Genomic DNA, 115,343 nt, shown 5'->3' on the forward strand with positions numbered 1-115,343 from the left:
AGACCAGAAGACGCTTGCCGAACGCGCCGGCGTTTCGCTTCCGACTATTCAGCGTATGGAAGCAAGCGACGGTGTGGTGCGGGGCGTGGTCGACACGCTGGTCAAGGTCATTCAGGCGCTCGAGAAATCGGGCGTCGAACTGATCGGGGAAAACCAGCCGAGCGAGGGCAGCGGCAGGGGCGTGCGCCTCAGGCAGCCGGCGCCCGACCGGAACGGCTCCAACGGCTGATCCGCAAAGAGTCGCGACGGCGACCGCCGACATGATGCGAGGGTGACCGGCCTGCCGGCACCGCTGATCCAGCCGACGATCCCGCCGCCTTCATATGCGGAAGGCAGTTCATGGATACGCTTCGTCAATCACGGCATCAGGCATCACGGCAGGCAGAGCCCAGCTTCGCGGAATTGTTCACGCCCAAGCTGATCACGGTTCTTCGCGAAGGCTATCATCTCCCGCAATTCAAGGCAGATGTGATTGCCGGATTGACCGTCGCGATCGTCGCATTGCCGCTGTCGATGGCGATCGCGATTGCCTCGGGTGTCGGGCCGGAACGCGGACTGTTCACGGCAATCGTCGGTGGCTTCATCGTTTCGCTGCTCGGCGGCAGCCGGTTCCAGATCGGCGGACCGGCGGGTGCCTTCATCGTGCTGGTGGCCGCGACCGCCGACCGTCACGGCATAGACGGGCTGATCCTTGCCACGCTGATGTCGGGCGTGTTCCTCATCGCCACGGGCTATCTGCGGCTCGGCACCTACATAAAATTCATTCCGTATCCGGTGACCGTCGGATTCACCGCCGGCATCGCCGTCATCATCTTTTCCAGCCAGTTGCACGATCTGTTCGGCCTGAAGCTTGCCGGCAAGGAGCCCGGCGAACTGGTGCCCCGGCTGATCGCGCTTGGCGAGGCCGCGAACACGACGAATGTCTCAGCACTTGTCGTCGCCGTACTGACGATCGCCATCATTATTGCCCTCAAGCGCTGGCGGCCGTCCTGGCCGGGCTTCCTGGTCGCCATCGCGGTCGCGTCGCTGGCGGCCGTCGCGCTCAGCCTGCCGGTCGAGACGATCGGCACGCGCTTCGGCGGCATTCCGCGCATGCTGCCGGAGCCGGCGCTGCCCATGTTCAGCCTCGACAAGGCCTACGCCGTGCTGCCGGATGCGATCGCCTTCGCGCTGCTCGGCGCGATCGAATCGCTGCTTTCGGCCGTTGTCGCCGACGGCATGACCGGGCGCCGGCATCGCTCCAACTGCGAACTGGTGGCGCAGGGTTTCGCCAATATCGGCTCGGCGCTTTTCGGCGGCATCTGCGTGACCGGAACGATCGCGCGCACGGCAACCAATGTCCGGTCCGGCGCGCATGGGCCGGTGTCGGGGCTGCTGCACGCGGTGTTCCTGCTGCTGTTCATGCTCGTGGCGGCACCGCTGGCCGCCTATATCCCGCTTGCCGCCCTTGCCGGGCTGCTGGCTGTCGTCGCCTGGAACATGGTGGAGAAGCCCGCTTTCGCTGCGCTTTTGCGCTCCTCACCCGGCGATGCGCTGGTGCTTCTGGCGACATTCGGCCTGGTGATCTTCCGCGATCTCACCACCGGCATCGTCGTCGGCTTCGCGCTCGGCTCGGTATTGTTCATCAACCGCATGTCCAAGGCGATCGCGGTGGAAGCGCACGCGCCGCTGGCCGTCGACGATGTCGCCGATGCGACCAATGGCGGCCGCAATGCCTATGATGCGGCTTCTGCCAGCGACCCGGACACGGTGGTCTACCGCATCTCTGGCGCATTCTTCTTTGGCGCGGCCGCGACCGTCGGGACCGTGCTCGACCGCATCGCCGACCAACGCAAGAGTTTCGTGCTCGACTGCGCGGCGGTGCCGTTCCTCGATTCGACGGCGGCCAATGTCATCGAGGGTGCGGTGCGCAAGGCAAACCGCGCCGGCGTGCGCTTCTTCATCACCGGCGCCAACCAGCAGACCCGTCGCACCCTGATGGCGCATGGCGTGAAGCCGCCGCAGGTCCGCTACAAGGCGACGATCGCCAGGGCGCTGGCGCAGATCAGGGCGGAACGCAGGATGCCCGAGGATGTCGCGCTGCATTGAGCGGAATCACCCGTGCCGAATTCTGTCCTGGCCAGGCTCGACTTCGAGTTGCCAAAGCCCGCCGAAAGCGACAATCTGGCTACGGCGAGGCGGCTGACGGATGGATACCGGCCGGGATGTAGCTTCAGATGGGATCGACCGCGCGGATTTGCCGGGGCTGCTGGGATCAGATGCATATGCCGATCCCTATCCGGGGTCCGCTGGCGCTTCCGTTCCGCGTCTGCGGCATCACGCAGAGCAAGATGAACCCGAACATCTGCACGATCTGCGAGCGCTCGTTCCGCTATGTCAAGAAACAGCGCCAAATCTCGGTCTCCGCCACCATCCTGTTCGCAGATATAAGGGGCTACACCGACCTGTCCGAGCGGATGGACCCTGTCGTGCTCGGTGAAATCGTCAGCGTCTTCCAGGATCAATGCGCCCAAGCCATCTGGGCGCATGACGGCATCGTCAACAAACAGATGGGCGATGGCCTGATGGCGATCTTCAACTTTCCGATCAAGACCGAGCGCCACGCCGAGGCTGCGGTGACGGCGGCCATAGAAATCCAGCGACGCTGTACGTCCGCACTTGCCGCGCTGGCATCGCATCGCGGCGAGGCCGACACGGTTGGCGTCGGTGTCGGCGTTCACACCGGTCAGGTCGAGATCGGGGAATTCTCGACGCTGCGCAGCGATTTCACCGCCATCGGCGGTGTCGTCAACCTGACGGCAAGGCTCGAAGCACAGGCAGCGGCGGGCGAGATTCTTGTCTCCCCCGAGGCCGCGGTGCAGGCCTCCAATCTGCTCGCCGGCACGGCAACGCGGGCGCTGACGCTGAAAGGCATTGCGCTGCCTGTGCTCGCCCATGTTCTGAATGCAGGCGGCTGACAGGCGCGCTGCAAGGGAAGGCTTTCATGGAAAGAACAGCGACCTGCTCCTGCGAAAACCTCCGCATTGTCTGCACGGGCGAGCCGGCGAAGGTCTCGCTATGCCATTGCCTGGCGTGCCAGAAGCGGACCGGCAGCACCTATGGCATCGCTGCTTTCTTTCGCCGTGAAGACGTGCGGATCGAGGGACCGCACAAATCCTATAAGCGTCCATCCGACAGCGGCTTTCCGGTGACGTTTCATTTCTGCCCCGACTGCGGTTCGACCGTCTTCTGGGAACCGCAGCGCCGGCCCGAGTTTGTTGCGGTCGGTGTCGGAGCCTTCGCCGATCCGTCTTTTCCCGCACCGACACAGGCGGTGCATTCCGAATCCCGACATGACTGGGTCAAGGACATCGACTGACATCCATAGGCGGCGGCGCGGCTTTCCCGGCGGGTTGACAAGGGCAGGTCTGGGGGTCATACTTAACTTACAGGTTAAATACAGCGCGGGCGGCAATCGACAAATCGAAACGGCATTTCCTGGCAATGAGGAGCAAGACCATGGAATCGCATAAAGTCGTATCGCAGCAGGAATGGATGAAAGCGCAGACGGCGCATCTGGTGAAGGAAAAGGAATACACCAGAATGCGCGACAGGCTGCGCGCCGAGCGGCTCGAACTGCCCTGGGTCAAGGTCGAGAAGAACTATGTTTTCGATACGCCCGACGGCAAGAAGACGCTTTCCGAATTGTTCGACGGCCGCAGCCAGCTGGCGCTCTACCACTTCATGCTCGGGCCGGACTGGGAGGAAGGCTGCACCGGCTGCTCCTTCGGCTGCGACCATTTCGACGGCGCAAACCTGCATCTGCAGCATCATGACGTGACGCTGGTGGCCGTTGCGCGCGCGCCGCTGGCCAAGATCGAAGCCTACAAGAAGCGCATGGGCTGGCAGTTCCCATGGGTGTCATCCAATGGCAGCGACTTCAATTTCGATTTCGACGTGTCGTTCAACAAGGAAGACATCAAGGCCGGCAAGGCGGTCTATAATTTCCGCCCGCTCGACTTCGAAATGGACGAGCTGCCCGGCATGACCGCCTTCTACAAGGACGAGAAAGGCGACATCTACCGCACCTTCTCGCAATATGCGCGCGGCGGCGAGGAAGGCATCGGCGCCTACATGATCCTCGACATCATGCCCAAGGGCCGCAACGAAAAGGGCACCATGGACTGGGTGAAGCGCCACGACGAATATGAGGACGACCCGCAGCTGAAAGCGATGATGGCTGGTTCCTGCTGCGGGTGAGGTAGGGAAGAACCCCCTCTCCGTCGCGCTTCGCGCGCCACCTTGCCGGGGCGAGCCACGGGTTTCGCCCGTCCTTCGGACCCCCCGCTTTGCGGGGGCGAGGAACCCAAGTCCTGAGATGCTGCGACCTCGCAGAACCCAGGTTCCTCGCCCCATGAAATGGGGAGAGGTGGCTCGGCGAAGCCGAGACGGAGAGGGGCTTCTAGCCGCTTGAATACAAGCCGCTCAGATCACCCCCACACCATCAGCGCAGCCAGTCCAACCGCGCCGACGATCAGCCGCCACCAGGCAAACAGCGCAAAGCCGTGGCGCGAGACGTAGTCGAGCAGGTAGCGCACGACGATGACCGCCATGATGAAGGCTGCAACAAAACCGACACCGATGATCGGCAGGTCCGCCGAGGACAGCACATCGCGGTTCTTGTAGAGATCGTAGGCGAAGGCGCCGGCCATGGTGGGCATGGCGAGGAAGAAGGAAAATTCCGCCGCCGAGCGCTTGTCGGTGCCCATCAGCAGCGCGCCGACGATCGTGGCACCCGAGCGCGAGGTGCCGGGGATCATCGCCAGGCACTGGAAGAAGCCGATCTTCAGGCAGAGCGATAGCGGGAAATCCATGACGTCGTGATATTTCGGCTTCAGCGCCATCCGGTCGACGGCCAGAAGCACGAAACCGCCGATGATGAGCATGATGCAGATAAGCCGCGGCGATTCGAACAGCACCGTCTTGATGAAATCATGCGCCAGCGCGCCGATGACGGCTGCCGGCAGGAAGGCCAGCAGAATGCCGAGCACGAAACGCTGCGTCCTGGCGTCGCGCGGCAGGTCGGTGAGGATCTTCCACAGCCGGCCGAAATAGACCGACAGGATCGCCAGGATCGCGCCGAGCTGGATCAGCACCTCGAAGGCCTTGCCGGTCGACTTGAAGCCGAGGAAATGCCCCGCCAAAAGGATATGTCCGGTGGAGGAGACCGGGATGAATTCGGTCAGCCCTTCGAGCAGGCCGAGCAAAAGGGCTTCGACGATCGTCTGGTGTTCCATGGGTCTCTCGGTGACTTTTTATTAGAATGGACGGTTGAGGAGGAGCGTTGGAATGATGGGCGCTTGCTTGTCACAGCGCGGAACTATGCCTATAGGTCGGGGCGCTTGACCGCCCGGTGAATCGGGCAGAGATAGAACTACCGGCGCGGCCAAATAAAGACCAGCGCACTTTTTCATCGCAGGACCATGCTGACGCTTTTCCATCACTCCATGTTCGCCTCCTGTCGCTTCGTTCGCCTGGCATTCGGCGAGTATGGCGAGGAGCTGGCGCTGATCGAGGAAAAGCCGTGGACAAGGCGCAAGGAGTTTTTGGCGCTGAACGCCGCCGGGACCTTGCCGGTGCTTCTGGCCGAAGGCGACGTGCCGATCGTCGGCGCCGGCGTGATCGCCGAATATCTCGACGAGACGCGCGGCGTGCTGAAGCGTGACAAGCGGCTGTTTGCCGAAAACCCGATGGAGCGGGCCGAAATCCGCCGGCTGGTCGACTGGTATCTGGCCAAGATGGACAGCGAAGTGACGCGCCATCTGGTGCGCGAACGCGTGCTGAAGCCTTTGATGCCGAGCGAGATGGGCGGCGGCTCGCCCGATTCGGGTGCGATCCGCGCTGCCCGCGCCAATATCCGCCAGCATATGAAATACACCAACTGGCTCGCCGGCACCCGCCATTGGCTGGCCGGCCCGCGCATCACCTATGCCGATCTGGCGGCAGCCGCCGCCATCTCCGTGCTCGACTATCTCGGCGAGGTCGACTGGCGCGACCATAACGCGGCGCGCGACTGGTATACGCGCGTCAAATCGCGGCCGTCCTTCCGCCCGCTTCTGGGCGACCGGGTGCGCGGCCTTTCGCCGGTGTCGCATTATGCGGACCTCGATTTCTGACAAAGCCCAAAGGGGCAAGCCCGATGAGGCCGGCCGCCTGCGGCAGCTGATCGATCGCGAAGCCGCGCGTGCCGGCTTCGCTGCGGTTGCCGTGACCACGCCCGACGCGATCCCGCAGGCGCCGATGCGGCTGGCCGAATTCGTCGCCGACGGTTTTCATGGCTCGATGGCCTGGATTTCGGAAACGCTGCAACGCCGCGCCGACCCGAGCACGCTGTGGCCGGAGGTGCGCTCGATCATCGTGCTGGCGATGAATTATGGACCGGAAAGCGACCCGCGCAGCTTGCAGACGCAGCGCGATCGCGGCGCGATCTCGGTCTATGCCCAGAACCGCGACTATCACGACGTGATGAAGGGCCGGCTGAAGGAGATCGCCGGAAAGATCGTCGCCAGGGCTGGCGGCGACGTAAAGGTTTTCGTCGACACCGCGCCGGTGATGGAAAAGCCGCTGGCGGAGAGCGCCGGCATTGGCTGGCAAGGCAAGCACACCAATCTGGTCAGCCGCGAATTCGGCTCGTGGCTGTTTCTCGGCACGATTTTCTGCACCGCGGAACTGACGCCCGACAAGGCAGACGAGGATCATTGCGGCTCCTGCCGCGCCTGTCTCGACGCCTGCCCGACCGACGCATTCCCCGCACCCTACCGGCTCGATGCGCGGCGCTGCATTTCCTACCTCACAATCGAGAACAAGGGGCCTATCCCGCAGGAATTCCGCGCGGCGATCGGCAACCGCATCTATGGCTGCGACGATTGCCTGGCCGCCTGTCCTTGGAACAAATTCGCCAGCGCAGCCTCGGAAGCCAAGCTTGCCGCCCGCGATGACCTGCGCGCGCCGGCGCTGGCCGATTTCCTTGCCATGGACGACGCCGGTTTCCGCGCCTTCTTCACCGGTTCACCGGTCAAGCGCATCGGCCGCGACCGTTTCTTGCGCAACGTGCTGATTGCGGCGGGGAATTCGGGGGATGTTTCGCTTGTCGCTGCTTGCGAGAGTTTGTCGGCAGACCCCTCGCCGCTTGTGCGCGGAGCAGCCGTCTGGGCGCTGTCGCGGCTGATGGAGCCTGCGGTATTTTCCGCGCTGGCAACCAGCGCCCGACAGGACGACGATGCAGATGTGCGCCGGGAGTGGCTTATGGCCACCGGCAACCACCCAGAAATCAGGACACATGCATGACCGTGACAAAACTATTCATCTTCGGCGCCGGCTATTCCGGCAAGGCGGTCGGTCGAGCCAAGCCTGAGGGCGCAAGCGTCGCGGGCACGACGCGCTCGGCGGAAAAATTCCACGCATTGCGGCAGGCCGGGATCGAGCCTTTTGCGTTCGATGGCGCGTTGACCGAAGAGGTCGCGAAAGAGCTTGCCGAAACCACACATCTGCTGATCTCCATCGCGCCGGATGAAGCGGGCGATCCCGTGCTGAATGCGGCGCGGGAGGTAATTACCAAAGCCATGCCCAACCTCCGCTGGATCGGCTACCTCTCCACCGTCGGCGTCTATGGCGACCATGGCGGCGCGTGGGTGGATGAGACGGGCGAATGCAAGCCTGTCTCGCGCCGCTCGGGGATGCGGCTGAAGGCCGAGCAGGAATGGCTGGAGCTTGGCCGCGAGACCGGCCTGCCGGTGGCGATCCTGCGCCTTTCCGGCATTTACGGGCCGGGACGTAACGCCTTGGTCAATCTGGAGAACGGCACGGCAAAGCGCCTGATCAAGCCGGACCAGGTGTTCAACCGCATCCATGGCGAGGATATCGCGGGTGCCGTCTGGCATCTGGCGGGCCGAAATCTCGGCGGCGTCTTCAACGTCACCGACGACATGCCCGCCCCGCCGCAGGATGTAGTGACCTATGCGGCCGGATTAATGGGCATCGAGCCGCCGGCCGAAATTCCCTTCGAGACCGCCCAACTTTCGCCCATGGCGCGGTCTTTCTATGGCGAGAACAAGCGCGTTGCCAACGCGGCGATCAAGGCTGCGGGCTACCGCTTCCGCTATCCGGACTATCGCGCCGCATTCGATGCGATGTGGGCGGCGCGGAACTGGAAGGACGGCGAGGGACGCAGCCCGATGAAGGCCAAATGATCGAAGACCGACGCGAAGCGTGGTATGACTCGAAATCGAGCCACTCGTTTACGCTTCGGTAACCAGGGCGTCTCACCCTTGTCGTAGAGGGGCATGACCGGGAAATGCGCATGAAATCCATCTTTCAGGCAGCCGCAAGGCTGACCGGCATCGCCATTGCGGCACTGGCTTTTTCCGGACTAGCGCCGAGCGGCGCGAGCGCGGACGAACTGGCGAAGAACCTGTTCGGAGCTGAGAAACTGCCGGCGGCGGCAGCCCCGCAATCGATCGGGTTCTATTCCAAGGGCTGTTTTGCCGGCGGCGTCGCCATCGCCACCGACGGGCCGACATGGCAAGCGATGCGGCTTTCGCGCAACCGCCGCTGGGGCCATCCGGCGATGATCAACCTGATCGAGAAGTTTTCGCGCGATGCGACAGCCGATGGCTGGCCGGGCCTGCTCATCGGCGACATCTCGCAGCCGCGCGGCGGGCCGATGCTGACGGGACATGCCTCGCACCAGATCGGGCTCGACGCCGACATCTGGTTCACGCCGATGCCCGACCGCCGGCTTTCGCCGACCGAGCGCGAGAATATGAGCGCGGTGTCGATGGTCAACGAGAAGACCCATCTGGTGAAGGACAGGCTTTGGACGGCGGCGCATACGCGGCTGCTGAAACGCGCCGCGAGCTACCCCGAGGTCGAGCGCATTCTGGTCAATCCGGGCATCAAGAAGAAGCTGTGCGACACGGTGACGGGCGACCGCACCTGGCTGCGCAAGATCCGGCCCTTCTGGGGCCATGACTATCATTTCCATGTCCGCATCGGCTGCCAGCCGGGTTCGCCGGGCTGCAAGCGGCAGGAAGCGACGGCCGCCGGCGACGGCTGCGACAAGTCGCTCGCATGGTGGTTCACGGAGGAGCCGTGGCGCCCCAACAAGAACCCGGACGCACCCAAGGCGCGCGACAAGATGACGATGGCGAGCCTGCCGGCGGCATGCAGGGCCGTGCTGAGTGCTCCCAATCCGGTTTCGGAAGCCGCCGTGACGGTCGGCGGGATGGGCTCGACGGTTGCCACCGCCCCTGCACCGGCAGCACCCGAGACGGATACGGTCGATGTCGGCGCGCCTCCAATGCCGGCCAGCGCCTTTGCGCCGACGCCGATCAAGCGTCCGCCTTTGCCCCTGGCCAGGCCCTCGGATCAGAGCCGATAGGAACGGGCGGGGCGGGTCTTGCCGCCCCTTCCCCCACAGAAGTTCCTCGGTTATAGGTTTCAACCGATTTAGCACTTTTCAACGGCTCCCTTGTGGCATCCCCCTACCGCCTGGCATTGATCGCGCATGACGAGAAGAAAGACGACATGGTCGCCTTCGCGCGCGCTCATGCCGATTTCCTCGCAGGCTGCGACATCGTCGCCACCGGCACGACCGGCCAGCGCGTTCTGGACGCCTGCCCTGAATTGAAGATTACCCGCCTGAAAAGCGGCCCGCTCGGCGGCGACCAGCAGATCGGCGCACTGATTGCCGAGGGCAGGATCGACGGCGTGATTTTCTTCGTTGATCCGCTGACGCCGATGCCGCATGACGTGGATGTGAAAGCGCTGATGCGGCTGGCGATCGTCTATGACATTCCGCTGGCGCTGAACCACGCCACTGCCGAGATAATGCTGAACGAGAACGGCGGGCAGCCGTCGCAGACCAGGGACGCCAGATAGATGTCTGTTTCCAGCGCCGACGACGAAGCCGTCCTGCAGTTTCCGATCCTGATCGGCGATATCGGCGGCACCAATGCCCGCTTTGCCATCGTCGTCGATGCCAATTCCGAGCCCGGCGAAACGCGGATCGTGCAGACCGCAAGCTTTGCCTCCATCGACGAGGCGATCCAGCAGGCCGTTCTCGACCACACATCGCTCCGGCCACGTTCGGCCGTGCTGGCGGTCGCCGGCCCGGTCGACGGCGACGAGATCAGGCTTACCAACTGCCCCTGGGTGGTGCGGCCGAAGGCGATGTTCGACACGCTCGGCCTGCATGACGTGGTCGTGCTCAACGATTTCGAGGCGCAGGCGCTGGCCGTCGTTGCGCTCGGCGAAGAGCATATGGAAAAGATCGGCCCCGGCGAGCCGGAGGAAAATGCCGGCCGTGTCGTACTCGGCCCCGGAACCGGGCTTGGCGTTGCCGGGCTGATCCATGCCAGCCACAAATGGATACCGGTGCCGGGCGAAGGCGGCCACATGGATATCGGTCCGCGCACGGCGCGCGACCGCGAAATCTTCCCGCATCTCGAAGCGATCGAGGGCCGCATCTCGGGCGAGCAGATCCTGTGCGGGCGCGGACTGGTGAACGCCTATCGCGCCGTCGCCAAGGCCGACGGCAAGGAACCGCGCTTCACGACGCCGGCCGAAATCACGGCTGCCGCACTCGAAAAATCCGACGCGGTCGCCGTCGAGGCGGTGGAATTCTTCGTCACTTGCCTTGGTCGCACAGCCGGCGACCTGGCGCTGGTGTTCATGAGCCGCGGCGGCGTTTATCTCACCGGCGGCATCGCCCAGAAGATCGTGCCGGCGCTGAAGGCGGGGAATTTCCGCGCCGCCTTCGAGGATAAGGCGCCGCACAGCGCCCTGCTGCGCGACATGCCGGTCTATGTCATCACCCACCCGCTGGCAGCGCTGAACGGGCTTGCGGCCTTTGCCCGCACGCCGTCGCGCTTCGGCGTCGAAACGGCGGGCCGACGCTGGCAGGCGTAGGGGCATTTCGCGGCATTGCCGCCACAGCGGCAATGTTTCGCACTCCGGCCATAGGCAAGCCGGCATGATGGCGCTATTAGGGGCGCGGAAATGCGGCAGCACGTGCCGCACTATTGCTGAAACGGACGGGCAGACCGGACTTTGAGCCTTCAGACCCAAAAGAAGAAGAAAGCCGACAGCGGCGAGATCATCGCCGTCATCCGGCGCGTTCTGGCCGAGAACGGCCGCGAATATGTCTGGTCCTATACGATCGCGGCGCTCTGCATGATCGCGGTGGCGCTGACCACGGCCTATCCGGCGTGGATCATCAGCAGCGTCATCGACGATATCTTCTATCACCAGCGCAGCGACCTGATCCTGTGGCTCTGCGCCTCTATCTTCGGCGCCTTTGTTATACGCGGGGTTGCCGGCTATGCGCAGGCGGTGATCCTGGCCAAGGTCGGCAACAACCTCGTGGCGCGCTATCAGCGCCGCCTGTTCGACCACCTGATGAAGCTCGGCGTCAGCTTCTTCACCGAAACGCGCTCGGGCCACCTTGCCGCCCAGATCAACCAGAATGTCGGCGGCATACGCGACCTTCTGTCGATGACCCTGACGGCTGTGGCGCGCGACGTCGTATCGCTGGTGGCGCTGGTGACGGTTATGTTCGTGCAGGACTGGTTCCTGTCGGCGATAGCCTTCGTCATCGGCCCGCCGCTGGTCTATGCCGTCAACTACCTGATGCGCCGTTTGCGCCGCGTGACGCGCCAGTCCGTCGAGATCAATTCGCGGCTGATCGGCTCCATGCAGGAGGCGACGCAAGGGGTGGCCGTGGTGAAGGCCTTCACCATGGAATACCAGCTTTCCCGCCGCATGGGCGAGATGATCGAGCGCGCCGAGGAACGCTCCAACAAGATCGCAAGGGTTTCGGAGCGGCTGACGCCGATCACGGAAATGCTGGCCGGCATCGCGGTTGCCGGCGTCATTGCCTATGCCGGCTATCGCTCCACCCATGGCGGCGAACTGCCGGGCGCGATCATGTCCTTCATCACCGCGCTGATGCTTGCCTACGACCCGGTGCGGCGCCTGGCGCGGCTGCAGGTCGGGCTGGAGCGCTCGCTGGTCAATGCGCGCATGATCTACGAGATCCTCGATCTCGAGCCGCAGCAGGACGATGCGCCAAACGCCACCCCGCTTAAGGTGGCCAAGGGTGAAGTGCGCTTTGAAAACGTCGCCTTCTCCTATGCCGAAAACATGCCGGTGCTGCATGGCGTGAGCTTCGTGGCGGAAGCCGGAAAGACGACGGCGATCGTCGGTGCTTCGGGTGCCGGCAAGACGACGCTGACGGCGCTGCTGGAGCGCTTCTACGATCTCGATTCCGGCGCCATCCTCATCGATGGCCAGGACATCGCCAAGGTGACCAAGCATTCGTTGCGCAATTCGATCGCCTTCGTTTCGCAGCAGCCCTACCTGTTCGAAGGCACGATTGCCGACAACATCCGCTATGGCCGTGAGAACGCGACCGACGAAGAAATCCGGCGCGCAGCCGACCAGGCCGCCGCCGACAGCTTCATCCGCCAGCAGCCGAACGGCTACGACACGCCCGTCGGCGAAAACGGCGTGACGCTTTCGGGCGGCCAGCGCCAGCGCGTCTCCATCGCGCGCGCCATCGTGCGCAATGCGCCGATCCTGCTTCTCGACGAGGCGACCTCGGCGCTCGACAACGAGTCCGAAGCGCGCGTGCAGGAAGCGCTTGCAACCGTGATGCAGGGCAAGACCACCATCGTCATCGCCCATCGCCTATCGACCGTGGTCAATGCCGACCGCATCATCGTGCTGGAGGATGGACGTCTGGTCGAGGAAGGCAATCACGAGTCGCTGCTGGCCAATCCGCACGGCGTCTATGCCCGCTTCCACCGGCTCCAGAGCCAGAAGGGGCTGGGACTGGTCGACGACACAAAAACGGTGGGAATAACGGTAAAGCCAGCCAAGCCGGCGAAGGTCGCAAGGAAGAAAAGCGCATGAGCGATATGGGTCTCGTCGTCGTCGGGGCAGCCGGCCGCATGGGCCAGACGCTGATCCGAACCATCCATTCCGTGCCGGGCGCGAAAGTGTCGGCAGCCATCGAACGCGCCGGCTCGCCACATATCGGCCGTGACGCCGGCGAGCTTGCCGGCATCGGCATCATCAACGTACCGATCACCGACGACCCGTTGACGGCCTTCGCCAAGGCCGACGGCGTGCTCGACTTCAGCACGCCGGCAGCCAGCGTCGAATTCGCCGGCTATGCCGCGCAGGCGCGCATCGTCCATGTCATCGGCACGACGGGCTGTTCGCCCGAGGACGACGCGGCAATCGCCGCGGCGGCCCGCCACGCGACGATCGTCAAATCCGGCAATATGAGCCTCGGCGTCAATCTGCTTGCGGTGCTGGTCGAGCAGGCGGCGAAGGCGCTCGGCTCCGACGATTTCGACATCGAGGTGCTGGAAATGCACCACCGGCACAAGGTCGACGCGCCGTCCGGCACGGCGCTTCTGCTTGGCAACGCGGCAGCGGCGGGACGCGGCATCGACCTTGCCGAACACAGCGTGCGGGTGCGCGACGGCCAAACCGGCGCGCGCGAGGCCGGCTCGATCGGCTTTGCCACGCTGCGCGGCGGCTCGGTGGTGGGCGACCATTCGGTCATCCTGGCCGGCACCGGCGAGCGCATCACGCTTTCCCACAATGCCGAGGACCGCTCCATTTTCGCGCGCGGCGCGGTGAAGGCTGCACTTTGGGCGCGTGGGAAGAAGCCCGGACTGTATTCGATGCGCGATGTGCTGGGACTGAGCTAAAGAGGCGTCCACGAATCCCGCATCAGTCATGAGGATTGAAATGACCGGAACTCTCGTGCTTGTGCGCCACGGCCAGAGCGAATGGAACCTCAAGAACCTCTTCACCGGCTGGCGCGACGTCGACCTTACCGAGCAGGGTGTGAGCGAGGCCAAGGCAGCCGGTCAGAAGCTTGCTGCGCGCGGAATGAAATTCGACATCGCCTACACCTCAGTGCTGAAGCGCGCGCAGCGGACCTGCCAGTTCATCCTCGACGCCACCGGCCAGAGCGACCTGAAGACGGTGCGCGATGCGGCGCTGAACGAGCGCGACTATGGCGACCTCAACGGCCTCAACAAGGACGACGCCCGCGCCAAATGGGGCGAGGAGCAGGTGCATATCTGGCGCCGGTCCTATGACACCCCGCCGCCCGGCGGCGAGAGCCTGAAGGACACCGGGGCGCGTGTATGGCCCTATTACATGCATGAGATGCAGCCGCATGTGCTGCGCGGCGAAACGGTGCTGGTGGCAGCCCACGGCAACTCGCTGCGGGCGCTGATCATGGCGCTGGAGGGGATTTCCGGCCCCGACATCGTCAAGCTGGAACTCGGCACGGGTGTGCCGGTCGTCTACAAGCTCAACGCCGATTCGACCGTGGCTTCGAAGGAAGTTCTTTCAGCCTAGGCCTGTCCGGCCGAGAACCCACCCAATGTGATTCGTGATGAGCCGGCGCAATGCATTTGCGTCGGCTTTTGCCTCTTTGCCGCAGGCTTTGCAGGCAGATTCAATGCCGGCCGGCCGCGCTTTCGTGGCAAGAATGCCGACCTGAACTATCTTTTTGTTTGAACGTGATTTTTTGCCGAAAGCGCGTTGACACCGCGACGCTGCCCGCTTACATCAGCGGCGCACCTTGCCCAGGTGGCGGAATTGGTAGACGCGCACGGTTCAGGTCCGTGTGCCGCGAGGCGTGGAGGTTCGAGTCCTCTCCTGGGCACCATCGGCTTCGATGGCACCAGTCGTTTTCGACAGGTTTTCTCGCAACATCTGAAATCATTGATCTTTAGAAACGCCCTTGCGGGCGGATTGCGCTCAGCTGAGTTCCTGGGCGAGCCCGATAAGCAGCCCTTCGGGCCCCCGGATGTAGCAGAGCCGATACACGTCTTTGTACTGGACGACTTCGCCTACGAGCTGCGCGCCGTGCGTGCGGAGCCTTTCAAGCGTGTCGTCGATGTCGTCCACGGTGAACATGGCGCGCAGGTAGCCCAGGGCGTTGACCGGGGCGTTCCGGTGATCCGCGACGACAGCTGGCCTGAGGAAGCGGGAGAGCTCGAGCCGGTTGTGGCCGTCCGGCGTGCGCATCATGGCAATCTCGACATGCTGATCGCCCAGTCCAGTGACGCGTCCGGCCCATTCTCCTTCGATCGTGGCCTGCCCTTCGAGCTCGAGGCCGAGTTCGCGGAAGAAATCAATCGTCCCTGCGAGGTCTTCGACGACGATACCTATGTTGTCCATCCGCTTGAGCGCCATGTTTCCAACCTCCAAGGTGTCACCACAATCTAGAAGGTGTCGCCTGGTCCAACAACGGACGCTTGACGCACCGCCTCCAACCGCCACCTCGTTTTCAAACGGTCTCTAAGCGCCGATGGGCGTTCCGCTCGGAAATTCGGTAACGAAACGGGTAACAAATGCAGCGGCTATATGTTGCGTTTGTTGTACTTTTTTCTGATGACAGCCTATCAGGAGGCCTCTGCTGGGCACCGTTGGCTTCGATGGCACCAGCCGTTTTCTGCGCTTTTCGCGCTGATTTTTCCGAGCCGAGCCATGGCAAACCGGATCACCTATGACGCTCGACCGGACCTGCCGGATATCAGCATGTCGAACGGACAAACGCTGCCCGGTGCACGGCATTGTCCAGCATGCATTCGGGTGCCCACTCCGCAATGGAAAGTGAGCACCAGAATTGTTCGCTGAACTCTGCTCCGCTGCCGTCGGAGAGAGCCCGAAGACCCATCGCAAACTAGACGATGAAGAACTCGCTGGCCGTCATGGCAAGGCCGGGTGACAGCGTGGCGAATTGCACGGCGGCGGCCCCGCCAGCGCCATCCTTGTCGAACAGCAGCGCGCCGGTCGTCTTGTTATAGATGATGCGGTCCGATGCATCGGCTGCGGCAGTGCCTATGTGGAAGGCCGATGCTTTCAGCCAGCCATCCGCGAGGCCGGTGAAGATGGCATTCTCCAGCCGGATCGTGTCCTGCGCGACATTGTAGTCGGTGATCCTGTCGATGTTGGATGCGCCAAGAGCCGTATTGAAGAAGAAGGTGTCGCTGCCGGCGCCACCAGTCAGTATATCGCTGCCGGCGCCGCCGTTCAGAACGTTGTTGCCGGCATTGCCGACGATGGTGTTGGCGAGCGCATTGCCTGTGCCATTCAGATGGCCAGTGCCCTGCAACTCCAGACGCTCCGTATTCGCACTGAGCGTCCAGTGGACGGAGGAGCGAACGGTGTCCGTGCCGCCGTTGAGCGCCTCGACAGTTTTGTCACCCACATTGTCGACGTAGTAGATGTCATTACCAGCACCGCCGACCATATGGTCAGCACCGCCACCGCCGTTGAGGATGTTGTTACCGGCATTGCCGACGAGCGTGTTGGCGAGTGCATTGCCCGAAGCGTTCAGGTTGCCGGTGCCGAGCAGTTCCAGCCGCTCGATGTTGGCACTGAGCGTCCAGCTGATGGTGCTGCGGACGGTATCGGTGCCGCCGTTGGCCGCCTCGATGGTTTTATCGCCGGCATTGTCGACATAGTAGATGTCGTTGCCGGCACCGCCGGTCATCGTGTCGGCGCCGGCACCGCCGTTGAGAGTGTTGTTGCCGGCATTGCCGACGAGCGTGTTGGCGAGTGCATTGCCCGAAGCGTTCAGGTTGCCGGTGCCGAGCAGTTCCAGCCGCTCGATGTTGGCACCGAGCGTCCAACTGATGGTGCTGCGGACGGTATCGGTGCCGCCGTTGGCCGCTTCGATGGTTTTGTCGCCGGCATTGTCGACATAGTAGATGTCGTTGCCGGCACCGCCGGTCATGCTGTCGGCACCGGCGCCGCCGTTGAGAGTGTTGTTACCGGCATTGCCGACGAGCGTGTTGGCGAGCGCATTGCCCGAAGCGTTCAGGTTGCCGGTGCCGAGCAATTCCAGCCGCTCGATGTTGGCACCGAGCGTCCAGCTGATGGAGCTGCGGACTGTGTCCGTGCCTTCGCCGGCAAATTCAAAGACGACGTCCCGAGCATTGTCGACATAATAGATATCATTACCCGTGCCGCCGAGCATGATGTCAGCACCGGTTCCGCCATTGATGATGTCGTTGCCGCCGCCTCCTTCAATGACATCGGAGCCGCCATAGCCGTAGAGACGATCGTCGCCTTCGGACCCGTAGATCCGGTCATCGCCGGAAAAAACTTTAACAATCGGATCGCCGGATAGAAGTTCTGAAGCACTAATATTAATGCCTCCGATGCTCCACCCCCCTCCATAAGCAACTGCTGGATTTTTAGAGTAGTCATGATCATGCCACTCATATGATAAACTCGTTACATAGCCACCTATTGTGGATAAATTTCCGAATTCGTCATATAAATAGGTAAAATATCCGCCGAAATAATAAGATTCTCCACTATCTGTACTTCCATACTCGTACAGAATATGTCCATCTGACGCAGATACCAACGGCTCGTAGTAAGAAGAGAAAAGCTCTGGTGTAAGATTTTCAAAACTCATACCAGCCATGTCGAATGCGCGATATGCGCTGAACGTTGCCATGATATTTCCCCAAGATTGCCTACCCTTGCCAACGTCTAGGCGTGGAACAAGCAACCGTCACCACCCAAATGGGCGGTGCTGGGGAACCTGCCGGCGAGCAGTTGCTGCCGGTTCAGACTGATCTCAGCTGGATTTCGGGCGGCTAAGCGCGCGGGAACGCGAGGCCAACGTCTTATCGCGTTACAGCCAGATGCGGGCGACCGGCCAGAGCACCAGGGCAAAACTGCCGATCGTGATCAGCGCGCCGATGACGGCACCGACACGCTCGGGGGCGCCGTCGATCTGTTCTTCTTCGGCCCGTGCGGCCAGCGGCGGCGTGTTCATGAGCTTCCTCCGATGGTTTTCGCCTCGGGCACGCCGCGCAGACGGACGCGACCGAAGCCAGGGACAGACCCTGGACTCAGGATACGCCATTGAGCGGCGGGATCAATCTTCAGCCGTGCTCGCTTTCGAAGCGGACAGAACCGCCAGTATTCTCATAGCTTACGCCATCGGTAAAAGACTCGACGCTCTGCAAAGCCACCTCGTCATAGCAGAGGATGCGCTGCAACCCGTCGCATACGGCAAAAGCCTGTTCTTCGGTTGAAAATTCGTCGTCATCCGACACTGTCACCGAAACGGTGACGCGTAGTTTTTTCTTCATTTTCCCAAGCCCCTCAAACATATTTCAGAATGCACTGTTTTAGAGATACTGCAAGTATCTTGGCCGTCAAATAACGCCCGGCTCTCAAGGTCAGTACACATGAAAAATGCGCCCCAGCGACTATTTTGCCGTCTTCTCAAAACGCATCGAAAGAAGCTTATGACAAGATAATCGTTCGCGCTACTGCCAGCTTTCGGGAATCGACTGGAGAAGCGTCTCGCGTGCCGATCTCAGGTGCCGGCGGCAGGCCTTTTCGACATGGTCGAGCTTCCCGGATTTCAGCGCGGCGATGTATTGAAGATGCTCCTGCAGCGCTATCTTGTTGCGTCCGGGCTCATTCGTCTTGTTCCACTGGTAGTGATAGTGGAAGATCATGGCGATGACGTCGTAGAAGTCGACGATGAAGCGGTTGTGCGATGCGCTGTGGATAAGCCTGTGGAAACGTTCGTCCAGCTCTGAAAATTCGCCGTAACGGGTGCCTATCGCGGCAATCAGCTCGTGGTGTTCCTGTTCCATCGCATCGAGATCGGCCCAGACGGGGTTGTCCTTTTCAAGCGCTGCAAAGGCAGCGGCGGAGCGCATCTCGAACATCTCGCGGATCTCAGTCAGCTCCAGCGCGAAGGAACTCGTGAAGCCCTTCAGCACCCAATGGCTATTGCGGCGCTTTTCGATCAGGCCGAAGCGGCTGAAGCGGATCAGGAACTCGCGCACGCTGGTGGTGCCGACGCCGATTTCGCGGGCAAGCTCCAGCTCGTTGATCTGCATGCCGGCCTGGGCGCCGCCGGCAAGCAGGCGACGCATGAAGGAGCGCTCGATGATCAGTGACAGGGAATCGGTCTCGTCATCGGGAAAGAAATCATCCGCCTCCGGCGCGCGCAGGACCAGCTTGCTGCGCTTGTTCCATTCGATCAGGCCACGTTCTTCCATCCGCGACAGGATCGAACGCACGGTCGTACGGCTGACGCCAAGGGTGGTGCCAAGTTCAGGCTCCGAAGGCAGGCTTTCGCCAGCCCCGAGCAGCGCCAGGCAGCGATTATATGCGTCCTTGTAGACATTGTTCTGCTTCGCCATCGCCTACCTTCTGCCCGTCGCACGCTTGCACGTCTGCGCCCCGGTCGACCCTTACAAGGAAAATCTATTGACGACAAAATGTCTTTTGACGATAAAAGACATTATCAAAGGAGTTGCAAGTGTCTTCGGTTCAAACGCCTGTCGTCCAGTTCGGCACCAGCCGGTTTCTTCAGGCGCATGCCGACCTGTTCCTGCACGAGGCGGGCATGGAAGGCACTGTGACCATCGTTGCAGCAAGCGGTTCCGCCGCAGGGCTGACGCGGCTGCAGGCCTTCTCCGATCCGGCAGGGTTTCCGGTGATTATTCGCGGGCTGGAGGCGGGACAGACCGTCGACCATACAATCCAGGTGAAGAGCGTAGGGCGCGGCCTCGACGCTGAGGCGGATTGGGCGGAACTGACGCGGATTGTCGTCGATGAGGCCGAATTCATTCTCTCCAACACGACGGAATCGGGGTTTGCCGTACCGGCGGGGCTGGTGCTTGACCTCACGGGAACAACGACTTCGGCACCGCCTTCCTTTCCGGCGAAACTGCTGGCGCTGCTTGCCGCGCGTTTCACCGCCGGTCGATCGGGGCTTACGATCCTTCCGACCGAACTCGTCGGCCGCAATGGCGACGTGCTGAAGAGGACGGTGCTTGACCTTGCTGGGCGAAGCCGCGCCTCCGATGCGCTGCTTACCTGGATCGAAGAGCAATGCATCTTCGCCAATTCGCTGGTCGACCGCATCGTCTCGGCACCCTTGGACCCGGCTGGTGCGATTGCCGAACCTTACGCATTGTGGGCGGTGGAGAACCAGCCCGGCCTGAAGCTGCCATGCGCGCATCCGGCGATCCGCATTGTCGATGATCTCGAACCGGTCGAGCGGCTGAAAATCCATATCCTCAATCTCGGCCATAGTTTCCTGGCCGAGACCTGGCTGACCGCGCGCATGGCCGCCGACGAAACGGTGCGCGGCATGCTGGCCAGGCCGGAAATCCGCAGCGACCTGCTTTTGCTCTATCGCGACGAGGTCATTCCCGGTTTCGCCGCGCATGGCATGGGCGAGGCGGCGAGCGCCTATGCGGCGACGACATTGGAGCGGTTCGAAAATCCGTTCCTCGATCATCGCCTCGCCGACATAGCCAACGGTCACAAGACCAAGGTCGCGCGCCGCATTGGCGGCTTTATCAACTGGATAACGGCGGCCGACGCCAACTATAAATCACCCAGGCTTGCGGCCATCGCCGCCAGATATGCCAAGGAAATCGCAGCGTGAACCTCGCCCAGGCAATTCTTCTTTCGCCCTCCGATAATGTAGCCGTTGCCAATGGCCGCCTAGAAGCAGGCACGCCCCTGCCTGGCGGCGCGGTCACCGTGGCTGCTATCGACGGCGGTCACAAGGTTGCCGTGAAGGCCATTGCGGCAGGGTCGGCGGTGGTGAAATACGCCCAGGCGATCGGCCGCGCGACGCAGGATATCGCGCCGGGCGAGCATATCCATTCGCACAATCTGGTTTTCGAATCCGGGCGTCTTCCCGTCGTGCCGCCATCGGAAGCGGAACATGCGACAGACGACGACCGCGCCCGCACCTTCATGGGCTATCGCCGCGCCGACGGCCGCGCCGGCACGCGCAATTTCATCGGCATCATCGCCAGCGTGAACTGCTCGACCACGGTGTGCCGGGCAATCGCCGAGCAGGCCAACCAGAAGCTTCTGCCGAACTATCCCGGCATCGACGGCTTCGTTCCGATCGTGCACGATCAGGGCTGCGGCATGAGCGGCACCGGCGACGGCATGCGCGTGCTGCACCGGACATTAGCCGGCTATGCACGGCATCCGAATTTCGGCGGCGTGCTGATGGTGGGGCTCGGCTGCGAGGTCAACCAGCTGACGCTCTACGGCCAGAAGGGCGTGGCGGCCGGCAAGCGGCATTTCAACATTCAGGAGGCCGGCGGCTCGCGCAAATCGGTGGAGAAAGCGCTTGGCGTGCTTGCCGAAATCGCCGAGGAGGTGGGACAGTTGCAGCGCGAGCCGATACCGGTGAGCGAGATCATCGTCGGCCTGCAATGCGGCGGTTCGGACGGCATGTCGGGCATCACCGCCAATCCGGCACTGGGTGCTGCGGTCGACATTCTTGCCGGCGCCGGCGGCACGGGCATCCTCTCCGAAACCTCCGAAATCTATGGCGCCGAGCATCTGCTCGGTTCGCGCGCGGCGACGCCTGAGATCGCCGAAAAGCTCGACGGTTATGTGAAGTGGTGGGAGGACTATGTCGCCCTGCACGGCGCTTCCCTCGACAACAATCCCTCGCCCGGCAACAAGAAGGGCGGGCTGACCACCATTCTTGAAAAATCGCTCGGTGCAGTCGCCAAGGGCGGGCAGACGACGCTCAACGGCGTCTATGGCTACGCCGAAAAGGTGACCGAGCACGGCCTCGTCTTCATGGACACGCCGGGCTACGATCCGGTGTCTGCGACCGGCCAGGTGGCCGGCGGCGCGAATGTGATCGCATTTACCACCGGGCGAGGATCGTGCTTCGGCTGCCGGCCGACGCCCTCGATCAAGCTTGCCAGCAACTCGGCGCTGTTCCGCTCCATGGAGGAGGACATGGACATCGACTGCGGGCGCATCGCATCCGGGGAGATCGGCGTTGCCGAACTCGGCCGCGAAATCTTCGACCTGATCGTGGAGACGGCATCCGGCCGCAAGACCAAAAGCGAACTCTTCGGCTACGGCGACAATGAATTCGTGCCGTGGCACCTTGGCGCGACGCTTTAGAGACTGCGCCAGCATCGACAAGGCCGGGAAACGGCTTGGACTTCGGGAGGACATCGATGAAGAAACGCCGCATCGGCGAAACAGCACTTGAGGTCACCGAATTCAGCTTCGGCGGCGCCTCTCTGGGCAATCTTTACCAGGCGGTATCGGAGGCCGATGCAGCGGCTGTGCTCGATGCAGCCTGGACGTCGGGCATACGCTATTTCGACACGGCACCGCATTACGGGTTCGGCCTTTCGGAACGCCGTTTCGGCGACTATTTGCGCCACAAGCCGCGCGATCAATATGTGCTCTCGACCAAGGTCGGCCGCCTGTTGACGCCTGCGCCCGCCGATCAGGTACCGAACCTCGGCTTTGTCGATCCGCTGCCCTTCAAGCTGCAATATGACTACAGCTATGACGGCATCATGCGATCGGTCGATTTCAGCTATGCCCGCCTTGGCCTCAACCGCATCGACATCCTCTATGTCCACGATATCGGCGTCTACACCCACGGCGTTGAGACGACCAAGGCGCATCTGCGCCAGTTTCTCGATGGCGGCGTAAAGGCTCTCGAGGAATTGAAATCGGCCGGCGTGATCTCGGCCTACGGTCTCGGCGTCAACGAGGTCGAAATCTGCCTCGAGGTGATGCGGCGCGCGCCGCTCGACTGCATCCTTCTCGCCGGGCGCTATTCCCTGCTCGACAGGTCCGCAGAGGCGGAGCTCATTCCGCTGTGCCGGCAGAAGAAGACCTCGCTCGTCATCGGCGGTGCTTTCAATTCGGGCATACTGGCGACAGGCGCCAAGCCGGGGGCTAATTTCGACTATGGCCCGGCTTCGCCGGATATCCTTGCCAAGGTCGCGGCCATGGAAGCGATTGCTTCGAGGGGCGGCTATCCGCTGGCGGCGGCGGCGATGCAGTTTCCCCTGCATGAGCCGGCTGTCGCGACGGTGCTTATCGGCACCGCCAAGACATCTAGTCTCCTGCGCAACATGGAGCTGCCAAAGGCCCACGTTCCTGAAGATGACTATGAGAAATACGCGCCGCATACGACGGTTCAGCCGCCGCTGACAGGAGCCGTGCGCGAATGAGACAACGCCAACCCTCTCGCGGCAGAGCGCGCGCCTCCCTTTCCGCCTTAACCCTGGAGCTTGCCTGATGCTGCGTGGAATTCACCCCTTGCTCGGACCCGAACTGCTACATGCGCTGCGCACCATGGGCCATGGCGACGAGATCGTGATTGCCGATGCGAATTTCCCGGCCAGCACGCTCGGCTGCCCTGTCGTCCGCGCCGACGGCGTGCTCGCCGAACCGCTGCTGGCAGCGATCCTGACGCATTTTCCGCTCGACACATTCGCGCCAGCGTCAGCGTTCCGGATGGCGATGGTGGATACGCCGGATGTCGTGCCGCCGGTCTGCGTCTCGTTCCAGAAGATCATCACCCGCCTCGCCGGTGATTTCCCGGTCGAGCCGCTTGAGCGCTTCGCCTTTTACGAGCGCTCGCGCAAGGCCGCCTATGTGGTCGCCACGGGCGAATTGCAGCTCTACGCAAATGTCATCCTGAAGAAAGGCGTGGTGCGCAAGGAGGAGCTGGCGCAGTTCGGATGAACCGCGCGACGGGGGAACATAAATTCCATCTTGACCTATCGATGGAATTAATATTTCATCGCTGGAACGGGAGGGGCTAGAGCCTCCACAGACGATCGCAGGCCGAGGCACAGCATCGTTATCGGCGCCGAAGAGGGCCATGAAACGCCGCTTGCAACACCTTCAGGAATGGACTAACAAAAACGTGCATCTGTTTTTTATCTATAAAGTCCGGTTTGGAGACGCCTAGCCGAACCGTAGCGAACAGCACTGCAACAGGCGATTTAGGGAGGAACCTAATGAAATTCGTCAATGCACTGATCAACCGCCGCAGCTTCGTCGCGCTGGCGACGGCCACCGCCATGCTCGGCCTTGCGCCGACCTTGCCGGCATCGGCCGCCGACGTGACCATTCCGATCATCGTCAAGGACACGACCTCGTTCTACTGGCAGATCGTGCTGGCCGGCGCCCGCAAGGCAGGCAAGGATCTCGGCGTCAGCGTGCCGGAACTCGGCGCGCAGGCTGAAACCGACGTCAACGGCCAGATCTCGATCCTCGAAAACGCCGTCGCCGGCAATCCGGCGGCAATCGTCATCTCGCCCACCGAAGCCAAGGCGCTCGGCAAGCCGATCGACGAGGCGGCAAGCAAGGTGAAGATCATCGGCATTGATTCCGGCGCCGACTCCAAGGCCTTCACCTCGTTCCTGACCACCGACAACGTCCAGGGTGGACGCGTCGCAGCCGACGGTCTGGCAGCCGCGATCGGCGAAGCCAATGGCGGCAAGGTCGAGGGCAAGGTCGCCCTCATCACCGCACTGCCGGGTGCCGGTTCGCTCGAGCAGCGCGCCGAGGGCTTCAAGGAGCAGCTCAAGGCCAAGTATCCGGGCCTGGAACTGGTTGCCGACAAATATGCCGACGGCCAGGCCACGACCGGCCTGAACATCGCCACCGACCTGATCACCGCCAATCCTGACCTGAAAGGCATCTTCGCCTCCAACTTGATCATGGCGCAGGGCGTCGGTCAGGCGATCGCGGAAAACAACCTTGCCGGCAAGGTGGCGCTGATCGGTTTCGACAGCGACGACAAGCTGATCAAGTTCCTCAATGACGGCGTCATCTCCGGCCTCGTCGTTCAGGACCCCTACCGGATGGGCTATGACGGCATCAAGACCGCGCTTGCCGCATCCAAGGGCGAGAAGGTCGAGGCCAATGTCGACACCGGCGCCAATCTGGTGACGAAGGCCAACATGGCCGACGAGAAGATCAACGCCCTGCTGAACCCGAAGCTCGACTAACAACAGCTAAGTCGAGATGCCCCTCACCCTTACCCTCTCCCCGTGAAGAATGGGGAGAGGGAGGCGTCGGCGTAGGAGCTTCTTTCTTCTCCCGCCCTGCGGGAAGAAGGTGCCGGTAGGCGGACGAGGGGCAGACTCGACCTGCAACGGAAACGGGCTAGGATGGGCATGTCGCCGGCGTTGCCGCGCATGCCAATCGGGAGGATTGTCATGATATTATCGACACTTGACGGTCACGACCACCCGGCGCCCGACGCCGCGGTGCCCGGCCAGCCGATCCTGGAACTGAAGGGGCTGGAAAAGAAATATGTCGGCACCCATGCGCTAAAACCCGTCGACCTCGCCTTCAAGGCCGGTGAAATCCACGCCATCGTCGGCGAGAACGGTGCCGGCAAATCTACACTGATAAAGCTTCTGACCGGCGTCATCCCGCGCACCTCGGGCGAGGTGCTATGGGACGGCAAGCCGGTCGCGCTGGCAACGCCCAACGAGGCGATCGCGCTCGGCATCAACGCCGTGCACCAGGAGGTGGTGCTATGCCGCCACCTGACGGTCGCCGCCAACATGTTCCTCGGCGAGGAAGACACCCGCTTCGGCATGCTGCAGGGCCGCACCATGGTGCAGCGAGCGCAGAAGATCATTGACGATCTCGGCTTTAACCTGCCGGCGCATGTCATGCTCGGCGATCTCACCATCGGCCAGCAGCAACTCATCGCGGCCGCACGCGCCACCATACGCGGCACGCGCTTCCTGATCTTCGACGAACCCACCGCTTATCTCACCCGCAAGGAGACCGAGCAGCTTTTCGCGCTGATCCGGCGGCTGGAGGCCGAAGGCGTCACCATCGTCTATATCAGCCACCGCATGGAAGAGGTTTTCGAGCTGGCGAGCCGTGTTTCGGTGCTGCGCGACGGCACGCTGGTCGGCACCCGCAACATTTCCGAGACCGACGATGCCGAGCTGGTGCGGATGATGATCAACCGCTCGATCGAGCAGATCTACCACAAGGACAAATTCGAGCCGGGCGAGACGATCGTCGAGGCGAAGAACCTGTCCGGCAAGGGTTTCGAGGACGTTTCGCTTTCCGTGCGGGCGGGCGAGATCGTCGGGCTCTACGGGTTGATTGGAGCGGGCCGCAGCGAATTCGTACTGACGCTCTATGGCCGCGAAAAGAAGAGCGCCGGCGAGGTTTTCTGGAACGGCAAGCCGGCAAACATCCGCAACGAGCACGACGCGATGAAGCTCGGCATGGCGCTGGCGCCGGAAAGCCGGCGCGACCAGGGCCTTTGCCTCAATCTGTCGGTCGGCACAAATCTCAACCTGCCCATCTACAAGCGCATCAGCAGCAAGCTTTTGATTTCCGGCGCGCAGGAAAAGTCGCATGCCGAGCGCCAGATCGGCGGGCTGCGCATCAAGACGGCGGGCCGGCACGCGCTGGCTTCCAGCCTGTCGGGCGGCAACCAGCAGAAGATCGTGATCGGCAAATGGCTCAACCACGGCGCCAAGCTCTTCATTTTCGACGAACCGACCGTGGGCGTCGATGTCGGCACCAAGGCGGAAATCTACCGCCTGTTCTCGACCCTGCTTTCGAAGGGCGCGGGCATCATCCTGATCTCGTCCTATCTGCCGGAAGTCTATGAGCTGGCCGACACGCTGCACGTGTTCCGGCGCGGGCGGCTGGTGGCAAGCCATGCCCATGGACAGGCAAGCCACGAAGAAGTCCTGACCGAAGCAATCGGCGTGTGACGCCAAACAAAACCAAAAAGAACGACAGGGAACGCCGATGACCACCAGCACCAAAACGACACCGATCGAGAAGCCGAAGCGGAATTACAACATCCTTTTCGGATTGACCCTGCTGGCGCTGCTCGTGCTCCTGTGGATCGCCCTTTCGCTGGCCACGCCGAGCTTCGCGTCGGGCATCAACATCGCAAATCTCCTGCGGCAGGGCTCGATGATCGCCATCCTCGCGGTCGGGCAGACCTTCGTCATCATCACCGGCGGCATCGACCTTTCCGTCGGCGCGATCGTCGGCTTCTGCACGGTCACCGTCGCCATGCTCATCAATGCCGGCTTCCCGGTGTGGGTGGCGATACTCGCGACGCTTCTACTCGGCGTGGCAATCGGCGTGTTCCATGGCTTCGGCATCGTCAAAATGGGGTTGCCGCCCTTCATCATCACGCTGGCGACGCTGACCTCGCTGCGCGGCATCGGCCTTCTGATGACCAACGGCAATTCCATCTCGATCAAGAACGACGCCTTTTCGGAATTCTCGCGCAACTCGTTCCTTGGCGTGCCGAACCTGTTCTGGATGGTGATACTGGTGGCGATTCCCGCCTATATCTTCCTGCACCACAGCCGCTGGGGGCGCTATCTGTTCTCAGTCGGCTCGAATGCCGAGGCCTCGCGCCTGTCCGGCGTCAACGTCAACCGCACCATCTATCTCGCCTATACGCTGTCGGCGCTGTGCGCGGCTTTCGTCGGCGTGCTGCTGGCCTCGCGCATCGGCATCGGCAACCCGACGCAGGCCGAGGGCTGGGAACTGCAGGCCATCGCCTCGTCGGTCATCGGCGGCACTTCGCTGTTCGGCGCCATCGGCTCCGTGCATGGGCCGCTGCTCGGCGCCTTCATCCTGGCGACGATCAACAACGGCGCCAACCTGCTGAACGTCAATTCGTTCTGGCAGCGCATCATCACCGGCGCGCTGATCATCGTCATCGTCTATTTCGACGGCCTGCGCCGGCGCGGCAAGTAGGCAGCGCATGAACCGGGCTGTGAAAACGATGCAGGCCTTGGTGTGCCGCGCGCCCGGCGAACTGGTGCTGGAACAGCGGCCCGCCCCCGGCGAACCGCCCGCCGGCTGGGCGCTGGTGGGCGTCAGCCATGTCGGCATCTGCGGCACCGACTATCATATCTTCGAGGGCAAGCATCCCTTCCTCGAATATCCGCGCGTCATGGGGCACGAGGTTTCGGGCACGGTGCTGAAAGCCGGCGAAGGCGTTTCGCTGCCGGTCGGCGAGACGGTCATCGTCAACCCTTACCTCGCCTGCGGCACCTGCATTGCCTGCCGCAAGGGCAAACCGAACTGCTGCACGAAAATCCAGGTGCTCGGTGTCCATACCGATGGCGCGATGTGCGAAGAAATCCTCGTCCCGGCCGGCAATCTCTACCCGGCCAATGGGCTTTCTGCCGCCGATGCTGCAACAGTCGAGTTCCTGGCGATCGGCGCGCATGCGGTGCGGCGCTCATTGACCCCTTCAGGCTCGCGGGCGCTGGTCATCGGCGCGGGCCCGATCGGCATCGGCACGGCGATCTTTTCACGCATCGCCGGGCATGAAGTGACGCTGCTCGACATGAGCGCCGAGCGGCTCGATTTCGCCGCGCGCGAGCTGGGCTTTTCCTCGACCATCGGCCCGGATGTGCCGGCAGCGGAGGGCGTTTCCCGCGCCACCGGCGGCGAAGGCTTCGACGTGGTGTTCGACGCGACCGGCAACACCGCGTCGATCAAGTCCTCCTTTGCCCATGTCGCGCATGGCGGCGCGCTGGTCATCGTCAGCGTGGTCAAGGACGACATCAGTTTTTCGGACCCCGAATTCCACAAGCGCGAGATGATGGTGATCGGCAGCCGCAACGCGACGCGGGAGGATTTCGACCATGTCGCGGAGTCGATCAGGCGCGGTCTCGTGCCCCTCGACCGGATCGTCACGCATCGCACCACGCTTGCCGAGGCACCGGGTGACCTCGCACGATGGGCGCATGAAAAATCCGGCCTGATCAAGGCCGTCATCGCCGTCGGCGAATAGGCGCAATCGCGGAGTTTCATCGTGAGGATCGACGCACACCAGCATTACTGGAAAATCGCGCGCGGCGACTATGACTGGATGGGACCGCCGGTCGCGCCGATCATCCGCGATTATCTGCCCGCCGATTTGCAGCCGCACCTGAAGGCTGCCGGCATCGAGAAAACCGTTCTCGTGCAGGCGGCAGCGACGGTGGCGGAAACCGAGTTCATGCTGGAACTCGCCGAGAGAGAAGCCACGATCGGGGGTGTCGTCGGCTGGATCGACCTCGATGCGCCGGACGCGCCTGCGGTGCTGAAACGGCTGGCCGGCCACCAGAAATTCCGCGGCATAAGGCCGATGCTGCAGGATATCGACGATACGTTCTTCATCCTCGCCGAGCATCGGGTCGCGGTGCTGGAGGCGCTGCCTTCGCTCGGCCTGACTTTCGACGCGCTGGTGCAGCCGCGCCATCTGCCGGTTGTTGCAGCACTTGCCGACCGGCTCCCGGAGCTGAAAATCGTCGTCGATCATGGTGCGAAGCCTTTCATTGCCATGGGTGTCATCGAGCCATGGGCGAGCGACATGGCGGCGCTGGCAAAGCACCAGAATGTATTCGCCAAGATTTCCGGGCTGTTGACCGAAGCAGGCGCGGACCGGTCTGCCGCAGCGCTGAAACCCTATGTCGACACCCTGCTGTCGGCATTCGGGCCGGAGCGCCTGATGTTCGGCAGCGACTGGCCGGTCGTGGAACTGGCTGCCACCTATGACGACTGGTGGCGGATCGCCAATGAGCTGACCGCCGGCTTGAGCGAGGCCGGGCGCAAGGCGATTTTTGGCGGAACGGCAGCGAGATTTTACCGGATCTGATGCCTTGCCCGTTTGAGGTCGGTCGCTGACCTGAGGCGGCCAAACATATGGGCCAGCGGCCTTATTCGCTTGCTCGGGGCGGATCACGGCGCAATGCTGCCTTCGGAGGATTTTCGATGGACAGCGAAGATGATGCAGAAGCGCGCGGCTATGCTTCTCCGCCCTGTTTCATGCACGAGCTGACGCCAGACGGACGCCCCGCCGATCTCGTCGCCTGGACCGACGTGGCGCGCTGGCGCAAGGCCGAACGCAAGCGCCTGATCGACGAGCGCATGGCGGTGCCGGCGGAAGAGCGCAGCGCCCGCACGGAGACGATCGCGGCGGCGTTGACCGGCGCGATTGAGAACCCCGAGAAGCAACTGATCGGCATCTACTGGCCGTTCAGGGCCGAGCCCGACCTGCGCGGCTGGATGAACGAGATGATAGCGGCAGGCGCAAAGATCGCCCTGCCCGTGGTCATCGAGGCCGGCAGTCCGCTCGACTATCGCCAATGGGCGCCCGGCGAACCGCTGGAACGCGGCGTGTGGAACATTCTCGTGCCGTCCAATGGGCCGGCGGTTTTTCCGACCGTGGTGATCGCACCGCTGGTCGGCTTCGACGGCGAAAACTATCGCCTTGGCTATGGCGGCGGCTTCTTCGACCGCACGCTGGCGGCCATGCCGAAGAAGCCGCTGGTGATCGGCATCGGCTATGCGCAGGCTCGGCTAGCCACGATCTACCCGCAGCCGCATGACATACCGATGGACAGGATCATCACCGGCTAGGAGACTATTCGCTAACTCTACCCTGCCGGTCATCTGACGCGGGTTTCTGCGCTTCCGGTGCTCACGTACTTAAATGTACGCTTCGCTCCGGTTCTCGAAGCCCCACGCCATATGCCTCGGCAGGGCGAATTATTAAACGGTCTCTAAGCAGCAACGGCGGTCTCGCCTCAACCATTCTGCGACGGCGTGAAGCGCGCCACCAGCGTGTGGCTGTCGGCGGCATAGGTGAAGCGGACATGGGTGACCGGATGCTCGGCGCTCCAGGTGCGGCGTTCGACAACGAGGCAGGGAGAGCCGACTTCGATGTCCAGCGCGTCGGCTACGTCATCGCTGGCGGCACTCGCCCTGATGCGGTGTTCGGCAGCACTCCACGGCACGCGGGCGATCAGCCACGGCCCCGGCGCGGTATCCTCGAACATTTCATCCGCCGCTTCCGGCACGGCCGCCAGATTGATCAGCCGCTCTTCCAGACAGAAGGGGCGTTGCCCGGCGAAATGCCGGCAGGTCAGGTCGAGGATAAGGCCTGATGGGCGGAGATCCATGAGGGCACGGTCCTGGACCATGCTCTTGCGCTTCTGGCGCGTGCCGAGCTCGTAGCGGTAGGGCAGGCCAAGCGCCTGAACCTCGACCTTGATGTCGTGTATCTCGAGGATGGCGGCCTGCGACTGCGGCCGGCGGACGAAACTGCCGGAACGACGCCGGCGCTCGATCAGCCCTGCCTTGGCGAGCTGCGACAGAGCCTTGTTCACCGTCATGCGCGAACAGCCATACTGCTCGGTCAGCTCGTGCTCGAATGGAATGCGGTGGCCGGGCGCCCATTCACCCGAAAGGATGCGCTCGCTGATATCGGCGAGGATGCGTTGGTGCAGCGACGTCGCTTCCTGTTCCTTCACCGCTTCCACCGTGTTTCCCCTATCCAGCTTCGCCACTCACCCGGCGGAGAGCTGCATCATCACTGTTCGGAAGTTTTGAGCAATGGCCTCGCGCTGGAAATGTCTCCCGCCCGAGACAAGCTTCCTGCCGCCGACCCAGACACTGTCGATACGCGTTCCATTGGCGAATATCCAGGCGTCGAGAATGCCATCGCCCGACTTGCCGGCAAGCGAGGGATGCCCGGCGTCGAGCGAGATGAAATCGGCTGATGCGCCGACGGCTATTTGCGCCGGACCCGCGCCGAGGGCGGTCGACCCACCGGTCAAAGCCGCATCGAACAACGCGCGGCCGTTGGAGCCACCGGGGGTGGCAAGCACATTGCGCTGGCGATGGAAAAGCCGCTGCGAATATTCGAGCTGACGCAGTTCGTCGGAAATCCCGATCAGCACATTCGAATCCGAGCCGATGCCGAAACGGCCGCCATGTTCGATGAACAGCGGCGCAGAAAAAGTGCCATCGCCGAGATTGGCTTCGGTGACCGGGCAAAGCCCTGCGATCGCGCCGCTTTTCGCCACGGCGACGGTCTCGGCATCAAGCATATGGGTGGCGTGGATCAGGCACCAGCGGGCATCGACCGGCGCATGGTCGAGCAGCCATTGCACCGGGCGCGCGCCCGACCAGGCGATGCAATCCTCGACCTCCTTCATTTGCTCGGCGATATGGATGTGGATGGGGCCGTCCGTCAGCGCTGTGACAGCGGCCAACTCCTCGGGCGTGACGGCGCGCAGGCTGTGGGGGGCGACGCTGACGACAGCTCCGGGCAGGCTCTTCACCGCAGCACGGGCGCCTTCCAGAAGCCGGCCAAAACTGTCGAGATCGTTGATGAAACGGCGCTGGCCTTCATTGGGCGCAGTGCCACCGAAGCCGGAATGGGCATAGAAGACGGGCAACAGCGTGAGGTTGATGCCGGTGCGATTCGCCGCCGCCGTAACGCGTGCGGCCATTTCGGCGATGTCTGCATAGTGCCCACCGTCAACATCGTGGTGCAGATAGTGGAACTCGCCGACGCGCGAAAACCCGGCTTCCAGCATCTCGACATAGAGTTGGGCGGCGACCGCCTCGACCTGCTCCGGCGTCATCGACAGCGCGAAACGGTACATGACCTCGCGCCACGACCAGAAACTGTCGGCGGACGGGCCGCGCGTCTCGGCAAGTCCGGCCATGCCGCGCTGGAAGGCGTGGCTGTGCAGGTTCGGCATGCCGGGAAGGATGATCGCGTGATGCTCGTCGCCCACTTGCTGCGCAGCATCGGGCTCGATGCTGACGATGCGCCCTGCCTCGACGGCCAGCCGGACATTGTGTTTCCAGCCACCTGCCAGCAGGACATTTTCCGCAAAGATTGCCGCCATCGGCCCCGCCCTCCAATTCGCGTATAATCCATCAGCAAGACGCTTGCGTCCACCTTCAATATGTATATACATATCAGAGCGGGATGGAAACGGAAAAGATCATGCCGGAACGGGACAGAAGCCAGTCGAACAGCTTCCGCATCTGGCGGAATGCGCGCCTTGCGACGCTCGCCGAGCGCACGCCGGGCCTGGGCATTGTCGAGAAAGGCGCCGTCGCCGCTCAAGGCGGCCGCATCATGTATGCCGGACCTGAGAGCGATCTTCCGGTCGCCTTGCACGAAAAGGCCGAAACCGTCGACTGCGAAGGCCGCTGGATCACCCCCGGCCTGATCGACTGCCACACGCATCTGGTTCACGCCGGCAACCGCGCCAACGAGTTCGAGATGCGGCTGGCCGGCGCGACCTATGAAGAGGTGGCCAAGGCCGGCGGCGGCATCGTCTCGTCGGTGAAGTCGCTACGAGCGGCGAGCGAAAACGATCTGGTCGCACAGACCCTGCCCCGTCTCGACGCGCTGATCGCCGAAGGCGTTACCACCATCGAAATCAAATCCGGCTACGGGCTCGACCTCGAAAACGAGCGCAAGTCGCTGAAGGCTGCACGGCGCATGGGCGTTGAGCGGCCAGTGACGGTGCGGACGAGTTTCCTTGGCGCGCATGCGCTGCCCGCGGAAGCGAAAGGCGACAAGGACGCGTTTATCGACCGCGTCATCAACGACATGCTGCCGGCAATCGCCGCGGAAAAACTGGCTGATGCCGTCGACGGCTTTTGCGAAGGCATCGCTTTCTCGCCGCAGCAGATTTCCCGCGTCTTCGACAAGGCCAGGGAATTCGGCCTGCCGGTAAAACTCCACGCCGACCAGCTTTCGAACCTGCATGGGGCGGCCCTTGCCGCGCGTTTTGGCGCGCTGTCTGCCGATCATCTGGAATATACCGACGAGGAAGGCGCTGCAGCGATGGCCAAGGCCGGCACGGTCGCGGTCATCCTGCCCGGTGCGTTCTATTTCATCCGCGAGACGAAGAAGCCGCCGGTAGCGCTGTTTCGCCAGCATGGCGTGAAGATGGCCATCGCCACCGACTGCAACCCCGGCACCTCGCCCCTGACCTCGCTGCTGCTGACCATGAACATGGCGGCTACGCTGTTCGGCATGACGGTGGACGAGTGCATCGCCGGCGTGACCCGCGAGGCAGCGCATGCGCTGGGCTTGCAAGCCGAAACCGGCACATTGGAAGCCGGCAAATGGGCCGACCTCGCCATCTGGAACATCGAGAGCCCGGCCGAGCTGGTCTATCGCATGGGGTTCAACCCGCTGCATGCGAGAGTTTGGAGAGGGATGTGAACGTCGATCTAAATCACCCCCACTCCGTCCCTTCGGGCCACCTCTCCCCCTGCCCGGTGGAGAGGAACCCAAGCTGGATAAGCGCCGGCATTACGGCAGCGTTTCCTCTCCCCCAGGCAGGGGGAGAGGTGGACCGGCGAAGCCGGGACGGAGTGGGGGTGCTTATCGCCATGGGGAAAACCAATGACTGACATCACTCTCAACCCCGGCCACGCGACCCTCGCCGACTGGCGCGCCATTTATCGCGGCGCCGTACCTAAGCTGCATGAAAGCTGCCGGCCGAAGATCAAGGCCAGCGCCGACACCGTGGCCAAGATCGTGGCCAAGGGCGAGCCGGTCTATGGCATCAACACCGGCTTCGGCAAGCTTGCCAGCGTGCGCATTCCTGCTGCCGATCTCGAGACGCTCCAGCGTAATATCGTGCTTTCCCACGCCGCCGGCGTCGGCGAGCCGATGCCCGTGGCAATCGTGCGGCTGATGATGGCGCTGAAGCTTGCCAGCCTGGCGCAGGGGGCTTCGGGCGTTCAGCCCAAAACGGTCGCGTTGCTGGAAGCTATGCTGGCGAACGACGTCATTCCGGTGGTGCCGGCACAGGGCTCGGTTGGCGCTTCAGGCGACCTTGCGCCGCTGTCGCATATGACTGCGGCGATGATCGGCGTTGGCGAATGCTTTACGCCGCATGGCCGCGTGCCGGCCAAGGTGGCCTTCGTCTCGCATGGTCTGGAGCCGCTGACGCTCGGCGCCAAGGAAGGGCTGGCGCTGCTCAACGGCACGCAGTTCTCGACGGCCTATGCACTCGCCGCCCTGTTCGAGGCGGAAGTGCTCTATCATTCGGCGCTTGTCGTCGGCGCGCTTTCGACCGACGCCGCCAAGGGTTCCGATGCACCCTTCGACCCGCGCATCCACGCGCTGAGAAAGCATAAAGGCCAGATCGACAGTGCCGACGCCTTGCGCGCATTGATGGCCGGCAGTGCCATCCGCGAAAGCCATCGAATCGGCGACGAGCGCGTGCAGGACCCTTACTGCCTGCGCTGCCAGCCGCAGGTGATGGGCGCGGCCCTGACCGTGCTGCGCCAGGCGGCCGACACGCTGGGAACCGAGGCCAACGGCGTCACCGACAACCCGCTGATCTTTCCCGAGGATGGCACCGCACTTTCCGGCGGCAATTTCCATGCGGAACCCGTGGCCTTTGCCGCCGACATGATCGCGCTCGCCGTCTGCGAGATCGGCTCGCTGTCGGAGCGGCGCATCGCCATGCTGGTCGACCCGGCGCTGTCGGGCATGCCGGCGTTCCTGACGCCAAAGCCGGGCCTGAATTCGGGCTTCATGATCCCGCAGGTGACGGCGGCGGCTCTCGTTTCGGAAAACAAGCAGAAAGCCTATCCGGCAAGCGTCGATTCCATTCCGACCTCGGCCAATCAGGAAGACCATGTCTCCATGGCAGCGCATGGCGCGCGCCGGCTGATCGGCATGGTGGAAAACGCTACCGCCGTCATCGGAATCGAGTTGCTGGCCGCAGCGCAAGGCTGCGATTTCCATGCGCCGCTGGCTTCCAGCGGGCCGCTTGAAGCGGTGCGCAAGGCGATCCGGGCCAAGGTGCCGCATCTCGACGAAGACCGGCATTTCCATCCCGACATGGAAAAGGCTATCGCGCTGGTGCGCAGCGGGGCGGTGGTTGAGGCGGCAGGCGCGGTGAAGCTGCCGGAGATCGCAGGAGATGCAGCATGACCTCGCCCTCCTGGCTCACAGTCACGCGCGGCAACACTCCATTGCTCGTCAGCCTGCCGCACACCGGCATCGACCTGGTCGACATTGAACCGCAGCTCACGTCGCGCTGGCTCGGGCAACGCGATTGCGACTGGTGGATCGACAAGCTCTATGATTTCGCCGCCGGGCTCGGCGCAACCGTCGTGCACACGGCGATTTCGCGCACTGTCATCGACGTCAACCGCGATCCCTCCGGCGTCTCGCTCTATCCGGGCCAGACGACGACCGGGCTCTGCCCAACCGAGACATTCGACGGCGATCCGCTCTACCGCATCGGCGAAGAGCCTACGCCGGCAGACATCGACCGCCGGCGTCAAACCTATTTCGAGCCCTATCATGCGGCGCTGGCTGCGGAACTCAAGCGGCTGCGCGCGCTTCACCCCAAGGTCGTGCTCTATGACTGCCACTCGATCCGCTCGGTCATTCCGCGCCTGTTCGACGGCGAATTGCCGGTGTTCAATTTCGGAACAAACGACGGCAAAAGCGCCGATCCCGCTTTGCAAAAGCTGGTGACAGACATCATCGCCGGCGGCGGCAAAAGCTGGGTCGTCAACGGCCGCTTCAAGGGCGGCTGGATCACGCGCCACTACGGCAACCCGGCTGACGGCGTCCATGCCCTGCAGATGGAGCTTTCCAACCGCGGTTACATGCGCGAGCCGATCGGGCCGGTCGGACCGGACAATTGGCCGGTGCCTTACGATCCCGACTTCGCCGCACCCATGCGCAAGACGCTGACCAACATTCTCGAAACCGCACTTGGCTGGGCGCGCACCTGAAGCGCGGCCATTCTTTCGGAGGCCACATGACCCAACACAGCCGCATCGACAATTCACGCACCATCCGCGCTGCCACCGGCACCGAGCTTTCGGCGAAAAGCTGGCTGACCGAAGCGCCTTTGCGCATGCTGATGAACAATCTCGATCCGAACGTCGCCGAAAAGCCCGGCGAACTGGTGGTTTATGGCGGCATCGGCCGCGCCGCGCGCGACTGGGACAGTTTCGACCGCATTGTCGGCGCGCTGAAGCAGCTCGAAAACGACGAGACGCTGCTGGTGCAGTCGGGCAAGCCGGTGGGCGTGTTCCGCACTCATGCGGACGCACCACGCGTGCTGATCGCCAACTCCAACCTCGTGCCGCACTGGGCCAACTGGGATCATTTCAACGCCCTCGATAGGAAGGGGCTGATGATGTACGGCCAGATGACGGCCGGCTCCTGGATCTATATCGGCAGCCAGGGCATCGTTCAGGGCACCTACGAAACCTTCGTCGAGCTCGGCCGACAGCACTACAATGGTGACCTTTCCGGCCGCTGGATCCTGACCGCCGGGCTCGGCGGCATGGGCGGCGCGCAGCCGCTGGCCGCGACCATGGCCGGCGCTTCCTGCCTTGCCGTCGAGTGCCAGCCGAGCCGCATCGAGATGCGGCTGAAGACCGGCTATGTCGATGTACAGGCGAAGGACCTCGACGACGCCCTGGCGATCATCGACAAGGCCACCAAGGACAAGAAGGCGATTTCCGTCGCGCTGCTCGGCAACGCCGCCGACGTGTTTCCCGAACTGGTGCGGCGCGGCGTTCGACCGGACGCGGTGACCGACCAGACATCGGCGCATGATCCGATCAACGGCTATCTGCCGCAGGGCTGGACGGTCGCCGAATGGGAAGAGAAGCGCGAACGTGACCCGAAGGCGGTGAACAAGGCGGCGCGCGCCTCGATGGCCGGTCATGTGCGCGCCATGCTCGACTTCCACAAGCAGGGCGTTCCCACCGTCGACTACGGCAACAACATCCGCCAGATGGCGCTGGAGGAAGGCGTGGAGAACGCCTTCGATTTTCCGGGTTTCGTGCCGGCCTATATCCGCCCGCTGTTTTGCCGCGGCATCGGTCCGTTCCGCTGGGCAGCACTCTCGGGCGATCCGGAGGACATCTATAAGACCGACGCCAAGGTGAAGGAGCTGACGCCCGGCAACCATCATCTGCACAACTGGCTCGACATGGCGCGCGAGCGCATCCACTTCCAGGGCCTGCCGGCGCGCATCTGCTGGGTCGGCCTCGGCGACCGCCACCGGCTCGGCCTCGCCTTCAACGAGATGGTCGCCAGCGGCGAGCTGAAAGCGCCGGTGGTGATCGGCCGCGACCATCTCGATTCCGGCTCCGTCGCCTCGCCCAACCGTGAAACCGAAGCGATGAAGGACGGCTCTGATGCCGTTTCCGACTGGCCGCTGCTCAACGCGCTGCTCAACTGCGCTTCGGGCGCGACCTGGGTGTCGCTGCATCATGGCGGCGGTGTCGGCATGGGCTTTTCGCAGCATTCGGGCATGGTCATCGTCGCCGACGGCACGCAAGATGCGGCCCGGCGCCTGGAGCGCGTTCTGTGGAACGACCCGGCCACCGGCGTCATGCGCCATGCGGATGCCGGCTACGACATCGCCATCGAATGCGCGAAGGAGCATGGCCTCAATCTGCCCGGCATTCTCGGCTGATGCGCATCATCCGCGCTACCGAGCATCGCCGCATGCCTTGGAAGAATGGCGGCGGTGAAACGACAGAGATTGCGATCTCACCAGAGAGTGCGACGACCGGCGATTTCGACTGGCGGCTGTCGATGGCGCGGGTGGAAAGCGGCGGGCCGTTCTCGGTATTTCCGGGCATCGACCGGACGCTTGCCGTGCTCGACGGCGAGGGGCTGCTGCTGACGATCGAAGGCATGGAGCCGGCAGAACTGACCGCTCGCTCCGAGCCGCTGCCTTTCCCCGGCGATGCGCCGACCAATGCCCAGCTGATCGGCGGGGGTGTTACCGACCTCAACATCATGACGCGGCGGGGCAAGCTTACACACTCGATGAGACGGCTAAGAGCCTCCGGTTCGACCAAGCTGCCGCTAGAGGATTCGGAAGCCTTGCTGTTCTGTCACTCGGGGCATGCCCGCATTGTGACCGATGGCCAAACAGCGGAACTGGGTCCTCTGGACACGCTTCATCTCACTGAAACATCGTCGCATCTGCGCATCGAGGCAGACGACGCGGGGCTCTTTGTCATCTCACTAAAACGCACGCCCTGATCACGTTCCGGCGACTGGCCCTTTGGTGCTTGACACGCCAATTGCCACGGGCGTATGCCACCCCCGCTTCGAGCAATCGAGGCCGTCAACAACAGATCGAACAGGTTATGGACAGTTACCCTAGTCGCTGTTCGGACAAGGCCACCGGCCCGGTTCGAACAACATCGTCAGTCAAGATTGTGTCCGGCATGTCCCGCCGGGTGAGCGCCAGAGCCTAACGGTCTGTCCGCTTGCTTCCGGGTCCTGCTGGACCAGGAGGTGAGCCATGAACACCATCATCCTCTTTTTCCGTGATCGTCCCGCCGTGCGCTTTTCCATGGGTGCCACGCCGGTCGTCCGCAAGCGCATTCTGCCGGTTACGCCGCCCGCCAACGCGGCTATCGGCCAGACCGCGCTGACTTGCGGCTGGCAACGCAACCCGGCCAACGGGCATCTGGAATGCCGCTGGACGCGCGAGAAAAACACCGTTTCCGAAGAGGGCGTCAGTCGAAGCGTCAGCCTGCTTCTCGCCGCCTGACCTTTCGGCACGCATCAGAAATTCCTTCTTCCTGATCGCCAGGAGGATGCGCCCGCCGCGAACGACCATGTTCGCGGCGCGGACTTTCGCGCGTCCATTCGACCTTACTCCGCAGCATCAGGAATTTGAGGGATCATCATGGTCTTCCTGCCTCACAATCGCGCGTCGCTGAGCGACGCCACCCGGCTGGCACGCAACCGCATCGTGCCAAACATCCACGACATCGTCGCGCTGTCGATCATGGCGGCACTGCTGGTACTTCTCGCCCATGGCGCAGCCGCCATGCGCGGCTCGGCCGAACTGCTCACCACGCAGCCGGTGACGCTCGACCCGGCCAACCTGCCGGAATATGCGCTGCGCACCACGCTGCGCATGTTCGCGGCCATCATCGCCTCGCTGATCTTCACCTTCGTCGTCGCCACGCTCGCCGCCAAGAGCCGCCGCGCCGAAAAGGTGATCATCCCGGCGCTCGACATATTGCAGTCGGTGCCGGTGCTGGGCTTCCTCACCTTCACCGTAACCTTCTTCATGGGCCTGTTTCCCGGCAGCCAGATGGGCGCGGAATGCGCGTCGATCTTCGCCATCTTCACCAGCCAGGCCTGGAACATGACGTTTTCCTTCTACCAGTCGCTGCGCACGGTGCCGCACGATCTCGACGAGGTCTCGCGCGGCTTCGGCCTTTCGGCATGGCAGCGCTTCTGGCGGCTGGAGGCACCTTTCGCGGCCCCCGGGCTGATCTGGAACACGATGATGTCTATGTCGGGCGGCTGGTTCTTCGTCGTCGCCTCCGAAGCCATCACCGTCGGCAACACAACGGTGGAACTGCCCGGCATCGGCTCGTGGCTGGCGCTGGCAATCGACAGCCGAGATTTCGTTGCCGTCGGCTGGGCCGTGTTGGCGATGGGCATACTGATCCTGATCTACGACCAGCTGCTGTTCCGGCCGGTCGTCGCCTGGGCCGACAAGTTCCGCTCCGAGCAGACCGCCAGCCAGCAAAAGCCGCGCTCCTGGGTCTACGATCTTTTGCGCCGGACGCGGTTCGTCAAGTCGCTCGGTGCCCCCTGGCATGGGTTTGGCAGCGGCTGATGCTGGTGCGTCTGAGCCGCCCGCGTCTCAAGGCACAAACCGCCGAATCGCAAAAGCTTAGCCGGCTCGGCGACAGGCTGTGGCTTGCCCTCATTGCCGTGCTGGCTACGGCGGGCGCCATCTTCACCGCGCACTATATTCATAGCGAGCTGGGCTGGGACGATGTCGCAGAGGCTCTCGGCGGCGGGTTCGCTACCCTACTGCGCGTCATCGTGCTGATCGCCATCGCCAGCGTGGTCTGGGTGCCGATCGGCGTGTGGATCGGGCTTCGGCCGAAGGTCGCGGAACGGGTGCAGCCGCTGGCGCAGTTCCTCGCCGCCTTTCCGGCGAATGTGCTGTTTCCATTCGCCGTTCTAGCCATCGTCGCCACCGGCGCCAGCCCCAATATCTGGCTGTCGCCGCTGATGGTGCTCGGCACGCAATGGTACATCCTGTTCAACGTCATTGCCGGCGCCAGCGCCTTCCCGTCCGACCTCAAGGAGGTTGCCTCGGTGTTCAAGCTGCGCTCGTGGAGCTGGTGGCGAAACGTGATGCTGCCGGGGATTTTTCCCTATTACGTCACTGGCGCACTGACGGCTTCGGGCGGTTCCTGGAACGCCTCCATCGTTGCCGAGCTGGCGAGTTGGGGCAACACGAAGCTCGAGGCCTACGGCCTCGGCTCCTACATCGCCAAGGCGACGGAAGCGGGCGATTTTCCCCGCGTCGTGCTCGGTATCGCGGTGATGTCGCTCTTCGTCACCCTGTTCAACCGCCTGCTGTGGCGCCCGCTCTACGTTTTCGCCGAGCGCCGTCTGCGCCTTGACTGAATCCATTCCAATTCGGGAGACCGATCATGAACAACCTTGCAATCACCACCAACGAAACCGCCCTTATCGACGTCAAGGGCGTGTGCCAGACCTATGACAATGGCGGCGCGGATCGCCTCGTCGTGCTCGACGATGTCGCACTGACCTTGCGGCCGTCGGAAATCGTCGGCCTGCTCGGCCGCTCCGGTTCGGGCAAGTCAACGCTGCTGCGCTCCATCGCCGGGCTGATCAAGCCGACCGGAGGCACCATCACCTTCGAGGGTGTGCCCGTCACCGGCACGCCCGACGGCGTGGCCATGGTGTTCCAGAGCTTTGCGCTGTTTCCCTGGCTCACTGTTTTGCAGAATGTCGAGCTTGGGCTGGAGGCGCGCGGCGTGGCACCGGCCGAGCGGCGCAAGCGCGCGCTGGAGGCAATCGACCTGATCGGCCTCGACGGCTTCGAAAGCGCCTATCCCAAGGAGCTTTCGGGTGGCATGCGCCAACGTGTCGGGCTTGCCCGCGCGCTGGTCGTGCATCCCAAGGTGCTGCTGATGGACGAGCCGTTTTCGGCGCTCGACGTGCTGACCGCCGAGACGCTGCGCACCGACCTGCTCGACCTGTGGTCGGAAGGCCGCATGCCGATCGAGTCGATCCTGATGGTGACGCACAACATTGAGGAGGCCGTGCTGATGTGCGACCGCGTGCTGATCTTCTCGTCCAATCCCGGCCGGGTGGCAGCGGAAATCCGCATCGACCTGCCACAGCCGCGCGACCGGCTCGACCCGGCGTTCCGCGCGCTGGTGGACGACATCTACGCCCGCATGACTGCGCGCAAGGGCGTAGCCGAGCCGGCGCGCGGCGGCATCTTTCCCGGCACCGGCATTGCGATGGTGCTGCCGCGCGTTTCGACCAACCTGCTCGCCGGCCTGATGGAGGCCATCGCCGCGGAGCCCTATCGCGGACAGGCCGACCTGCCGCCGCTGGCAGCCAGCCTGCAGCTTGAGATCGACGACCTGTTTCCGATCGCCGAGACGCTGCAGCTGCTGCATTTCGCCGAACTGGCCGAAGGCGACATCCGCCTGAAGCCGGCGGGCAAGCGCTTTGCCGACGGCGACGTCGACGAGCGCAAGCGGCTGTTTGCGATGCAGCTGGCGACGCATGTGCCGCTGGCAGCACATATTCGTCGGGTGCTGGACGAGCGGTCAGGTCATGTGGCCCCTGCGCGCCGTTTCCGCGACGAGCTGGAGGACCATATGTCGGAGGAGAACGCCGAGCAGACCGTGCGGGCGGTGACAAGCTGGGCGCGCTATGCCGAGCTGTTCGCCTATGACGAGGCATCCGACATGTTTACGCTGGAAAACCCGGCCTGATGAGCCGAGCGCGCGGCTGCATGGCCCCGCGCTCGCGCTTAGTCTAACACTTTGAATCCATGCACATCCTTCCCGTGTTTCGGGTTATGCGCTAGGCTCTTGCTCGCCGGCATGCGAGCCGTGCAAGGAAGCCACGATCCGGGAAGCGGCGCATGCAGGCGGACGGCGATATCCGAACCGGGTCGGGCTGGAAGTCCTGGCTTCCATTCCGCTCGATGCAAGGCTGGAGCCCGAAATATCTCGGCGGCGATGTCACTGCCGGCCTGACGCTGGCCGCGATCGCCATACCCGAACAGATGGCGACTGCGCGTCTCGGCGATTTTTCACCAGAGATCGGCTTTTTCGCCTTCATGGCAGGTTCGCTGGCCTTCGCGCTGTTCGGCGCAAGCCGCTTTCTCTCGTCGGGCTCGGATTCGACGATCACGCCGATCTTTGCCGGCGGACTGGCCCTGATCGCCACATCCGGCTCGCCGCAATATGCGGTCTACGCTGCCATGCTGGCGCTGATGGTGGGCGCGATCGTAACGGCCGGCGGGTTGCTCAAGATGGGCTGGATCGCCGATCTCCTGTCGGTGCCGGTGACCGCCGGCTTCCTTGCCGGCATCGCCATCCACATCGTCATCTCGCAATTGCCGGCGCTGCTCGGCCTGCCCGGCGGCAGCGGCAGCGTGTTCGACCGCGTCAGCGCAATCGCTGCCGACTGGGACAGCATCAACGCCTACAGCATTGCGCTCGGGATCGGCGTCTTCCTGATCGTGTTTTTCTCGGAGCGGATCAGCGCGCGCATGCCCGGCGCCCTGATCGCGCTGGCCCTGGCAACGCTGGCGGTGACGCTTTTCGGCCTGACCGGCCGCGGCGTCCATGTGCTGGGCGCGCTGCCGGAAGGGTTGCCAAAACTGTCGGTGCCCGAGGTGGGGCTTGAGGATCTGCGTACGCTGGTGCCGATGGCGCTACTGATCGCGATGATCGTGATGGTGCAGACCGCGGCGACGACGCGCTCTTTTGCCGGTCAGGACGGCAGCGGCCCCGACGTCAACCGCGATTTCGTCGGCGTCGGCGCCGGTAGCCTGCTTGCCGGGTTGATCGGTGCATTCCCGGTGAATGCCAGCCCGCCGCGCACGGCCATCGTCTCGGAGACCGGCGGCCGCTCGCAGATCAGCGGGCTGCTTGCTGTGGCGATCGTGCTGATGCTGGTGCTGTTCGGCGGCGGGCTTCTGGCGAATGTGCCGGACGCCGCACTTGCCGGCATCCTGCTCTTCGTCGCCCAGCGCATCCTGCGCTGGCAGACCTTTGCCGGTACCTTTCGGCAGGCGCCGATCGAATTCCTGCTGATTGCCATCACCGCCATTGCCATCGTCGCACTGCCGATCGAGATCGGCGTGGCCATCGGCATCGGCCTTTCGCTGCTGCACGGCATCTGGAGCACCACGCAGGCACGTGCGATCGAGTTCGAGAATGTTCCGGGCACGTCGATCTGGTGGCCCCCGAGTTCCGGCTCGAATGGCGAGCGGGTGCCGGGTGTGCTGGTCGCCGCCTTCCAGGCGCCGCTTTCCTTCGTTAATGCCGATCAGTTCGGCCGCGGTTTTCGCGCCATGATCGATGCCCGCGCCGGCAGCGTGAAGCATGTGATATTCGAGGCGAGCAGCGTCATCGATATCGATTACACCGCCGCGCAGGCGCTTTCGGGCCTGATCGCATATTGCCGCAATCGGGGCATTACCTTCTGCATCGCCCGCATGGAATCGGTGAGGGCGCAGGCAGCACTTGCCCGGTTCGGGATCGCCGGCGAGCTTGGCCCGAACATGATCTTCCACAGCGTCGACAACGCCATCGACGCGCTGACACGGCAAGGAACGGCAAAAACGGCTGGATAGAGAGGCAACATGATGGCCGACGACGTAAAACCCAATCTGAAGCCGGTTCCGATCGAGGTGCTGCGGCCGACACAGATGACCGTGGGCTTGCGCGAAGTGGCGTTCAAACGCCACGAACTGCGCGCGTTGCCGAACAGCAAGAAGGGCAAATTCCTCGGCCATCATTTTATCCCTGCCGTTCTCGGGCCTAAGGGATTTTACCATATCGTCGATCACCACCATCTTGCCCGCGCCTTGCAGGAAGAGGGCATCAGGGAAGTCTTCGTGACGGTGATTTCCGATCTCTCAGCGCTCGACAAGGAGGCGTTCCTGATCGTGCTCGACAATCGTTCCTGGATGCATCCCTTCGACAAGTCTGGTGTGCGCAGGACTTATGCCGACATCCCGAAGACGGTCAGTGGCTTGACGGACGACCCGTTCCGCAGCCTCGCCGGCGACGTGCTGCGGAACGGCGGCTATGCCAAGAGCATCGTTCCGTTCAGCGAGTTTCTCTGGGCCGATTTCTTCCGCCGTCGCTTCGACGCCGCGCGTCTAGACGACGATTTCGACAAGATCGCCAAGCAGGCGCTTAAGCTCGCAAAGACCAGGGAAGCGAACTATCTGCCGGGCTGGTGCGGCCCCAACTAAATCTTGAGGCGCCGCACGAGAAAGTCGAGAAACGCGCGGACGCGGGCCGGCAGATGACCGCCCTGCCCGAGGAACACGGCATGCACCGGCTCGATGTCGCCGGGGTTGCAGTCTTCCAGCACCGGCACCAGCCGGCCCGCCGCCACCTCGGCGCGCGCATGATAATCGGAAAGGCGCGCAAGTCCGAGCCCTTCAAGCGTCAGCTGCATCAGCGCATCGCCGTCGCTGATCTGCATGTTGCCGGAAACCGGAACGCGGATTTCCGTGCCATCCTCCATGAGGGGCCAGCCGTCGAGATAGCGCGCGAAAGAGAAACCGAGGAGATTGTGCCCGGCGAGATCGGCCGGTGTGCGTGGCGTGCCGCGGCGGGCGAGATAGTCCGGGCTCGCTACGATCACCATGCGCGATCCTCCCAGTTTGCGCGCGATCAGCTGCGAGTTCTTGAGCTCCCCGCTGCGGATGGCGACGTCGGTGCGTTCCTCCATGAGGTCGACGACCGTGTCGGTGAGTGCGATATCGAGCGTGACGGCCGGGTTCTCGGCGAGAAAGTCCGGGAGCAGCGGCAGCAAATAGTGCCGGCCCAGCGCGAAATTGGTGTTGACGCGAAGGCGGCCAGCTGGAATCTCGTTTGCCGAGGCGCATCGCTCGGCCTCGTCTAGATCGGCGAGCAGGCGCACGCTGCGCTCGTAGAAAACGCCGCCTTCCGGTGTGAGCTGGAGACGCCGCGTCGAGCGGTTGACCAGCCGCGTGCCGAGCCGCGCCTCAAGCCGCGCCACCAGCTTGCTGACCGCCGACGGCGTCATGCGGAAGGCGCGGGCGGCGGCCGAAAATCCGCCGAGTTCGACGACCCTGACGAAGACTTCCATCTCGCCCGAGCGGTTGACATCCAGTCGTGCCATGGTGACTTCAATTCATAAATGATTTTCCCAAAAGCATTCTACCTCACAGGTGGATCGAGGTCCATATAGGGTCGATCTTTCACCCGCGCTGACAAGGAATTCGACCATGCCCAGGGCGCTTTACGCATTGACCGTTGGGGCCTTCGGCATCGGCTCCACGGAATTCGTCATCATGGGACTGCTGCTGCAAGTGGCGGCGGACCTCAACGTAACCATTGCCGCCGCCGGGTTGCTAATCAGCGGCTACGCGCTCGGCGTTTTCGTCGGCGCACCCATCCTCACCATCCTCACCCTCAGGCTGCCGCGCAAGGCGGTGCTGCTGACGCTGATGGTGATTTTCATCGTCGGTAACGCGGCGAGTGCGCTGGCGCCGGACTACACCTGGCTGATGGTGGCGCGGGTCATCACGGCACTCACCCATGGCACCTTCTTCGGCGTCGGCGCGGTCGTCGCGACCGGCCTGGTGCCGCAGGATCGCAAGGCCTCCGCCATTTCGATCATGTTCACCGGCCTGACGCTTGCGACCCTGCTCGGCGTGCCCTTCGGCGCGTGGCTCGGCCTGCATTTCGGCTGGCGCTCGACCTTCTGGGCGGTCGCTGCCATCGGCGTCATCGGCTTTGCTGCTATCGCCCTGCTGGTGCCCGGCGACAAGGCGACCGACGAGCCGGTGCGGCTGCGCGAGGAATTTGCGGCGGTCGCACGACCGCAGGTGCTGCTCGGCCTGCTCATCACCGTGATTGGCTATGCAGGCGTGTTTGCCGTCTTCACCTATATCCAGCCGCTGCTGACGCAGGTGACCGGTTTCCCGGAAACGGCGGTCTCGCCGATCCTGCTGGTGTTCGGCGGCGGCATGATCGCCGGCAATCTCATCGGCGGACGCCTTGCCGACCGCAAGCTGATGGCGACCTTGCTCGGAACCCTGACCGCGCTGGCGGTGGTGATGGGCCTGATGACCTTCGCGCTCCACAACCAGATCGCGGCGGTGCTGTTCGTCGGCCTGCTCGGTGCTGCGGCCTTCGCCACGGTTGCGCCCTTGCAGCTTCGCGTTCTCCAGAAGGCGGAAGGCGGCGGGCAGACGCTCGCTTCGAGCCTCAACATCGCCGCCTTCAATCTCGGCAATGCAATGGGTGCCTGGCTGGGAGGCGTGGTGATCGAGCATGGCCCCGGCCTCGGCGCGGTGACCTGGGTGGCGGCGCTGGTAACGGTCGCGGGTCTTCTGCTCGCCCTGCTCAGCCGGGCACTTGAGCGCAAGCAGGACCGGGTGAGCGCTGCGCTGGCAAACGCCGCCTGCTGAATGTGAGAACAGTGCTCGGCGATTTTACCTGCCGAGCACAAGCGCCCAGTATTTCCGGTCGCTGCCGGCCTCGTCACGAACATAGGCGAGGCCGTAGCGGCTGAAACGTGCATCGAGCATGTTGCGGCGGTGGCCTTGCGAATTCATCCACATGGAAAAGAGCTTGGCCATGTCCATGCCGCCATGGGCGACATTTTCCGCCGCCGCCCCCTCGACGCCATTGTCCTTCATGCGCGCCGAAAAGTCCTTGCCCCAGCCGGTCGTGTGCGTCATGCGACCAGAACGCGCCATATAGCCGGCCTGCTGAAGGGCTGCTTTCTCCAGGCGGGAGTCCGCCACCAGCGTGCCCAGCCCGTTTGCCGAGCGTATCTCGGCGAGATAGCTATAGGCTGAACTGGAGGCGCCGGCCCCCTCACCCGGAGCGCGCGCCGTCTGGCAGGCGGCAAGAAACAGCAGCGCCCACAGGGCTGCGCCCCCGAAAATCTTCGTCTTCATGTTCAATCTGGTCTTCCGTCACGCTTCCGGCAGTCGATATGCCGGCGTGCGTCGCGATCCGGCGGAACGGATGTTGCGCGCAATCACGTCAAGAATATGCCGCCGCCCAAGCCGCGGCCGCTATTCTTCCGCGACCGCAGGCTCTGCTTCCGGTTCGCGAACGCGGAACCAGGCGACATAGAGCGCGGGCAGGAAGATCAGTGTGATCAGCGTGCCGACGATGATACCGCCCATCATCGCATAGGCCATCGGACCCCAGAAAATCTCGCGCGAAATCGGGATGAGCGCGAGGCTGGCGGCGGCAGCCGTCAGCAGGATCGGGCGGGCGCGATGGTCGCTTGCCTCATAGACGGCTTCCCATAGCGGTTTGCCCTCCGCCTTCAACGCATCGATCTGCGTGACCAGAATGACCGAGTTGCGGATCAATATGCCGATCAGCGCCAGCACACCCAATATGGCGACGAACCCAAGCGGCGCGCCGGACGGCACCAGCGCCGCAACCACGCCTATCAGACCGAGTGGTGCTACGCTGACCACCAGCACCATGCTGTTGAAACTCTGGAGCTGAAGCATCAGAAGCGTGAGCATCGTCAGCAGCATCAGCGGCACGACCGCAACGATGGGCGCCTGGCTCTTGCCGCTGTCCTCGACGGTGCCGCCGACCTCGACCTTGTAATCGAGCGGCAGCTTGCCGGAGAATTCGGCAACAGCCGGCGCGAGGCTCGTCACGATCGTCGCCGGCTGGGCAGGCCCGACGATGCTGGCCTTCAAGGTAATAGTCGGCTGACGCGAACGCCGCCACACCACCGGCTGCTCAAGCCCGTATTCGAATGTGGCGATGGCGCCGAGCGGGACAGAGCTTCCACTGCCGCTTGGCAGTTGCAAGCCCTGCAACGCCTCTACCGAGTTCCGGTCGACCGCCTGCGCGCGACCCACCACATTCACCAGATAGATGCTGTCTCTTATCTGGGTGACGGTGACACCGGCCACGATGCTGTTGAGGCTCGACGCGATCTGCTCGGAACTGACGCCAAGCTGCCGTGCCTTGTCCTGCAATATATCGACCTTGATCACCCGTGACGGTTCGTTCCAGTCATAGACGACCGCGCCCACCCGCGTGTCCTTGCCCAGCACGTCGGCCAGTTGCAGCGAAAACGCGCGCACTTTTTCGACGTCGGGCCCACTGAGGCGATACTGGATCGGTCGGCCCACCGGCGGCCCGAGTTCAAGGCCCTTCACCAGCACGTCGATGCCCTGGAACTCTTTCTGCGCCTTCTCCACGAGCTTGGCACGGAGGCGCTCGCGCGCCTCGACGCTCTTGGTCAGGATCACCACCTGGCCGAAATAGGGGTTGGGCGGCTGGACGTCATAAGAGAGGATGAAGCGGGCGGCACCGGCGCCGACATAGGATGTCCAGCGCACGATGTCGTCGTCGCCGACGAGGCTCGCCTCCAGCCGGTCCATCTGCACCTGCGTTTCGCGGATCGTGCTGTTCTGGCGCAAGGTCATGTCGACGATGAGCTCGGGGCGGTCCGAGGGCGGGAAGAACTGCTGCTGCACGAAGCGGAAGCCGAGAAGTGCTCCGACAAACAGCACCAGCGTGGCGGCAATCGTTATCCAGCGGTAGCGCATGGCCGCATGCAGCACCTGGCGGAATTTCTTGCGCACCCAGCCGACATGGTCCTCATGCTTCTTCATGTTCTTGGGCAGGAAGGTCGCGCCGAGCAATGGCGCGAACAGCACCGCAACGACCCAGGAAAGGAGTAGCGAGATGGCGATCACCTCGAACAGCGAGAAGGTGTATTCGCCGGCACTGCTGCTGTTCAGGCCGATCGGGATGAAGCCCGCGACCGTCACCAGCGTGCCGGTCAGCATCGGGAAGGCGATTGACGTCCAGGCATAGCCGGCCGCCTTCTCGCGGGTGTCGCCGGCCTCCAGGCGCGTCACCATGGTTTCGATGGCGATCATCGCATCGTCGACCAACAGCCCGAGCGAGATGATGAGCGCGCCGAGCGAAATGCGCTGAAGATTGATGCCGAGATATTCCATGAAGACGAAGGTCATCGCCAGAACCAGCGGGATCGACAACGAGACGACGATGCCCGCGCGGAAACCGAGACTGATGAAGCTGACGGCAAGCACGATGGCAATCGCTTCGAACAGCGCCCGCGTGAAGCCGCCGACCGCTTCCTCGACCACCGCCGGCTGATCGGCCACCAGATGCACGTTGACGCCGATGGGCAATTCCTGCTCGACGCGCGCCATGGTCTCCTTCAGCTTCTCGCCAAAATGGAGAATGTTGGAGCCGTCCTTCATGCCGATCGCCAGGCCGATGGCCGGCTTGCCGCCATAGCGGAACAGCGACTGCGGCGGGTCTTCATAACCGCGGCTGATGGTGGCGACATCGCTCAGGCGGAAGAAGCGGTCGTTGACGCGCAAATTGACGTTGCGCAGGCTTTCCTGGGAGGTGAACTGCCCGCTGACGCGGACGGCGATCCGCTCGGGCCCCGCCTGGATGACGCCGGACGGCGTGATCGCATTCTGGCTCTGCAGCGTGTCGATGACCGCCTGCTGGTCCAGGCCGAGGGCAGCGATGCGCTGGGTCGAGAATTCGAGATAGACGACCTCGTCCTGCGCGCCGAGTATGTCGATCTTGCCCGCTTCGGGAATGGCAAGAACGCGGCGGCGGACCTCTTCCACATAATCGCGCAGTTGGCGCGGCGTCAGGCCGTCGGTGGTGAAGGCATAGATGTTGCCGAATACATCACCGAACTGGTCGTTGAAGGCAAAGCCGGCGAAGCCGTCCGGGAAATCGCCGCGAATGTCGGCCATCATGTTGCGGACGCGCGTCCAACTGTCGGTGATGCGCACGCCGCGCACCGATTCGGCCAGATTGACGAATACGGTGGTCTGGCCCGGCGTCGTGACGCTCTTGGTGTAGTCGAGCGTGTCGAGTTCCTCGAGCTTGCGTTCGATGCGTTCGGTGACCTGCGACAGCGTCTCGTCGAGCGAAGCACCCGGCCAGGAAGCGCTGACCGTCATCGTCTTGATGGCGAAGGCCGGATCTTCCTCACGCCCGAGATTGAGATAGGAAAGCACACCCGCCACCAGCGCGATGACCATCAGGTACCAGATCAGCGATCGGTGGCGCAGCGCCCAGTCGGACAGGTTGAAACCGTTCATTCTTCGATACCGCCATCGATGTTCACGCGCTGGCCGTCCTTGAGCTCATGCACGCCGGCCGTCACCACGCGGTCGCCGACGGCGAGACCGCTGTTGATCTCGATGCCATAGCCTGAGAGCGTCTTGCCTGTTTCGACAGGTTTTTCGGACACGGTTTTCGCCGTCTGGTCGACCACCCATACTGAAGATTTGCCGTCCTTTTCGAACACTGCCGAAACCGGCAGAACGATCTGGGTGAAGGGCGCCTCCTTTGGAAAAGCGGTGACGAGCGAGCCGAGACGGAAGGCTTCCGGCGGATTGTCGAGAAGAATCTTGACGTGCCGCGTGCGGGTGGCGGCATCGGCCTGCGGCCCGATCTCGCGGACGCGGCCACTGGCGCGGGTGCGCGGATCGACGGCAAGGACGACATCGAACTCGGCGTCCGGGCGCATTCCAGCCGCGATTTCGTTGGGAATATCCACGACCGCTTCACGCACGTCGGTTCGCGCAACGGTGATGACCGCCGTGCCTGCCGAGACGACCTGCCCGACATCGGAATCGACTGCCGTGACAACGCCATCAGTTTCGGCGCGAAGCTCCAGATAGCTCACCCGGTCCTTGGCCTTGTCGAGCTCGGCCTGTGCCTGCCTTACCTGCGCCTGCGCCGTTGCGGTGGCGAGCGTGGCCGAATCGAAATCGGCCTGCGAAATGCTTTTTTCGGCAAGCAGCGTTCGCAGCCGCCCTTCGCTTGCCTGCGCGTTGGCAAGCTGCGCGGCGGCCACCGTCGCCTGCGATTCGGCGGAACGCGCGGCAAGCATGATCTGCTCGCCGTCGATGGTGGCCAGAAGTTCGCCCTTGGTAACGAGGCTGCCAAGCTCGACATCGCGCGAGACGATACGGCCGGTGGTCTGGAAGCCAAGGGCGGCCTCATAGCGCGGTTGCACCAGACCGGTGAAGCCGGTCGACTTTATATCCGGCACAGCGGCTATCACCGAGCGCACCGTTCTTGGCACCGGCTCGGCGGATTTTTCTTCGCTGGGCTTGCATCCGGCGGACAGGGCGGCGAGCAGCAGGATCGAAACGACGCCGGCCCGTCTCATTGGGCACCCTCCAGCGACATGTTGACCTTCGCGCCGGCGCGCAGAAGCTGGGCGCCCTCCGTCACGACGAGATCGCCGTCCTTCAACCCGTCGCGGACGATGATCCGGCCGGTTTCGTAGCGGTCCACCGTGATCGGCGCGAGGCTGGCGGTGTTCGACGCAGCATCGACCGTCCACACAGCAGGCTTTCCGTTGTCGATCATCATAGCCGACCAGGGGATGATGAAAGCTTGAATGCCCGGCACCGGGGCGGTTCCCAGCACCACCTCGCCGAGCGTCACGCGTGCCGGCGTCTGGTCGAGCGCGACCTTGACCTGGACGGTGCCGGTGGTCGGATCGATGGAGGGCGCGACCTCCCTGACATGCCCTGTCGTCTTGACCTCGGGGTCGGAAAGCAATCCGATCTGGATAAGCGGGTCTTCGGGCATGTGGGCTACGACCTGCTCCTGAACCTGGAAGACGGCATCGCGCGGACCATCCACCGCGACGATGAACACGGTCTGCGTCGCCTGCACCACCTGCCCGACCTCGATGTTGCGGGTGCTGACGATACCGGCCTGCTGGGCTTTCAGCTCCGTGTCGGCAACGCTTTTGCGGGCGATCGAGAGCTGCGCCTTGGCGGTTTCCAGCGTGCCCTTCGCGACATCGACGGCTTCGGCCGCGTTGTCATAGGTGCTCTTGGTCGTGAAGCCGCCGGCAAGCAGCGATTTCTGCCGCTCGAAGGCGGCGGTGGATTGTGCAAGCTGTGCCTGCGCGGAGTCGACGCTGGCCTCGGCGGAAGCCACGTCGGAATTCTGCTGCTTGGGGTCCAGCCGGGCGAGAAGCGCGCCGGCCTCGACATGGACGCCGACATCGGCAAGGACTTCCGTGACCTGCCCGCCGACCTCGAAGGAAAGCCTGGCCTCGTTGCGGGCGGTGACCTGGCCGGTCAGCGAGAAGCGAGGCCGGTAGTCGACCGTCTCGGCCTTGGTCGCCTTCACATTGAGGATGGTTTCAGGCGTGCTCTGCTTCTGTTCGCTGCAGGCTTGCAGCAATATCAGGGCAACGGCCAAGGCGACCGTCGGAAAGAGGCGGCTGCTATCGTCCCCTCGAAGCGCCATGCAAGTGTCCCTCGCAAATGCTGTCGCCGTGCACGCTCTTCCACCCGAAGATGCAAAGCGATGGCTCAAGGTGCCATCATTGTCGGATCAGCGCAACGACGAAAACTGTGCCGGATCAAGGCACTACCATCGAAATTCCTAGCCGGCGAAAAGGTCCTGGCGGGCGGTTTCCTTTCCAGCAGTGTTCCGCCGCAGCGCAACAATTTCCTTCGCATTTGCACAAAACCATGTAAAACCGCGCGCGGGGCGGGAGAGAGTACCCCTAGGAAAGGAGACGCCGATGAGTGCAACGGCAGAGACAAAAGCGCTGACACCCCCGGATATCGCGGACAGGAAAGGACGGACACCCATCGTCTGCCTGACCGCCTATACGACGCCTGTGGCGCGCATCGTCGACCGTCATTGCGACGTGGTTCTCGTCGGCGACAGCGTCGGCATGGTCCTGCACGGCCTGCCTTCGACGCTGGGCGTGACGTTGGAGATGATGATCATGCACGGACAGGCCGTGCGGCGCGGCGTCGAGCGCGCGCTGCTGGTGGTGGACATGCCCTTCGGTTCCTACGAGGAAGGCCCGGCGCAGGCATTTCGCAACGCAGCGCGCCTGATGATGGAAACCGGCTGCGCGGCGGTGAAGCTGGAAGGCGGCGAGAGCATGGCCGAGACGATCCGCTTCCTCACCGGTCGCGGCATTCCGGTCATGGCCCATGTCGGACTGACGCCGCAGGCTGTCAACACATTCGGCGGCTACAAGGTTCAGGGCCGTGGCGAAGCCGGCGAGCGCATTCTTCGCGATGCGGTCGCCGTTGCCGAGGCGGGGGCGTTTTCGGTGGTGCTGGAAAAGGTCGTCGAACCGCTGGCCCGCTCGATCACGCAGAAGATCCCCATCCCCACCATCGGCATCGGCGCGTCCGCCGCCTGCGACGGGCAGATCCTCGTCGTCGACGACGTGCTCGGGCAGTTCGCGGATTTCCGGCCGAAATTCGTCAAGCGCTACGCCGAACTCGGCCGCGATGCCGAGACCGCTATCGCGGCCTATGCCGCCGATGTGCGCGAGCACCGCTTTCCGGCAGGCGAACATGTTTTCGGCGACAAGCCGACGGCGATCAAGGGCGGGGCCGCCGCATGAGCGTGCCGATCGTCAGAACGCTTGCCGAACTCCGCTCCACCGTCGCCGAATGGCGGCGCGAGGGTTTGAAAGTCGGCGTCGTGCCAACCATGGGAGCGCTGCATGAAGGGCATCTGAGCCTGGTGCGCACTGCCCTGGAGCAGGCAGACCGCGTTATCGTCACGCTGTTCGTCAATCCCAAGCAGTTCAACAATCCCGCCGACCTCGCCGCCTATCCGCGCACCGAGAAGGAAGACGCAGCCAAGCTTTCGCCGGTCGGCGCGCATATGCTCTATGTGCCGGATGCCTCAGAAATCTACCCGCAGGGCTTCTCGACGACCGTCTCGGTAAGCGGCGTCAGCGAGGGGCTGTGCGGGGCGCATCGGCCCGGACATTTCGATGGTGTCGCCACCGTCGTCGCCAAGCTCTTCCTCCAGACCGGGGCCGACATGGCTTTCTTCGGCGAAAAGGATTTCCAGCAATTGCATGTCGTTAAGCGCATGGCGCGCGATCTCGACATCGCGATCACGATCGTGCCTTGCCCGACCGTGCGCGAGGCCGATGGGCTGGCGCTCTCCTCGCGCAATGTGCGGCTATCGCCGCAAGATCGCGCAATCGCGCCGAAACTGGCCCAGGCATTGTTCGCAGCGGCGGAAAAGCTGCGTGACGGCAGGCTTGCGAAGCCAGTGCTGGATCACGCGATTACGTCCATTCAGGCGGCCGGTTTCAGCGAGGTCGAGTATCTCGAGCTTCGAGCCGAGGACGATCTGCAGCCGATGGACACGCTCGACCGTCCGGCGCGGCTGCTTGTCGCCGCTTTCCTCGGTGGCGTACGTCTGATCGACAATATCCCTGCTCAACCGAGCTAGACAAAGCAGAGGATCGCCCGGCGAACTCCCTACACCAAAGAGATGCGTCACCTAACCGCAGGCAAAGGAATATTCTTCCCGTGTGGCTTGAACATCATGGGGGTTTATCATGCATGGCATTCGATCAACCGTCTGCGCGGCAGCACTCTGTCTTATGGCAATATCTCCAGCATCTGCTCTGACGATCGACCTCGGCATCATTAAGATCGATCTCGGCGGTGGCGGCTATGGCGGCGGTGGCGGTGGCGGTGGCGGAACGAGCTACGGCGTACCTGGTCCGCTTGCCGGCGTCGGTCTGCCGGTTCTGGCCGTATTCGGCGGCTATGTCTGGCTGAAGAAGCGCAACCGTCGCGGCAAAGACGGCAAGAGCCAGGAGTAATCCGGCTCTCAAGCGCCCTGGTGAGGCCGAATTACATCGAACGGATGCCTCACCTACCCGCCGTCAAAGGCATAATCTTCTGTTCAAACCAATTTGACAGGAGGTAGCCATGTCTGGCTTCCGATCATTCCTTTTCGTGGCCATCCTCGGGCTGATGACAGCAGCGCCGGCACTTGCCGAGCAGCCGCCTGATCGCGGCCCCACACCCGGCCTGGGTTGGGGACCGGGAGGCTCGAAAGGCTATGCCGTGCCGGGGCCGTTGGCGGGCGTAGGATTGCCGATCGTCGTGGCTGTCGGCGGCCTTGTCTGGCTGAGAAAGCGTAATCGCAAGAACAAAGAATAGCTTGATCCGAGCCGAAGATGCGAGGTGGTGGGCAGGTGGCAAGATCCGGTTCCGGCGTGGCAGGGGGCGAAGACCATCACGCGCCATTGCTTCGGCCGGCCGCTCTTCCGTGGCTCGGAACCATTGCCCTGACACGGCAGTCTTTCTTTGCCGGCTTGGTGGCTGTCGGCTTCGCAAACGGCATCAGTGAAAAAGTCTACAGGTCCGTGACCGACAGTGGGTTTGCCGCCGCCCTATTCAACACCTTCGAGATCAGCATCATTCTCTGGGGCGCCTGTTTCGCCGCCATGGCGATGCTTCTGCGGCCATCCGCCGAGCAGGTTTTCCGGCGCGGCGATGTGCTGGTGAGTTTCCTCGCCGGTCTCGCGTTTCTTGCACCAGTGCCTGCCCTGAGCTGGCTCGGCATCGGCCTGATCGCCATCCATCTTCGGCGCACGGCCAGCGACGAGACAACCAGGCGCGCGGCGGCAATCGTCTTTGCGCTGACCATTCCCCTGTTCTGGACGCGCCTTGCCTTTGCGGCATTCAGCGGCACGATCCTGCATATCGACGCCAGGCTTGTCGGCTGGATGATCGGAACGGTGCCGGTCGCCAATGTCGTGCCGCTTGCCGACGGTTCCGGGTCGCTGTTCATCGCACCGGCCTGCTCTTCGCTGGCGAACCTTTCGCTCGTCTTCGTCAGTGCGGCGGTCTTCGTCAACCTGCGCAGCGGGCGCTGGACCTTGCCCGCGATCGGCTGGACCGCTGCGAGTGCTGCCGCCGTCGTCGCGATCAACATCACGCGCATCAGCCTGATCGGGCTTTACCCCTGGGAGTACGAGCTTCTGCACGGGCCGATCGGCGCAAGCGTAGCCGGCTGGCTCACCTTCGGTGTGATTGCCTTCATCGGCTACAACAGGATCGGTTTCGATGCGCCCGTCACTCGCTAGCCTCGCCCTGGGATTGCTGCTCTGCGCCACCCTTGCGGGCAAGGTCGCCAGCCTCGCCCGGACGCCGGATATCGCTTCTGATGAAGGTGCCGCCGCCGTTGCTCTGATGAACCAGCGCGGCCTTGCCGTTCAACCCTTCAATCCTGTCGGCGCCCCTGCCTGGATCGTGGGGACCCTCGACGATTGCCGCGTGCGCATCGCCGAGGTCGCGCCGGAGGGCTGGTCGCGCGCCATCGTCGCCCAGCAGGCAACCAACGAGCGGCTGCTTTATGCCTTCGACGGCCGCTTCTACGACCAGCAGCCGGTGACGAGCACGTGGATCGAAAACTATCGCCGCCGGCTCGCCCGCTATATAGGCTTTGACGAGCCAGCCCTGCGCTTGTTCGCCGTGACCGTCGCGCCGGCCTGCCCCGCGGACATCGTGCGCCCGGAAGATGCCATAGCGCTGACGCAGTGAGCGCCAGCGCTGCTTGGGCTCACGACATAATGAGGCCGCCATCCACATTGATGGTCTGGCCGGTGATGTAGGCAGCGTCGTTGCTAGCGAGAAACGCAACCAGCCCGGAAACGTCAGCGCCGCTGCCGGCGCGGCCCATGGGAATGCCTTTCACCCACTCGGCCATCAGTTCGCCCGGCTTGTAATCTCCAAGCAGCTTGCCCCAGGCGTTGTCGTTGTAGGCCCACATGTCCGTGTCGATGATGCCGGGGCAGATCGCGTTGACGGTGATGTTTTCCTTGGCGACTTCCTTGGCAAGGCTCTGGGTGATGCCGACGACGCCAAACTTCGACGCGGCGTAATGCGGCGTATAGATGAAACCCTGGCGCGCCTGACCGGAGGCCGTGTTGATCAGCCGCCCGCCTTCGCCATGCTTGCGAAAGCGGGCGATGGCCTCCTGGCAGCACAGGAACACGCCCTTCGTGTTGACCGCCAGAACCTTGTCCCACTCGGCCTCAGTCATGTCCTCGATTTTCGCAATGGTGATGACACCGGCATTCTGGATCGAGATATCGACGCGGCCGAATTCGCGCTCGGCAAGATCGTAGAGCGCTGCAACGGCCTTGCTGTCGGTCACGTCCATGATTTGGGAGACCACCTTGGCGCCGTCCTTGCGCAATGCGTCGGCGACCTGCTCGACACGTGCGTCGATGGCACTGACGACGATGGCCGCACCTTCATCGGCGAAACGCTTCGCCATGGCAGCACCAATGCCGCCGCTCGCGCCTGTTACGACGACGGTCTTTCCTTCAAAGCGCTTCTGCACTTGCTTCTCCCTTACCAGCATACGAAGCCGCCATCGACGATGAGGTCGATGCCGGTGACAAACGAGGACGCGCGGCTCGCCAGGAACACCGCCGGGCCGACCATTTCGTCGACGCTGGCCATGCGCCCCATCGGCGTATCGCGCTCGAAAATCTTGACCTGATCGGCCACTTCCGGCCGGCGGTTCATCGGCGTCAGCGTGTAGCCGGGGCTGATGACATTGACCCGGAGGCCGCGATCGGCCCACTCCATCGCCAGGCTCTTCGACATGTGGATGACGGCTGCCTTGGACGAATTGTAATGCGCCTGGGTGAGGCCGCGATTGACGATGGAGCCGGACATCGAGGCGATGTTGATGATCGATCCCTTGCGGCGCGGCAGCATCACGCGAGCCTGCGCCTGGCAGGACAGGAACACGCCGTTGACATTGACCTCATAGAGCTTCTGCCACTGCTCCAGCGGCAGCGTCTCGGCAGGCGCGGCATTGGCGATGCCGGCATTGTTGACGGCGATCGTCAGGGCACCGAGTTCCTTTTCGACGCGTTCGACCGCCGAAACCAGATCGGCTTCCGAGGTCACCGTCCCGTTGAGCACCAGCGCCTTGCGGCCGAGTGCTGCGATGCTGTTCGCCGTCTCGTCGAGACCGCCTTTGGAAGCATGGCCGAAACAGGCGACATCCGCGCCCGCCTCGGCAAGGCCGATGGCGATGCGCTGGCCGATGCCGCTGCCGGCACCGGTGACGAACGCGATTTCGCCGCTGAGATCGAAGAGTTCCACGGTTGTGTCTCCATCCCTCGAAAGACTGCCTGCCCGAATGAGCGGACGCCAGCACTTGGCGCTGGCGCCCGGCGCGGCCGGGTGCTTGGGAGGCTTACCCTGTTGCGCTATGTCCGCACCGCGCTGGTCTAGCTCGTCGCCAGTTCCATAACCGCGACATTGTTCGCTTCCGCCCTCGGCAGGATACCACGCTGGCGGCCCCGGCTCAGCACCATGACGCGATGCGACAGGCCGAGCACTTCCTCAAGATCCGAGCTAACCACAACGACCGCCATGCCGGAACGCGCGAGGTCGGCGATGACATCGTAGATCGCAGCGCGCGCGCCGACATCGATACCGCGCGTCGGCTCGTCTAGGATGAAGATCTTCGGCGGCCGCGCGATCCATTTGGCGATCACCACCTTTTGCTGGTTGCCGCCGGAGAGCTTGCGCACTGCCTGACCCGGCTGGCCCTTGACGCCGAGCTTGCGGATGCCGGTCTCGGCGAATTTCTGCACCGCTTTCGGAAACACCCAGCCGCCCGGTGCGACATGGTCGAAATTGCCGAGCGCCAGGTTCTCGCCGATAGTCTGGTCAAGCACGACGCCCTGCCCCTTGCGGTCTTCCGGCACCAGCACGACGCCCGCCTTGATGGCGGCGGCCGGACCATCGAGATGCACCGGCTTGCCGGCAACGGTGACCTTACCGCTGGAGATCGGGTCAGCACCTGCGATGGCGCGGACGAGTTCGGTGCGGCCGGCGCCGATCAGGCCGGCAATGCCGAGGATTTCACCGGCGCGCACGGAGAAGCTGACATCGTTGAAAGTGCGGTCGGGCGAGGAAAGGTTATCGACCTCGAGCAGCACTTCGGGGCGCGGCTCGTCGAGTGTCGGGAACATGCGGTCGACACTGCGGCCGACCATCTGCTCGACGACCGTGCGGATGGGAATATCACCCTGGTCATGGCGCGCGACCACCCGCCCGTCGCGCATCACCACGATGCGGTCGGCGATCTGCACGATCTCCTCGAGGCGGTGGCTGATATAGATGAAGCCCATGCCCTCGGCCTTGAGCTTGCGGATCTGCTCGAACAGAAGTGCCGTCTCGTCACCGCCAAGGGCAGCGGTCGGCTCATCGAAGATCAGCAGCTTGGCATCAAGCGTCAGCGCCTTGGCGATCTCGACCTGCTGCTGGGCGGCGACGCGGAGGTCGCGAACCTTGGTATCGGGGGAAACGTTGAGGCCGAGCCGCCTGAGTTGGGCAGAGGCGCGTTCGTTCATCCTGGTGCGGTCGATGGCGCCGCCGCGCGTCAGCATGCGACCGACGAAGACGTTCTCGGCAACCGAAAGATCGGGAAGAAGCTTCAGTTCCTGATGGATCATGCCGATGCCGGCATCGATCGCCTGTGCCGGACTGGCAGGGGAATAGGGCTTCCCCTGCCAGGTGATCGCGCCGCGGTCTGCGTGCAGCGATCCGGCGATGATGTTGGAAACGGTCGATTTGCCGGCGCCGTTCTCACCGAGCAGCGCCACCACCTCGCCTGGCCTGACGTCGAAGCTCGCTTCGGTCAGCACCTGGATCGGCCCGAAACTCTTGCACAGGCCGCGCACGGAAAGCCCCTGATGGGAGCCTTCCTGAGGCAAGGTTGTCATCGACATCGTTTCGCCCGACACAGCTTACGGATGCTTCTCGATGAACTGCGCGACATTGTCCTTGGTGGTCAAAGTCGCGTCCTGAAGCTGCTCCGGCTCGACCTTCTCGCCGGCGACAAGCTTGATAGCCGAGTCGACCGCCAGACGGCCCATGCCTTGTGTCTGCTGCGTGGCGGTGACGTCGAAGACGCCGTCCTTCAGCGCCTTGAGTGCTGCCACGTCGCCGTCGAAGCCGGCGATCCAGACCTTGTGGCCGAGATTGGCGACCTTGACCGCCTGTGCCGCGCCCAGCGCGAGCGCATCGGCCTGGCCGACGACGATCGAGACGTTCGGATGAGACTGCAGCAGGTCCTGCGTCAGCTTGAAGCCTTCGTCCTGGTGCCAGCCTTCGCTCCAGAGTTCGCCGACGACCTTGATGTCGGGATAGCCTGCGAGGGCTTCGCCGCAGCCCTTGGAGCGGTCGACTTCTGGCGTCGTGCCCTTCTGGCCATGGATGATGATCAGCTCGCCCTTGCCGCCGGCCTGCTTGGCGATGTAGTCGCAGACGCTCTTGGCAGAGGCGACGCTGTTGGTGGCGATGAAGGTGTCGCCCGGCGCGCCGTCGGCATTGCGGTCGACATTGATGACGGGAATGCCGGCAGCCTTGGCCGTCTTGGTCGGGACGGTCGCGGCAGTAGCACCGGCCGGGATGTAGATCAACGCGTCGATGTTCTGCGTGATCAGGTCCTGCACCTGGCTGACCTGTGTAGCGGAATCGCCCTTGGCGTCGACGGTGACGACCTCGAGGCCCTTTTCCTTGGCGTAGGCTTCGACCGACTGCTTGATCTGATTAAAGAAGTCGGCCTGCAGATTGGCGACGGCAAGGCCGAGCTTCTTGGCTTCGGCGGCCGAAGCCCCGTTGGCAAGACCGAGCAGCGGAACGATGGCCGCGGCAGCAAGCAGGAATGAACGTTTCGTCAGCATGTATTTCTCCTCCGTTGAACTGATGAACTTCGAGTGTCAGTAAAGTCCGTTCCGACCGGGCGAACCCGGCCGGAATTATTTGGCCCGGCGCCTCCAGGTGTCGGCCGCAACGGCCAGGGCGATGACGACGCCGATGACGATCTGCTGGATGAAGGGCGACACGCCGAGCAAATTGAGCCCATTGCGCAGCACGCCGATAATGAGGACGCCGATGGCCGTTCCGCCGATCGAGCCAACGCCGCCGCTGAGGCTGGCGCCGCCGATGACGACGGCGGCGATGGTGTCGAGCTCATAGCCGAAGCCGGAACTCGGTTGCACCGAGTCGAGACGCGCGGCAAGCACCACGCCGGCAAGGGCTGCCAGAACGCCGCAGACGGCATAGACCCAGTTGGTCAGCCGGTTGACCGGAATGCCGGACAGACGCGCCACTTCCGGGCTGCCGCCGATCGCATAGAGATTGCGGCCGGTGGTGCGGTAATTGAGGAAGATCGCGAAGATCACGCCGAGCACGATCATGACGCCAACCGTCACCGAGATGAAGCCGAAATGGCGAACGATCGACAGGTTGGTGAACCAGTCGGGGAAACCGACGATCTGCGAACCGTCGGTGATGATGTTGGCCAGGCCGCGCGCCACCGACATCATGGCCAGGGTGGCGATGAAAGGCGGCAGCTTGGCCACCGTCACCAGCAGGCCGGAAACCAGCCCGCAAAGCCCGCCGACGAGCAAGGCCGCGGCAACGCCGGCCAGGATCGGCAGGCCGAGATAATCGGGGTTCACGACGTAGCCGAGGACCATGGCGCCAAGCGCCAGGATGGAGCCGACCGACAGATCGATACCGCCGATCAGGATCACCAGCGTCATGCCGATCGCCATGATGCCGAGAACGGTGATCTGGTCGAGCACGTTCAGGATGTTGCGGACTGTCAGGAAGGTATCGGTGGAAACCGACAGCACCAGACACAGGAGGATGAGGCCGATAAGCGGACCCTTGGCGCCGGCGAAAAGCGTCGCGAACAGCGGCTTCAGACCACCTGCACGCGGCTCTCCTGCCGAGACGGAAAGATCGGCGCTGCCGGGTTTGGAACTCATCGGCACACCGTCCCTGCGCAATGCGCGGACGCCGGCCGCAATGACGTGCGTTCAAAAGCCAAGTTACACCTCCCTAGGATGAACATTTTAACTTTGCTTTGTAATTTTGTTCAAAGTAACTTCCGACTGAACGAATTGTCAAGAGGGAGCGTGGAAAGCAGCTAATGAAAGACATGGCTTACAGAACGCTCCCGATAATGGGGTTTCGTGACACGCGAAAACTGGCATTATGAACGGTATCGGGTTCGGACGTATCCGGCTGGGAAGGAACAGGCGCACGATGACCAATGCAGACAATGACAGCGCCGCGCGCTTTCCCGACGCTGAGCTCAAGGCGCGCGCGGCCTGGCATTACTATGTCGAGGGCCTGACCCAGGAGAAGATATCCGAACTGCTCGGAATCGGGCGCATCAAGGTGCACCGCATCCTGGCCGCCGCCCGCGAGGAAGGCGTGGTCCAGTTCCGCATCAGCGACACCGTGGTCGATTGCGTGGTGCTGGAACAGAAGCTGAAAGAGCGTTTCGGCCTGGGCCAGGCGATCGTGGTGCCGGCAGCCGCTGACAGCCGCAACAGCCCGATGATGATCGGCCATGCCGCAGCCGCCTATATCGGAGACAATGTGAATGCCGGCGACGTCATCGCGCTGGGCTGGGGGCGAACGCTGAAATTCGCCATCAACCAGCTGCCGCACCGCCAGATCAGCCGGACGACAGTCGTTTCCATGCTCGGCGGGCTGACGCATGCGCAGCCTTTGAACCCGACCGAAAGTGCGTGGGATTTCGCCGAGAAGATCGGCGCCGAATGCTATCTTCTGCCGGTTCCCGTCTATGCCGACAAGCCGGAACAGCGCGATGCCTTCATGAGCCAGCGCAGCGTTCAGGACGTGGTTTTCCGGGCGCGGCGGGCCAATATCGCACTGCTCAGCGTCGGCTCGTTCTCACTGGACAGCCCGATCGCCAATTATGGCTTCATCAAGCCGAGCGAGCTGGAGGAACTGAAAGCGCTCGGCGCCGTCGGTGATATTCTGTGCCATTTCGTCGACGCCAACGGCAAAACCATTGACCATGACGTCAACCACCGTGTCTGCGCCTTCCCGATGGATGAACTCGCCGATATCCCGAACACCATCCTGGTTTCGGGCGGGCGCGAGAAGGTCGCGGTGATGAACGCGATGCTGGCGCGCACCAAGGTTTCGGTGCTCATCACCGATGAGGAAGCGGCTAAGGGATTGTTAGGCCTTTAGCCGCTCTTCAGAGCATCCAGCCTGGCATGGATGTCTCGCGTCGCGTGATAGAGATCGCGGTAGATCTCCTTGCGGACTGCATAATTCGCCGACAGCTCCGCGACCGGATCGACGCGGTTGTCCGGCTGGGCGGTCATCGCCTTGCTCGCTTCCTCAACCGAGGGAAACCAGCCCGCCGCATAGGCTGCAAGCATGCCGGCACCGAGAGCGGCAGCCTCATTGACCGGCGAAACCGACAGCGGGCGCTCAAGCACGCTCGCCATGATCTGCATCAGCAGGCGCGAATTGGTGCCGCCGCCGGCAGCAATCATCGATGGCGACTTGTGGCCGATGCTGGTTTCCATGGCCTCGGTGGCGATCGCCTGCTCGAAGCAGATGCCTTCCAGAACCGCGCGGAACAGATGCGCCGGCTTGTGATCGAGCGAGAGGCCGACGATGGAACCGCGCGCGGCGCCATCCCAATAGGGGCTCATGACGCCCGCCCAATAGGGCATGACGAGCAGGCCGTCGCTGCCCGCAGCCACATCCTTCGCCAGCACTTCCAGCGCCGGGGCCGACTGCGCACCCGTCGTCCTGACAATCCAGTCGACCAGTTGCATGCCGGAGCGCAGAACGGTTTCGAGCATGAAGCCAGAGCCGGTCGGCGACGCCAGCGTGCGGAAGCCTTCCGACGTCCTGTACTCTCCTGAATAAGCGCCGCTGACGACACCGGAACCCAGCGAAAGGTAGGTCTTTCCTGCCTCCACCACGCCCATGCCGAGGCCCATGGCCTGACCGTCGCCGGCGCCGGCAACGACCGGCAGGCCAGCCTTCAGGCCAGTGAGTTTGGCGACCTCGTCTGTCAGCCCACCGCATATCGTGCCGGGGGCAATGATTTCGGGAAGCTGCTCGAGCTTCAGGCCGGCCGCCTCGACAAGGGTCCGGTGCCAGGTCGATGTTTCGAGGGAGAGTAGGCCTAGGGGATCGGCGCTCGGCGTGCTGGTGGCCAGCCTGCCGGTCAGGCGATGCATCAGGAAACCGTCGACATCGACGATGGCGCGTGCAGCGCGCACCGCTTCCGGCCTGTGTTCGGAAAGCCATGCGATGGCGTAAAGCGCCGGCGTCGGATCCGGCGGCTTGCCGCTCCATGCCGTGATGTTGTCGCGGCCAAGTTCCTTGGATAGCCGCGCCACCTGCGGACGGGCGCGCTCGTCCAGCCAGAGAATGGCCGGGTTGAGCGCCTTGCCCGCATCATCGATGAGCGTGAAGGTTTCGCGCTGATGGGCTATCGACAGGGCAGCAAAACGAGAAGGATCGATGCGGCCGGCAAGCTCTTTCAACGCCTGCAGGAGGGCTGCCCACCAGTCTTCCGGATCCTGCTCGAAATGGCCGGGTAGCGGATTGTAAAGCGGGTAGGCGACGCGCGCCTGCGCCAATTCGCGACCGTCGCGGGTGAAGGCGATCGCCTTCACCGCGGTGGTCGACGCATCGATACCGATTACGACATCGGACATGAAACTCTCAGGCGACGGCGCTGGTCACAAACCGACCGTCCGACTGATCGAGACGGCGGCGAATCTGGGTTACCACCATCGAGTCGTCAGGTACACAGTTGTCGTAGGTCAGGAACTCGCCGACCTTGAGCGGCTTGACCACCTTGGCGCGTTCGGCAAGGCCGAGCGGCAGCGCGCCTTTCTTGCGCGCATCTTCCCAGGTCATGGCAAAGCCGCGGTAATCCGTCTCGCCGATCATGCCTAGCGACTGGCCGACGCCGAGATCGCGCTTGGCGACGGCCACTGCTTCGGCCACCGGATGGTCGAGCGGCTCCATGTCGGCGCGCTTGTAAAGCACGGCGCGGGCTGCCGACAGCGGCACTTCCAGGCTGGTGAGGTGATAGGGCCGGAAGATGGTGAAATACGGACCCTTGCCGACCTTCAGGTCGATCATGCGCTCCAGCACCCGAGGATGCTTGGTCTCGATAACGCAGAACACGCCGGGCGCGACACCCTTGCCGATGGAATAATCGACGACGCCCTTGCGATGGAGAACGCCGCCATCTTCCTTCGGGCAGAGCACGTCGGCAAGCTGTTCCAGCGTCGCCGTCGGGCCGTGCATGCCGGGAACATCAGGCACGAGGCCGGTTGCGTTGGCGATGGCGACCATTTCAATGGCGGTCTTGGAGCCGTCGACGAACTCGACCAGCATGCGCGCATTCATCTTGCGCTCGGCGGCTTCCTTCTCGTAATCGGCCGGCATGGCGTCGATCTTGAGCGGGTTGTTCTTGCCCTTGCCGGCAGCGACGATGCCAAAGCCGAGGCTCTTGGCGAAACCGATGATTTCCAGCGTGCAGGCCGGCTCGTCACCGGCGGCACCCGTATAGACGACGCCGGCCTTGCGGGCCTCTTCCTTGAGGAAGCGGCCGATGGTGATGTCGGCCTCGACATTGAGCATGACGATGTGCTTGCCGTTTTTCATCACTTCAAGCGCAAACAGCGTGCCGATGTTGGGATTGCCGGTGGCGTCGATGATGACGTCGATGCGACCTGCAGCGGCAAGTGCATGAAGGTCTTCGGTAACCGCGACCTTACCGGCCTCGATGACGCGATCGATATCCGAGGCGGAACTGGCCTGCACGATGTCGGAACGGTCGTGCCCGGCCAGAAGTGCGGCATCGATGGCCGCCTGCGGCCTGACTTCGGAGATCGCGCCGATGCGAAGGCCCGGCATGAGCGCCACCTGCACGACGATGTCCGTGCCCATCTGCCCGGCCCCTGCGAGACCGATGGTGACAGGCCCCTGCCGTTCGGCGCGCTCAAGAAGCTCTGCAGCGAACTGCGGATTAGACATTGCCGGTCCTCCCATGCATTGGTATTCGGGCGTCAAAAACGTTTGAACATTTCTATTTCCCAATGAAAAATATTTCAATACCGAAAATCACAAAATCCCGCCTGCCGTTTCGGCCGGATCGAGTTTTTTCAGAATGGGAGCATTCGAGAGCGGGGGCGTTCTCAGGAAATGCGCGAGCGCCAGGTCTCGGCATAGGATGCCAGAAGATCGCCATCTGACGGCCGGCGATGGGTAACATTGCTGCATGCACGTCCTGAAAAGGCCAGTTCGGCGGCCCCCAGGCTGGTGCCGGTGGCGTTGGCCGCACTGACGAGTACCGATCTTCGGGTCGCGGCAGCGAGCATATCGAGAAAGAGCCGATTGTCGGCAAAGCCGCCTTCGACGATCGTCTCGCCGGAAGCGCCGATCAGGTCGAGGCAGGTCGCGGTCATCAAGGCGAGATAGAACGAAACGATGGCGGATCGTTCGCCGGCCTTGAGGTTGCGCGGCGCGATCCATTCGGCCGTTCGTTGCGGAAAAGGACCGGAGCCCTGCTGGACCGAAGGCAGGAGCATGAGTTTTTCAGCGAGGACGCGGGCGATGTCCTCGTCGGACGCCAGCGAAACATCGTTTCCGATCAGCATCTCGTATTCGCGCCCGCCCATGAAGCGCGCCGAAGGGACTGGGTCGCCAAGCGCGTTGACATTGACCAGCGTATCGCGCGCCGGGTCAAGGCCACGCGGCGCACCGCCGACCGCCATTGCCACCACCCATGTACCGGTCGAGACGACGGCGAAGGGCGGCTTGCGGTGGAGGATATGCGGCAGCAGCGAGGCGTTGGAATCGTGGATGCCGCAATGGACCGGCGTCAGCGGCGAAAGCCCCGTTCGCGCCGCGATCTCCGGCAGGATGGACCCGAGCCGATCGCTAGCGGATCGCAGTGGCGGCATGAGGTGACGCCAACCTAGGCGGTCGACCATTGTCGAGAAATCGCGCCTGGCCGGATTCCAGAGATCGGTGTGGCAGCCCAGCGAGGTGACTTCCGTCGCTTGAACGCCCGTCAGCCGATACGCCCAATATTGCGGATAGGGAAGGATCGCGCGGACGGCAGAGAATTGATCCGGAAACGCTTTCGACTGCCAAAAAATCTGCGCTCCGAGATTGAGGCCGACCGGAAGCCTTGGCGTGCCGCTTTCGGCAAAAGGTGGGCGGACGGCATCGTAGTCGGCGGTGAGGCTGTCGGGACCGTCATGCTCGTAATCGAGGATCGGCAGTGCGAGTTCACCGCGCTCATTGAGCAGTGCCGCCGTCGCGCCATGCGTGGTCACCGAAATGGCGTCTATCGCGTGTTTGCGCGCAAGTTCGGCCAGGCTGGCTATGATGAAATCCCAGAGCCGCTCCGTGTCATGATGCGGGTAAAGCCCGTCATTCGACGCGCTATTTGGCATCTTGCGAGCGTCGATCTCGGCCATGGCCTTGAGATCGACCACCACCACTTTGGCGTTGGTCTTGCCGATATCGATGACGGCGACGTGGCGCGGTTCGGCCATCGCTTATTCCATATGAAAAACGGTTTCGAGCGGCACCGCGACCGGTTCGTTATCCGGCTTGGTTTCCATGATGTCGGCCATATGCGCCCACCAGCGCTTCATCACCGGGTGGTTCGGCAAGTCGGCCATGCCGTGATCCTGCCTGCGCCACAGCACGCCGAACAGAGTGTTGGTCTCCTCGTCCAGATGGATCGAATAATCAGAGACGCCGGCGTCCTTCAAAAGTGCGGTCAGTTCCGGCCAGATCGCATCGTGACGCCTTTTGTACTCAGCCTTCATGCCGGGATTGAGCCTCATGCGGAACGCGTATTTCTCAGCCATCAGGCAAGCCGCTCCTTCATGAGACGCCGCCAGACGATCGGCAGCGCGATGACCAGCATAAGCAGCAGGCCGATGAAGATCGACATGACGATGCCGGGCACATTGAGCAGGCCGAGGCCGAAGGTGACCAGCCCCATGATGAGGGCTGCCAGAACCACGCCCGGAATGCTGCCGGCGCCGCCAAGAATGCTGACGCCACCGAGCACGACCATGGTGATGACCTCGAGCTCATAGCCCTGCGCGATCGACGGGCGGGTGGAACCGAGCCGCGAGGTTATCAGCACGGCGGCGATGCCCGACATCAGCCCGGTGAGGCAGAACAGGATGAACTTTATGCGCTCGACGCGAACACCTGAGAATTGCGCCGCGACCGGATTGTTGCCGATGGCGAAGACGCGCCGCCCGAAGCTGGTGCGGTGAAGGATGACGTAATAGATGACCGCCGCGACCAGAAACAGCACAAGCTCGAACGACACCACCCACCAGACATAGCCCTGGCCGAAGAACGCGAAACTTTCGGGATAGCCCTTGTAGGCCTGGTCGCCGAGAATGATGAAGGCGACGCCGCGAAATAGGCTCATCGTGCCGATGGTGACGACTATGGAAGGCAGGCCGAGCCGCGTGACGAGCAGGCCGTTGAACGCGCCGCAGGCGAGCCCGACGCCGATGCCGATGGCGACGAGCCCGGGCGTGCCGACGCCGAATTGCACGGCCATGCCCATCATGGTCGAGGCGAGCGCGATGATGGCGGCAACCGAGAGGTCGATCTCGCCCGAGATGATCAGCAGCGCCATGGCCAGCGCGATCAGCGCCTTTTCGGTGAAGTTGAAGGTGAGGTCGGACAGCGACCACGGATCGAGGAAATAGGGAGAGGCAAAGCTGTTGACGGCGAAGATCGTGACGGCAACCGCGATCAGCAGCGCCTCCCAGCTGAACAGCGCCGACCGCAACGGCCGGTCAAGACGGTCGGGGATATGGCGGCCATGCGGGGCTTCGGTCGCGCTCATATTGCCTCCGCCTTCTTCAGGATAATGCGGCCTTGCCGGCGTTCGCCGCGCGCATTGAGCACGACAGCCAGGATGATGGCGCTGCCGGAAATCGCCATCTGCCAGAAGGGGGATATGTTGACCAGCGGCAGGGCGGAGCTGATGATGCCGAGGAACAGCGCGCCCAGAACCGCGCCGCCGACCGAGCCGATGCCGCCGGCAATCGATATGCCACCAATGACGCAGGCGGCGATGATGTTGAGCTCGTAGCCATTGGCGATTTCGACCGAGGCGATGACGTAGCGCGACACCCAGAGATAACCGCAGATGCCGGCGACGAGGCCGGAGATGCAGAAGGCGACGAATTTGGTGCGGCCGACATCGATGCCGGCATAGACCGAGGCGGTCGGGTTGACGCCGATGGCATAGAGCGAGCGGCCGAGCGGCGTGCGCGTCAGCAACACGAAGAACGAAGCGATGACGGCGAGCGCGATCCACGACAGCAGCGGAATGCCGAGCATCTGCGCGCGCTGGAGGCCGATGAAGGCCGGGCTCATCTTGTCGGCATTGACCCAGGCGCCGCCGGAAATCACGAAGGTCGCGCCGCGATAGATTGTGAGCGTGCCGAGCGTCACGACGATGGACGGGATGCCGAGCTTCCAGACCAGCGCGCCGTTGACAGCGCCGAGCGTCAGGCCGACGCCGGCGGCGATCAGCATGAGCAGCGGCACGGGCACCGCCGGATAGGCAGCATTGATCATCGCCACCACCATGCCGGTGAAGGCGAGGTTGGAAGCCATGGAAAGATCGATCGAGCGCGTGAGGATGACGACCATCTGGCCGAGCGCGAGGATCATCAGGATCGACGTGTCATTGAAGACATTGGCGAGGTTACGCGGGCTGGCGAAAGCGCCATAGCGAGTCGAGATCAGGCCGATCAGCAACAGGATCGCGGCGAGCAGCCAGATTTCACGATTTTTCAGGAAGGCGTTCATTGGTCAGCAATCCCCGCAGCCGTGCGCACCAAGGTCTCGGCGTCGAGCCCCTTGTTGTCGTGGACCGCTGCGATGCGCCCCTCGCGCATGACGACGACGCGGTCAGACATGCCGAGGATTTCAGGTAGTTCGGAGGAAACCATGATGACCGACAGCCCTTGCGCGACCAGTTCGGCCATGAAGCCGTGAACGGCTGCCTTGGAACCGATGTCGATACCCTTGGTCGGCTCGTCGAGAATGATGACCTTGGGCGCGGTGGCGAGCCATTTGGCGATCACCACCTTCTGCTGGTTGCCGCCCGACAGCGTGCCGACATCCTGGCTGAGTGAGGCGGCGCGCAGGTCGAGCCGCTCGGTGTATTTGCGCGCCAGCGCGAATTCGTCGGCCAGACGCAGGAGGCCGGATTTTGAGGTGCGCTTCAGCGACGGCAGCGACACGTTCTGGAAGATCGGCATGCCGATGACGACGCCCTGCTTGCCGCGTTCCTCGGGCACATAGACGATGCCCTTTTCGATGGAATCCGCGGCCGACCTTGGCGTGATCGCCTCGCCTTCCAGCGTGATCGTGCCGCGGTTCGTGCGGGTGATGCCGGCGATCGCCTGCATGACCTCGCTGCGCCCGGCGCCGACCAGCCCGTAGAAGCCGAGGATTTCGCCCTTGCGCAATTCGAAGCCGATGTCGTCGAACTCGGTCGGGTGCGACAGGCCGGAAATTTTCAGCACCGGCGCACCGATATGGGCCTCGCGCTGCGGGAAAATGTGATCGACGGAGCGGCCGACCATCAGCCTGACGATGTCGCCCTGGCTGGTGTCTTTCAGCAGACCCTCGCCCACCATCTCACCGTCGCGGAACACAGTGTAGCGGTCGGCGATGCGATAGATCTCATCGAATTTGTGGCTGATGAACAGCACCGCCTTGCCGTCGCCTTTCAGGAATTCGATGAGCAGGAAAAGCTCCTCGATCTCCTTGGCCGAGAGGGCGGCGGTCGGCTCGTCCATGATGACGATGCGTGCGTCGATCGACATTGCGCGCCCGACGGCCACCAGATGCTTGTTGGCGATGCCGAGATCCTTCAGCCGCGTGTCGGGATCGATATGGGCGGCCCCCATCGCGTCCAGTACCTCGCGAGCCTGGCTGCGCATCGTGCCCCAGTCGATGGTGCCGAAACGGGTCTTTGGCGCATGGCCGAGAAAGATGTTTTCGGCGACGGAAAGCTCGTCGAACAGCACCGTTTCCTGATGGATCGCGGTGATGCCGCGCTCGAAAGCGGCGTGGGCGGTCGGCAAGGTCACGGCGTCGCCGGCAACGGAGATTGCGCCGGCGTCGGGCTGGTAGATGCCGGTGAGGATCTTCACCAGTGTCGATTTGCCGGCACCATTCTCGCCGATCAACGCGGTCACCTGTCCGGGATAAAGCGACAGCGCCACATCGTGGAGCGCACGCACGCCGGGAAAGCTCTTGCTGATGCCCGAAAGCGTCAGAAGCGGCGTCTTGCCCTCTCCATTATTGGACGGGTCGCGAACGATGCGAGCAGCGTGGGGGTCGGCAAGCATTACGGTATCCTGCTACGATCTCGGTAATCTACCCCACCCGAAGGGCAATCGCATACGCCACTGCCGACCCCCACTCCGTCTCGGCTTCGCCGATCCACCTCTCCCCCTCAAAAGGGGAGAGGAAGGGCGCGAGCTTTGCAGACGTTTCCTCTCCCCCGTCGATCGGGGGAGAGGTGGCTCGGCGAAGCCGAGACGGAGTGGGGGTCGACTTCTATCTGCGATCACCCTCCCCGCGGCGGGGAGTGCGAAAGATCAATAGATCTTCGAGAACTTCTCGATGTTCGACTTGTCGAAGGTGAAGGGATCGGCCATCGGCGCGGAATTGTCGTCGTCGAGCGTGATCTTGCCGACGCGGCCGATCGAAAGTTCGGCACCCGGCTTGGCTTCTTCCTTCTTCACCGCGAGGTCATAAGCAAGATAGGTAGCCGAATAACCAAGGTCGATCGGGTTCCACAGAGCCACGGCCTGTGAAGCACCGTTGTCGATGAACTTCTTGAACTCCGACGGCAGCGCCAGACCGGTGACATTGACCTTGCCGATCAGGTTCTCGTCGGTCACCACTTGCGCGGCGGCAACAACACCTACCGTCGTCGGCGCGATGATCGCCTTCAGGCCCGGATAGCTTTTCAGCAGGCCTTTGGCCTCGTCGGTACTCTTGGCCGAATCGTCATCGCCATAGACGGTGGCGACGAGATTGATCTTGGGGAAGTCGGTCGGCAGTGCCTTCTTGGCCGCTTCGATCCAGGCATTCTGGTTGGTGGCTGTCGACGATGCCGACAGGATGGCGACATCGCCGCCCTCAGGCAGATAGTCGGCGGCGAGCTTGATGATCGTCTTGCCGATCAGGTCGGTGGCCGACGGGTTGAGGTGAAGCTGACGGCCTTCCTTGGCAACGCCCGAATCCCACGAAATGACCGTGATGCCGCGTTCCATCGCCTTCTTCAGCACCGGCACGAGTGCATCCGGGTCATTTGCCGAAATGGCGATGGCGTTGACCTTCTGGGCGATCAGCGAATTGATCACTTCGATCTGAGCCTCGGCGGTCGCCTTGGTCGGGCCGGTGTAGATGATCTCGACATCGCCGAGTTCCTTGGCGGCTTCCTGCGCGCCGGTGTGGGCGGCGTCGAAGAAGCCGTTGCCGAGCGACTTGACGACCAGTGCGATCTTGGTGCTTTCGGCATGCGCGGCTGTTGCGAACATGGCGGCCGAAAGTGCTGCGGTCACCATCAGTTTCTTCAAGATGTTCATCGAGTTCCTCCCTTTGACGTTGTATTCCATCAGCGCTGCGACCGGGAATTCCCTCACGCCTGCAGCGAAGATTCCTCCATTTTCGATGCCGTGTTTTTCGCCACGATCAGATTGACGCCTGCGTCCTCCAGCATCTTGGCTTCGCGGTCCTCGACGCCGTCGTCGGTGATGACGGTGGTGATGCGCGCCAGGCCGCACAAGATCAGGCTTGAGCGCTGCCGGAATTTCGAAGAATCGACCAGCACGACCAACTCGTCGGCCTGATCAATCAGTTTCTGCTCGGCCTGGATCAGCAGCGGGTCGCCTTCCATCAGGCCGAGCGGCCCCAGCCCCTGCGCGCCCATGAACATGCGCCGCGCATAGAAATTGCGGGTCACGTCATTGTCGAAGGGGGACAGGATGATGTTCTGCTCGCGATAGATGGTGCCGCCCGACAGCATCACCGTGTTCTTGGAATGCTTGAGCAGGTGCTCGGCAATGGGAAACGAATTGGTGAAGATCGGCATGCGCCGGTTGGTGAGAAAATGCACCATCTGGAAAGTGGTGGTGCCGCCATTGATGATGATCGGCTCGCCATCGGCGCAAAGCTCGACCGCCTCGCGGGCAATGGCCCGCTTCTTGGAGGCGTTGAGCGTTTCGTTGACGGAAAAGGGCCGGCCGGCAAGGCCGATGAACTGCGGCGGGTTGATCGCCTCGGCGCCGCCACGCACGCGGCGCAGCCGCTTCTGCACGTGGAGCGCTGCGATATCGCGCCGGATCGTCGCCTCCGACGATTCCGTCAGATCGACCATTTCCTGCACGGTCACCACAGGCTTTTCCTGGATGGCCGACAGAATGATCCGATGGCGTTCCTTTTCGTGCATGGTTCCTCCCGTTGCTGGTCATTAGGTCATTCATACCGGTCACTGTCAATCAACTTCGGTCATTTTATTTCATTGTGCAGCGCAATATGATCGAATGTGATCGTTTTTGATTGACAGTAACGCCCCGATCATGAAAGCCTTGGGCATTCCGCGCTGCCCTCGCGCGGCTCTGGGAGGATGGAAAATGCTCGAAACGCGCACGGCCAAGCGCCTCGCCAACCTTTGGGATGAGGCCAAGGCGGCATCCATGTCGGAAGCGCAGCGCCTGCTCTACCGCTCCAACCTTCTCGGCTCCGACAAGCGCATCACCAATTATGGTGGCGGCAACACTTCGGCCAAGGCGTTGGAGAAGGACCCGCTGACCGGCAATCAGGTCGAGGTGCTGTGGGTGAAGGGCTCGGGCGGTGATGTCGGCACCATCAAGCTCGACGGCTTCGCCACGCTCTACATGGGCAAGCTCGAAGCGCTGAAAGGTCTCTACCGCGGCGTCGAATTCGAGGACGAAATGGTGGGCTACCTGCCCCACTGCACCTTCAACCTCAACCCGCGCGCCGCCTCCATCGACACGCCGCTGCATGCCTATGTGCCGCAAAAGCATGTCGACCACATGCACCCCGATGCAGTCATCGCCATTGCCGCCGCGAAGAACAGCAAGGAATTGACGCAGGAGATTTTCGGCGGCGAGATCGGCTGGCTGCCGTGGAAGCGGCCCGGCTTTGAGCTCGGCCTCTGGCTGGAAAAATTCTGCCGCGAAAACCCGAAGGCCACCGGCGTCGTGCTGGAAAGCCACGGCCTGTTCACCTGGGCCGGCACGGCAAAGGAATGCTACGAGACGACGATCCGCATCATCAACCGCGCGATCGAGTGGTTCGAGGAAAAGAGCGTCGGCAAGGCAGCATTCGGCGGTGAAGTGCGCCCGACGCTGCCTGCAGCCAAGCGCAAGGCGATCGCAGCAAAGCTGATGCCGGCGATACGCGGCATGATCTCGGCTGCCGAGCGCAAGGTCGGGCATTTCGACGATTCGCCCGCAGTGCTGGAATTCGTCGCCGCGCGCGACATGCAGCCGCTGGCCGCCCTCGGTACCAGCTGCCCGGACCATTTCCTGCGCACCAAGATCAGCCCGCTGGTGGTCGATTTCGACCCGGCAAAGCCCGACCTCGACAAGACGCTGGCTGGCCTCGGCGCAGCGGTCGAGGAATATCGCAAGGGCCATGCCGCGTATTACGAGCGCTGCAAGCGGCCTGAGAGCCCGCCGATGCGCGACCCGAATGCGGTCGTCTATCTGGTGCCCGGCGTCGGCATGATCACCTTCGCCAAGGACAAGGCGACCGCGCGCATTTCGGCGGAGTTCTACGTCAACGCCATCAACGTCATGCGCGGCGCGTCGAGCGTTTCATCCTATATGGGCCTGCCCGAACAGGAGGCCTTCGACATCGAATACTGGGTGCTGGAGGAGGCAAAACTTCAGCGCATGCCCAAGCCGAAGCCGCTGGCCGGCAAGGTGGCACTGGTGACCGGCGGCGCTGGCGGCATCGGCAAGGCCACCGCTGAGCGCCTGCTTCGTGACGGCGCCTGCGTGGTGCTGGCCGATATCGACGAAAGCGCACTAGCCGCTGCCAATGACGATCTCGCCAGCCGGCACACGGCCGATGTCGTGCGCAGCGTGCGGCTCGACGTGACCCGCGAACAGGATGTCATCGACGCCTTCACCGCTGCGGCACAGGAATTCGGCGGCATCGATATCCTGATCTCAAATGCCGGGATTTCGTCTTCCGCGCCCATCGACGAGACGGAATTGTCGATGTGGAACCGCAACATGGACATCCTGTCGACCGGCTATTTCCTCGTCGCCCGCGAAGCCTTTCGCCTGATGAAAAAGCAGAAGACCGGCGGCGCCATCGTCTTCATCGCCTCCAAGAATGGCCTTGCCGCTTCGCCTAATGCATCGGCCTATTGCACCGCCAAGGCCGCCGAAATCCACCTCGCCCGCTGCCTGGCGCTGGAGGGTGCCGAGTTCGGCATCAGGGTCAACACGGTCAATCCCGATGCCGTCCTGCGCGGCTCGAAAATCTGGACCGGCGAGTGGCGCGAACAGCGCGCCGCCGCCTACAATATGAGCCCGGACGAACTCGAAGAGCATTACCGCAAGCGTTCGATGCTGAAGCTCAGCGTCTATCCGGAAGACATTGCGGAGGCCGTGTTCTTCTTCGTGTCGGACATGTCGGCGAAGTCCACGGGCAATATCGTCAATGTCGATGCGGGCAATGCGCAGAGTTTTACGCGGTAGTCATTTGAGGGTTGCGCTGCCCCTCATCCGACCCTTCGGGCCACCTTCTCCCCGTAAACGGGGAGAAGGAAGAGCGGCAAGGTTGCGGCCAGCCTTCCTCTCCCCGTCACTATACGGGGGTCGAAGGACGGGTCGAGACCCGCGGCTCGACCCCGGTCGATGCCGGCAGGCAGGTGAGGGGCAAAGCCCGCATGACAAGACTTGGGAGGCATAAGTGACGGAAACCATCATCTCCGCCGACATCGTCGAGCAGGGCAACGAAAAGCGCCGCGCCGAACTCGCGCGCGACTACGCCTCCCTCGGCGAGCGGCTCGACCGGCGCGGCATTGCCATTGACGCGATCCGCGACAAGGTGGCGGCGTTCAAGGTTGCCGTGCCGTCATGGGGTGTCGGCACCGGCGGCACGCGCTTCGCGCGCTTTCCGGGCGCCGGCGAGCCGCGCGATATTTTCGACAAGATCGAGGACTGTGCCGTCATCCAGCAGCTGACGCATGCAACGCCAAAGGTCTCGCTGCATATTCCATGGGACAAGGCCGATGCCAACCGGCTGAAGCAGGCGGCGAGCCGCTTCGGGCTCGGCTTCGATGCGATGAACTCCAACACCTTTTCAGACGCGCAGGACCAGAAGCTCAGCTACAAATTCGGCTCGCTGTCGCATGCCGATGCCGCTACGCGCCAGCAGGCGGTGGAGCACAATCTGGAATGCATCGAGATCGGCAAGACGATCGGCTCGAAGGCCTTGACGGTGTGGATCGGCGATGGCTCGAACTTTCCGGGGCAGGTCAATTTCACCAAGCAGTTCGAGCGCTATCTCGACGCAATGAAGGCCGTCTATGCCGAGCTGCCGGACGACTGGCGGCTGTTCACCGAGCACAAGATGTATGAGCCGGCCTTCTATTCGACGGTCGTGCAGGACTGGGGCACCAACTATCTCATCGCGCAGGAGCTCGGGCCGAAAGCCCACTGCCTCGTCGACCTCGGCCACCATGCGCCCAACGTCAATATCGAGATGATCGTCGCCCGACTGATCCAGTTCGGCAAGCTGGGCGGTTTTCATTTCAACGATTCGAAATATGGCGACGATGATCTCGATGCGGGTTCGATCGATCCCTACCGGCTGTTCCTGATCTTCAACGAGCTGGTCGATGCCGAGCTGAGCAACGCCAAGGGATTCGACCCCGCCCATATGCTCGACCAGAGCCACAATGTGACCGACCCGATCGAAAGCCTGATGCTGTCGGCGATCGAGGTCCAGCGCGCCTATGTCGCCGCCTTGCTGGTGGATCGCAAGGCGCTGGAGGGCTTTCAGGATGACAATGATGCACTGATGGCAACGCAGACGCTGAAGGTCGCGTACCGGACCGACGTCGAGCCGATCCTTGCCATGGCGCGTCTCGATTCAGGCGGCGCAATCGACCCGGTTGCCGCCTACCGGGCTGCTGGCTACCGCGCCAAGGTCGCGGCGGAACGGCCGGCGGTTGCGGGCGGAAGCGGCGGCATCGTCTAACGACACCGCCGCCTGCCAGAAACTACTTGCCGATTTCGATGACGACGCGGCCGCGTACCTGGCCGGCCAGAATCTCGTTGGCGAGTTCCGGCAGCCTGGACATCGGCTCGACGCGGGTGATGCTGGAGAGCGCGTCGCGGTCGAGATCGCGGGCCAGCCGCTCCCAAGCCTTTTCGCGCTTGGCAATCGGCGCCATGACGGAATCGACGCCCAGAAGGGCAACGCTGCGCAGGATATGCGGCAGCACGGTCGCCGGCAGATCGGCACCACCGGCGAGGCCGCAGGCAGCCACCGCACCGCCATAGACGGTCTGCGACAGGACATTAGCCAGCGTGGTCGAGCCGACGGAATCGACGGCACCGGCCCAGCGCTCCTTCTGCAAGGGGCCGCCCTTTTCGGAGAGCAAGGCACGATCGACAAAGGCGGTCGCACCGAGCTTGGCCAGATAATCATGCGTTTCCGGCCGGCCGGTGGCGGCGGTTACCTTGTAGCCGCGCTTGGCGAGCAGCGCGATCGCCGTCGAGCCGACGCCACCGGCGGCACCCGTCACCAGAATTTCGCGCTGGTCGGCAGCGATCGTGCCCCAGGCTTCGAGCGCATCGACGCAAAGGGCTGCCGTATAGCCGGCGGTGCCGATGGCCATCGCGTCCTGCAGGCTGAAGGCGTCGGGCAGGCGGATCAGCCATTCCGGCTTGACGCGCTGGAAGCGCGTGTAGCCGCCCCATTCGGTTTCCGACAGGCCCCAGCCGTTGAGCACGACCTTGTCGCCGGCCTTCCATTTGTCGGAGCGAGATTCGACCACCGTGCCGGCGATATCGATGCCGGCAACCATCGGCAGTTTGCGGGCGATGCGGCCCTTGCCGGAAACGGCAAGACCGTCCTTGTAGTTGAGCGTCGAGAAGGCGACCTCGACCAGCACGTCATGGTCAGGCAGATCGGCAACGGTGATCTGCTTGAACGCAGCCTTGGGCTTGCCGCCTTCGTCTTCGATCATGAGTGCGGTGAACGTATCGGACATGGTACCTCCAAATTATCCGGTGGTTGTTACGAGGGCTATCATGCCCTCAGGCGCGGGCGGCCAAGGCGCGCTCGCGCCGTTCGAGACTGGTGGAATAGTTGTCGCGCAGATAGGCGAGCATGGCGGCAAGCGCCTCCGTTGCCTTTACCGCATCACGGTTTCTGATGGCCGACGCCAGCTGCTTGTGGAAGCCGGCGACGGCGCGCCGATCGCGCACCCGCGAAACGATCATGTTGGTGATCGGCATGAAGGCCTCGACCACCGTGTACATCATCAGATTGAGCGGGCCGTTGCCGGCCGAATTCACCAGCGCGCGGTGGAAGCGCACGTCGGAAGCGCAGAAGGCTTCATCGGAAATGGTCTCATCGAGCTGGACGCGGATTTCCGATTCGAGCGCCTCGATATCGGCATCCGTGCGATTGGCAGCAGCCAGCCGGCAGCAGATCGTCTCGGTTTCGAGGCGTGCGGTGATGATCTCGTCGATGTCGAAAGCGCCGATGCCGACCAGCAGCGTGGCAGCGCCGGTGATGGCTGCGGAAAGTCCTTCGGGATCGGGCCGCGTGACGAAATTGCCGCCGGTCGGGCCACGCCTTGAGCGGATGAGATTCTCCGCGGCAAGGCGCTTGAGTGCCTCGCGCACTGTCGGCCGGGAAATGCCGAAGCTTTTTGCCAGTTCTTCCTCGGTCGGCAGGCGCTCGTCGATCTTGAGCCTGCCATCCAGAATGGCCGCGCGGATGTTGTCGGCGACCTGCTTGGCCACCCCCGACCGCACGACTTCATCGTATTTGAGGATCATATGCTCCGTCCCTTGGCTTTGTGATGGATGCCACGAAGCGGCGCGGAAAGCCATATCTTTTTAATGAATATAGGTTTGACAAATAGCCACCCGAGAATATGGTTGATCGATAGCGGTTTCAACAGGTGGCAAGCGTGTCCAGTCAGGCATTTCGTCGGGTCTTTTTGGCGCGTGGTTACGAACGTTCGCAGGGCGGCAGCCGGCCGGTCGAAACCTTCTCCCTTCAGCGCGGTTGCTGACGTTCATGAGTTTCGAAGGCGATCGGCTTCTGTCCGAACTAGACGGCAAGCTCGACGCGGGCGGCATTCTTGCCGGCCCGGCCGTTGACGAGCGTTACCGTGACGATCCCGACGGCAAGCTCGGCGCATTGCCCCAAATTGTCCTGCGTCCGCGCGATACCGAGGCCGTGGCTATGGCGATGGCCGCCTGCAATCGTCTCGGCCAGCCTGTCGTCGTGCAAGGCGGACGCACCGGGCTTGCGGGTTCGGCACGCGTGCAGCCCGGCGAAGTGGTGCTGTCGCTCGAGCGCATGACGGGGCTCGGTGACCCGGATCGCGAGGCTGCAACTATTACCACGCAGGCTGGCGCGACAATGCAGGCCGTCCAAGAGGCCGCCGACAATGCCGGCCTGATGTTCGGCGTCGATATCGGCGCGCGCGGCTCGGCCACTGTCGGCGGCAACATCGCCACCAATGCCGGCGGCATTCGCGTGCTGCGCTACGGCATGTATCGCGCCCAGGTTCTGGGGCTGGAGGCAGTGCTGGCCGACGGCAGCGTGCTGACCTCGCTGAAAGGCCTGCCGAAAGACAATTCCGGCTACGACCTCAACCAGCTTTTCATCGGCACCGAAGGCACGCTCGGCGTCGTCACCCGCGCCGCACTCAGGTTGCATCCCAAGCCGCTTTCGGAGGTCAATGCGTTTTGCGCGCTGCCCTCATTCGAGGCCGCAATCGCACTGCTTGGCCTGCTGCGCCAGAAGCTTGGGCCGCTGCTTTCGGCCTATGAGGTGAATTTCGCACCGCTCTATGACGACATGATACCCAGCATGGCAGCACCCGCGCCATTGCCCGCCGGCTCGCCGGTCTATGTGCTGACCGAGATCCAGGGCAACGAGCCGGATCGTGACGGCGAGCGCTTCGCCGAGGTGCTGATGCAGGCCGTGGAAGACGGCATCGTCAGTGACGTGGTCGTTTCGCAATCGCCGCGCGAATTCCATGCGCTTTGGGCGGTACGCGAAAGCGTCAATCCCTTCCTGTTCGCAATGAAGGGGCTGATTGGCGTCGATGTCAGCCTGCCGCTGGCGCGTATGAAGGCGTTTCTCGCGCAAACCGAAAGCGCGATCCGCGCCATCGATGCCAGCGCCGACATCTATGTCTTCGGTCATCTCGGCGACGGCAATCTGCACTATCAGGTGCTCACTGCCGACCCGGCCACCGCATACGACATCATCTATCGCGGCGTCGCCGCTGCCGGCGGCGGCGTATCGGCCGAGCACGGCATCGGCCTCGACAAGAAGCGGTGGCTGCCGCTTGTTCGCAGCGACGCCGAACTCGCAGCGATGCGGCGGCTGAAGACCGCTTTCGACCCGAACAACATCCTCAATCGCGGGCGCGTCTTCGACATCGCGCCACCCGATCCTTCCGCCTGACGGAGCAAACCATGTCCGTAGCCACCGTTTCAGCCACGCAACATGACAAAGCGCCCTCGCCAATAGGGGAAGGGGTAAGCCTCGACGACCGCTACGCGCTGGAGCACGGACGCATCCTCGTTTCGGGCACGCAGGCGCTGGTGCGCCTGCCGATGATGCAGCGCCAGCGAGACCTTGCCGCCGGCCTCAACACCGCCGGCTATGTCTCCGGCTATCGCGGCTCGCCGCTGGCCGGTTTCGACCGCGAGATGGCGCGTGCCGGCAAGTATCTGAAGGCCAATCATGTCGTCTTCCATCCCGGCCTGAACGAGGACATGGCCGCCACCGCCGTGTGGGGCACGCAGCAGACCGGCATGTTTCCCGGTGCGCGCTACGATGGCGTTTTTTCCATGTGGTACGGCAAGGGACCGGGCGTCGACCGCTCGATAGACGTCATCCGCCACGCCAACGCCGTCGGCACCGACCGCCATGGCGGCGTGCTGCTGCTGGCCGGCGACGACCACGGCGCCGTCTCCTCCACACTGGCGCATCAGAGCGAGCACAATCTGATCTCGGCGATGGTGCCGATGCTGTCGCCGGGCGGCGTCGGGGAATATATCGACTACGGCCTCTACGGTTGGGCGATGAGCCGCTATTCCGGCGCCTGGGTCGGCTTCAAATGCCAGACCGAAATCGTCGAATGCACGGCGACCGTGGACGTCGCGCCGGACGGGCTTTCGATCGTCATGCCCGACCTCGTGCTGCCCGGCGACGGGCTGTCGCTGCGCTGGCCGGACGGCCCGCATGCGATGGAGCGGCGGCTGGAGCACAAGCTGGAGGCCGTGCACGCCTTCGCCCGCGCCAACGGCATCGACCGCGTCACCAATGGTGGCAGCAAGGCGCGGCTCGGCATCGTCTCGACCGGAAAATCCTGGCTCGACCTGCTCGGCGCGCTCTCCGCCCTCGGCATCGACGAAAAGCGCGCTTCGGCTCTCGGCATCCGCCTCTACAAGGTCGGGCTGGTCTGGCCGCTGGAGCCGGAAGGCCTGCGCGCTTTTGCCGACGGTCTGGACGAGATTCTGGTGGTCGAGGAAAAGCGGCCGGTGATCGAAGAGCAGATCAAGTCGCTGCTGTTCAACATGCCGACTGAGCGCCGCCCGCGCGTCGTCGGCAAGGCCGACGAGAAGGGTGCACCGCTGCTGCCGTCGATCGGCGAGATCAATTCTGTCGCGGTCGCACGGGCGGTGATGTCGCGCCTCGGCAAGCCGGACAAGGCGCTGGCCGCCAATGCGAGCCGCATCGAAGAGATCGCGGCAGCCGTTCCCGCCGAGGCGATCGCGCTGAAGCGCGAGGCCTATTTCTGCTCGGGCTGCCCGCATTCGATTTCCACCGTCGTGCCCAAGGGCAGCCGCGCCTCGACCGGCATCGGCTGCCACATGATGGTGATCGGCGTCGAGGATCGCAACACCTCGACCTTCACGCAGATGGGCGGCGAAGGCGGCGCCTGGATCGGACTGTCGCCCTTCACCGACGAGAAGCACATCTTCGTCAATATGGGCGACGGCACCTATTTCCATTCCGGCCTGCTGGCGATCCGCGCGGCGATCGCGGCAAAGGTCAACGCCACCTACAAGATCCTCTACAACGATGCCGTCGCCATGACCGGCGGCCAGCGCCATGACGGCGAGGTGACGGTGCCCGGCATCGTCGATCAGGTGCTGGCGGAAGGCGCGAAACGCGTCGTCGTCGTCTCCGAAAAGCCGGAAGCCTGGGAGGGCGTGCTGCCGCGCGGCGTCACCATCTATCACCGCGACGAACTCGACGCCGCCCAGCGCGAATTGCGCGAGATCGAGGGTGTCACCGTGCTGGTCTTCGACCAGGTTTGCGCGGCGGAAAAGCGCCGCCGGCGCAAGCGCGGCGCCTTTCCCGTTTCGCCCAAGCGCGCCTTCATCAACGAGCTTGTCTGCGAGGGCTGCGGCGATTGCTCGGCCGTTTCCAACTGCATCTCGATCGAGCCGAAGGAAACGGAATTCGGCCGCAAGCGCGCCATCAATCAGTCGAGCTGCAACACCGATCTCTCCTGCATCAAGGGCTTTTGCCCGAGCTTCGTGACGGTCGAGGGTGGGCAGGTGCGCAAGCCGAAAGGCAAGGCGAGGGAAGCCGATTTCTCCGACCTGCCGATGCCTGCTCTGCCGGCAATCGACCGGCCCTACAACATGCTGCTCGCCGGTATCGGCGGCACCGGTGTCATCACCGTCAGCGCCATCCTCTCGCAGGCAGCACATCTCGACGGGCTCGGCCTGCTCACGCTCGACCAGACCGGACTGGCGCAGAAGAACGGCGCGGTGACCTCGCATATAAGGCTGGCGCGCGATCCCGCATCGCTTAACACCATCCGCATCGGCCCGGGCGAATCCGACCTGATCCTCGGCTTTGACATCGTCGTGGCGGCGTCGGCCGGCTCACTCGCCACCGTCGCCAATGGCCGCACCAAACTGGTGCTGGACGACCATTTCGCGCCGACCGCCTCCTTCGTGAAGAACACCACCATCGACTTCCGGCAGGAGGCGACGCTGAAGCAGCTTCGGCAGGCAGCCGGCGAGAACGCGCTGACGCTGGTCTCGGCCACCAAGCTTGGCACGGCGCTGCTTGGCGACGCGATTGCCGCCAACATGTTCCTGCTCGGCAATGCCTGGCAACGCGGGCTGGTGCCGATCAGCCTTGCTGCAATCGACAAGGCTATCGAGATGAACGGCGCAGGTGTTGCCATGAACCGCGCGGCCTTCGGCTGGGGCCGGCGCGCGGCGGTCGATGCGGACGCGGTGTCGAAGGCCGCGCATGTCGGGCCGGAAGCGGCAAAGCCGGAGACGCTCGATGAAATCGTGGCGCGGCGCGCCGAATTCCTCACCGCCTATCAGGACACCGCCTATGCCGGGCGCTACCGGGCACTGGTCGAAAAGGTCCGCAAGGCTGATGCCGATTTCGGCCTGGCGGTCGCGCATGGGGCGTTCAAGCTGATGGCCTATAAGGACGAATACGAGGTCGCCCGACTGCACCGCGACCGCTCCTTCGCGCAAAAACTGGCTGAACAGTTCGAAGGCGATTTTACGCTGAAATACCACCTCGCACCGCCGATGATCTCGCGCATCGATCCGCGCACCGGCCATCCCGGCAAGATCGCCTTCGGGGCATGGATGGGGCCGGTGTTCGGTCTGCTGGCGCGGTTCAAGGGGCTGCGCGGTACACGGCTGGACCCGTTCGGCCGCACCGAGGAACGCCGCATGGAACGGCAGCTGATCGCCGACTATTTTGCCATGGTGGAGGATTTGGCGGGAAAGTTGTCCGCGAACAACCGTACAGTCGCGATCGAGCTCGCAAAGCTGCCGGACGAGGTGCGCGGCTTTGGTCACGTCAAGCTGGCGGCGGTGGAGCGTTATGAGAAGAAGCGCGCGGCGCTGGTGGTGAAAGTCGACGCTGCTGCAGCTTCGCCTTCCGTTGGAGAGGTCGCCGCTTAGGTGCGTCCTTCGAGGCTCGCTAGTGCTCGCACCTCAGGATGAGGGAGGCTGGCGCCCATGATCCTGATCCTGAGGTGTAAGTGCATTTCAGAATGTAGGCTTCTGCCGGCACACCCTCCCTCATCCTGAGGTGCGAGCGTTAGCGAGCCTCGAAGGACGCACCTGTTCATCGCCACGCCCGGTTTTCACCGTCTGGCCATTGTCAAAGATCGGGAAGCGGGGCGCCTGGCCGTGCCTTCCTAGTGTTTAGTACGTGGCGCAGCTTCCGCGCCCCGCTCGGTGTCTGTCCCGAAGTCGGCCGGTCACAACGCCCGCTCCATGTACATTCCATGGACAAGACGCCGCGGGTTCTCCGCATGGTTTTGGGCAGTGGCATTTGCGCCGTGCTCGTTCCACGCCGGCCTGTGTCGGGCCCTCGGGTCCCTGGCTACCACACCAGGGCGGGAGGTCACCGCCACTCCCCCTTGATCCCGGTTCCAGACCCGGTCCCGCAGGAGCGATACGGGGATTATGCGGGGGATGAGAATGAGGGGGATAAATCGGGTGTGAAAAAATATGTGGGGTGAGCGAAATCAATAGGTTGGGTGGAAATCGGATAAAATTCTTTCCCCCAAATCCAAGGCTGCCGCCTACCGTGCAATCACCAGCGCATCGAGCGCGCAGGCGCCCTCGCCTTTGGCGAACACCACGACCGGATTGAGGTCGACCGCCTCGACCAGAGGGCCGTAGCGGTCGGCGAAGCGGGACAGCGCCAGCATGGCATCCACCAGCGCTTCGCGGTCGGCTGCCAGCGCGCCGCGATGGCCGGCGAGCAGATGGCCGAGGCGCGTGCGGTCGATCAGGGCTTCGGCGGCTGACCGGTCGATGGGCAGGAGGTCGAAGGCGGCATCCTTGACCAGTTCCACCAGCACGCCGCCGACACCGACGACGATGCCAAGCCCAAAGGGTTCATGCCGCACCAGCCCGACCAGCGCCTCGACGCCGCGACCGGCCATTTCCTGCACCACGACGCCGCGCAGTTCAGCCTTGGGCGCATAGGCGCGCGCCGACGCCATGATGGTCTCGAAAGCCTGCCTCGCTTCGGCTTCGGAAGCGATGTTCAGCCGCACGCCACCGGCCTCGGTCTTGTGCAGAATGTCCGGCGACTCGATCTTCAGCACGACCGGGAAGCCGATCTTTTTAGCTGCGGCGGCCGCTTCGTCTGTCGTGGTCGCAAGCCGTTCCTTTGTGACCCGCAGGCCGCAGGAGGCGAGCAGTTCCTTGGCTTCGCGCTCGGTCAGTTTTTCGCCGGCGGCGAGACGCTTCGCCCATGGATCGTCTGCGGGAGCCGGTTCGATGGCGGGCGATATGGCAACTCGTGGCGCGAGCCGCTCGACCATGTTGCGGATGGCCGTCAACGCCGCGCGCGTCCCGTTGAGCACCGGGACGCCGTCAAGAACCGCGCGCATCGAGGGATGATGGCCCGATGAGAGATTGCTCATGAAGACAGCCGGCACTGCTGCGCTGCGCGCATAGCCTGCAACGGCCTCGGCGATGCCGACATATTCGGCGGCCCCGTCCGCATCGAGGCCGACCGGTGCATCCTGGGACGCGACGATCAGGCCTATCGAGGGATCCCCGGCCAGCGTTTCCAGAACGCGGGCGTAGATTGAGCCGTCGGCGAAGACGATGCCCGTCGTATCGACCGGGTTCTGCGGCGTGGCGAAGGCCGGCAGCAAGGTTTTCAGGTCGGCTTTCGTCTGGGTGGCAAGTTCGGGCAATTCCAGGCCGATCTCGGAGGCGATGTCGGAAACATGGGCGACGCCGCCGCCGCTGACGCCAACCACCGCAACGCCCTTGGCGCGCGGTTTTGCTTTCAGCGACAGGCAGAGCGAGGCCGTCTCGACGAAAGCATCCATGTCGGACACTTCGATGACGCCGCTGTTGCGGAAGAAGGCTTCATAGGCTTCGTTGGCGGCGGCGAGCGCGCCGGTATGGGCGGCGGTCGCGGCAGACCCCTTGGCAGAGCGCCCGGCGCGCAGCGCGATGACCGGCTTGCCGGCGGCGTGCATGGCCTGCATTGACGCTGAGAAGGCTTTTGGATCGCGGATCGCCTCGATGACGACGCCGGCAACGCGGGTCGCCTCGTCGGAAGCGAGAAAATTGAGATAATCCGGGATGTCAGTCGCAGCGCTGTTGCCGGACGAGACGATGTGGCTGAGGCCGAAGCGGCCGGTGTTGGCGAGCGCGATGGCGCTGGCGCCGGAATGGGAAAGCAGGGCCAGGCTGCCCTTCTTCAGATTCGGCGACAGGGTGGACGAATACAGTGCCGCGCCACTGGAAAGGTTGAACAGGCCAAGGCAGTTCGGCCCGCAGATCGCCATGCCGTATTTTTCAGCGATGTCGACCAGCGCCTGCTGGCGCGCCTTGCCTTCGTCGTCGGTCTCGCCGAAGCCGCTGGCCAGCACGACGGCGGCCTTCGTGCCGGCCTTGGCTGCCGCTTCGAGCGCGCCCAGAACATGCGCTGCGCCGATGCCGATCACGGTAACGTCGGCGGGCTTGTCGAGCCGATCGAGGGCGGGAATGGCCGGGATGCCGAAGACCTGCTCGGCCTTGGGGTGCACCGGGATGATCGTGCCGGAAAAGCCGAATGCCATGAGGTTGCGCATGACATAGCTCGAAGAAGCGTCCGCTCGCTCGGTGGCGCCGATGACGGCAACGGAGCGCGGGTTCATCAGGGCCTGCATTGCGGCGGTCATGTCAGGTGATTTCATCGCCATCGTTTTTCAGTTCCCCCAACCTCAGCGCCCACAAGTGCACGCCGATCGCATATGAAGCACCCCCACCCTAGCCCCTCCCCACAAGGGGGAGGGGAACTTCGGTGTCGCTTGCGCCGAATTCCGACAGGCTGGGTCGAGAACACTTGACAGTATTCCCCTCCCCCTTGTGGGGAGGGGTTAGGGGTGGGGGTGATCGACGTTCCCCACCCCACTTCACCTCAGTCCAGATCCTTGAACGGCCCGTCGCGGAAGGCGAGGTATTCCTTCAGGCTCATCTTGGCGAGATTGGCCATCCATTCGCGGCCCTGCTTGGTGACATGCAGCGCGGCAATCGCTTCGATGTTGTACTGGAAGGACGGCAGCAGGCCGGCGACCATCTGCTGGTTGTTGATCGAGGCCTTGGTGAATTTCAGCGCCGGCACCGGCATGCGCGCCAGTTTGCGGGCGAGGTTTTCGGTCTTCAGCTTGAGCTGGTCGGCGGGCACGATCTTGTTGATGAGGTGCATGCGCAGCGCTTCCTCGGCATCGACGAGGTCGCCGGTATACATGAGCCAGCGCACGTCGCGGGTGGCCAGCAGCCAGGGCATCATCAGCGCGGGCGGGCCGGAATTGTGGCGCACTTCCGGTTCGCCGAACTTGGCGTTGTCGGCGGCGATCGCCAGATCGCAGCACATCATCAGTTCGAGCGCGCCGGCCAGCGCATAGCCGTTGATGGAGGCGATGACGGGGATGGGCGCCTTCCAGATGTTGAGCAGCGCCTCGGCATTCTCGCCCATGTCGGAGCGCCAGAAATCGATATCGACGTCGAAATCGCCGCCCTGCAGGTCATAGCCGGAGGAGAAGGCGCGGCCGGCGCCGGTGATGACCAGCGCGTTGACGTCCGGGTCGGCGACGGCAGCAGCCAGTGCCTTGTCGATCTCGCGGATCACCGTCTTGTTCATCGCGTTGAGCTTGTCGGGGCGATTGATGGTGATGGTCGCGAATTTGTCGGTGGCATCCTTTTCGTAAAGGATCGTCTCGAAGGTCTGGTCGCTCATGCTGTCTCCTGGGCAGGCGGTTCGCAGGACCGCCCGCGGGGGACGGCGCCGGCGGGATTGAATGGAATTACTTAGCCGACTTCTTCAGCCGCGCATGTTCGACGGCGATCCTTGCCGCGAGTGCTGCGTTGTTGCGCACCAGCGCGATGTTGGCCTTGAGGCTGCGGCCCTGCGAAAGCTCGTTGATGCGGGCGAGCAGGAAAGGCGTCAGTTCTTTACGCGAAATGCCTTTCTCGTCGGCTTCCTTCACGGCAGCAGAAATCGTGCCGTCGATGAAGGCGGGGTCGAGCGCGTCGGCTTCCGGAATGGGATTGGCGATGAGGATGCCGGTGCCGGACGCCATGTCCTCATGCAGGATCATCGCCTCGGCGATCTCGGCGGGGGTGTCGAGACGGTGGTCGGCCTTCTCGCCGCTGGAACGGGTGAAGAAGGCGGGGAAATCGTCGGTGCCATAGGCGATGACGGGCACGCGCTGTGTTTCCAGAAACTCCAGCGTCTTCGGGATGTCGAGGATCGACTTGACGCCGGCGCAAACCACCGTCGTGCCGGTGTGGCCGAGTTCGGTGAGATCGGCGGAAATGTCGAAGGTGGCTTCCGCGCCGCGATGCACGCCGCCGACGCCGCCGGTGGCGAAGATCGAGATGCCGGCAAGGTCGGCCAGCCGCATCGTGGCAGAGACGGTCGTGCCGGCAGAGCCCTTGCGCACCATGACGGCGGCTAGGTCGCGCCCCGAGGCCTTCACCACGCCCTTGGCCTTGGCGAGGCTTTCCAGTTCGGCGTCGGTGAGGCCGACGCGGAGTTCGCCGTCGATGACAGCGATCGTCGCCGGCACCGCACCATTGTCGCGCACGACGGCCTCGACGCCGCGCGCCGTTTCAAGATTGGCGGGGTAAGGCATGCCGTGGGTGATGATGGTCGATTCAAGTGCAACGACCGGCCTGCCCTCCCTAAGGGCGGCGGCGACTTCGTCGCTGAGGCGGATGAGTTCTCTGGTCATTCTGGTCTCCCTGTCAGGCGGGGATGCGATACATGCCGGCGGCAAGAAAGCGCGCCGACAGATCGGGGTGAACACTGGATTCGCTTTCGGTGGTCAGCGTGGCGAGCAGCGCGCCGGTGCGTGCTGCGTTCTGCGTCGGATCGCCCGAAAGCACGCGGTACATGGTGCCGGCGATCATGGCATCGCCCGCGCCGGTGATGTCGACCGGACGCGCCGGCACCGAGCGCATGGTGACGACGCCTTCCTCGGTGGCGACGGCATAGCCATGCGCGCCCATGGTGACGATGACCTCGCCGGCGCCGGCAGCGCGCAGTGCTGCGGCTGCATCCTTGGGCTTAAGCCGCTTTTCCGGCTCGGTGATGCCAAGGATCGTGTTGGCTTCGTCATGATTGGTGAAGAGCAGGTCGATGCCGCTCAAATCCTTGGGAAGCTTGGCTGATTTCGGAGACGAAACGGTATCGACCGCCAGCTTGAAGCGGGCGCCCTGCTTGCGCGCGATAAGCGATTCGATGGTTGCGGCGGGCAGGTTGCAGTCGATGAACACCCAGGTCGCGGCGGCCAGATGCGGCCAGAAACGGTCGAGATAGGAGGGCGAGAAGAGATCGAAAATCTCCATGTCGGCGATGCCGAGGGCAAGGTCGTTCTTGGGATCCAGGATCGCGGCATATTCCGCCGTCGGCCGTTCCGTGGTGGTGATGACCTGGCTGACATCGGCGCCGAGATCGCGCAGATGGCGGACCAGCGAGCGGCCCGTCTCGTCGTCGCCGACGATGGAGACGAAGGAGATATCGACGCCGAGGCGGACGAGATTTTCGGCAACGTTGCGGGCGACGCCGCCGAAGCTGCGATAGCCGTCGACCGGGTTCGACGTCTCGAAGATCAGTTCCTTCTTGGCGTGGTACTTGCGGTCGAGCACCGCGCCGCCAATGCAGATCATGCGCTTGGAGGCCGGCAGCACATAGCCGCGGCCGAGGATGTAACCCTTGTTGACGAGCTGCACGATGTGGGCCGCCACCGTCGAGCGGGCGAGGCCAAGTGCCGTGGCGATGTCCTGCTGACCGGCGAAAGGGTTCGCCGCGATGAGCTCGAGAACCGCTTGCTCCTGTGCTCCAAGGTCGTCCATCGCACCACCCGCAGGGTTGAAATCGCCGTTGAATAATTTCGATATGGACAACAACAGATGATCTTGTCAACATGTGTTTGTACATATAACGTTTGGTCAACCGGCGTTTCCGCTTCCTGTTCGAAAGCGGAGAACAAGGCACAGAGGAAGGCATCGTGACGCATATGCAAGGTCATCCGCCCTGTCCGTTTTCGCTGCTTCAGCACACTGAAGCGGCCATGCATCGCCTTCGCTTCCTCGCCCTCTCCCATTTCATACCATCAGCAGGAAGGTGACAGCGATCATGCAGTCCGCGCCGCAGACCCAGACAGTGGATCAGGAAATTCCGGTAATCGATATCGGGCCTTTCATCCGAAACGAGGCGGGCGCGAAAGCAGTCGTTGCCGAGATCGAAGCGGCTGCCCGCGACACCGGCTTCTTTCTCGTCACCGGCCACGGCGTTTCGCCGGAAAAGACGATGAAGCTCTACAATCTGGCGCGTGCCTATTTCGACCTGTCGGAAGACTATAAGCGCAGCCACGGACGCGGCACCGGTGTGCTCGGCGGCGTTTCCTTCTCGCCGATCGCCGATGAGGCGCTGGCCGCCACCAAGGGCATCAAGACGCCCGGCGACTACAAGGAAAGCCTGAACTTCGGCCTGCGCCTGCCCGGCGATGTCTGGCCCGGCCAGCCCGAAGGCATCGAAGCGGCCTTCCACGACTATTTCGCCGAGATGGAAACGCTGGCGCGGCACCTGCGCCGCATCTTCTGCCAGGCGATCGGCCTTGATGCCGACTATTTCGAACCGGCTTTCGACAACCATCTCTCGGCGCTGCGCGTCATCAATTATCCCGAGCAGGAAGAAGACCCCCTGCCCGGCCAGCTGCGCGCCGGCGTTCACACCGACTACGGTTTCATGACCATCCTGCGCTCGGAAGCCTCGTCGGGCGGCCTGCAGGTGCAGAGCCGCGACGGCCGCTGGCTCGACGCGCCCTCCATCGACGGCGCCTATGTCATCAACATCGCCGACGCCTTCATGCGCTGGAGCAATGACGAGTGGGTGTCGACGCCGCACCGCGTCGCCAATCCGCCGCGCGAGAAGAAAGTCTCTTCGCGCCGGCAGTCGATCCCGTTCTTCGTCAATCCGAGCAAAGACACGCTGATCAAGTGCCTGGAGCCCTTCTGCGCCGACGGCAAGCAGGCCAAATACGAGCCGATCAGCTATGGAGACTATATCGACCTGAAGACCAAGCAGGCTTTCGGCCGCTGACGAAATACGGGGCGAGGGCAAGGCGGGGCACAAACGCAACCTTCTCCATCGACTGCAAGACGCACATGAACAACAAAGGGGAACTGGACATGACGAAACTGACGAGACGACAGACATTGGCCGGAATGGGCGCGCTTGGCGCTGCCGGCGTACTCGGAATGCCGGCGATTGCGCAGGCACGCACGCTGATCGTGCCGACGCTGGGCGGCGTGTGGGAACAGTTCTGGCGCTCCACCGTCGCGCCCGATTTCGAAAAAGCCTCCGGCGCCAAGGTGACGCTGGATGTCGGCAACGGCCGCGTCTTCGGCGCCAATCTTCGTGCCGCCGGCGCCGACAAGCCGCCCTACTCGGTCATCATGACCAATGAGGTCTTTGCATCGGGCCTGCGCAAGGAAGGTTTCTTCGAGAAGCTCGATCTCGCCAAGATGCCCAACTACAACGACCTCTACCCGCTGGCGCAGGTCGCCGACGGTTTTGGCGCCACCGGCGCGATCTCGCCGATCGGCATCGGCTACCGCACCGACATGATAAAGACGCCGCCAAAGGCCTGGAAAGACCTGTGGACCAACGAGGAATTCAAGGGCCGCATCGGCCTCTACAATTTCGCCAACAGCGCCGGCAAGATGGAGCTGCTGCTCGCTTCCAAGCTGTTCGGCAAGGACCAGTACGATGTCGATGCCGGCTTCGATGCGCTGGCCAAGCTCGGCCAGGTCGTGCAGGTCGACTTCAACCTCTCGACGGCGCTTTCAGCCGGAGAGATCGTGGTAGCGCCCTTCGATTTCGGCGAGATCGCGCGCCTGCGCAAGCAGGGACTGCCGGTCGACTGCATCGTGCCGGAAGAAGGCATGATCATGTTCGACCAGACCATCAGCATCCTGAAGAACGGCCCGGAAAAGGAGCTCGCCTATGAATATGCGAATTACCTTCTGTCGCCGGAAGTTCAGACGCTGATGGCCAAGGAATTCTTTGTGTCACCGACCAATTCGAAGGTTGTCATTCCGGACGACCTGAAGGCCGATGTTCCGGTATCGGGCGAGGCCATGTCCAAGATCCTGACATGGGACTGGGATTTTGTGAACGAAAAGCAGGGCGATCTCGCCGAACGCTGGGCAAAGACCATCCAGTAGGTAGTCCGGAGCATAGCCGGCGCATTCCGTCTGGCGACGGGATGCGCCGGCTGCCTTATTCGCCGGGCGCAGCCAAGCCGCGCGCCGGCAGCATAGCGATGTGGAGAATTGATCAATGACAGAGGTTAGCATCGAGAAGCTGACCAAGACCTTCGGCAGCGCGCGCGCCGTCGACGGCATTTCCGTCCGCATTGCAAACGGTGAATTCATCTCGCTGCTCGGCCCTTCCGGCTGCGGCAAGACGACGACGCTGAAGATGATCGCCGGCTTCGAGGATGTCAGCGGCGGCGCGATCCGCTTCGACGGGCAGGACGTGGTCAACGTGCCGGCCGAAAAGCGCGATATCGGCATGGTGTTCCAGAACTATGCGCTGTTTCCGCATATGACGGTGGAGCAGAACCTCGCCTTCGGGCTGGAGATGCGCAAGGTCGCCAAGCCGGAGATGCGCAGCCGCATTTCCCGCGTGCTGGAGATGGTGCAGCTTACCGGGTATGCCGAGCGCTATCCGCGCCAGCTTTCCGGCGGCCAGCAGCAGCGCGTAGCGCTTGGCCGCGCGCTGGTGATCGAACCCAAGATCCTGCTGCTCGACGAGCCGCTCGCCAATCTCGACGCCAAGTTGCGCGAGGAAATGCGCGTCTTCATCCGCGACCTGCAGCGCCGCGTCGGCATCACCACAGTCTATGTCACGCATGACCAGGCCGAGGCCATGACCATGTCCGATCGCGTCGTCGTCATGTTCGGCGGCCGCATCGCCCAGATCGGCGTGCCTGCCGATATCTATGAACGGCCTGAGAATCTGGATGTCGCGCAGTTCGTCGGCCAGGTGAATCTGGTCAAGGGCACCGTGCGCGAAGGCGGCAGCGACGGCCGTTGCGCCGTGGAAACGACGTTCGGTGTCATCGAAGTCCATAGCGCCCGGATGCATGCGCCGGGAACCGCGGTCACGCTCACCTTACGGCCGGAAGCCATCGAGCTTGGCGCACCCGGCAAGGGTGCGAAGGGCACGGTGCTTTCCAGCTATTACTCCGGCAGCCTGATCGACTACCGCATCGAACTCGAGGGCGGCGAGATCATCCACACGCAGGCATTTCCCCACAACCGCTTCGCCGACAAGGCACGGGTCGGGGTTTCCGCACCCGCCGACCGCTTCTGGCTGCTGGGAGCCGCGGCATGACACCGGGTAGAACAAAGGGCATCGGCCCTTATCTGCTGATCCTGCCGGCGGTGCTGCTGCTCGGCATTTTTCTCGTGCTGCCCTATCTCAACATCGTCTTGATGAGCTTTCGCGTGCCGGGCCAGGGCACGCCCTATGGCGTGGGCTTTACCGCCGGCAATTACGTCAAATTCTTCACCGACAGTTTTTACATCATGCAGGTGGTCAACACGCTGTGGATCGGCCTGCTGACGACCGCCATCTGCCTCGTCGTCGGCTTTCCCGTCGCCTGGCAGCTCGCCAGGGCCGACATGAAATTTCGCGGGCTGGCCTATGGGCTGGTGCTGTCGCCGCTCTTGGTCGGCATCGTCATCCGCAGCTATGGCTGGACGATCCTGCTTGGCAACAACGGGCTGATCAACCGCACGCTGATGAATATCGGCCTGATCGAGCGGCCGCTGCCGCTGATGTACAATGCGCTCGGCATCGTCATTGCGCTGGTGCATGTCTTCCTGCCCTTCATGATCCTGCCGATCATGGCGGCGATCCAGGGCGTCGATCCTTCGCTGCATGCCGCGGCGCGCTCGCTTGGTGCCTCGAAGACAACGGCTTTCCGCCGCATCATCCTGCCGCTGTCGCTGCCGGGCATACAGGCCGGCTGCATCCTCGTCTTCGTGCTGTCGCTCAGCGCCTATGTGACGCCGTCGCTGATCGGCGGCCTGCGCGTGAAAACCATGGCCGTGACGGTGGTCGACGCGCTGATCGACACGTTCCAGTGGCCGTTCGGCTCGGCACTGGCGCTCTGCCTGTCGGTGACGGGCGCGATCGCCGTGGTGATCTTTGCCCGCCTGACGCGCATGAAATGGAAGGCATCCTGACATGTCGAGAAAAGTTCTCACGGTCTACTGTCTTCTCGTCTACGCCTTCCTGCTGGCGCCGATCCTCGTGGTCGTTGGGGCTTCGTTCAATGCGGGCTCGTTCCTGACCTTCCCGCCGCAGGGCCTGTCGCTGCGCTGGTACGTGACCTTCTTCAACAATGAAGTGTTCATGCGGGCGATAAGAACATCGCTGTGGGTGGCGGCGGTCTCGACCGTCATTTCAACGCTGATCGGCACGGCCGCGGCGCTCTATTATGTGCAGCATGCGGGCCGTGGCAAGGAAGCGATCCGCATCGCCATGCTCTCGCCGCTGCTGCTGCCGGAAGTGCTGACGGCGATCTCGCTGCTGTTCTTCGTCTATTCGGTCGGCATCGGCACGCAGACGATGTTCGCCATGATCGTCGGCCATGTGCTGATCACGCTGCCTTTCGTCTTCATCAACGTCTCGGCCTCGCTGGAAACCTTCGATCCGGCGTGGGACATGGCGGCACGCAGCCTGGGCGCGGGACGTTTCACGCGCTTCCGCCGCATCATGCTGCCGCTGATCAAGCCCGGCGTCATCGGCGGCGCGCTGTTTGCCTTCATCATCTCCTTCGACATCTTCACCATCTCCTTCATGCTGAAGGGGATCGGAACGTCGACATTGCCGATCCAGCTCTTCGACTATCTGCGCACCAACTTCACGCCGGAGGCGGCAGCCGTCTCGACCGTGTCGATCGTGCTGACGCTGGTGGTGGTGATCGTGTCGGAAAAGGTGCTGGGCCTGCGCATTCACCGCTTCTGACGGGCTTTTCGCCGGCAAAACAGTATCGCCGCAGGCCAATGCGGCGAACCCCCGCCAAACCATCTAGCTCGTCCGGTGCAAAAAAGCGCCTGCGGACAGTCAGTTCGTAGGAGGCACATGCTACCGCCAACGGGCGAATGCATAACCACCTTTTCCCATCTGCCAATAAGCACCGTCCATGACTGATGGTGGGCTCTGGCCAATAACAGGCAACAGGTCAGCAAGAGGCTCGGCGACACTTTTTGAATCCACTCGTGAAGCTCGCCGAGCCTCATGAACCGTGAAAGATGGGCGAAAGAATGGACATCGTTGACGAAATGCTGGGCATGGCGCGGGACCCGGCCACCTTCACCAAGGACGATCTGGCCGAGATGGTGCTCGTTGCCGCGACCGAGATCATCAAGCTTCGGCAGTTTCCGCCGGTCTGGGTGAAGCAGGCTGGCACAACCGGCTCGCGCCGGGTAAAGCGCGCGGCCTGACCGCAGCAACCAGAGCGGACGCAGCAACCTGCAGGGGTAAAAAACCTCGCCGGCACTTCAATCCTCGCGCGAAAGCCCCTAAAATACATGCGGGGGCGTCGTGAGAGATTCGCATGCTTGCAGACGTCGCAGCGCCGTTTGCGCTGACCTTCCGCTTGTTGTGGCGTTTCTGGCCGCAGCTTGTCGCACTCGTGCTCATAGGCATCATAGCCGGCGACCTGCTTATGCTGCTCGCCGCCAAGGCCGCCTTTCTCAACCACATGCTGGGGCTGGCGCTGCTGACATTCGTCGCGCTGACCCAACTGATCGTCACCGTCGCGATGTTCCAGGTGCTGCGGCCGGGACTGCCGGAAATCAGTGCTGCGCAGGAAGAGGCCGAAAGCGAAGCGGCAGGGCCGGCGAAAGACCGCGGCAAGACGCGCTTTGCCTCGATGATCACCATCGCGCTCCTGCCCTTCTTCGCCTACTACGCCACATGGGGTTTTCTCGGCGATACGGTGCGGCAATATTCACGCATGGCGCTCGACATGGCGCCCTTCGGCGAGCGCGCCAACGTTCTCGACGTGCTGGATTCGCGCTGGCTGCTGGTGTCGGTGGCCATTTCCTGGGCGGTACGAAAGCTGGCCCAGACCATGCAGAAAAGGTCGGCCTACTCCTTCTGGCAGATCGTCGTCGTGATCTGCGAGACCAACTGGATCTTCGTCGGTCTCTATGTGCTCAGCCGCTGGAAGGACGACTGGCTGGCCTGGGTCATGAGCCGCAATTTCTGGAGCTATTTCCAGGCCATGAACGACATGGTCGTCTCTTCGGCGCACGCGGCCTCCATGATGCCTGTGGAAGTGTCGTCGATCGGGCTGGCGACGACGCTGAACAATCTGTTCTGGTACATGATGCTGCCGGTGATCTGGCTGGTGATGACCGCGCTGGTCTATGGCTACGACGTGCGCGACGACAAGGAACTGATGCGCATCCACAGCCGCGTCGAGCGCTTCGGCGAGCGCTACAAGGCGGTGCCGGCTTTCCTGCGCGATTTTGTCGAGCATTTCATCAGCGGCTATCGCTCGCGCTATCTGCCGATCGCCAATGGCGTGCGCATCACACTGAGTTCGGGCGTTATCCTGATCGTCACGCTGATCGTCGGCTATCGCTTCATCGACTGGGCCGCCGCGTGGCTCTGGCTCGGCTCGGCGTGGCTGATCGGCCCGCACGACCTCGATCTCTGGCAGATCCTTTCGAAGGGCGTGTCGCTGCTGTTCGGCAGTCCCTTCCAGGATTCGTCCACCGGCATCCTCATCGAGCCGCTACGCATCTGCTTTCTCGCCGCGATCCTCGAAACAGCCTTCTCGCTGCCGAAACGCGCGCAGGCAGCGGTGCCGCAGCCGGCAGAATGATCAGGAGCGTTTGAAGCGCAGATAATACGGCCGCTCGCTGCCGAGCCCGACCGTCGGTACGACGGTGGCGAGTGCTTCCTTCGGGATGACGAAGGTTTCGCGGATCTTGACGGTGTCGCCCGTCTTGGCGCCTGAAAAGACCGTCGAATTGCAGGTCGCCATGTCATCGACACGCGAATTGCTGACATAGGATGGCAGCCACGAACGTCCGGCGGCATCGACAAGGCTGATCTTGCAGCCAAGCCAGGCCTGTTCGAGATTGGCGTCGCCGATCCTGACGGTGAAATCGACGAAGACCGGCGCGGAATCGGGCGGGATGCGCAGCGAGCTCGTGTCCTTCATCGTCTGCATGTTGTCCAGCCGCCAGTCGCTGCCGCCGAAATGCACATCCTTAAGCGGCTCCGCCTCGCGCGCAACGAGGTCGTTCAGCGTGAGATAGTCGACCACCTGGCTGTAGGCCGAAACACCCAGCGTGGCCGGCACAAGAACCAAAAGCATCCACAGAGCCCGGCGACGCCACTTCCGCTCCGCCCCATCATACTCGGGCTCGTCAACGGCGGTATCTGAAACGGTCATCAGCCCCTTCCTCAGATTGGCTGATCGAGATCAAGGATGTCGACGACGCCCTGCGGCACGCCGTCAGGTCCGAGCTGCAGCCGGTCCAGCGCGATGTTCGCCTGCGAGTCGAGGGCGGAGAAGACGGCATGCTGAAACACCAGCGTCGCATTTCCAATCTCGCCCGGCGGCAGCTCGAACAGGAACAGGCCGCGTTGCGGAAGACCGGGGGCGACGGAGATCGGCGGCAGGTCGGAGCGGGAAGAGAACCGTTCCGTCTGATGATACTTCAATCCAGTCGGCCCCAGCCAGGTGGCTGCGCCAACCCCGGTCGTCCTGTCGCGGGCGGCAACATCCGCAGCCACCACCGCCCACAGCCCGCCGGTGGTCAAGGTTCTCTGCTTGCCGAATTCGATTGCTTTCAGCTCGCGTGCAAAAACGACCTTGCCGATCTGCACATCAAAGAGACGCGTTTCAACCTTGTCCGCCATCGAGCCATGGACAGGTATCGGCGCGATGAGATCCTTGTAACGCGGCTTTGACGACTGCATGCCATAGCAGAGGATCGCCGCCGCACCGAGTGCAGCAATGTTGAAGACCCAGCGCATCATGACTGGCCCTCCGCGGCTTTCGCCTCGACCGGCATTTCAACGCGGCCCAGCTCCCGCTCGTTGAACCAGCCCGGCGTGCCGTAGAGATTGTCCTGCGGCTTGTAGGTCTTGGTGTTCACGACGAGAGGAAGCTCATCCGGCAAGGCAACCGCCTTGGGGAAGGTCCAGACATAGGCCATGCGTTCCATCATGCCGGGATGGAGCGCCGGCGTCATGCTGCCGTCGCGGGTCAGGATGACGGCCGGCTGCTCGCTCTGCCCGCCAAGTGGCGGCGCAAGCTGGAACAGCGTGAAATAGTCCTTCATCGATTCGACGGTGCGGTTGGTCATCTCGACCTCGAGCACCAGCGCCTGCTGATCCTGCTTGACCGGCAGGTCGTAAACCCGGTCGGTGCCGACATAGGCCCGCAATGGCCGCACGAGCCACTGGCCCGTCTCGATCTGGCTGTCGCGCGCCAGCACCGGTGTTTCCGGCTGCGGCAGCGCGCCGAAGGCGCCGAGCAGGCCCGCTACCGTAACCGCCGCCAGGGTTCCCGCACCGACGGTGAACCACGTTTTCACTTTGCCGCGTATCGCGCCGAACATGGGTTCCGTTCCCCTATTTCGAATCGATAAGCGCCCCACCGGCTATAACTTAAGAGCTAAATCCTTTGGATGGAACCGCCAGCGCGAGCACAACCGCCGCGATTGGAGCGGAACGCGGTGAATCAGGCCACCGAACGCATGCATTCTGGGCGAATTCGCTCAGCGGAAGCAGCATTGAATGCAAGCTTTGCAGCCATGTCGATCACTACGCCGGGGACGAGATCGACCTGAATGCCCTCGCTTTCGACCCGGTCGATCGCAGCATCCGCGTGTCTATCGTGCGTCGGGTCACCTGCGATGAGCCAGACGACATGCTTGCCGGATCTGGCGAGCGCGATCATCTGTTCGCATATGCTCTGACGTTCACTGCCCTCGACGCGGATACGCTGCGCTTCGCGGCGGGCAAGCTCCAGCGCTTCACCTGTCACGACATCGTCGAACAGGATGATGTCAGCCGCCTGCAGGACGCGGACGGCCTTGATCGTCAGCAGCTCCGCCTCGCCCGGCCCGGCGCCGACCAGCGTGATCCGGCCAACCATCTGATCAGGATTTGCGGCGATGCTGTTTGCCTCGCGAAAGAGGCCGCTCGCCTCGCGCTGCGTGAACGGCCTGTCGAAAGCACGCCGGACAAAGCGCTCCCAGAAGTCGCGGCGCGGTGTACCGGCGACCAGCCGCGCGTTGATGGAAGCGCGCATCGTCTGCGCCCAATGCGCCCATGCCGAAAGCGAGGCCGGCAGCAGCGTCTCGATCCGGCGACGAATGGCCTGGGCGAGAATGGGTGCAGCACCTGCCGTCGAGATGCCGATAACGACGGGCGAACGATTGACGATCGAGCCGAACTGGAACTGACAGAACTCAGGCTTGTCTATGACATTGACCGGGACGCCGGCCGCGATTGCCGCCGCATGAAACGCCTTTGCCTCATCTTCGCAGGCAGCATCGGCCACAGCGATCGCCATATCTTCGAGAACCTCTGCGCTCCAGCCCTCGTCGTGGTGGACGAAGCTTCCGTTCTCGATAAGTGGAACGAAATCGGCGCACAACTCGCTCGCTGGCGCAAAGACATGCACTTGCGCACCGGCAGCCGCCAGAAGCTCGGCCTTCCAAAGTGCCGCCTCCGAGCCGCCGGCGACCAGGACGCGCTTGTCCTCGAGGCTGAAAAACACCGGCAGGACGGACAGCCTGCCCATGCGCGCCGGAGCGCGTTCATTCTGCCGCTTGAAGACGCCGTGCATCGATGATCCCCTTGATTTCGGCGCGGCAGGAGCCGCAATTCGTGCCGGCCTGGAGGGCGGCACCGATGGCCTCGACGCTGGCGCAGCCGCCCTGCACTGCCTGCGCGATCTGGTTGGCGCCGACACTGAAGCATGAGCAGACTATGGCGCCGCGATCGGCCTGGTTGCCGCCCGGCCGTCCCGCGACCACCACCAGGCGCATGCGGCGGTCGGCATGGGTCATGCTCAGCTGCTCCACCGCCCAGCCGCGCGACACGGCCACCGGCTCGCGGGCGAGATAGAGTGCGCGGGCGAGCCGTTCACCGACGAAGCGGGCAAAGCGGTGCTGGCCGTTTGCGGTGTCATGGTAGGCGAGCGTCTCGCCCTGTTCCCCATGGCCGAAAAGCTTGGCGGCAAAAGCCGTCCAGTCCCGGCTCGCGCTCAAAGCCAGTTCGACCCGCCAGCCGCCATTGCTGCGGCCGATGCTCCAATAGTCGGCGTCGATGGCTGTGGGCCGTTCCGCCAGCACGGCAAAGCCGAAGGCATGGGCGGCGAAGCGTTCCATGCGTGCCGGGACATTCTTGGATGCCGGCTGGCCGGACACCGGATCGGTGACGGGTGAGACCAGCGCATCGACGCGCGCTTTCGAGGCGAACTGATCGGTCCAGTGCATCGGCACGAAAATTGAGCCTGGCCGTTGGCGCGGCGTTACCAATGCGCGCAGCAGCACTTCGCCATGCACCGTCGAGACACGAACGATGTCGGCGTCGGAGATGCCGTACTGGCGGGCATCCGATGGATGGATTTCGGCAAACGGCTCGGCCAGATGCTGTGACAGGCGCTGGCTTTTGCCGGTGCGGGTCATGGTGTGCCAATGGTCACGCACGCGGCCGGTGTTGAGGGTGAGCGGGTAAGCGTTGTCAGCCCGCTTTAGGGGCGCGGGCATGACCGGCACGAACCACGCCTTGCGGTCAGGCGTGAAGAAGTTGCCATGGGCGAAGAAACGGGTTTCCTTCCCACCAGAGTAATCAGGTGCTGGCCACTGAAACGGCGTGAGCGCCTCATAATTTTCGTCGTCGACCCCCGCATAAGCGCCGATATCGAAATCGCGCGCGCCATTATTCTCGAAAGCCGACAGAGTGGCATGTTCGGCGAAGATTTCCGCCGGCGCGTCATAAGAAAACGCCTCGGCAAAGCCCATGCGCTTGGCCACCTCCACCATCGCCCACCAGTCCGGCCGCGCCTCGCCGGGTGGTGGCAGAAAGGCGCGCTGGCGCGAGATGCGGCGCTCCGAATTGGTGACCGTGCCGTCCTTCTCGCCCCAGCCCGTGGCCGGCAGTTTCACATGGGCGTGGCGGATGGTGTCGGTATTCGCTGCAATGTCGGAGACGACGACGAAGGGACAGGCGCGCAGCGCGGCTTCCACGGCGTCGGCGTCGGGCATGGAATCGGCCGGGTTGGTGGCCATGATCCACAGCGCCTTGATGCGGCCGTCTGCAACGGCGCGAAACATTTCGACCGCTTTCAGGCCCGGCTTCTCGGCGATTGCCGGTGCGCGCCAGAAACGCTGCACGCGGTCGCGGTGCTGCGGGTTCTCGATCTCCATATGGGCGGCCAGCATGTTGGCGAGCCCGCCAACCTCGCGCCCGCCCATGGCATTGGGCTGGCCGGTGACCGAGAACGGCCCCATGCCCGGCCTGCCGATGCGGCCCGTCGCCAGATGGCAGTTGATGATGGCGTTGACCTTGTCGGTGCCGGAGGCTGACTGGTTGACGCCCTGGCTGTAGACGGTGACCGCGCGCTGCGTTTGCGCAAACAGGGAATAGAACCGCGCAAGCATTTCTTCCTGGATGCCAGTGCGATCGGAGACGGCGGCGAGATCGAGCGCCCCAGCCGCAGAAAGCGCGTCGTCAAAACCATTCGTGTGCCGGCTAATATAATCTCGATCCAGATGCCCGTTATCGGCCAGATAGGTGAGCAGGCCGGTGAAGAGCGCAGTATCGCCGTCCGGGGCGATGGCGAGATGCAGGTCGGCGATGTCGGCGGTCATGGTGCGGCGCGGGTCGATCACCACGATCTTCATGCCGGGCCGCTTTTCCCTGGCTGCGACGATGCGCTGATAGAGCACTGGGTGGCACCAGGCGAGGTTGGAGCCGACTAGCACGATCAGGTCGGCAAGCTCCAGATCCTCATAGGTGCCGGGCACGGTGTCCGAGCCGAAGGCGCGACGATGGCCGGCGACGGACGAGGCCATGCAAAGCCGCGAATTGGTGTCGATATTGGCCGAGCCGACAAAGCCCTTCATCAGCTTGTTAGCGACGTAATAATCCTCGGTCAGCAACTGTCCCGAGACGTAGAACGCCACCGAATCCGGCCCGTGTTCGGCGATTGCCTGTGAGAATTTCGTGGCGACGAGATCGAGCGCCTCATCCCAGCCGGCGCGGTGGCCCTGGATTTCGGGATAGAGCAGGCGATCGTCGAGGTCGATGGTCTCGGCCAGCGCCGAGCCCTTGGAGCAGAGTCGTCCGAAATTGGCCGGATGGTTGGGGTCGCCGCGAACGGTTATCTTCCCGTTCGCGGCGACCTCGGCCAGCACGCCGCAACCCACCCCGCAATAGGGGCAGGTGGTCCTCACCTCGCGCGCTTCCTCCGTTTTCATGCCTCACGCCGCCCGATCGGCCAGCGCTTCCAGCGCGATGAACAGCCGTTCGCCGTCGACCCGCACCGGAATGGTTTTCACCGCGCCTTCATCCGCACCGAGCGCCTTGCCGGTTTCGAGCGAAATCACCCAGTTGTGCAGCGGGCAGGTAACTGCCGCGCCATGGACTATACCCTGGCTGAGCGGGCCGCCCTTGTGCGGGCAATGGTCCTCGATGGCGAAGACCTGATCGTCAGCCGTGCGAAACACCGCGATCTTGCCTTGCGGCGTCGCCACGCAGCGCGCACCGCGCCGGGGGATGTCGGCGATGGCGCCGATGGGGATCCAATTCATTGGGACAATCTCCTTGAAATGAATCGTGCGGTGGCTTTACCCCCACCCCTAGCCCCTCCCCACAAGGGGGAGGGGGATTCGAAAACGCTGCTGCCAAGTCCCCCTCCCCCTTGTGGGGAGGGGTTGGGGGTGGGGGTCTCTTTCACTCCGCGGCCTCCGCAAAACCCACCGAAGCCATCGGCCGGAACTCGTGCTTGTCCTTGCCAGAGACGCGTTCCGACCATGGGTCTACCTGGGCGAATTTCTGGGAGAAGACGAAGCGCTCGTAGTAAGCGCGGCGCTTTTCGCCGTCGTCCATGATCTGGCGGCGGATTTCGTCGAGGCCGACGCGCTTGGCCCATTTGTAGATGCGCTCGAGATAGCGCGCCTGCTCGCGGTACATCTGCGTCAGCGCCACGATGTGTTCCAGCGCCTCGTCCTCGGTCTTGACCTGCCCCAGAACCTCGGTGCCCTTGATGTCGAGGCCGGCAGCGCCGGCGAAATGGATTTCGAAGCCGGAATCCACGCAGATGACGCCGACATCCTTGCAGGTCGCCTCGGCGCAGTTTCGCGGACAGCCGGAAACCGCCATCTTCAGCTTGGCCGGCGTCCACGAGCCCCACATGAATTTCTCGATGCGGATGCCGAGGCCCGTCGAATCCTGCGTGCCGAAGCGGCACCAGTCGGAGCCGACGCAGGTCTTCACCGTGCGCAGGCCCTTGGCGTAGGCATGGCCGGAGACGAAGCCCGCCTGCCCCAGATCGGCCCAGACGGCGGGCAGGTCCTCCTTGCGGATGCCGAGCATGTCGATGCGCTGGCCGCCAGTGACCTTGACCATCGGGATGTCAAACTTGTCGACCACATCGGCGATGGCGCGCAGCTCGTGGGAGTTGGTGACGCCGCCCCACATGCGCGGCACCACCGAATAGGTGCCGTCCTTCTGGATGTTGGCGTGGACGCGCTCGTTGATGAAGCGCGACTGATAGTCGTCGGCATATTCGTCCGGCCAGTCGGCGACGAGATAGTAATTCAGCGCCGGGCGGCACTTGGCGCAGCCGCAGGAGGTCTGCCATTCCAGCTCCTGCATCACCGCCGGAATGGTCTTCAGGCCCTTCGCCTTGATCAGCCTGCGCACCTCGTCATGGCCGAGTGCGGTGCAGGAACACATGGGCTGCACGGCGGCGGGGTTGTATGTGTCGCCCAGCGTCAGCACCATCAGCTTCTCGACCAGCCCGGTGCAGGAACCGCAGGAGGCGGAAGCCTTGGTGTGGGCGCGCACATCGTCGAGAGAGGTCAGCCCTTTGGCCATGATCGTGCCGGTGATCTTGCCCTTGCAGACGCCGTTGCAGCCGCAGATTTCCGCATCATCCGGCAAGGCTGCAACGGCCGCCATAGGGTCCAGCGGCGACCCTCCCTGATAGGCCTGGCCGAAGATGAGCGTTTCGCGCATCTCCGAGATGTCGGTGCCCTTCTTCTTCAGGTCGTTGAACCAGGCACCATCGGCCGTCTCGCCATAGAGCACGGTGCCGATGATGCGGTTGTCCTTCAGCACGAGGCGCTTGTAGACGCCGGCAGAGGCATCGCGCAGCACGATCTCCTGCCGGTCGTCGCCATCGGCGAAATCGCCAAGCGAGAACAGGTCGATGCCGGTGACTTTCAGCTTGGTCGGCGTGTCGGAATGGACGAAGCCGGCGCCCTCCTCGCCGGCGAGCCGAGACGCTGTCACGCGCGCCATCTCATAGAGCGGCGCGACGAGGCCATAGACCTGCCCGCCGACCTCGGCGCATTCACCAAGCGCATAGATATCGGGATCGGAGGTCTGCATACCAGCATCGACGACGATGCCGCGATTGACCGCCAGCCCGGCATCCTTGGCCAGAGCCGCATTGGGCCTTATGCCGACAGCCATCACCACCAGCGTGGCCGGAACGATGGTGCCGTCGGCCAGTTCGACGCCTTCGACCTTGCCGTTGCCAACGATCGCCTTGGTGTTGGCCTTGGTCATCACCTTGATGCCGCGCTCCTCCACCGCCTTCTGCAAGAGGTAGCCGGCGGCCGGGTCGAGCTGGCGTTCCATCAGCGTCGGCATGACATGCAGCACGGTGACGTCCATGCCCTGCATGCTCAGCCCCGCCGCCGCTTCCAGCCCGAGCAGGCCGCCGCCGATCACCACCGCCTTCGCTCGCGATTGCGCGGCGAGCAGCATGGCCTGCACGTCGTCAAGGTCGCGGTAGGACAGAACGCCCGGCAGATCGTGGCCGGGAACAGGAATGATGAAGGGCACCGAGCCGGTGGCGATGACCAGCCGGTCGTAGCTTTCGGTGACGCCGTGATCCGAGGTCACGGTTTTCGCCGCGCGATCGATGGCGACGATCTTGTGGCCCTTGTAAAGCGTCACGCCATTGGCGACGTACCAGCCATCGCCGTGGATGACGATTTCCTCGAAGGTCTTCTCGCCCGACAGAACGGGCGAAAGCATGATGCGGTCGTAATTGACGCGCGGCTCGGCGTTGAAGATCGTGACGTCGAAGCGGCCCGGCGCCTTCTCGAAAAGATGCTCCAGCATCCTGCCCGGCGCCATGCCGTTGCCAATGATGACGAGTTTCTCGGTCATGGTGCTACTCCGCCGCTTCCACGAAGCGGTGACGCTCGTAGAGGAATTTCAGCACCGCCTCGCGGCAACGCAGATAGGTTCGATCGGAAGCGAGCTCGACGCGCTTGCGCGGCCGGTCGAGCGGCACGTCGAGCACCTCGCCAATGCGGGCCGCGGGACCATTGGTCATCATGACGATGCGGTCGGAGAGCAGCACGGCCTCGTCGACATCATGGGTGATCATGATCATGGTGTTGCCGAGCCTTGCATGGATATCCATCACCGCATCCTGCAGATGCGCCCGGGTCAGCGCGTCGAGCGCACCGAAAGGTTCGTCCAGCAGCAGGATCTTCGGCTCCATGGCCAGCGCACGGGCAATGCCGACGCGCTGCTTCATGCCGCCGGAAATCTCGGCCGGACGCTTGTCCGAGGCGTGCGCCATCTGGACGAGGTCGAGATTGCGCATGATCCAGTCGTGCCGCTCGGCCCTGGTCCTGGTCGAACCGAACACCTTGGCAACCGCGAGATTGACGTTTTCATAGACGGTGAGCCAGGGCAGCAGGCTGTGGTTCTGGAACACCACGGCGCGCTCCGGGCCGGGGCTGTCGACCTCCTTGTCTTCAAGCAGAACCGCGCCGGCGGAAACCTTGGTCAGGCCGGCGATGAGGTTGAGCAGCGTGGACTTGCCGCAGCCGGAATGGCCGATGATCGACACGAACTCGCCCTGGTCAATACCGAGCGTGATGCCCTTCAGCACTTCGGTGCGGGTACCGCCGCGGGTGAAGGACTTGTCGATGTGATCGAGCTTCAGATAGGGCTTCATGATGTTTCCTCAGCTCGCGGACGTGCCGCGTGTGACGAAGGCGCCGACCGCCGCAACCAGCCGGTCGAGCATGAAGCCGACCACGCCGATATAGACGAGCGCAACGATGATGTCGGGCAGGCGCGAGGAGTTCCACGCATCCCAGATGAAGAAGCCGATGCCGACGCCGCCGGTCAGCATTTCTGCCGCCACGATCGCCAGCCAGGACAGGCCGATGCCGATCCTCAAGCCGGTGAAGATGTAGGGAGCGGCGGCCGGCACCATGATCTTGAAGAAGAATTCGACCGGGTTGAGCCGCAGGATCTGCGCGACGTTGCGGTAGTCCTGCGGGATGTTCCGGACGCCGACCGCCGTGTTGATGATCACCGGCCAGATGGCGGTGATGAAGATGACGAAAAGGGCTGCAGGATTGGAATCGCGGAAGGCTGCGAGCGCAAGCGGCAGCCAGGCAAGCGGCGGCACCGTGCGCAATATCTGGAACACCGGGTCCAGCCCGCGCATGGCCCAGACCGACTGGCCGATCAAGGCACCGATGGCTACGCCGACAACAGCCGCGAGCCCGAAACCAACCGCCACCCGCTGCAGCGAGGCAAGGATGCGCCACCCGAGACCGACATCCTGCGGGCCGAAGTTGAAGAAAGGATGGACGATCAGGTCATAGGCCTCGCTCCAGACCTGTGTGGGCGGCGGCAGGCTGGCGCCGGGCGACGAGCAGGCCGCCTCCCAGACCAGCAGGATGACGAGAACGACGACGGCCGGCGGCAGAACCGCGGATGCGACGCGACGGGCGAGTGCGACCACATCGAGGCGCGACGATGGTTTTGCCGGCAAAGCGACGACTTCGGACGGCCGGGACGGCGCGGCCATTTCGGCGGCATGCTCCTTGAGAGCGTGTACGGTCATACGGAAAACTCCAGGGATCGTTGCGGCGCGGCGGGCAGCCGCGCCGGCGGGATCAGGACGCGACCTTGATCGAGAGCGATTCGAGATAGGCGGACAGGTTCTCGGGATCGAAGACCTTGCCGTCGAAGAAGGTTTCCGGCCCACGCGACGCCGAGGCCGGAACATCGGCTTCGGCGACGCCGAGTTCCTTGGCGGCCTCTCGCCACAGATCCTCGCGATTGACCTGCCCGACCAGCGCCTTGATGTCTGTGTCAGGCGCGAACTTGCCCCAGCGGATGTTCTCGGCGAGGAACCAGCTTTCGTGGCTGCGGAACGGGTAGGAGACGCCGCCCTTCCAGAACTTCATGTACAGATCGGTGCCGGTGGCGACGCGGCCATTGCCATAATTAATATCGCCCTTGAGGCGGCCGATGATGTCGGCGGGCGGCACGTTGAACCATTGCCGCTTGCCGAGGATGGCGCTCATCTCCTCCTTGTTTTCCATGGCATCGCACCATTGCTGGGCTTCCATGACGGCCATCAGCATGGCCTTCACCGCATTCGGGTTCTTCTCGATGAAATCGGCGCGCAGGCCGAAGGTCTTTTCGGGATGGCCCTTCCACAGCTCGCCCGTCGTGGCGGCGGTGAAGCCGATGCCCTGATGCACGAGCTGCTCGTTCCACGGCTCGCCAACGCAGAAGGCATCCATGTTGCCGACCTTCATGTTGGCGACCATCTGCGGCGGCGGCACGACGATGGTGGAAACATCCTTGTCAGGGTCGATGCCGCCGGCGGCGAGCCAGTAGCGGATCCAGAGATCGTGAGTGCCACCCGGAAAGGTCATGGCGACCTTGACGTCCTTGCCCTCGGCCTTCTTTTTCGCGAATGCTTCCCTCAGTTTCGAGGAGTCCAGCGTCACGCCGGTTTCGGCATATTCCTGCGCGACCGAGATGCCCTGGCAGTCGTAATTAAGCCGTGCCACGATCGCCATCGGCAGCGGCTGGTTGTTCTGCGTCACCTTGCCGGTGTGCATGAGGTAGGGCATCGGCGTCAGGATGTGCGCGCCGTCAATGCCGTTGGCTTCGCCGCCGAGAACGAGATTGTCACGCGTTGCACCCCATGACGCCTGTTTCAGCACCTCGACATCGGGCATGCCGTGCTTTTCGAAGAAGCCCTTTTCCTTGGCGACGACCAGCGGCGCGGCATCCGTCAGCGCGATGAAGCCGAGCTTGGCGCCGGTCACTTCCGGGGCGGAGGTCGCGGCATAGGCGCCCGACGGGAAAAGCTTGCGCGCCGCCACGAACATGGCCGCCGTGGTTGCGCTGCTGACGAGGAAGTCGCGGCGCGTCAGCGCCTTCAGGGGTGATCCAGTCTCGATCCGTTTCGTCATCGGTGTCTCCGGCTGGGCGCAGGGAGGGTCGCGCCATCGATTGCGTGTTCGGTTCGGTCAAAAACAAAAAAGCTGCCGGCCAGGTCGTCGCGTCCGTACATCCGGGATCGCGTCTTCCTGATCGGCAGCTTTGCCTGTGGCGCCCGTCATTGGACGCCTGTTCCGTGACCCGAGGGCCTGTCGTTAGTGAAGCAGGAACCGTGCCAGTTTTGAGAACGGGCTAATTCATCAATGGAATCAATGAAATTTCTTCAGCGCGTCAATGAGGCGGCAAATTGCGCCGTTCACGCATTAGCCACGTCGAATGTGCATTCGCACAAAAATTGTGCAATGCATCATCGTGCGCAATAAATGCTCAAGCGTGCGCGACCGTAAATTTCTGCGTCGCCAGATAGTCGTCGATGCGATCGGGATCGAAGATGCCGCCATCGAAGAAGCCATCCGGGCCAAGGATGAGACTGGCGCCGGCCGAGCCAACCGGCGTGGCAGTCGTCAGCGCACCCTCGACCTTGGCATTCGCCCCCGGCAATGCGACGCCGAGCGGCTTGAGGGCCGCGCGGTAGAGATCGGGGCGATAGCAATTGCGGGCGATCTCGGCATTTTCGGGCGTATGGGCGATATCGCCCCAGCGCACCATCTGCGTGTAGAACCACAGCGCGTGGCTTTTCCACGGAAAGCTTGCCGCCTTGTCGAAGGGCAGAAAAAAGTCGTCGACAGCCAGTTCAGCACCGCCGCCCAGCGCGAGGCGTCCGGTCAGGACCGGCATCTGCAGTTCCGGCGAGAGGCCGAGGAATGCCGGCTGCGCCATCAGGGCGGCCAGTTCGCCGCGATTTGCCGGATCCTGGCACCAGCGCGCCGCGTGATGCAAGGCGCGCAACAGGGCCGCAAGCGCCTCCGGATGCTTTTCGGCCCAGGCCTTGCGCACGCCCAGAACCTTTTCCGGGCTGTTGCGCCAGATTCTGGCCTTGACGGTGGCGATATGGCCGGTGCCGGCGACAACCGAGGCGCTGTTCCAGGGTTCGCCGACGCAATAGCCGTCGATGCGGCCGGCGGCGAGCGCATCGGCCATGAAGGGCGGCGGCACGATGACGATTTCGATATCCCGTGAAGGATCGATGCCGCAGGCGGCGAGCCAGTAGCGCAGCTCGTAATTGTGCCCCGAATGGGGATGCACGACCGCAAAGCGTAAGGGATCGCGTCCAGCCTGCGCCCGCTCGCGGATCAGCGCGCCCAATGCCTTGCCGGTTCGCGCCGGGTCGAGATCGGGCAGAGCGCCGTGTATGGCCATGCCGGCCCACACTTCATTCGAAACCGTCACGCAATTGCCGCCCAACCCAAGCGCGAAGGGCACGATGGTGTCGGAGGCCAGCGGCGACAAGCCCAGATTGCAGGCGACCGGCATCGGCCCCAGCATATGCGCGAGGTCGAAATGGCCGATCGCGATGCGGTCGCGGATATTGGCCCATGAGGTTTCGCGGTTCAGCGTCAGGTCGACGCCTTCGCGCGCCGCGAAGCCTATCTCCTTGGCGGTGACGAGCACGGCGCTGTCGAAGAGCGGCATGAAGCCGGCGTTGATCTGGTGTTCGAAACCCATCTTCAACTCTCCCCCGGACCCAAGAGGTCGGCAGCGGTGACAAGGCTTTGGGCGATGTCGCTGATCTTGCGGTTCTGGTTCATGGCGGTCTTGCGCAGCAGCGTGTAGGCCGCGTCTTCCGACAGGCCGCGCGACTTCATGAGAATGCCCTTGGCCCGGTCGATCACCTTGCGGTTCTCGAGTTCGTTGCGCGCTTCCTCCAGCTCGCGCGCCATGCGCGAAAAGGCGTTGAAGCGGCTGATCGCCATGTCGAGGATCGGCTTCACCCGCTCCTGCCGCAACCCGTCGACGACATAGGCAGATACGCCGGCATCAACCGCGGCCTCGATCGAAGCCTGGTCGGAGCGATCGACGAACATGGCGATGGGCCGCTTCACCACGCGCGAAAGCTGGAACATGTTTTCCAGCATGTCGCGGTTGGGGTTTTCGAGATCGATGACGATGACGTCCGGCTCGATCTCGGCGATCCGCCGCGCAATTCCCGTCACGTCATGGACGACCGTCACCTGCTCATGCCCGGCCTCCCGCAGTCCCGCCTCGATGATGGAAGCGCGGATACGGTTTTCGTCGATCACAAGGACGGCGAGGGGTTTTCGAACCATGCCGCATTTTGCTCAGATGCCGCGATTGTGCAATGCGGCATCATCAACGGACGTGCGCCGTCCGTCGCGGAGCCTTTCGTTCCAATGATGCGCGCCATACCCAACTCATTCAACGATATTTAACAGGCTTGCGGTATCCGTTCAGCAGGGTGGTGTGCGAGGGGCGATGATTTCCGAAAATGTTCTAGACGCGGCATTGCGAGATCTGTTCGATCTGTCTCCGGTGCCATTCTCGATTTCCACGACCGACCACGATTCTCGCTACATCAAAGTGAATCCGGCCTATCTCCATCTTATAGGGCGCACCTGGGGCGAGATCGACGGTAAGCCCCTCGGGGCCGATCTGCCCTATTCGATCGACGATCCGGGGCGCCTCGCGCGGATGAACCTGCTTGAAACACAGGGCTTCTACAAACTCGCCGAAGTGGAAATGCAGCACATCAGCGGGCGCATCATACCGACGCTCATAACCGCGCAGCGACGGCGAATTGCCGGCGAAAGCTTCGATATCGAGATCATGCTCGACAACTCGGAGCGGAAAGCGTTCGAGCAGGCAATTTTGCATGCCGCTCAAGTTGATGCGATGACGGGAATTCAGAACCGGTCGTCCTTCGAAACGCATCTACGCGGAGCCTTGGCCGAGCTATCGTCGGAATCCCGGCTGTTCCTGGCTTACATCGACCTCAACCGCTTCAAGCGCGTCAATGACAATTTCGGGCATTCAGTGGGCGATCAGCTGCTTCGGTCTATCGCCAAGCAGCTGGTCGAATGGGGGGACACGCGAGATTTCATCGCCCGCCTCGGTGGCGACGAGTTCGGCATCGTGTCCGTGTACCAAGCGGATGACGCTTTCTCGCTTTCCCGCTTCTTCGATCTGGCAAAAATGATCGCAGAACTCACCGTGATCGATGAAAACCTGATCCAGGTCGGCGCAGCGATAGGGCTGGCCGAAGCATCGGCTGGCGTGTCGTTCGACGCACTTCTAGACCGGGCTGACAGGCTGATGTACGCGGCGAAATCCAGCGGCAATCTCATCGATGTGCGATCAGAATTGATGGGTCATCATCTGATGGGCGCCCATGAAAAGATCGTGCATCGCCACAAGAGAGCCGCGAGGCTCTGAAATGCGTTCAGACTGCGCCCGCCGGATGATCAGGACGGCGCGGTACGTGTTCGGCTAATGGCAGCGCCCCGTTGCTTGACGGGTTTGGTTCATCTGAACCTGTAGCTCCTGCCTCGCCAGAGCTCAACACTTTGAATTTATTGGCGCACCCGACAGGATTCGAACCTGTGACCTCTGCCTTCGGAGGGCAGCGCTCTATCCAGCTGAGCTACGGGTGCCTGGCTGAAACGACGACCGTCGTCCCAGAAATTCCCGGCCAGGCAACGCCCGGCTGACCGCTTCATAGCCGAAGCGCTGGCAGGCTTCAACGGGCAAATGAAACTGCGCGCCTTCCGATTGCAGAAGTCACAGCTTCGATGTTGTCGGGCGATACGCGCTGGTCTTTGCAGTTCGCATGCCGCCGGATTGTGCTGCTCGCCTTTTGATGGATGGGTGCAACACGCATGGGAGGGTATTCAGCGCCCGCCGCTTCGGCTATTCGCATTGACACAGAGATTGACGTGCAGCGGGAGGCTGAATGAGGGCGCTGATCGCGAAGTTTGCGGCGGAGGTCGTTCTCCTGTTTGCCCGTGCGGTCACCGCGGTCAGGGCGACCTGGCATGAAAGCGGGTTGCCGCGTCGCCGCTCCGTCTATTTCGCCAACCATTCCAGCCATGGCGATTTCGTCCTGATCTGGACCGTGCTGCCGCCGCGCCTGCGCCGGCGGGTGCGGCCGGTTGCCGGGGCCGATTACTGGCTCAAGTCGAAGCTCACCAGCTTCATCGGCCGCGACGTCTTCAACGCCGTGCTGATCCAGCGCGACCGCGAGCTGCGCGAGGCCGACCCGGTCGAGACCATGGCGCAGGCCCTGGATGAGGGTTCGTCGCTGATCTTCTTTCCCGAAGGCACGCGCAACCAGACGGATGCGCAGCTGCTGCCCTTCAAGAGCGGCCTGTTTCATCTGGCAACGGCACGGCCCGATGTCGACCTGGTGCCGGTCTGGATCGCCAATCTCAACCGGGTGATGCCGAAGGGCGAATTCGTGCCCATACCGCTGATATGCACCGTGACATTCGGCGCGCCGATGCACCTGGCGAGCGGCGAGGCGAAGGAAGCATTTATCGAGCGGGCGCATGCGGCGCTGCTTGCGCTCTCCCCGAAACAGGCAGGCGGCAGCGAATGAGCGCGACCCAATACGACATGTTCCTTCTGGTCCTCGGCATATTCGGGGTCCTGCTCGTCGCGTCGCTCGTCGGCTACGTCCTGCAACGGCGGCTGTCGCCGGATGGATCGAATGCGGCCATCGAAAACCTCAATTCCCGCATCAATGCGTGGTGGGTCATGGCGATCCTGATCGCCATCGCTTTCGTTGCCGGACGCATCGGCGTGCTCATCCTGTTTGCGTTCTGCTCGTTTGCGGCGCTGCGCGAATTCGTGACCCTGACCAACACGCGGCGCGCCGACCACTGGGCACTGGCCACCGCCTTTTTCGTCGTCCTGCCGGTGCAGTATTTTCTGCTGTGGACCGAGGATTACGGCATCTTCTCCATATTCATCCCCGTCTATGCCTTCCTCCTGATGCCCATCATCGCCGTCATGCGTGGTGACACCCAGCATTTCCTCATCCGCATCTCGGAGGTGCAATGGGCGTTGATGATCTGCGTCTTCTGCGCCTCGCATGTGCCGGCGCTGCTGACCTTGCATATCCCCGGCTATGAAGGCCGCAACGTGCTGCTGATCGCCTTCCTCGTCATCGTCGTGCAGCTCAGCGACGTCCTGCAATATGTCTGGGGCAAGCTGTTCGGGCGCACCAAGATCGCGCCCAACCTCTCGCCGTCGAAGACCGTCGAGGGCTTCGTCGGCGGCGTTGCCAGCGCGACGCTGATCGGCGCCGGCCTGTGGTGGATAACGCCGTTCACGCCCATTCAGGCCGGCGTGATGGCGCTGGTCATCACCCTGATGGGTTTCTTCGGCGGGCTGGTCATGTCGGCGATCAAACGGGATCGCGGCGTCAAGGACTGGGGAAATCTGATCGAGGGCCATGGCGGCCTCATCGACCGGCTGGATTCGGTCGTCTTTTCCGCCCCGATCTTCTTCCATCTCACCCGCTACTGGTGGGCGGCGTGATGATGGCGCGGCTGCGCGCGCTTGCCGGCAGCGGTGTGGTTCACGTCATCTTCGCCTTCGTGGCGATGGGCGGCTGGGCCCTCTTCGCCAATCGCGCCCACCCCATGCCGCGCCCGCTTTTCGCCGGCGTCGTGCAGGGCACGCTTTCGGCCATCCTGACGCTCTGCCTCAAATCGATCATCGATGCGCTCTCGCGGCGATTCAGTGGCTCCACGGGCCTTTGGGCGCCGCCGCTCATCGCCTGTCTCGCCTCGACCGGCATTCTCGTCACCATCCACGCCTTGAGCGGCACGCCCGAAATCCTGCGCACCATCGCCGTGCCGCTGATCGTCTCCACGACCTATGCGGCGACCTACAATTATTCGATCTTCCGGCAGAGAGGAGATAACCTTGGACAAGGGTGACCGCAGGCCGCTGGCGAGCCGCAACACGCGCTGGGCGCAGACGATCGCCAAGCGCATGGCAGCACTTTCGATCACCCCCAATGCCATTTCGCAGGCAAGCATCGTCGCTGCTGCGGTGGCTGGCCTGGCGTTCTGGATTGCCGGGGAAACCAGCGGCACCGCTCGCAGCCTGCTGCTGGTCGCGGCGGCGCTGTTTTGCCAGCTTCGC

The 115,343-nt window shown here is 63.4% G+C and carries 102 protein-coding genes, 2 tRNA genes and 1 pseudogene (2 of these 105 only partly in view); 59 read left to right on the plus strand and 46 right to left on the minus strand.

The genetic code is table 11. From position 1 onward, the window contains the following. The 5 genes from DZG07_RS01095 to DZG07_RS01115 form a co-directional block, all read left to right on the plus strand. Positions 1-229: the 3' portion of a helix-turn-helix transcriptional regulator gene (locus DZG07_RS01095; protein WP_091911282.1), read on the plus strand. The gene continues 47 nt to the left of window position 1, outside the view; 229 of the gene's 276 nt are visible here — the last part of the coding sequence; the start codon falls outside the window, past its left edge; it ends in the stop codon at positions 227-229. 110 nt (positions 230-339) lie between these two features. Then, on the plus strand, positions 340-2,088 hold the full coding sequence (locus tag DZG07_RS01100) for a SulP family inorganic anion transporter (RefSeq protein WP_119813649.1): 1,749 nt from the start codon (positions 340-342) through the stop codon (positions 2,086-2,088). Positions 2,089-2,216: 128 nt separating this feature from the next. Next, positions 2,217-2,957: an adenylate/guanylate cyclase domain-containing protein gene (locus DZG07_RS01105; RefSeq protein WP_119813651.1), complete on the plus strand. Its 741-nt coding sequence runs from the start codon at positions 2,217-2,219 to the stop codon at positions 2,955-2,957. A gap of 26 nt (positions 2,958-2,983) precedes the next feature. After that, the gene (locus tag DZG07_RS01110) at positions 2,984-3,358 is read left to right on the plus strand and encodes a GFA family protein (protein ID WP_119813653.1); all 375 of its coding nucleotides are present in this window, start codon (positions 2,984-2,986) and stop codon (positions 3,356-3,358) included. 140 nt (positions 3,359-3,498) lie between these two features. Further along, entirely contained in the window at positions 3,499-4,239 is a 741-nt protein-coding gene (locus tag DZG07_RS01115) for a thioredoxin family protein (protein WP_119813655.1), read from the plus strand. Positions 4,240-4,469: 230 nt separating this feature from the next. Here the strand turns inward: DZG07_RS01115 and DZG07_RS01120 are convergent, their stop codons facing one another. Continuing rightward, a complete protein-coding gene (locus tag DZG07_RS01120; protein ID WP_091911292.1) occupies positions 4,470-5,276 on the minus strand; it encodes an undecaprenyl-diphosphate phosphatase in 807 nt (268 codons plus the stop codon). Between the two features lie 186 nt (positions 5,277-5,462). Between DZG07_RS01120 and DZG07_RS01125 the strand changes: the two genes are divergently transcribed. The 10 genes from DZG07_RS01125 to DZG07_RS01170 all read left to right on the plus strand — a co-directional run bounded on the left by DZG07_RS01125 (position 5,463) and on the right by DZG07_RS01170 (position 14,734). Beyond that, the gene (locus DZG07_RS01125) at positions 5,463-6,155 is read left to right on the plus strand and encodes a glutathione S-transferase family protein (RefSeq protein ID WP_091911294.1); all 693 of its coding nucleotides are present in this window, start codon (positions 5,463-5,465) and stop codon (positions 6,153-6,155) included. Then, the gene (gene queG, locus DZG07_RS01130) at positions 6,136-7,326 is read left to right on the plus strand and encodes a tRNA epoxyqueuosine(34) reductase QueG (RefSeq protein WP_119813657.1); all 1,191 of its coding nucleotides are present in this window, start codon (positions 6,136-6,138) and stop codon (positions 7,324-7,326) included. The genes DZG07_RS01125 and queG overlap by 20 nt, the downstream gene beginning before the upstream one ends. Continuing rightward, positions 7,323-8,228, plus strand: coding sequence for an SDR family oxidoreductase (locus tag DZG07_RS01135; protein WP_119813659.1), 906 nt, complete (start codon positions 7,323-7,325; stop codon positions 8,226-8,228). Before queG ends, DZG07_RS01135 begins: the two co-directional genes overlap by 4 nt. A gap of 110 nt (positions 8,229-8,338) precedes the next feature. Further along, entirely contained in the window at positions 8,339-9,418 is a 1,080-nt protein-coding gene (mepA, locus tag DZG07_RS01140; protein ID WP_162931529.1) for a penicillin-insensitive murein endopeptidase, read from the plus strand. Positions 9,419-9,510: 92 nt separating this feature from the next. Then, a complete protein-coding gene (locus DZG07_RS01145; protein WP_091911302.1) occupies positions 9,511-9,918 on the plus strand; it encodes a methylglyoxal synthase in 408 nt (135 codons plus the stop codon). Beyond that, the gene (locus tag DZG07_RS01150) at positions 9,919-10,947 is read left to right on the plus strand and encodes a glucokinase (RefSeq protein ID WP_119813663.1); all 1,029 of its coding nucleotides are present in this window, start codon (positions 9,919-9,921) and stop codon (positions 10,945-10,947) included. Positions 10,948-11,088: 141 nt separating this feature from the next. Continuing rightward, positions 11,089-12,951, plus strand: a complete 1,863-nt coding sequence (locus DZG07_RS01155) for an ABC transporter ATP-binding protein (protein ID WP_119813665.1) — start codon at positions 11,089-11,091, stop codon at positions 12,949-12,951. Further along, positions 12,948-13,760, plus strand: coding sequence for a 4-hydroxy-tetrahydrodipicolinate reductase (gene dapB, locus DZG07_RS01160; RefSeq protein WP_119813667.1), 813 nt, complete (start codon positions 12,948-12,950; stop codon positions 13,758-13,760). Before DZG07_RS01155 ends, dapB begins: the two co-directional genes overlap by 4 nt. Before the next feature lie 40 nt (positions 13,761-13,800). Further along, entirely contained in the window at positions 13,801-14,421 is a 621-nt protein-coding gene (locus tag DZG07_RS01165; RefSeq protein ID WP_091911310.1) for a 2,3-bisphosphoglycerate-dependent phosphoglycerate mutase, read from the plus strand. 228 nt (positions 14,422-14,649) lie between these two features. After that, positions 14,650-14,734 (plus strand) — tRNA-Leu (locus tag DZG07_RS01170). 92 nt (positions 14,735-14,826) lie between these two features. On the opposite strand, the gene DZG07_RS01175 is transcribed toward DZG07_RS01170, so the two are convergent. The 5 genes from DZG07_RS01175 to DZG07_RS01190 form a co-directional block, all read right to left on the minus strand. Then, positions 14,827-15,264: a VOC family protein gene (locus DZG07_RS01175; protein ID WP_091911312.1), complete on the minus strand. Its 438-nt coding sequence runs from the start codon at positions 15,262-15,264 to the stop codon at positions 14,827-14,829. Positions 15,265-15,754: 490 nt separating this feature from the next. Further along, a complete protein-coding gene (locus DZG07_RS01180; RefSeq protein ID WP_245429561.1) occupies positions 15,755-17,542 on the minus strand; it encodes a calcium-binding protein in 1,788 nt (595 codons plus the stop codon). Positions 17,543-17,722: 180 nt separating this feature from the next. Then, the gene (locus DZG07_RS23690) at positions 17,723-17,866 is read right to left on the minus strand and encodes a hypothetical protein (RefSeq protein ID WP_162931530.1); all 144 of its coding nucleotides are present in this window, start codon (positions 17,864-17,866) and stop codon (positions 17,723-17,725) included. A gap of 109 nt (positions 17,867-17,975) precedes the next feature. Further along, positions 17,976-18,185, minus strand: coding sequence for a hypothetical protein (locus DZG07_RS01185; protein WP_091911314.1), 210 nt, complete (start codon positions 18,183-18,185; stop codon positions 17,976-17,978). Between the two features lie 180 nt (positions 18,186-18,365). Then, positions 18,366-19,256, minus strand: coding sequence for a GntR family transcriptional regulator (locus DZG07_RS01190; RefSeq protein ID WP_119813669.1), 891 nt, complete (start codon positions 19,254-19,256; stop codon positions 18,366-18,368). Between the two features lie 119 nt (positions 19,257-19,375). Here DZG07_RS01190 and DZG07_RS01195 point away from each other — a divergent pair, with 119 nt between their 5' ends. From DZG07_RS01195 to DZG07_RS01240, 10 genes are all read left to right on the plus strand, one after another. After that, positions 19,376-20,512, plus strand: a complete 1,137-nt coding sequence (locus DZG07_RS01195) for a mannitol dehydrogenase family protein (protein ID WP_245429562.1) — start codon at positions 19,376-19,378, stop codon at positions 20,510-20,512. After that, positions 20,509-22,014 carry an altronate dehydratase family protein gene (locus DZG07_RS01200; protein ID WP_119813671.1) on the plus strand — a complete coding sequence of 502 codons (1,506 nt, stop codon included), beginning with the start codon at positions 20,509-20,511 and terminating at the stop codon, positions 22,012-22,014. Before DZG07_RS01195 ends, DZG07_RS01200 begins: the two co-directional genes overlap by 4 nt. 56 nt (positions 22,015-22,070) lie before the next feature. Continuing rightward, entirely contained in the window at positions 22,071-23,087 is a 1,017-nt protein-coding gene (locus DZG07_RS01205; protein ID WP_119813673.1) for an aldo/keto reductase, read from the plus strand. A gap of 67 nt (positions 23,088-23,154) precedes the next feature. Further along, positions 23,155-23,604 (plus strand): RbsD/FucU domain-containing protein, encoded by a 450-nt coding sequence (locus DZG07_RS01210; RefSeq protein ID WP_119813675.1) that lies wholly within the window; start codon positions 23,155-23,157, stop codon positions 23,602-23,604. A gap of 278 nt (positions 23,605-23,882) precedes the next feature. After that, a complete protein-coding gene (locus DZG07_RS01215; protein WP_091911323.1) occupies positions 23,883-24,878 on the plus strand; it encodes an ABC transporter substrate-binding protein in 996 nt (331 codons plus the stop codon). A gap of 210 nt (positions 24,879-25,088) precedes the next feature. Further along, a complete protein-coding gene (locus DZG07_RS01220; RefSeq protein ID WP_119813677.1) occupies positions 25,089-26,624 on the plus strand; it encodes a sugar ABC transporter ATP-binding protein in 1,536 nt (511 codons plus the stop codon). Between the two features lie 37 nt (positions 26,625-26,661). Next, positions 26,662-27,633, plus strand: a complete 972-nt coding sequence (locus DZG07_RS01225) for an ABC transporter permease (protein ID WP_119813679.1) — start codon at positions 26,662-26,664, stop codon at positions 27,631-27,633. 28 nt (positions 27,634-27,661) lie between these two features. Beyond that, complete coding sequence (locus DZG07_RS01230; protein ID WP_119821281.1) at positions 27,662-28,681, plus strand: zinc-binding alcohol dehydrogenase family protein; 1,020 nt, start codon at positions 27,662-27,664, stop codon at positions 28,679-28,681. 21 nt (positions 28,682-28,702) lie between these two features. After that, the gene (locus tag DZG07_RS01235) at positions 28,703-29,527 is read left to right on the plus strand and encodes an amidohydrolase family protein (protein WP_348626405.1); all 825 of its coding nucleotides are present in this window, start codon (positions 28,703-28,705) and stop codon (positions 29,525-29,527) included. 116 nt (positions 29,528-29,643) lie between these two features. Further along, a complete protein-coding gene (locus DZG07_RS01240; RefSeq protein WP_119813683.1) occupies positions 29,644-30,291 on the plus strand; it encodes a 5-formyltetrahydrofolate cyclo-ligase in 648 nt (215 codons plus the stop codon). Positions 30,292-30,458: 167 nt separating this feature from the next. On the opposite strand, the gene hutC is transcribed toward DZG07_RS01240, so the two are convergent. After that, a complete protein-coding gene (gene hutC / locus DZG07_RS01245) occupies positions 30,459-31,193 on the minus strand; it encodes a histidine utilization repressor (protein WP_119821283.1) in 735 nt (244 codons plus the stop codon). Positions 31,194-31,220: 27 nt separating this feature from the next. Further along, the gene (locus tag DZG07_RS01250) at positions 31,221-32,573 is read right to left on the minus strand and encodes a formimidoylglutamate deiminase (RefSeq protein WP_119813685.1); all 1,353 of its coding nucleotides are present in this window, start codon (positions 32,571-32,573) and stop codon (positions 31,221-31,223) included. A gap of 101 nt (positions 32,574-32,674) precedes the next feature. On the opposite strand from DZG07_RS01250, the gene hutI reads away from it, so the two are divergent. From hutI to DZG07_RS01300, 10 genes and pseudogenes are all read left to right on the plus strand, one after another. Beyond that, the gene (hutI, locus tag DZG07_RS01255) at positions 32,675-33,910 is read left to right on the plus strand and encodes an imidazolonepropionase (protein WP_119821285.1); all 1,236 of its coding nucleotides are present in this window, start codon (positions 32,675-32,677) and stop codon (positions 33,908-33,910) included. Positions 33,911-34,093: 183 nt separating this feature from the next. Next, complete coding sequence (hutH, locus tag DZG07_RS01260; protein ID WP_119813687.1) at positions 34,094-35,638, plus strand: histidine ammonia-lyase; 1,545 nt, start codon at positions 34,094-34,096, stop codon at positions 35,636-35,638. Next, on the plus strand, positions 35,635-36,453 hold the full coding sequence (gene hutG / locus DZG07_RS01265; RefSeq protein WP_119813689.1) for an N-formylglutamate deformylase: 819 nt from the start codon (positions 35,635-35,637) through the stop codon (positions 36,451-36,453). The genes hutH and hutG overlap by 4 nt, the downstream gene beginning before the upstream one ends. A gap of 26 nt (positions 36,454-36,479) precedes the next feature. Then, on the plus strand, positions 36,480-38,156 hold the full coding sequence (gene hutU, locus DZG07_RS01270; RefSeq protein WP_119813691.1) for a urocanate hydratase: 1,677 nt from the start codon (positions 36,480-36,482) through the stop codon (positions 38,154-38,156). After that, entirely contained in the window at positions 38,156-38,734 is a 579-nt protein-coding gene (locus DZG07_RS01275; protein WP_119813693.1) for a HutD family protein, read from the plus strand. Before hutU ends, DZG07_RS01275 begins: the two co-directional genes overlap by 1 nt. 265 nt (positions 38,735-38,999) lie before the next feature. Beyond that, complete coding sequence (locus DZG07_RS01280; RefSeq protein WP_119813695.1) at positions 39,000-39,251, plus strand: hypothetical protein; 252 nt, start codon at positions 39,000-39,002, stop codon at positions 39,249-39,251. Between the two features lie 138 nt (positions 39,252-39,389). After that, positions 39,390-41,143, plus strand: a pseudogene (locus DZG07_RS01285) (ABC transporter permease subunit). 26 nt (positions 41,144-41,169) lie between these two features. Further along, positions 41,170-42,492 (plus strand): nitrate/sulfonate/bicarbonate ABC transporter ATP-binding protein, encoded by a 1,323-nt coding sequence (locus tag DZG07_RS01290; RefSeq protein ID WP_091911349.1) that lies wholly within the window; start codon positions 41,170-41,172, stop codon positions 42,490-42,492. 152 nt (positions 42,493-42,644) lie between these two features. Continuing rightward, the gene (locus DZG07_RS01295) at positions 42,645-44,366 is read left to right on the plus strand and encodes a SulP family inorganic anion transporter (protein WP_119813697.1); all 1,722 of its coding nucleotides are present in this window, start codon (positions 42,645-42,647) and stop codon (positions 44,364-44,366) included. Positions 44,367-44,378: 12 nt separating this feature from the next. Further along, the gene (locus DZG07_RS01300) at positions 44,379-44,993 is read left to right on the plus strand and encodes a ParB-like protein (protein ID WP_119813699.1); all 615 of its coding nucleotides are present in this window, start codon (positions 44,379-44,381) and stop codon (positions 44,991-44,993) included. On the opposite strand, the gene DZG07_RS01305 is transcribed toward DZG07_RS01300, so the two are convergent. After that, positions 44,990-45,892, minus strand: a complete 903-nt coding sequence (locus DZG07_RS01305; protein WP_091911353.1) for a LysR family transcriptional regulator — start codon at positions 45,890-45,892, stop codon at positions 44,990-44,992. The two genes, DZG07_RS01300 and DZG07_RS01305, sit on opposite strands and share 4 nt — an antisense overlap. Before the next feature lie 106 nt (positions 45,893-45,998). On the opposite strand from DZG07_RS01305, the gene DZG07_RS01310 reads away from it, so the two are divergent. Next, positions 45,999-47,186: an MFS transporter gene (locus tag DZG07_RS01310; protein WP_119813701.1), complete on the plus strand. Its 1,188-nt coding sequence runs from the start codon at positions 45,999-46,001 to the stop codon at positions 47,184-47,186. Positions 47,187-47,210: 24 nt separating this feature from the next. Here the strand turns inward: DZG07_RS01310 and DZG07_RS01315 are convergent, their stop codons facing one another. The 4 genes from DZG07_RS01315 to DZG07_RS01330 form a co-directional block, all read right to left on the minus strand. Next, positions 47,211-47,681: a CAP domain-containing protein gene (locus tag DZG07_RS01315; protein ID WP_119813703.1), complete on the minus strand. Its 471-nt coding sequence runs from the start codon at positions 47,679-47,681 to the stop codon at positions 47,211-47,213. 120 nt (positions 47,682-47,801) lie between these two features. Next, on the minus strand, positions 47,802-50,864 hold the full coding sequence (locus DZG07_RS01320) for an efflux RND transporter permease subunit (protein WP_091911359.1): 3,063 nt from the start codon (positions 50,862-50,864) through the stop codon (positions 47,802-47,804). Continuing rightward, a complete protein-coding gene (locus DZG07_RS01325) occupies positions 50,861-51,943 on the minus strand; it encodes an efflux RND transporter periplasmic adaptor subunit (RefSeq protein WP_119813705.1) in 1,083 nt (360 codons plus the stop codon). Before DZG07_RS01325 ends, DZG07_RS01320 begins: the two co-directional genes overlap by 4 nt. Continuing rightward, positions 51,940-53,043 (minus strand): efflux RND transporter periplasmic adaptor subunit, encoded by a 1,104-nt coding sequence (locus DZG07_RS01330; RefSeq protein WP_119813707.1) that lies wholly within the window; start codon positions 53,041-53,043, stop codon positions 51,940-51,942. The genes DZG07_RS01325 and DZG07_RS01330 overlap by 4 nt, the downstream gene beginning before the upstream one ends. Positions 53,044-53,323: 280 nt before the next feature. Here DZG07_RS01330 and panB point away from each other — a divergent pair, with 280 nt between their 5' ends. The 6 genes from panB to DZG07_RS01360 all read left to right on the plus strand — a co-directional run bounded on the left by panB (position 53,324) and on the right by DZG07_RS01360 (position 57,125). Then, positions 53,324-54,169: a 3-methyl-2-oxobutanoate hydroxymethyltransferase gene (gene panB / locus DZG07_RS01335; protein ID WP_119813709.1), complete on the plus strand. Its 846-nt coding sequence runs from the start codon at positions 53,324-53,326 to the stop codon at positions 54,167-54,169. Next, complete coding sequence (gene panC / locus DZG07_RS01340) at positions 54,166-55,017, plus strand: pantoate--beta-alanine ligase (protein WP_119813711.1); 852 nt, start codon at positions 54,166-54,168, stop codon at positions 55,015-55,017. Before panB ends, panC begins: the two co-directional genes overlap by 4 nt. A 154-nt stretch (positions 55,018-55,171) precedes the next feature. After that, complete coding sequence (locus DZG07_RS01345) at positions 55,172-55,396, plus strand: hypothetical protein (protein WP_119813713.1); 225 nt, start codon at positions 55,172-55,174, stop codon at positions 55,394-55,396. Positions 55,397-55,505: 109 nt separating this feature from the next. Continuing rightward, positions 55,506-55,739 (plus strand): hypothetical protein, encoded by a 234-nt coding sequence (locus DZG07_RS01350; RefSeq protein WP_119813715.1) that lies wholly within the window; start codon positions 55,506-55,508, stop codon positions 55,737-55,739. Between the two features lie 35 nt (positions 55,740-55,774). Continuing rightward, entirely contained in the window at positions 55,775-56,668 is an 894-nt protein-coding gene (locus DZG07_RS24155) for a hypothetical protein (RefSeq protein WP_245429563.1), read from the plus strand. Continuing rightward, positions 56,649-57,125: a hypothetical protein gene (locus DZG07_RS01360; protein WP_119920241.1), complete on the plus strand. Its 477-nt coding sequence runs from the start codon at positions 56,649-56,651 to the stop codon at positions 57,123-57,125. Before DZG07_RS24155 ends, DZG07_RS01360 begins: the two co-directional genes overlap by 20 nt. A gap of 19 nt (positions 57,126-57,144) precedes the next feature. Here DZG07_RS01360 and DZG07_RS01365 read toward each other — a convergent pair whose 3' ends face one another. The 5 genes from DZG07_RS01365 to DZG07_RS01385 all read right to left on the minus strand — a co-directional run bounded on the left by DZG07_RS01365 (position 57,145) and on the right by DZG07_RS01385 (position 62,392). After that, entirely contained in the window at positions 57,145-57,930 is a 786-nt protein-coding gene (locus DZG07_RS01365; RefSeq protein ID WP_244537781.1) for an SDR family oxidoreductase, read from the minus strand. Positions 57,931-57,941: 11 nt separating this feature from the next. Next, the gene (locus DZG07_RS01370) at positions 57,942-58,706 is read right to left on the minus strand and encodes an SDR family oxidoreductase (RefSeq protein ID WP_091911374.1); all 765 of its coding nucleotides are present in this window, start codon (positions 58,704-58,706) and stop codon (positions 57,942-57,944) included. 128 nt (positions 58,707-58,834) lie between these two features. Beyond that, positions 58,835-60,343, minus strand: coding sequence for a sugar ABC transporter ATP-binding protein (locus DZG07_RS01375; protein ID WP_119813719.1), 1,509 nt, complete (start codon positions 60,341-60,343; stop codon positions 58,835-58,837). Positions 60,344-60,361: 18 nt separating this feature from the next. Then, positions 60,362-61,300, minus strand: coding sequence for a sugar ABC transporter substrate-binding protein (locus DZG07_RS01380; protein ID WP_091911378.1), 939 nt, complete (start codon positions 61,298-61,300; stop codon positions 60,362-60,364). Between the two features lie 75 nt (positions 61,301-61,375). Next, entirely contained in the window at positions 61,376-62,392 is a 1,017-nt protein-coding gene (locus DZG07_RS01385; RefSeq protein WP_119813721.1) for an ABC transporter permease, read from the minus strand. A 280-nt stretch (positions 62,393-62,672) separates the two neighbouring features. Between DZG07_RS01385 and DZG07_RS01390 the strand changes: the two genes are divergently transcribed. Continuing rightward, on the plus strand, positions 62,673-63,635 hold the full coding sequence (locus DZG07_RS01390) for a sugar-binding transcriptional regulator (protein ID WP_091911382.1): 963 nt from the start codon (positions 62,673-62,675) through the stop codon (positions 63,633-63,635). On the opposite strand, the gene DZG07_RS01395 is transcribed toward DZG07_RS01390, so the two are convergent. The 9 genes from DZG07_RS01395 to DZG07_RS01435 all read right to left on the minus strand — a co-directional run bounded on the left by DZG07_RS01395 (position 63,632) and on the right by DZG07_RS01435 (position 73,956). Then, positions 63,632-65,128, minus strand: coding sequence for an FGGY family carbohydrate kinase (locus tag DZG07_RS01395; RefSeq protein WP_119813723.1), 1,497 nt, complete (start codon positions 65,126-65,128; stop codon positions 63,632-63,634). The genes DZG07_RS01390 and DZG07_RS01395 overlap by 4 nt on opposite strands. 7 nt (positions 65,129-65,135) lie before the next feature. Further along, a complete protein-coding gene (locus tag DZG07_RS01400; RefSeq protein WP_119813725.1) occupies positions 65,136-66,461 on the minus strand; it encodes a homoserine dehydrogenase in 1,326 nt (441 codons plus the stop codon). 161 nt (positions 66,462-66,622) lie between these two features. Beyond that, positions 66,623-67,990, minus strand: coding sequence for an FGGY-family carbohydrate kinase (locus DZG07_RS01405; protein WP_119813727.1), 1,368 nt, complete (start codon positions 67,988-67,990; stop codon positions 66,623-66,625). Between the two features lie 3 nt (positions 67,991-67,993). Continuing rightward, positions 67,994-68,311 carry an L-rhamnose mutarotase gene (rhaM, locus tag DZG07_RS01410; RefSeq protein ID WP_119813729.1) on the minus strand — a complete coding sequence of 106 codons (318 nt, stop codon included), beginning with the start codon at positions 68,309-68,311 and terminating at the stop codon, positions 67,994-67,996. Then, positions 68,311-69,318, minus strand: a complete 1,008-nt coding sequence (locus tag DZG07_RS01415) for an ABC transporter permease (protein ID WP_119813731.1) — start codon at positions 69,316-69,318, stop codon at positions 68,311-68,313. Before DZG07_RS01415 ends, rhaM begins: the two co-directional genes overlap by 1 nt. Beyond that, positions 69,315-70,292, minus strand: coding sequence for an ABC transporter permease (locus DZG07_RS01420; RefSeq protein WP_119813733.1), 978 nt, complete (start codon positions 70,290-70,292; stop codon positions 69,315-69,317). Before DZG07_RS01420 ends, DZG07_RS01415 begins: the two co-directional genes overlap by 4 nt. Beyond that, entirely contained in the window at positions 70,289-71,845 is a 1,557-nt protein-coding gene (locus tag DZG07_RS01425; RefSeq protein ID WP_119813735.1) for a sugar ABC transporter ATP-binding protein, read from the minus strand. The genes DZG07_RS01420 and DZG07_RS01425 overlap by 4 nt, the downstream gene beginning before the upstream one ends. A gap of 252 nt (positions 71,846-72,097) precedes the next feature. Further along, entirely contained in the window at positions 72,098-73,093 is a 996-nt protein-coding gene (gene rhaS, locus DZG07_RS01430) for a rhamnose ABC transporter substrate-binding protein (protein WP_119821289.1), read from the minus strand. Between the two features lie 53 nt (positions 73,094-73,146). Beyond that, entirely contained in the window at positions 73,147-73,956 is an 810-nt protein-coding gene (locus DZG07_RS01435) for a DeoR/GlpR family DNA-binding transcription regulator (protein ID WP_091911399.1), read from the minus strand. 184 nt (positions 73,957-74,140) lie between these two features. Between DZG07_RS01435 and DZG07_RS01440 the strand changes: the two genes are divergently transcribed. Both DZG07_RS01440 and rhaI read left to right on the plus strand, forming a co-directional pair. After that, a complete protein-coding gene (locus tag DZG07_RS01440) occupies positions 74,141-76,243 on the plus strand; it encodes a bifunctional rhamnulose-1-phosphate aldolase/short-chain dehydrogenase (protein ID WP_119813737.1) in 2,103 nt (700 codons plus the stop codon). A gap of 214 nt (positions 76,244-76,457) precedes the next feature. Further along, positions 76,458-77,750 (plus strand): L-rhamnose catabolism isomerase, encoded by a 1,293-nt coding sequence (rhaI, locus tag DZG07_RS01445; RefSeq protein ID WP_119813739.1) that lies wholly within the window; start codon positions 76,458-76,460, stop codon positions 77,748-77,750. Between the two features lie 22 nt (positions 77,751-77,772). Here the strand turns inward: rhaI and DZG07_RS01450 are convergent, their stop codons facing one another. Next, positions 77,773-78,768, minus strand: a complete 996-nt coding sequence (locus DZG07_RS01450) for an MDR family oxidoreductase (RefSeq protein ID WP_119813741.1) — start codon at positions 78,766-78,768, stop codon at positions 77,773-77,775. A 46-nt stretch (positions 78,769-78,814) separates the two neighbouring features. Further along, positions 78,815-79,564, minus strand: a complete 750-nt coding sequence (locus tag DZG07_RS01455) for a FadR/GntR family transcriptional regulator (RefSeq protein WP_119813743.1) — start codon at positions 79,562-79,564, stop codon at positions 78,815-78,817. Positions 79,565-79,808: 244 nt separating this feature from the next. Here DZG07_RS01455 and DZG07_RS01460 point away from each other — a divergent pair, with 244 nt between their 5' ends. Both DZG07_RS01460 and DZG07_RS01465 read left to right on the plus strand, forming a co-directional pair. After that, positions 79,809-81,212 carry an FAD-binding oxidoreductase gene (locus DZG07_RS01460; protein ID WP_119821291.1) on the plus strand — a complete coding sequence of 468 codons (1,404 nt, stop codon included), beginning with the start codon at positions 79,809-79,811 and terminating at the stop codon, positions 81,210-81,212. A gap of 11 nt (positions 81,213-81,223) precedes the next feature. Next, positions 81,224-84,706, plus strand: coding sequence for an indolepyruvate ferredoxin oxidoreductase family protein (locus tag DZG07_RS01465; protein WP_119813745.1), 3,483 nt, complete (start codon positions 81,224-81,226; stop codon positions 84,704-84,706). Between the two features lie 629 nt (positions 84,707-85,335). Here DZG07_RS01465 and DZG07_RS01470 read toward each other — a convergent pair. From DZG07_RS01470 to DZG07_RS01485, 4 genes are all read right to left on the minus strand, one after another. Further along, positions 85,336-87,459 carry an acetate--CoA ligase gene (locus DZG07_RS01470; RefSeq protein WP_245429564.1) on the minus strand — a complete coding sequence of 708 codons (2,124 nt, stop codon included), beginning with the start codon at positions 87,457-87,459 and terminating at the stop codon, positions 85,336-85,338. A 224-nt stretch (positions 87,460-87,683) separates the two neighbouring features. Beyond that, positions 87,684-88,502: an enoyl-CoA hydratase/isomerase family protein gene (locus DZG07_RS01475; RefSeq protein ID WP_091911413.1), complete on the minus strand. Its 819-nt coding sequence runs from the start codon at positions 88,500-88,502 to the stop codon at positions 87,684-87,686. 67 nt (positions 88,503-88,569) lie between these two features. Beyond that, on the minus strand, positions 88,570-89,499 hold the full coding sequence (locus tag DZG07_RS01480; RefSeq protein ID WP_119813749.1) for a pseudouridine-5'-phosphate glycosidase: 930 nt from the start codon (positions 89,497-89,499) through the stop codon (positions 88,570-88,572). A 13-nt stretch (positions 89,500-89,512) separates the two neighbouring features. Further along, positions 89,513-90,622 (minus strand): carbohydrate kinase, encoded by a 1,110-nt coding sequence (locus DZG07_RS01485; RefSeq protein ID WP_091911417.1) that lies wholly within the window; start codon positions 90,620-90,622, stop codon positions 89,513-89,515. 283 nt (positions 90,623-90,905) lie between these two features. Here DZG07_RS01485 and DZG07_RS01490 point away from each other — a divergent pair, with 283 nt between their 5' ends. The 7 genes from DZG07_RS01490 to DZG07_RS01520 all read left to right on the plus strand — a co-directional run bounded on the left by DZG07_RS01490 (position 90,906) and on the right by DZG07_RS01520 (position 97,683). Beyond that, positions 90,906-91,871, plus strand: coding sequence for a 2OG-Fe(II) oxygenase family protein (locus DZG07_RS01490; protein ID WP_119813751.1), 966 nt, complete (start codon positions 90,906-90,908; stop codon positions 91,869-91,871). Positions 91,872-91,960: 89 nt separating this feature from the next. After that, positions 91,961-92,998, plus strand: coding sequence for an ABC transporter substrate-binding protein (locus DZG07_RS01495; RefSeq protein ID WP_119821293.1), 1,038 nt, complete (start codon positions 91,961-91,963; stop codon positions 92,996-92,998). Between the two features lie 115 nt (positions 92,999-93,113). Beyond that, the gene (locus DZG07_RS01500; RefSeq protein WP_119813753.1) at positions 93,114-94,172 is read left to right on the plus strand and encodes an ABC transporter ATP-binding protein; all 1,059 of its coding nucleotides are present in this window, start codon (positions 93,114-93,116) and stop codon (positions 94,170-94,172) included. Then, positions 94,169-95,029, plus strand: coding sequence for an ABC transporter permease (locus tag DZG07_RS01505; RefSeq protein WP_119813755.1), 861 nt, complete (start codon positions 94,169-94,171; stop codon positions 95,027-95,029). The genes DZG07_RS01500 and DZG07_RS01505 overlap by 4 nt, the downstream gene beginning before the upstream one ends. Before the next feature lies 1 nt (position 95,030). Then, positions 95,031-95,813, plus strand: a complete 783-nt coding sequence (locus DZG07_RS01510) for an ABC transporter permease (RefSeq protein ID WP_091911425.1) — start codon at positions 95,031-95,033, stop codon at positions 95,811-95,813. A 299-nt stretch (positions 95,814-96,112) separates the two neighbouring features. Further along, positions 96,113-96,292, plus strand: a complete 180-nt coding sequence (locus DZG07_RS01515; RefSeq protein WP_119813757.1) for a hypothetical protein — start codon at positions 96,113-96,115, stop codon at positions 96,290-96,292. Positions 96,293-96,405: 113 nt separating this feature from the next. Then, a complete protein-coding gene (locus tag DZG07_RS01520; protein WP_119813759.1) occupies positions 96,406-97,683 on the plus strand; it encodes a hypothetical protein in 1,278 nt (425 codons plus the stop codon). Here DZG07_RS01520 and DZG07_RS01525 read toward each other — a convergent pair whose 3' ends face one another. From DZG07_RS01525 to DZG07_RS01580, 12 genes are all read right to left on the minus strand, one after another. After that, positions 97,684-98,259 carry a hypothetical protein gene (locus DZG07_RS01525; protein WP_119813761.1) on the minus strand — a complete coding sequence of 192 codons (576 nt, stop codon included), beginning with the start codon at positions 98,257-98,259 and terminating at the stop codon, positions 97,684-97,686. It lies immediately after the preceding gene. Positions 98,260-98,270: 11 nt separating this feature from the next. Next, positions 98,271-98,849: a hypothetical protein gene (locus tag DZG07_RS01530; protein ID WP_119813763.1), complete on the minus strand. Its 579-nt coding sequence runs from the start codon at positions 98,847-98,849 to the stop codon at positions 98,271-98,273. Beyond that, entirely contained in the window at positions 98,846-99,433 is a 588-nt protein-coding gene (locus tag DZG07_RS01535) for a hypothetical protein (protein WP_119813765.1), read from the minus strand. The genes DZG07_RS01530 and DZG07_RS01535 overlap by 4 nt, the downstream gene beginning before the upstream one ends. Positions 99,434-99,555: 122 nt before the next feature. Continuing rightward, positions 99,556-100,668, minus strand: a complete 1,113-nt coding sequence (locus DZG07_RS01540; RefSeq protein ID WP_119813767.1) for an SAM-dependent methyltransferase — start codon at positions 100,666-100,668, stop codon at positions 99,556-99,558. Continuing rightward, positions 100,640-103,306, minus strand: a complete 2,667-nt coding sequence (locus tag DZG07_RS01545; protein ID WP_119813769.1) for a nitrate reductase — start codon at positions 103,304-103,306, stop codon at positions 100,640-100,642. Before DZG07_RS01545 ends, DZG07_RS01540 begins: the two co-directional genes overlap by 29 nt. A gap of 3 nt (positions 103,307-103,309) precedes the next feature. Then, the gene (gene nirD / locus DZG07_RS01550) at positions 103,310-103,639 is read right to left on the minus strand and encodes a nitrite reductase small subunit NirD (RefSeq protein WP_119813771.1); all 330 of its coding nucleotides are present in this window, start codon (positions 103,637-103,639) and stop codon (positions 103,310-103,312) included. 142 nt (positions 103,640-103,781) lie between these two features. Then, positions 103,782-106,232, minus strand: a complete 2,451-nt coding sequence (gene nirB, locus DZG07_RS01555; RefSeq protein ID WP_119813773.1) for a nitrite reductase large subunit NirB — start codon at positions 106,230-106,232, stop codon at positions 103,782-103,784. A 4-nt stretch (positions 106,233-106,236) separates the two neighbouring features. Further along, the gene (locus DZG07_RS01560; RefSeq protein WP_119813775.1) at positions 106,237-107,034 is read right to left on the minus strand and encodes an ABC transporter ATP-binding protein; all 798 of its coding nucleotides are present in this window, start codon (positions 107,032-107,034) and stop codon (positions 106,237-106,239) included. Between the two features lie 9 nt (positions 107,035-107,043). Beyond that, complete coding sequence (ntrB, locus tag DZG07_RS01565; protein ID WP_119813777.1) at positions 107,044-107,937, minus strand: nitrate ABC transporter permease; 894 nt, start codon at positions 107,935-107,937, stop codon at positions 107,044-107,046. A gap of 52 nt (positions 107,938-107,989) precedes the next feature. After that, a complete protein-coding gene (locus DZG07_RS01570; protein WP_119813779.1) occupies positions 107,990-109,306 on the minus strand; it encodes a CmpA/NrtA family ABC transporter substrate-binding protein in 1,317 nt (438 codons plus the stop codon). Positions 109,307-109,661: 355 nt separating this feature from the next. Continuing rightward, positions 109,662-110,900: a CmpA/NrtA family ABC transporter substrate-binding protein gene (locus tag DZG07_RS01575; protein WP_162931531.1), complete on the minus strand. Its 1,239-nt coding sequence runs from the start codon at positions 110,898-110,900 to the stop codon at positions 109,662-109,664. A 2-nt stretch (positions 110,901-110,902) separates the two neighbouring features. Continuing rightward, the gene (locus DZG07_RS01580; RefSeq protein ID WP_091911448.1) at positions 110,903-111,502 is read right to left on the minus strand and encodes an ANTAR domain-containing response regulator; all 600 of its coding nucleotides are present in this window, start codon (positions 111,500-111,502) and stop codon (positions 110,903-110,905) included. 166 nt (positions 111,503-111,668) lie between these two features. Here DZG07_RS01580 and DZG07_RS01585 point away from each other — a divergent pair, with 166 nt between their 5' ends. Beyond that, positions 111,669-112,625: a sensor domain-containing diguanylate cyclase gene (locus DZG07_RS01585; RefSeq protein ID WP_119813783.1), complete on the plus strand. Its 957-nt coding sequence runs from the start codon at positions 111,669-111,671 to the stop codon at positions 112,623-112,625. A gap of 141 nt (positions 112,626-112,766) precedes the next feature. Here DZG07_RS01585 and DZG07_RS01590 read toward each other — a convergent pair. Then, positions 112,767-112,843 (minus strand) — tRNA-Arg (locus DZG07_RS01590). 299 nt (positions 112,844-113,142) lie between these two features. Here DZG07_RS01590 and DZG07_RS01595 point away from each other — a divergent pair. The 4 genes in view from DZG07_RS01595 to DZG07_RS01610 are tightly spaced (each overlapping or abutting the next) and all read left to right on the plus strand, a layout consistent with a single transcriptional unit that may run on beyond the window. Next, positions 113,143-113,787, plus strand: coding sequence for a lysophospholipid acyltransferase family protein (locus DZG07_RS01595; RefSeq protein WP_119813785.1), 645 nt, complete (start codon positions 113,143-113,145; stop codon positions 113,785-113,787). Next, the gene (locus DZG07_RS01600; protein ID WP_119813787.1) at positions 113,784-114,731 is read left to right on the plus strand and encodes a phosphatidate cytidylyltransferase; all 948 of its coding nucleotides are present in this window, start codon (positions 113,784-113,786) and stop codon (positions 114,729-114,731) included. Before DZG07_RS01595 ends, DZG07_RS01600 begins: the two co-directional genes overlap by 4 nt. Further along, positions 114,731-115,135 (plus strand): hypothetical protein, encoded by a 405-nt coding sequence (locus DZG07_RS01605; protein ID WP_119821295.1) that lies wholly within the window; start codon positions 114,731-114,733, stop codon positions 115,133-115,135. Before DZG07_RS01600 ends, DZG07_RS01605 begins: the two co-directional genes overlap by 1 nt. Further along, positions 115,074-115,343: the beginning of a CDP-alcohol phosphatidyltransferase family protein gene (locus DZG07_RS01610; RefSeq protein ID WP_119813789.1), read on the plus strand. Its footprint extends 438 nt past the window's final position; 270 of the gene's 708 nt are visible here — the first part of the coding sequence; the start codon lies at positions 115,074-115,076; its stop codon lies beyond the right edge, outside the window. The genes DZG07_RS01605 and DZG07_RS01610 overlap by 62 nt, the downstream gene beginning before the upstream one ends.

Origin of the sequence: Mesorhizobium sp. DCY119, from assembly GCF_003590645.1 — a bacterium.
In the GTDB taxonomy this organism is placed as follows: domain Bacteria; phylum Pseudomonadota; class Alphaproteobacteria; order Rhizobiales; family Rhizobiaceae; genus Mesorhizobium_M.

What these genes read in the sequence shown, in the direction of transcription:
- DZG07_RS01100 (WP_119813649.1), top strand. Translation starts at nt 340, where the DNA reads ATGGATACGCTTCGTCAATCACGGCATCAGGCATCACGGCAGGCAGAG.
- DZG07_RS01105 (WP_119813651.1), top strand. Translation starts at nt 2,217, where the DNA reads ATGGGATCGACCGCGCGGATTTGCCGGGGCTGCTGGGATCAGATGCAT.
- DZG07_RS01110 (WP_119813653.1), top strand. Translation starts at nt 2,984, where the DNA reads ATGGAAAGAACAGCGACCTGCTCCTGCGAAAACCTCCGCATTGTCTGC.
- DZG07_RS01115 (WP_119813655.1), top strand. Translation starts at nt 3,499, where the DNA reads ATGGAATCGCATAAAGTCGTATCGCAGCAGGAATGGATGAAAGCGCAG.
- DZG07_RS01120 (WP_091911292.1), bottom strand. Translation starts at nt 5,276, where the DNA reads ATGGAACACCAGACGATCGTCGAAGCCCTTTTGCTCGGCCTGCTCGAA.
- DZG07_RS01125 (WP_091911294.1), top strand. Translation starts at nt 5,463, where the DNA reads ATGCTGACGCTTTTCCATCACTCCATGTTCGCCTCCTGTCGCTTCGTT.
- queG (WP_119813657.1), top strand. Translation starts at nt 6,136, where the DNA reads ATGCGGACCTCGATTTCTGACAAAGCCCAAAGGGGCAAGCCCGATGAG.
- DZG07_RS01135 (WP_119813659.1), top strand. Translation starts at nt 7,323, where the DNA reads ATGACCGTGACAAAACTATTCATCTTCGGCGCCGGCTATTCCGGCAAG.
- mepA (WP_162931529.1), top strand. Translation starts at nt 8,339, where the DNA reads ATGAAATCCATCTTTCAGGCAGCCGCAAGGCTGACCGGCATCGCCATT.
- DZG07_RS01150 (WP_119813663.1), top strand. Translation starts at nt 9,919, where the DNA reads ATGTCTGTTTCCAGCGCCGACGACGAAGCCGTCCTGCAGTTTCCGATC.
- dapB (WP_119813667.1), top strand. Translation starts at nt 12,948, where the DNA reads ATGAGCGATATGGGTCTCGTCGTCGTCGGGGCAGCCGGCCGCATGGGC.
- DZG07_RS01165 (WP_091911310.1), top strand. Translation starts at nt 13,801, where the DNA reads ATGACCGGAACTCTCGTGCTTGTGCGCCACGGCCAGAGCGAATGGAAC.
- DZG07_RS01175 (WP_091911312.1), bottom strand. Translation starts at nt 15,264, where the DNA reads ATGGCGCTCAAGCGGATGGACAACATAGGTATCGTCGTCGAAGACCTC.
- DZG07_RS01180 (WP_245429561.1), bottom strand. Translation starts at nt 17,542, where the DNA reads ATGGCAACGTTCAGCGCATATCGCGCATTCGACATGGCTGGTATGAGT.
- DZG07_RS23690 (WP_162931530.1), bottom strand. Translation starts at nt 17,866, where the DNA reads ATGAACACGCCGCCGCTGGCCGCACGGGCCGAAGAAGAACAGATCGAC.
- DZG07_RS01185 (WP_091911314.1), bottom strand. Translation starts at nt 18,185, where the DNA reads ATGAAGAAAAAACTACGCGTCACCGTTTCGGTGACAGTGTCGGATGAC.
- DZG07_RS01190 (WP_119813669.1), bottom strand. Translation starts at nt 19,256, where the DNA reads ATGGCGAAGCAGAACAATGTCTACAAGGACGCATATAATCGCTGCCTG.
- DZG07_RS01205 (WP_119813673.1), top strand. Translation starts at nt 22,071, where the DNA reads ATGAAGAAACGCCGCATCGGCGAAACAGCACTTGAGGTCACCGAATTC.
- DZG07_RS01210 (WP_119813675.1), top strand. Translation starts at nt 23,155, where the DNA reads ATGCTGCGTGGAATTCACCCCTTGCTCGGACCCGAACTGCTACATGCG.
- DZG07_RS01215 (WP_091911323.1), top strand. Translation starts at nt 23,883, where the DNA reads ATGAAATTCGTCAATGCACTGATCAACCGCCGCAGCTTCGTCGCGCTG.
- DZG07_RS01220 (WP_119813677.1), top strand. Translation starts at nt 25,089, where the DNA reads ATGATATTATCGACACTTGACGGTCACGACCACCCGGCGCCCGACGCC.
- DZG07_RS01225 (WP_119813679.1), top strand. Translation starts at nt 26,662, where the DNA reads ATGACCACCAGCACCAAAACGACACCGATCGAGAAGCCGAAGCGGAAT.
- DZG07_RS01230 (WP_119821281.1), top strand. Translation starts at nt 27,662, where the DNA reads ATGCAGGCCTTGGTGTGCCGCGCGCCCGGCGAACTGGTGCTGGAACAG.
- DZG07_RS01240 (WP_119813683.1), top strand. Translation starts at nt 29,644, where the DNA reads ATGGACAGCGAAGATGATGCAGAAGCGCGCGGCTATGCTTCTCCGCCC.
- DZG07_RS01250 (WP_119813685.1), bottom strand. Translation starts at nt 32,573, where the DNA reads ATGGCGGCAATCTTTGCGGAAAATGTCCTGCTGGCAGGTGGCTGGAAA.
- hutI (WP_119821285.1), top strand. Translation starts at nt 32,675, where the DNA reads ATGCCGGAACGGGACAGAAGCCAGTCGAACAGCTTCCGCATCTGGCGG.
- hutH (WP_119813687.1), top strand. Translation starts at nt 34,094, where the DNA reads ATGACTGACATCACTCTCAACCCCGGCCACGCGACCCTCGCCGACTGG.
- hutG (WP_119813689.1), top strand. Translation starts at nt 35,635, where the DNA reads ATGACCTCGCCCTCCTGGCTCACAGTCACGCGCGGCAACACTCCATTG.
- hutU (WP_119813691.1), top strand. Translation starts at nt 36,480, where the DNA reads ATGACCCAACACAGCCGCATCGACAATTCACGCACCATCCGCGCTGCC.
- DZG07_RS01275 (WP_119813693.1), top strand. Translation starts at nt 38,156, where the DNA reads ATGCGCATCATCCGCGCTACCGAGCATCGCCGCATGCCTTGGAAGAAT.
- DZG07_RS01280 (WP_119813695.1), top strand. Translation starts at nt 39,000, where the DNA reads ATGAACACCATCATCCTCTTTTTCCGTGATCGTCCCGCCGTGCGCTTT.
- DZG07_RS01290 (WP_091911349.1), top strand. Translation starts at nt 41,170, where the DNA reads ATGAACAACCTTGCAATCACCACCAACGAAACCGCCCTTATCGACGTC.
- DZG07_RS01295 (WP_119813697.1), top strand. Translation starts at nt 42,645, where the DNA reads ATGCAGGCGGACGGCGATATCCGAACCGGGTCGGGCTGGAAGTCCTGG.
- DZG07_RS01300 (WP_119813699.1), top strand. Translation starts at nt 44,379, where the DNA reads ATGGCCGACGACGTAAAACCCAATCTGAAGCCGGTTCCGATCGAGGTG.
- DZG07_RS01305 (WP_091911353.1), bottom strand. Translation starts at nt 45,892, where the DNA reads ATGGCACGACTGGATGTCAACCGCTCGGGCGAGATGGAAGTCTTCGTC.
- DZG07_RS01310 (WP_119813701.1), top strand. Translation starts at nt 45,999, where the DNA reads ATGCCCAGGGCGCTTTACGCATTGACCGTTGGGGCCTTCGGCATCGGC.
- DZG07_RS01315 (WP_119813703.1), bottom strand. Translation starts at nt 47,681, where the DNA reads ATGAAGACGAAGATTTTCGGGGGCGCAGCCCTGTGGGCGCTGCTGTTT.
- DZG07_RS01320 (WP_091911359.1), bottom strand. Translation starts at nt 50,864, where the DNA reads ATGAACGGTTTCAACCTGTCCGACTGGGCGCTGCGCCACCGATCGCTG.
- DZG07_RS01325 (WP_119813705.1), bottom strand. Translation starts at nt 51,943, where the DNA reads ATGAGACGGGCCGGCGTCGTTTCGATCCTGCTGCTCGCCGCCCTGTCC.
- DZG07_RS01330 (WP_119813707.1), bottom strand. Translation starts at nt 53,043, where the DNA reads ATGGCGCTTCGAGGGGACGATAGCAGCCGCCTCTTTCCGACGGTCGCC.
- panB (WP_119813709.1), top strand. Translation starts at nt 53,324, where the DNA reads ATGAGTGCAACGGCAGAGACAAAAGCGCTGACACCCCCGGATATCGCG.
- panC (WP_119813711.1), top strand. Translation starts at nt 54,166, where the DNA reads ATGAGCGTGCCGATCGTCAGAACGCTTGCCGAACTCCGCTCCACCGTC.
- DZG07_RS01345 (WP_119813713.1), top strand. Translation starts at nt 55,172, where the DNA reads ATGGCAATATCTCCAGCATCTGCTCTGACGATCGACCTCGGCATCATT.
- DZG07_RS01350 (WP_119813715.1), top strand. Translation starts at nt 55,506, where the DNA reads ATGTCTGGCTTCCGATCATTCCTTTTCGTGGCCATCCTCGGGCTGATG.
- DZG07_RS01360 (WP_119920241.1), top strand. Translation starts at nt 56,649, where the DNA reads ATGCGCCCGTCACTCGCTAGCCTCGCCCTGGGATTGCTGCTCTGCGCC.
- DZG07_RS01375 (WP_119813719.1), bottom strand. Translation starts at nt 60,343, where the DNA reads ATGTCGATGACAACCTTGCCTCAGGAAGGCTCCCATCAGGGGCTTTCC.
- DZG07_RS01380 (WP_091911378.1), bottom strand. Translation starts at nt 61,300, where the DNA reads ATGCTGACGAAACGTTCATTCCTGCTTGCTGCCGCGGCCATCGTTCCG.
- DZG07_RS01385 (WP_119813721.1), bottom strand. Translation starts at nt 62,392, where the DNA reads ATGAGTTCCAAACCCGGCAGCGCCGATCTTTCCGTCTCGGCAGGAGAG.
- DZG07_RS01390 (WP_091911382.1), top strand. Translation starts at nt 62,673, where the DNA reads ATGACCAATGCAGACAATGACAGCGCCGCGCGCTTTCCCGACGCTGAG.
- DZG07_RS01395 (WP_119813723.1), bottom strand. Translation starts at nt 65,128, where the DNA reads ATGTCCGATGTCGTAATCGGTATCGATGCGTCGACCACCGCGGTGAAG.
- DZG07_RS01400 (WP_119813725.1), bottom strand. Translation starts at nt 66,461, where the DNA reads ATGTCTAATCCGCAGTTCGCTGCAGAGCTTCTTGAGCGCGCCGAACGG.
- DZG07_RS01405 (WP_119813727.1), bottom strand. Translation starts at nt 67,990, where the DNA reads ATGGCCGAACCGCGCCACGTCGCCGTCATCGATATCGGCAAGACCAAC.
- rhaM (WP_119813729.1), bottom strand. Translation starts at nt 68,311, where the DNA reads ATGGCTGAGAAATACGCGTTCCGCATGAGGCTCAATCCCGGCATGAAG.
- DZG07_RS01415 (WP_119813731.1), bottom strand. Translation starts at nt 69,318, where the DNA reads ATGAGCGCGACCGAAGCCCCGCATGGCCGCCATATCCCCGACCGTCTT.
- DZG07_RS01420 (WP_119813733.1), bottom strand. Translation starts at nt 70,292, where the DNA reads ATGAACGCCTTCCTGAAAAATCGTGAAATCTGGCTGCTCGCCGCGATC.
- DZG07_RS01425 (WP_119813735.1), bottom strand. Translation starts at nt 71,845, where the DNA reads ATGCTTGCCGACCCCCACGCTGCTCGCATCGTTCGCGACCCGTCCAAT.
- rhaS (WP_119821289.1), bottom strand. Translation starts at nt 73,093, where the DNA reads ATGAACATCTTGAAGAAACTGATGGTGACCGCAGCACTTTCGGCCGCC.
- DZG07_RS01435 (WP_091911399.1), bottom strand. Translation starts at nt 73,956, where the DNA reads ATGCACGAAAAGGAACGCCATCGGATCATTCTGTCGGCCATCCAGGAA.
- DZG07_RS01440 (WP_119813737.1), top strand. Translation starts at nt 74,141, where the DNA reads ATGCTCGAAACGCGCACGGCCAAGCGCCTCGCCAACCTTTGGGATGAG.
- DZG07_RS01450 (WP_119813741.1), bottom strand. Translation starts at nt 78,768, where the DNA reads ATGTCCGATACGTTCACCGCACTCATGATCGAAGACGAAGGCGGCAAG.
- DZG07_RS01455 (WP_119813743.1), bottom strand. Translation starts at nt 79,564, where the DNA reads ATGATCCTCAAATACGATGAAGTCGTGCGGTCGGGGGTGGCCAAGCAG.
- DZG07_RS01460 (WP_119821291.1), top strand. Translation starts at nt 79,809, where the DNA reads ATGAGTTTCGAAGGCGATCGGCTTCTGTCCGAACTAGACGGCAAGCTC.
- DZG07_RS01465 (WP_119813745.1), top strand. Translation starts at nt 81,224, where the DNA reads ATGTCCGTAGCCACCGTTTCAGCCACGCAACATGACAAAGCGCCCTCG.
- DZG07_RS01470 (WP_245429564.1), bottom strand. Translation starts at nt 87,459, where the DNA reads ATGAAATCACCTGACATGACCGCCGCAATGCAGGCCCTGATGAACCCG.
- DZG07_RS01475 (WP_091911413.1), bottom strand. Translation starts at nt 88,502, where the DNA reads ATGAGCGACCAGACCTTCGAGACGATCCTTTACGAAAAGGATGCCACC.
- DZG07_RS01480 (WP_119813749.1), bottom strand. Translation starts at nt 89,499, where the DNA reads ATGACCAGAGAACTCATCCGCCTCAGCGACGAAGTCGCCGCCGCCCTT.
- DZG07_RS01485 (WP_091911417.1), bottom strand. Translation starts at nt 90,622, where the DNA reads ATGGACGACCTTGGAGCACAGGAGCAAGCGGTTCTCGAGCTCATCGCG.
- DZG07_RS01490 (WP_119813751.1), top strand. Translation starts at nt 90,906, where the DNA reads ATGCAGTCCGCGCCGCAGACCCAGACAGTGGATCAGGAAATTCCGGTA.
- DZG07_RS01495 (WP_119821293.1), top strand. Translation starts at nt 91,961, where the DNA reads ATGACGAAACTGACGAGACGACAGACATTGGCCGGAATGGGCGCGCTT.
- DZG07_RS01500 (WP_119813753.1), top strand. Translation starts at nt 93,114, where the DNA reads ATGACAGAGGTTAGCATCGAGAAGCTGACCAAGACCTTCGGCAGCGCG.
- DZG07_RS01505 (WP_119813755.1), top strand. Translation starts at nt 94,169, where the DNA reads ATGACACCGGGTAGAACAAAGGGCATCGGCCCTTATCTGCTGATCCTG.
- DZG07_RS01510 (WP_091911425.1), top strand. Translation starts at nt 95,031, where the DNA reads ATGTCGAGAAAAGTTCTCACGGTCTACTGTCTTCTCGTCTACGCCTTC.
- DZG07_RS01515 (WP_119813757.1), top strand. Translation starts at nt 96,113, where the DNA reads ATGGACATCGTTGACGAAATGCTGGGCATGGCGCGGGACCCGGCCACC.
- DZG07_RS01520 (WP_119813759.1), top strand. Translation starts at nt 96,406, where the DNA reads ATGCTTGCAGACGTCGCAGCGCCGTTTGCGCTGACCTTCCGCTTGTTG.
- DZG07_RS01525 (WP_119813761.1), bottom strand. Translation starts at nt 98,259, where the DNA reads ATGACCGTTTCAGATACCGCCGTTGACGAGCCCGAGTATGATGGGGCG.
- DZG07_RS01530 (WP_119813763.1), bottom strand. Translation starts at nt 98,849, where the DNA reads ATGATGCGCTGGGTCTTCAACATTGCTGCACTCGGTGCGGCGGCGATC.
- DZG07_RS01535 (WP_119813765.1), bottom strand. Translation starts at nt 99,433, where the DNA reads ATGTTCGGCGCGATACGCGGCAAAGTGAAAACGTGGTTCACCGTCGGT.
- DZG07_RS01540 (WP_119813767.1), bottom strand. Translation starts at nt 100,668, where the DNA reads ATGCACGGCGTCTTCAAGCGGCAGAATGAACGCGCTCCGGCGCGCATG.
- DZG07_RS01545 (WP_119813769.1), bottom strand. Translation starts at nt 103,306, where the DNA reads ATGAAAACGGAGGAAGCGCGCGAGGTGAGGACCACCTGCCCCTATTGC.
- nirD (WP_119813771.1), bottom strand. Translation starts at nt 103,639, where the DNA reads ATGAATTGGATCCCCATCGGCGCCATCGCCGACATCCCCCGGCGCGGT.
- nirB (WP_119813773.1), bottom strand. Translation starts at nt 106,232, where the DNA reads ATGACCGAGAAACTCGTCATCATTGGCAACGGCATGGCGCCGGGCAGG.
- DZG07_RS01560 (WP_119813775.1), bottom strand. Translation starts at nt 107,034, where the DNA reads ATGAAGCCCTATCTGAAGCTCGATCACATCGACAAGTCCTTCACCCGC.
- ntrB (WP_119813777.1), bottom strand. Translation starts at nt 107,937, where the DNA reads ATGACCGTACACGCTCTCAAGGAGCATGCCGCCGAAATGGCCGCGCCG.
- DZG07_RS01570 (WP_119813779.1), bottom strand. Translation starts at nt 109,306, where the DNA reads ATGACGAAACGGATCGAGACTGGATCACCCCTGAAGGCGCTGACGCGC.
- DZG07_RS01575 (WP_162931531.1), bottom strand. Translation starts at nt 110,900, where the DNA reads ATGGGTTTCGAACACCAGATCAACGCCGGCTTCATGCCGCTCTTCGAC.
- DZG07_RS01580 (WP_091911448.1), bottom strand. Translation starts at nt 111,502, where the DNA reads ATGGTTCGAAAACCCCTCGCCGTCCTTGTGATCGACGAAAACCGTATC.
- DZG07_RS01585 (WP_119813783.1), top strand. Translation starts at nt 111,669, where the DNA reads ATGATTTCCGAAAATGTTCTAGACGCGGCATTGCGAGATCTGTTCGAT.
- DZG07_RS01595 (WP_119813785.1), top strand. Translation starts at nt 113,143, where the DNA reads ATGAGGGCGCTGATCGCGAAGTTTGCGGCGGAGGTCGTTCTCCTGTTT.
- DZG07_RS01600 (WP_119813787.1), top strand. Translation starts at nt 113,784, where the DNA reads ATGAGCGCGACCCAATACGACATGTTCCTTCTGGTCCTCGGCATATTC.
- DZG07_RS01605 (WP_119821295.1), top strand. Translation starts at nt 114,731, where the DNA reads ATGATGGCGCGGCTGCGCGCGCTTGCCGGCAGCGGTGTGGTTCACGTC.